This is a genomic window from Rhizobium sp. RHZ02 (assembly GCF_014851575.1).
Classification (GTDB): Bacteria; Pseudomonadota; Alphaproteobacteria; order Rhizobiales; family Rhizobiaceae; genus Rhizobium; species Rhizobium altiplani.
The window spans coordinates 113,080-221,105 of the sequence record NZ_JACUZX010000008.1; the positions used below are offsets into that span (position 1 = coordinate 113,080).

Consider the following 108,026-nt stretch of genomic DNA (forward strand, 5'->3'; position numbering starts at 1 on the left):
GTTTCGATCGGCGAAACGCCGGTTTACACGATCGTCGTGTCGTGCACGGTTATCTTCCTGTTCTTCTCCTTCGCGATCCCGATCACCCTCGGCCTCCTCGCCTGGGGTTCGTCGAAGTGGGACAAGATGGGTCCGTGGAACCTCGGCGAAGGCATGTTCAAGCTGTTCGCGATTCTTTCGATCCTGGCGATGGTGCTGATCTTCGTCCTCGGCATCCAGCCGCCGAATGATTGGGCTCTCTACATCACCGTCGGCTTCCTCGTACTGACTGCGATCATCTGGTTCGGCTTTGAAAACCGCCGCTTCAAGGGCCCGCCGATCGGTGAGGAAGTCGCGCGCCGTCAGGCGGAGATTGCTGCTGCCGAAAAGGCAGTTGGCGAACGCTGAGGCTTCGACTTCCCTCTCAAACCGCGGGGCCGCGATGGCGGCCCCGTTTAACGGCTCAACGAAAACGCATCAGATGCGGCGCGCCCGTTTGACTGCATGCCCTTTCGTTGACCCGATTTTTTCAGTTCCAGGTTCAGGCGGATTCAATATGAGCATCTATACTCTCGACGATCTCAAGCAGGATGTTGCCGACGGGCGCATCGACACGGTTCTGGCATGCCAGGTGGATATGCAGGGCCGCTTGATGGGCAAGCGTTTCCAGGCCGAATACTTCCTCGAGAGCGCATGGAAGGAAACGCACAGCTGCAACTATCTCGTCGCCACCGACATGGAGATGGAAACCGTCTCCGGTTACAAGGCGACGAGTTGGGAAAAGGGTTATGGCGACTACACGATGAAGCCCGACCTTTCGACGCTGCGGCGGATTCCATGGCTTGAAGGTACGGCGCTCGTGCTGTGCGATCTGCTCGACCACCATTCCCACGAAGAGGTGCCGCATTCGCCGCGCGCGATCCTGAAGAAGCAGGTCAAGCGTCTGGAAGACATGGGCATGAAGGCCTTTATGGCCTCGGAGCTCGAATTTTTCCTGTTCGACCAGACCTACGACTCCGCGCACGCAGCCGGTTATCGCAACCTGAAGCTCGCCAGCGCCTATAACGAGGACTACCACATCTTCCAGACGACCAAGGAAGAAGAGGTTATGCGGGCAATCCGCACGGGGCTTCAGGGGGCCGGCATTCCGGTCGAGAACTCGAAGGGTGAAGCATCCGCCGGGCAGGAGGAAATCAATGTCCGGTACGCCGATGCGCTGACGATGGCGGACCGCCATGCCATCATCAAGAACGGCTGCAAGGAGATCGCCTGGTCGAAGGGCAAGGCAATCACTTTCCTCGCCAAGTGGCACTATAATGCCGCCGGTAGCTCGTCACATATCCATCAGTCGCTCTGGAGCGTGGACGGCAAGACGCCGCTTTTCCATGACGAGAAGGGCAAGTACGGCATGTCGCCGCTAATGGAAAACTACATCGCCGGCCTGCTCTCGCACGCGAGCGAGATCACGTATTTCCTGGCACCTTACATCAACTCCTACAAGCGCTTCATGGCCGGCACGTTCGCGCCGACAAAAGCGATCTGGAGCAAGGACAACCGCACGGCCGGTTATCGTCTCTGCGGTGATGACACCAAGGCGATCCGCATCGAGTGCCGTGTTGGTGGGTCTGACCTCAATCCCTATCTCGCTTTTGCGGCACTGCTTGCTGCGGGCATCGATGGCATCGAGAACAAGGTGGAACTCGAGGCTCCATTTGTCGGCGACGCCTATGGCGCTCGCCGCGTCCGCGAGATCCCGCGCACGTTGCGCGCGGCAACCGTTGCCATGACGAAATCGAAGATGCTGCGCAATGCCTTCGGCGATGATGTCATCGACCACTATACTCGCGCAGCCGAGTGGGAGCAGGAAGAGTACGATCGTCGCGTCACCGATTGGGAAGTGGCGCGCGGTTTCGAAAGAGCATAAAGCGTAGCCAAGCCGGACGGCGTCCTGTCACACGATTTCCATATCTCGGGAGATTGTTTGGGAGGTCCGCCGGTTTCGGCACGCTAAAACATAGGATGAAGATCATGGGAATGATCCAATGCATTTCACCGGTCGACGGATCGGTTTACGCCGAGCGCCCGGCGCTTTCGCTGGAGGCGGCGAAAGAGGCCGTTGCGCGTGCGCGCAAGGCGCAGAAGGCCTGGGCAAAACGCCCGCTGGAAGACCGTGTTCAGCTGGTGCTGAAGGGCGTCGCACGGCTCAATGAAATGTCCGACGTCGTCGTGCCCGAGCTTGCCTGGCAGATGGGCCGCCCGATCCGTTATGGCGGCGAATACAAGGGCTTCAACGAGCGCTCCAACTATGTCGCCTCGATCGCTGCCGATGCGTTGGCGCCGCTTGTCGTCGAAGAGAGTGACAAGTTCGAGCGCCGGATCGAGCGCGAGGCGCATGGCGTCGTCTTCGTCGTGGCGCCCTGGAACTACCCCTACATGACGGCGATTAACACGATCGCCCCGGCGCTCATGGCGGGCAATGCGGTTGTTCTGAAACATGCCTCGCAGACGCTCCTGGTCGGCGAGCGGCTGGTGCAGGCCTTCGTCGAGGCCGGCGTTCCCGAGGATGTCTTCCAGAACGTGTTCCTCGATCACGAGACTACCTCGGCCCTGATTGCTGCTGGTAGCTTCAATTTCGTCAACTTCACCGGTTCGGTCGAAGGCGGTCGCTCGATGGAGCGCGCTGCGGCGGGTACGTTTACCGGGCTTGGCCTGGAGCTCGGCGGCAAGGATCCAGGCTACGTCATGGAAGACGCGGATCTCGATGCGGCGGTCGATACGCTGATGGACGGCGCGACCTACAATTCCGGCCAGTGCTGCTGCGGAATCGAGCGCATCTATGTGCACGAGTCGCTCTATGACAGCTTCGTCGAGAAGTCGGTCGCCTGGGTATCGAACTACAAGCTCGGCAATCCGCTGGATCCGGAAACGTCGCTTGGGCCGATGGCGAACAAGCGTTTCGCCAAGGTCGTGCGCGAGCAGATCGCCGATGCCGTCTCCAAGGGTGCCAAGGCGTTGGTCGATCCCAAGCTGTTCCCGCAGGACGATGGCGGCGCTTATCTCGCTCCGCAGATCCTGGTCAACGTCGACCACTCCATGGCCTTCATGCGCGAAGAAACCTTCGGTCCGGCTGTCGGCATCATGAAGGTGAAGAGCGACGACGAGGCAGTGGCCCTGATGAACGATAGCCAGTACGGCCTGACGGCTTCGCTCTGGACGAAGGATCCGGAGCGGGCAGGGCGGCTTGGTCGCGAGATCGAAACCGGCACCGTGTTCATGAACCGCGCAGACTATCTCGATCCGGCGCTCTGCTGGACCGGTGTCAAGGAAACCGGCCGTGGCGGCTCGTTGTCGATCATCGGCTTCCACAATCTGACGCGTCCAAAATCCTACCATCTGAAGAAAGTCACAGCATGAGCAGCAACATCACAGCCAACTGGAGCTATCCGACCGCCTTCAAGTTAGGTCGGGGGCGCATCAAGGAACTGGCGGACGCCTGCAAGAGCCTTGGCATGAAGAAGCCGCTGCTGATTACCGATCGCGGCCTCGCGTCCATGGCGATCACCAAGACGGCGCTCGACATTCTGGAAGACGCCGGTCTCGGTCGCGCAATCTTTGCCGATGTAGATCCGAACCCGAACGACAAGAACCTCGACGCCGGCGTCAAGGTGTTCAAGGATGGCGGCCACGACGGCGTGGTTGCCTTCGGCGGCGGTTCCGGCCTTGATCTCGGCAAGTGCGTGGCCTTCATGGCCGGCCAGACGCGCCCCGTCTGGGACTTCGAGGACATCGGTGACTGGTGGACACGCGCCGGCGTCGAAGGCATCGCGCCGATCGTTGCCGTGCCGACGACGGCGGGCACGGGCTCGGAAGTTGGTCGCGCCAGCGTCATCACCAATTCCGAAACCCATGTGAAGAAGATCATCTTCCACCCGAAGTTCCTGCCGGGCGTCGTCATCGCAGATCCGGAACTGACGGTCGGCATGCCGAAGATCATCACGGCCGGCACCGGCATGGATGCCTTCGCGCATTGCCTGGAAGCCTATTCCTCGCCCTTCTACCACCCGATGTCTGCCGGCATCGCGCTGGAGGGCATGCGCCTCGTCAAGGAATTCCTGCCACGCGCCTACAAGGAAGGCACCGACCTCGAAGCCCGCGCGAACATGATGTCGGCGGCCGCCATGGGCGCTGTTGCTTTCCAGAAGGGTCTCGGCGCCATTCATGCGCTGTCGCACCCGATCGGCGCGGTCTACAACACCCACCACGGCATGACGAATGCCGTCGTCATGCCGGCCGTGCTTCGCTTCAACCGTTCGACGATCGAAGACAAGATTGCGCGTGCTGCAGCCTATCTCGGTATCTCCGGCGGTTTCGACGGATTCTACAACTACGTGCTGCAGCTTCGCGCCGAGCTTGGCGTTCCCGACAGCCTGTCTGCGATGGGAATCAAGCCGGATCGAATCGATGAACTTTCGGCGATGGCGATCGAAGATCCGAGCGCCGGCGGCAATCCGGTCAAGATGACGCTCGAAAACACGAAGGCGCTCTTCAAGGACTGCTTCTGAATTTAGACAAGACGGCGGACCCAACTGGCCCGGAAAGCTTAGGCTTTCCGGGCTTTTTTATTCGTGGCGTCGTGATTTCGAGGGGATGCAAGAAATGTCAGCCGCAATTTCAGGCGCCGTGTTTAGGAGTTGTTAACCATCATTGTAAAGGATGCGTTAACCGCACGATGTTTCGGAAAATGCGCGACAGGGCCATAGAGAGGCTCACTTTTCCCTTCGAGGACCGTCCATGCCAGTCATCACTTTCGCAAACACCAAGGGCGGCGCCGGCAAGACCACAGCCGTGCTTCTTCTCGCCACCGAGCTTGCCCAGAAGGGCTATCGGGTGACAATCCTTGACGCAGATCCGCAGCACTGGATCACGAGATGGCATGAAGTATCCGGGCATGTGGCCAACATCTCGGTCATCGATTTCGTGACGTCGGCGTCGTTGCTGCTGCACATATCGGAAAACAAACACAATACGGACTACTTCATCGTCGATCTGCCCGGTGCGCGTAATCCGCTGCTTGCCACGGCAATCGGCCTCTCCGATCACGTGCTGGTCCCGATCCAGGGATGCGCCATGGACGCTCGGGGCGGCGCGCAGGTTCTCGAATTGCTGCAATATCTGGACGAGAAGGCCGGCATCCGTATTGGGCACTCGGTCGTGTTGACCCGTGTCAACTCGATGGTGACCACACGCGCGCTCTCCATCGTCAAGTCGCTGCTGAGCGAGCGCCAAGTGCCGGTGTTGGATACTGCAATCATCGAGCGGTCTGCCTTCCGAGACATCTTTGACTGTGGGGGCACACTGCATTCCCTCGATCCTGCCCGGGTAAGCAACCTCGACAAGGCGCGCGAGAACGCGCGCTGTTTCGCTGAAGAGATCATGGGCAAGGTCCCGGCAAAGCTCCCGGAGCCGGCGCGCAGCACTGGCCCGTTGATCCGCTCAGCCGCCTAGCGGAAACTGTCTGCTAAACAAAAAAAATGCGCCCTTTGCGGCGCATTTTTTTTGGTGGAATGGCAGGATCGATCAGTCGGTGAATTCGACTGTTACGCCCGGCTTGACCATCTTCGCCAGTTCGGTGGCGTCCCAGTTTGTCAGACGGATACAGCCATGGCTCTGGGTCCGACCGATCTTCGATGGTTCCGGCGTTCCGTGGATACCGTAAGTCGGCTTGGAGAGCGCCATCCAGACCGTGCCGACCGGGCCGTTCGGACCCGGCGGAATGTTCAGGATCTTGTCGTTGGCGCCCTGCTGGAAATTGATCTTCGGATTGTAGGTGTAGCCCGGATTGAAAGCTACGCGCTCGACGGTGACCGTACCCGAAGGCGAGGGCGTATCGGTCGAGCCAATCGAGGCCGGGTAGGCAGCAACCAAATTGCCCGCGTTGTCATAGGCAAAGACCTGCTTGCGGCCCTTGTCGGCAATGATTCGCGCGACCGATCCAGCTTTCACTTCGCCAGGATTGACAACCTTGATGACCGTGCCGGGAACCGTGAAGTCGATGCCCGGATTGATTTCCTTCAGGAAGCCTTCGTCCATATGGAAGCGCTCAGCGAGCATTTCCGTCGTCGAGGTGTAGCCGAGCGACGACATCGCGGCCTTGTGTGCGTAGTCCTCGGGGATCTCCGCGACATAGGGGCCAGCGGCATCCGCAGGCGTGATCGTGTAGCTCACCAGCGGCAGACCGCCGGTCATGCGAAGCTGCTCGAGGATGGCGTCCGTATTGTTCGGGTCGAGAGTCTCACCCGTCATCTGCTGGTAGGCATAGATCGCTTTGGTCACGTTCGCGCCCATGTGGCCATCGATCGCACCTGGGGACACGCCGGCGCGGTCGAGGAACACCTGAAGGGCGACGATCTCGGACTTCGACTTGTTCTTGAGCGTGATCACCGGCTCCTGAGGCGGCTTCGGCTGCGCCATCTCCGGCATTTGCTGGTCCGGCTCGATGGAAGCGTAGTTTTCGCCGCCTTGCGGGTAAGGCTGCTCGTCCAGGGGCTGTCGGTCGATCGCAGCGTCACGCGGGATCGAGCCGGTGACGGCGCCGCGTTCGGAATAGCGCGAATCGCCGTAGGGATCGTCGCCGTAGTAGGCGTCGTTATTGTAGGCATCACGCACGGGCGGGCGCGGGTAGTAACCGCGGGCGCGCATTTCGGTCGCAATCACATTGCCATAGGGATCGACCAGTACGCGGTTACCCCTGCGGTCGCGCGCGTAGGCGGCGCCGGATGGTACGTAGTCGAGGATATCGCCGTTCGGCGCCACGAAGACAATGTCGCCCTGGCGTCCGTTATAAAACTGCTGCGCATCGGCAGAAGGCGCGACAGCGATGGCGAGCACGGCAGCTGCGGCAGACAATCCCGATCTTACAAAGCGATTCACGTCTTCATATCCTTCAGTGACTTGGCCGACACACACCTGCGAATTTTGACGCTAGTGTGGAATTTATGAAATCGTACTGAACAAAAGATAAATATTTGGTGATTTCTCCTTTGCTCATAAACCTTTGGGGTGAACTGCCGGTTCCCTGAAGCGGCATAGCAGCCGCGATTGACGAATGCCGCTGCGAGACATATCGCTGCATCAGTCGCCAGAACCGGGAGGAAGTTGGACAATGATCGAGTTTGCCGCGGCAAGAGGGCCGAAGCTGATGCTGGACGAGACGTCGCAGATGGATATCGGCGGCTGTATCGTCAATGGTGTCGACATCGCTCCCAAGAAGGCGGTCCCCGATGACGGCGACGCGCGCATCTCGCATTCTGTCGAAGGCTTTCTCTTTACCTGCGGACCGGACCATATCCGTCACCGCGAGCCGATTCCGGGTCGCGCAGACGGCAAGGTCTATCCTTTGCATGGATCGGGCCCTGGTCATGCAGCCAGGATCCTCTGGACGAAATTCGAGAATGGGAATGCCGAGTGCCGGGCGGATATCGATATCGTAACGGTCGAAGGCTTGCCGGCTCGAATTGAACGCCATTGGTTCATCAACGGTCAGACAGGCGAGGTCAGTCTTAAAGACAAGGTCGTCAACACCAGCGACAAGGTCGTGCCGACTTTCCTGATGTACCATATGAATATTGGCGGCAAGTGGTTCGATGCCGGCACGCGCCTCGAAGGCAAGATGCTCGAGGGTGGCGGCTTCCCCTGGAATTTTGGTGAAGAGCCGGGTGGCATCTTCTGCGTTAAGGCGCCGGCAACGGACAGCGGTTTTGCCGAGGTGCGTCTTGGCCCGATAGCCGCGATCGGCGGCAAGGTCCTCCGAGTGCGGGTCCTTGCCGAGACGTTGCCGCACCTGCAGGTCTGGCGCAATCAGAAGGCACCTGCCGACGTCCTCGGCATCGAGCCGGTGTCGCATCGCTGGGTATCTCGCTCCGAGCTGGAAGCAGCGGGTGAGTTCATCATGCTGAAGCCCGGCGAGAGCCGAAATTATGCGCTCAGCTTTGCCTTCGTGTGAGTGATCTGCGGTTGACGCTTGGCATGGGGCGGCGTAGTCATTCAGCCCATGATTTCAGGAGGATTAGCGATGGACATTCGCCAAATCGACGACGAATATTCGGTTTCCGGACAGATTTCGGTCGAGGATCTCGATCAGATCAAGGCCATGGGCTTCAAATCGATCGTTTGTAATCGCCCGGACGGCGAAAGCCCGGATCAGACGCCTTATGCCCTGGTCGAAGCGCGCGCAAAGGAACTCGGCCTCGATATCGCACACGTGCCGGTCGGCCCGATGGGCGTCAACGAAGAGGCGATTGCCGGGATGGTCGACGCGCTTGATGAGTTCCCGCGTCCGATGCTCGGCTATTGCCGCTCCGGTGCCCGTTCGACCGCGATCTATCAGAAGACGCAGCACATCCGCGCATAACACAATCACTGACCCGAGTCCGACGCCGCTTCTTTCCAGCGGCGTCTTTCATTTCACCAATAGGAGACAATCATGAGCATTAAGCGCATCGACGTTGGCGCCCGCATGAGCGGCGCGGTCGTCCACGGCAACACGGTCTACCTCGCAGGTCAGGTCGGCGAAGGCGAAAGCGTCACCGAACAGTGCAAGTCGGCACTGGCTGAAGTCGATCGTCTGCTCGCTGCGGCCGGTTCGAACAAGTCGAAGATCCTGCAGACGCTGATCTATCTCTCCGACATGTCCTACTTTGCCGAAATGAACGCTGCCTGGGAAGCCTGGGTCGACCCGGCCAACACGCCGGCTCGCGCTACCAGCGAAGCCAAGCTTGCTGCACCGAAGTACAAGGTCGAGTTCACGGTTACCGCCGCCCTCGACTAAGTCGACGGTGTTGTAATCTCGAAGGCCGGTGGGTTTTACTCACCGGCTTTTTGTTTGGGCAATTTCCGAAAGGGTACGTGTCGGCGTAATTGCTTCCGGATCGAGCCTTACCTCGATGATCGAGGGCTTGCCGCTTGCCCGCGCGCGTTCGAAGGCGGCGGCGAAGCTTTCCGTCGTCTCGACGGTTTCCCCATGGCCGCCATAAGCACGCGCAAGTGAAGCAAAGTCCGGGTTGGTCAGGTCGGTGCCGCTGACGCGGCCGGGATATTCCCGCTCCTGATGCATGCGGATGGTGCCATAGATGCCGTTGTTGATGACGATCGCGATGATCGGCAGGCCATAGCGTACGGCAGTCGCAAACTCCTGGCCGTGCATCAGGAAGCAGCCGTCTCCGGCGAAGCAGATGACCTCGCGTTCGGGAAAGAGCTGCTTGGCCGCGACAGCGGCCGGCAGGCCGTAGCCCATGGAACCTGATGTCGGGGCTGCCTGGGTGTTGAACTGGCGGAAGCGATGGAAACGATGGAGCCAGGTGGAATAGTTTCCCGCGCCGTTGGTGAAGATCGCATCGGGGCGTGTGTTTTCTTCGATCCACTCCATGATCGGTCCCATGTGGACCGGTCCCGGGCCGCTCTGCGGCGGTGTCGACCAGGTGATGTAGGCTTGGTGCATCCGTTCAGTGCGCTCCGCCCATCTGAGTTCGCTTGGCGCCTCGAGATCAGCAAGATCCGCCACGAAGTCACTCGGGCTCGCGCAGATTGCCAGGTCGGGGCGATAGACACGGCCGAGTTCTGAAGGATCGGGATGAATGTGGACGAGCGATTGCTGTGGGTAGGGGATGTCGATCAGCGTATAGCCGGAGGAGGGCATTTCCGACATCCGGCCGCCGAGCAGGATCAGCAGGTCGCTCTCCTTGATTTCCTTCGCCAGCGCAGGGTTGACGCCGATGCCAACATCCCCGGCATAGTTCGGGTGTAGGTGATCAAACAGCATCTGCCGGCGGAAGGAGCATCCGACGGGGAGCGCGAAGCGTTCCGAGAAGGCTTTCAGGTCGGCGACCGCATCCGCATCCCAGCGCGTGCCGCCGACGATGACCATCGGTCGCTCCGCCTTCAGCAGGCGAAGATAGAAGTCGTCAATCTGGCGGCGGCCGGGATGGGCTTCGACGCGCGAATAGCGTTTTGCGCGGGGCGCCTCCACCTCGTCTCGCAGCATGTCCTCAGGCAGTGACAACACAACAGGGCCGGGACGACCGGATGTTGCGATCGCAAAGGCGCGGGTGACGAACTCCGGAATGCGAGCCGCGTCGTCGATCTCGCCGACCCATTTGCTGAATTCGGTGAGGGCGCGGCGATACTCAACCTCCTGGAAAGCCTCCCGCTCGCGGGCATCGCGCTGGACCTGCCCGATGAAGAGGATCATCGGGATGGAATCCTGCCTGGCAATGTGCAAACCCGCCGTTGCATTGGTGGAGCCCGGGCCGCGGGTGACCATGCAGATGCCGGGCTCGCCGGTGAGCCTGCCCCAGGCATCCGCCATCATGGCCGCGCCGCCTTCCTGTCGGCAGACCACCACGTCGATGTCGCTGTCATAAAGCGCATCGAGGACGGCAAGGAAACTCTCGCCGGGTACGCAGGAGAGGCGTTTCACCCCATTTGCTTTCAGGGCCTCGACGATCAGTTCCCCGCCGGTCTTCTTCATGATGCTCTTTTCCCCTCCAGTTCGGCGAGTTCCGCCAGAACTTCCTCCTGATGCTCTCCCAGCCTCGGGCTCGGCCGCTCGTAGCGCAAAGGCGTTTGCGACAGCACGACCGGCGTCCTCACACCGGGAATGACGGTACCCTTTGCGTCGGCGAGATCTACCCGCAACCCACGCGCCTGGATTTGCGGATCCTCAAACATTTCTTCGATTGTATTGATCGCACCGGCCGGAACCGCATCCGCCTCACAGGCTTTCAACAGGTCGGCTTTCTGCCATTTCAGCGTTTCGGTGGAAACCAGCTTGCGTACCTCGTCGCGGTTCGCGACTCGCGCCTTGTTCGTGGAATAGCGTGCATCGTCGGCAATGCCCTGGAGGCCGAGGATCGCGCAGAGGCGGCGGAACTGGCCGTCATTGCCCACTGCGAGGATCAGATAGCCATCGGCGGCGGGGACGACTTCATAGGGCGAGATATTCGGATGCGCGTTCCCAAGCCGGGTCGGGGCTCGGCCAGAAACGAGATAATTCATGTTTTGGTTGGCGAGCACGGCGGATTGTACGTCGAGTAGCGCCATATCGACCAGCTGACCTTCGCCGGTCTTCTGCGCGTGGATGAGGGCGGCCTCGATGGCTGCGACGGCATAAATACCGGTAAAGACGTCGGCGATCGCGACGCCCGCTTTCATCGGCTGTCCGTCCGGCTCGCCGGTGATCGACATGAAGCCGGACATGCCCTGAACGATATAGTCGTAACCTGCCAGGCTGGCATAGGGACCGTTCTGGCCGAAGCCGGTGATCGAGCAATAGACAAGCTTCGGATTGATCTTTTTCAGGCTCTCATAATCGAGACCGTATTTCACAAGGCCGCCGAGCTTGAAGTTCTCGATGACGACGTCGGCCGTGGCGATAAGGCGGCGGACGAGGGCCTGATCCTCTTCGCGCTTCAGGTCGGCGGTGATCGAACGCTTGCCGCGGTTGGCAGCGTGGTAATAGGCCGCAGAGAGGTTTTCGCCGTCGGCACCTTCGACAAAGGGGGGCCCCCAATGCCGCGTGTCGTCGCCTCCATCGGGGTTTTCGACCTTAATCACGTCGGCACCGAGATCGGCCAGCATCTGGCCCGCCCATGGCCCGGCAAGCACTCGCGCAAGCTCGATGACGCGTATGCCTGATAGCGGCGGTTTTTGGAGCTGATTGTCTGTCATGTTCCTCCCACGATCAGATCAGGGCGCCAGGGCCGATTGAGGTGTATCGGATACGGGCTTCGATGCAAAGCGGCGCTCGCGCCAGATGATGTACAAGCCCGATGCGATAATGATCAGGATACCGACCCACTTGAGCGCATCCGGAAAGTCATCGAATACGAGCCAGGCGAAAAAGGTCGCCGACACGATCTCGAAATACTGCAGTGGTGCCAAAATGGAGGCAGGTGCTGCACGATAGGCATAGACGCCGAAGATGCCGGCAATGGCCGCCGTGACACCGACGCCGACCAGATAGAAGTAGCCCCGGCCATCCGGCATCACCGCGTCGAAGATGTCGGAACCTGTGCCGCTGCCAAAGGCAAGCAGGATCGCGCAGAACAGCAGACCCCAGATGCCCATCTGAAGCTGCATCGCCCACGGATCTTCTCGGTGCGAAAGCACGCGGGTCATCAAGGCGAAGATGGCGATGCAGAAAGCGCTGACGACGGGCAGAAGCGCGACGTAGCCGACCTCTTGAAAGCTCGGCTGGATAATCAGCATCGCGCCGAAGAAGCCGACGCCGCAGGCAATGTAGCGGCGCCAGCCGATCGTCTCCTTGAGGAAGATACTGCTCAGGATCGTCAATATGATCGGCTCGACGAAGAAAATCGCGATGGCGTCAGCAACCGGCATGAACTTCAGCGTCGTAACAAAGGAGACCATGGAAATGGTAATGATGGCGCCTCGGATGGCGTGAAAGATATTGGCTCGCCAGGAGAAGGTCTTCCAGCTTCCTCGCCAGACAACGATCGGTAACATGCAGAGAGCCTGCACCACAAAGCGGGCGGCGGTGATTTCCGCTGCAGGAATCGTAGCGATCGCGAGCTTGGAAAAGATGTCGATGATCGGGGACACCAGCACCGACAGGAACATCAGGAGAATGCCGGTCGAAACCTCCGAAGCGGAGGCAGAACGGGACGAAATGCCATTGCTCATCGCGAAACCCTTCAGTTCAGGATCTTGCGATCGCTTCGTCGCACCAGTCGGCGAATGCGGCGATGGCCGCGTCCGCTCCAATTTCATTCAGCGTTTCGTGGCGCATGTCCTGATATATCTGTGTCCTGATACGGGAGAAGCCGTGAGCTTTCAAATGCTTTGACAGCCAGATCACCGCTTTTCCGTTATCTGTTGCCGGATCCTGTCCGCCACCGACAAGGTGGATCGGCGTGTGCTTCGGCAGCCGGTCCAGTTGCGCCTCTTGTGGTGCGCGAAACGTCATCTCGAAAATATCGAGCCAGAGCGACACGGAAGCATCGAAGCCACACAGAGGGTCAGCAATGTATTTGTCGACCTCAACAGGATCGCGGCTTAGCCAGTCGAACTCGGTTTGACGGTTGGCAATGGACTTCCCCCAGGTGCCGAAGGTGAGCTTCGGTAGGATGCCGCTTGGAACATCGGAGCCCTTAAGGGCTCGTTCTGCCAACAGGACCGCCTGGGCGGCCCGTCCCGATAGGCCCGGGTTGAAATTCGAATTCCAGACGGCAATGGCGTCATATTTCTCCGGATAGGTGATCGCCGCGTTGAGCGCGATGAGCCCGCCCATCGAGTGCCCGAAGAGGATGACGGGGAGGCCGGGATATTGCTTTACGGCAAGCTCGCGGACAGAGCCGACATCGTCGATAACCTGTCGCATGCCGTTGCGGCGGGAAAAACGCCCGATTGGCGCATCCGGGCCAGTCGTTTCGCCGTGCCCACGGTGATCGAAGGCGAACACATGGTAGCCGCGGGCTGCCATCGCTGCCGCAAAACGGGAGTAACGTCTGGAATGCTCGGCCAGCCCATGAGACACAAGGAGAATTCCGCGTGCCTCGGATTGCGCCGGCTCATGATGAAAGGCGAGTGAAGCGTCCGCCGTTTCAAGGCGTTGCGTTTCTGCGAACATCATATCCTCCCGTTGCCGGGAGAAGACCAGATCGGCCGTGAAAAGCAACACGCCCAGATATTTATGCCAAGGGATTTTTCGTACCCTACGGATTGAGGGTTGTGAAAACAAACGCGGCGTGATTTCCTGTTCATGAATTGTTCTTTGTGGGGGTGAGAATGAGCAATCCATTTCTGCGCATGGCTGTAGTCTTGATAGGAATTGCGGCCGCTGGCGTTGCGGGAGCCCAGGACGGCGGCGGAAGGACGCGCTTCATTCTGGCGGCCAGCTGGCAACCCGCGTTCTGTGAAACCAACCAGCGCAAGCCGGAATGCCGCAGCCAGACCAGGGAGAGGTTTGACGCGACCAATTTTTCGCTGCACGGGCTCTGGCCGATGCGGAAGGACTATTGCGACGTCTCTGGTACCCTGCGGAGCGCCGACAAGGACGGCGAGTGGGGGAGGCTGCCTGAGGTAGAGCTTTCGGCGGAGACCAAGACAGCCCTCGATAAGGCGATGCCCGGTACGCAATCCGGCCTGGAGCGGCATGAGTGGACCAAGCACGGCACCTGCACGAAGATGAGCGCCGACGACTATTTCAGCGCGTCGGTTCGGTTGATCAACGAGCTGAACGCCTCGGCAGTCCGCGATCTGTTCGCGACCAATATCGGCAAGCCACTGACGGCGGAGGCGATCAAGGCGGCTTTCGACAAGAGCTTCGGCCCCGGTGCCGGCGATCGCGTCAAGATGAGCTGCCGACGGGCCAGCGGAGGCCGCGTTATCAGCGAACTTACTATCGGGCTGTCGGAGGGCGCGACATCGAACGAGCAAGCAAGCCTTCGTGACCTTATCCAGGGGGCAGGGCGGACGTCGTTCGGCTGCAATGAGGGCGTCGTGGACGCTGCAGGGTTCTGAGACTGCCTCTCATCGAAAACGAGCCTTCGTCCGTCCACGCGCCGCGACTAGCTGCGCCTTGATCATGCGACGCTACGGTAGAGGAGCGTGCCGAGTTCGGCTATGAATGCTGCAAAAGCCTCTGGTTTTTGGCCGCCGCGCGTTGCTCCTTGGCCCCAATTCGCCTAAATAGCGGCAAAACTCAAATTCCCGCGCGGAGCGAATTATCTATGGCACGTCAGTTCATCTACCATATGGCCGGCCTCAACAAGGCGTACGGCAACAAGAAGGTGTTGGAAAATATCCACCTTTCTTTCTATCCGGATGCCAAGATCGGTATCCTCGGCCCGAACGGTGCTGGTAAGTCGACCGTTCTGCGCATCATGGCAGGCCTCGACAAGGAATATACCGGCGAGGCGTGGCTCGCCGAAGGCGCTACCCTTGGCTACCTCGCGCAGGAGCCGCAACTCGATGCGTCGAAGACGGTCCTTGAGAACGTCATGGAAGGCGTTGCGCCGAAGAAGGCGATCCTCGATCGCTACAACGAGTTGATGATGAACTATTCCGACGAGACCGCGGAAGAGGGCGCCAAGCTCCAGGACGTCATTGACAGCCAGAATCTCTGGGACCTTGAAAGCCAGGTCGAAATGGCCATGGACGCGCTGCGCTGCCCGCCAGGCGACTCTTCGGTCGAGAAGCTCTCCGGCGGCGAAAAGCGCCGCGTGGCGCTCTGCCGCCTGTTGTTGGCGCAGCCCGACCTGCTGCTGCTCGACGAACCAACCAACCACCTCGACGCCGAGACGATTGCCTGGCTTGAAAAACATTTGCGCCAATACCCCGGCTCGGTCCTGATGATCACCCACGATCGCTACTTCCTCGACAACGTCACGGGCTGGATCCTCGAACTCGACCGTGGTCGCGGTATCCCCTACGAGGGCAACTACTCCGCCTATCTTCAATCGAAGGCCAAGCGCATGCAGCAGGAGGGCCGCGAAGAGGCCTCCCGCCAGAAGGCGATCAGCCGCGAGCAGGAATGGATGGCCGCCAGCCCGAAGGCCCGCCAGGCAAAGTCCAAGGCGCGTATCCGTGCCTATGACGAGTTGGTCGCGGCGGCAGAGGCCCGTCGCCCCGGCGATGCGCAGATCGTCATCCCGGTCGGCGAGCGCCTTGGCCAGGTGGTCATCGAAGCCGAGAACCTCACCAAGGGCTACGGCGATACCGTGCTCATCGAGAACCTCACCTTCAAGCTGCCGCCCGGCGGTATCGTCGGCGTCATCGGTCCGAACGGCGCCGGCAAGACGACGCTGTTCCGTATGATCACGGACCAGGAAAAGCCCGATAGCGGCGAGATCCGTATCGGCGAGACCGTTGATCTCGGCTATGTCGACCAGAGCCGCGACGCACTCGACGGCAACAAGACGGTCTGGGAGGAAATCTCCGGCGGCAACGACATCATCAAGCTCGGCAAGCATGAAGTGAACAGCCGTGCCTATTGCGGCGCCTTCAACTTCAAGGGCGGCGACCAGCAGCAGAAGGTCGGCACGCTTTCCGGCGGTCAGCGCAACCGCGTTCACCTTGCCAAGATGCTGAAGGCCGGCGGCAACGTCATCCTGCTCGACGAACCGACCAACGACCTCGATACGGAAACGTTGGCAGCACTCGAGGATGCGCTCGAAAACTTCGCCGGTTGCGCCGTCATCATCAGCCACGATCGCATGTTCCTCGACCGTCTGGCGACGCACATCCTCGCCTTTGAAGGCGACAGCCATGTCGAGTGGTTCGAAGGCAATTTCGAAGACTACGAAAAGGACAAGATGCGCCGTCTCGGTGTCGATTCGATCAATCCGCATCGGGTGACTTACAAGCGCCTGACGCGCTGATCACCCAATATCGCGTTGGAGACCTGGAAGCCCCGGTTCGCCGGGGCTTTTTTGCGCGCGTCGATGTCGTGATCCGAGCAGCTAATTTCGTGAACGGAGGGAATTGCGGCTTGCCACGCCCAATCGTTTCACATAAAGATATCTTTATATGTTGATTGGATCGAGTATGGGTGAGCCTATCAGACTTGGATTGGATGCATTGGTGGACGTCCTCAGGGCGGCCGGCGAGCCGACGCGTCTTCGCCTGCTGGCGCTCCTTGCAGCAGGGGACCTGACGGTCACCGATCTTACAGAAATCCTTGGCCAATCCCAACCACGCATCTCTCGCCACCTCAAGCTGCTTGGCGAAGCGGACCTCATCGACCGTTACCAGGAGGGCGCTTGGGCCTATTTCCGGCTTCGGCAGGATGGCAAGGCGGCCACGTTCGTGCGTAGCCTGCTGGCTCATGCCTCCGAGAACGATGCTGTGATCCTGCGTGACAGCGAACGGTTGGCGGCGGTCAAGCGCCAGCGGGCCGAGCGGGCACAGGCCTATTTCAGCCGCAATGCCGCCGAGTGGGACGAACTTCGCCGTCTGCATGCCGCTGACGAAGAGGTCGATGCCGCGGTCATTCGGCTGCTCGGCAGCCAGCCCATAGACTCGCTTCTCGACCTCGGCACCGGAACGGGTCGCATCCTCGAGCTTCTATCTGGCCTCTATCGCCGGGCGATCGGCGTCGACGCCAGCCGCGACATGCTGAGCGTGGCGCGCGCCAACCTCGACAAGTCAGGGATTACCAAGGCATCCGTCCGACACGCCGATATCCTGAACCTGCCGTTCGAGGCGCAGGATTTCGACGTGGTGACGATCCACCAGGTACTGCATTTCTTCGACCAGCCCGAGATCGCGATCGGCGAGGCAGCGCGCATGCTGCGGCCAGGCGGGCGGTTGGTCATCATCGATCTTGCCCCGCATGGGCTGGAGTATCTTCGCGACGAGCATGCGCATGTTCGCCTCGGCTTTTCGCATCAGTCGATGTCCGACTGGCTGCGCAAGGCTGGGCTGGATGTCGAGCAGGTCGTCGATCTTCATCCGGGTCATGAAAGCGGGCAGGGGCTCACCGTCACTGTCTGGCTTGCGCGCGACCCCCGGCGCCTTATGGCCTCCGCAGCGAGCGAAGGCGCCGAACCCATACTTGCCGGGAGATAATCATATGGCTTTGAACAGCGACGCGCGCCGCAAAATCGGCATTTCCTTCGAGTTCTTTCCGCCTAAGTCGGAAGAGATGGAAGGTCAGCTGTGGAATACGGTCACCGATCTGCAGGACTGGAATCCCGACTTCGTATCGGTGACCTATGGCGCCGGTGGCACCACCAAGGCGCCTACACTGGCGACTGTCTCACGGTTCCTTTCCGAAACCCCGCTCGCCACGGCGTCGCATCTCACCTGCGTCGGCGCGACGAAGGACGAAACGCATAGCGTCATCGACAGCTTCCGCAAGGTTGGCGTGAAGCATTTCGTGGCGCTGCGTGGCGATGCTCCGGGCGGCGTTGGCGCGCCCTATCAGCCGCATCCCGGCGGCTATGCGAATGCGGCGGCATTGGTTGCCGGTCTGCGTGAGATCGGCGATTTCGAGATTTCGGTGTCGGCCTACCCGGAAAAGCATCCGGAAAGCCGCGATACCACCGCCGACATCGAGATGCTGAAGCAGAAGGCGGATAACGGCGCGACCCGCGCGCTGACGCAGTTCTTCTTCGATAACGACAATTTCGAGCGCTACCTGGAAAAGGTGCGGGTTGCGGGCATCAAGATCCCGGTTGTGCCGGGCATCATGCCGATCCAGAACCTGACGCAGCTGAAGCGCTTCGCCGGTGCCTGCGGCACGGTCATCCCTGCATTTCTCGATGAACGCTTTGCAGGCTACGACGACAAGCCGGAAGAAAGAGCCAAGGTTGCCGCTGAGGTTGCCGCCGAACAGATCGAGGATCTGGCTCGCCGCGGGCTCACCGATTTCCACCTTTACACGATGAACCGGGCGCCGCTCGTTTCGGCCGTGCTGACCAATCTCGGCTTCACACGGGAAGGCGCCAGGAAGGCTGGCGCTGCCGCGTAGGCTGCTCCGTAAGTGACGACAAAAAGAAAAGCGCATCTCCTCGTGGGATGCGCTTTTCTGATTCATTGAACTGTTTCGCTACTCAGGAGTCTCGGTACTGTTCGCTTGCCTCGGCGTTCAGATGAAAAGCATTGTCAATACAAATGCAAACGCCGCGCTGACCAAAAGGACATTCAAGGATTGTGTAAGTCCCATGTCTGTCTCCTCGCGTTAACAGTTGCGATAATATGTCGTGATTGTGTCGCTTGGAAAGCGGATTTTATATTGCGCTGCGGCGAAAATGTCACATTGCGGCCGTGATGCTTTCTTTAATTTGTTGAAATCGCAAGATAAATCTCCGTGGAAAAATATTCACAGATTTTAACCGGCCGTTAAGGTCGGCGATCCAGCCTTCACACTTGCGGCAAGATGAAGGCTTTGCCTGAAGCGCCTGAAACCATGGAACAATCCCCGAAAATGAAAAGGCCGGGTGCGAAACCCGGCCTTAAAGTGCTCGCTTGAGGAAACGTGATCAGAGCGAGTTGAGGAGCGTCGGCGTTGCCCAGCCATCGGCGGGAATACCGAGACGCTGCTGCTCCTTCTGGATGGCGACGCGCGTGCCTGAACCAAGGATGCCGTCGACCTTGCCGACGTCGTGACCGAGCGTTCCGAGCTTGGTCTGCAGTTCCTTCATCTGGTCGTTGGAAAGTCCCTGTTCGGGCGTGCCCTTGAGATAGGTCTCAGCGCCGGCAAGGCGTGTCGCGAAATAGGCGGCCGAGGTCGTGTAGATGAACGACTTGTTCCATTCGAGATAGATCTGGAAATTCGGATAGGCAATGAAGGTCGGGCCAAGGCGACCCTGCGGCAGTATCAGGTCGCCATGCAGGTTGCCGAAGCTCGTGTTGCCATCGCGCGGCTTGACGCCAAGGGCGAACCACTCACCGGCCGTCAGTGGGCCACCGATACCGGATTTCTCCCAGGGGAGGTTCTCGGGAAGCGTGACTTCCTGGATCCACGGCTGGCCCTTCTGGAAGCCGAGATGCTGGATGAACTTGGCCGCAGTCAGAATGGCGTCGGGGCCGCTCTGCTTGAGGCGGACGTGACCATCGCCGTCGCCGTCCATGCCATAGGCGACTATGTCACGAGGCAGCATCTGGACCTGGCCGATCTCGCCGGCCCAGGCACCGGTGTTGGTTGCCGGGTCGAGGTCGCCATGCTGAACCATTTCGATGAGGGCGATCAGCTGCGGACGGAAAAGCTCCGGACGGCGGCAGTCGTGAGCCAGGGTCACGAGGGCGTTGCGGGTGTTGAAGTCGCCCTGTACGGCGCCGAAGTCGGTTTCCATCGCCCAGAAGGCGGTGATAACCCCTGCGGGTACACCAAATTCCTGCTCAGCACGGGCGAAGACATCTGCGTATTGCTTCATCTTCTGGCGGCCAATGTCGAGCCGGCCCTGGCTGACAGTGCGTTGCGAGAATTCCAGGAAAGTCTGCTTGAACACGCCCTGAGCGCGGTCGCGGCTCAAGACCTTCTGGTCGATCTGTGCGCCTTCCAGAGCCTTGTCAGCAGCTTCGGCCGATGCGCCCGCTGCGATGGCGTCGGCCTTTACGCCGGCCAAGAATTCGCTGAGGTCGCCGTCACATGCTACCGCCGGTGTCTGCGAAGCCGGGGCACTCGGTGCCGGCGTCTGCGCGGCTGCGCCGGTCGCCAGACCGGCAGCGAAAAGGAGTGCAAGTGCCGTGCGGCTTGCGGGCGAGACGTACATAGTTTCGATCCTCGTCATAAAATGGAATTTCCGTCGATTTCCCAAATGATTGTGACGGAAGCAAGAAAGACGAGGCGACGTTACTAAGAATTTGTGTCCTTTGATACAGCCGCTACCCAGTTGTGCCAATTCTGGGTCGATCCGGCAAAGACATTGATGTCCGTTGGACCCTTGATACCGGGGATGACGCCCGTCGACGTGTATTGCCAGAAGGCCCAACGGCGGTCGGCATAGGTGACTTCGGGATGCTTGGCGGTGGAGCGGACCCAGAAGTGGTAATTCTGGAAGTAGCCGACGAGATTGTCGCGGTGGAAGTCTACCGAGGTATAGATGATCGGCCGCTTGCCGTAATGGGCCTCGAGGCGATCCATGAAGCGCTGAAGCTGGGCGCGGACCGTCGCCGGATCGGGGCGATAGCGGCATGTCTTCGATTCCGCATTCCATTCGGCGTCGAGGACCGGCGGCAGGCGCATGGATTCCTTGGGCACGTTACGGATAAACCAGTCAGCCTGCTCATCGGGCGTCGAGCAGAAATAGTAGAAATGATAGGGGGCGTGCGGAATGCCGACGGCGCGGGCGCGCTGCCAGTATTCGTTGAAGCGCGGATCGATGCGGTCCTTGCCTTCGGTCGCCTTGATGAAGGCGAAAGCAACGCCGGAACCCTTGACCGTCTGCCAGTCGATATTGCCCTGCCACTTCGACACGTCGATACCGTGGATCGGCTGCTGCTCAGGATGCTTTGATCCGAAGTCCTGGGGATCGGTGTCCTTGAAGCGCGTCTTTGGCTTCACGGACGCTGTTTCGAGAAAATCATAGCCCGATGACGTGCATCCGGCGAGCATGACAGCCAACGGCAAAACGCAAAACAGAAGCCGGCGCATAGATGTTCCGTCGCGAAACGAATGGATTTTTTGCCCCACAGCTCGACCCCGTTAAAGACGCGTCCAGCAGAGGAATGTCCCCTCTATTTTCCATATCAACGTAAAAAAACGGTTAGTTTCAAGCGAAATGTCAAGGTTTGGTCACAATGACGGCCCGCCAGGCATAGCCGCCACTAATGGTCTCGAAGGTCAGTCGCGCTTGATTTTCAGAGGCTTGCGACGCGAGAACCTGCCGCAAATCGGCACGCGGCGACACGTGAAATTTTCGCAGCCACGCCTTGAGAAAGCGTGCAAACCAGCCCGGAAGGCGCTCCTGCTGGCCGAAATCGACGATGTGCAGCTCGCCGCCGGGGGCGAGGGCGGCCACGGCCGAGTCGACGGCGCGTTCCCAATCGGGGATCATCGAAAGGGCGTAGGAAATGAGAATGCGGTCGAAGCCGCTGACGCCGAACTCGCGCGGCGTGAAGGCGGTCGCGTCCGCGACGCGGAAATCCGGAAGCGTTGCTTTGGTCTCGAATGTTTTGCGCGCGGAGATCAGCATCTCGTGCGAGATGTCCAGGCCGAACAGCCGAGCCCGCGGGTAATATTTATGGGCGAGCGCCAGGTTGCGGCCGGTTCCGCAACCGACCTCCAGCAGGGTGCCGTCTTCCGGCACATTCAGATTGCGGATCGTCTCATCACGGCCGAGAAGGTAGTACTTGCGCGTCAGGTCATAGATGTGGCGCTGATAACGGTACATGCCGTCCATCAGGGCGGCGTGGCCGTCGTCCTTGGTGACGGGATTCGTGCCGACCCCGCTCACGCATTCTTCCCGTAGATATGGAAGCCGCCATAGATTGCCGAGCGATCAAGCGCCGTGAGTTCGGCGGAGCGCTTTTCCATGTACGTCCACTGATCGCGGATTGCAGGCGACAGACGGCCTTCGATGATGCTCTTTTCGGCCGCCGTACGGAAGATCGCCCGGGCACCTTCGCGCGCCGTGCGGCTGATCTCTGCCCATAGGTCGTTGAGTTGCTGGTCCGTCATCCAGTCCTGTGCATCCAGGAGGACGTAGCGATCGCGCGATCCGGCCGGCTCGCCGGCGAGCAGTTCCGTGAAGCTTGCATGATGAACGGTGACGCGATCCACATTGCCACGGATCGCCTCGTAGTTCGCGGGCTCGAGATAGGTTGGGAGTGTGCCTTCGCCCTTCGGCGCGTAGCGGCGAGCGAAAGCCTGCCAGGCAAAATAGTTTTCCTGCATGGGGAAGTGACAGGCCAGCTTCTCAAGTCGGTGCCGTAGGACCGGCGCGATTGACTGCTCGGCGGCGAGGCTTGCCAGTTCGTCGTATTGCTGTGGCGGGATACCGAGGCCGAACAACGAGCTCTTGCGGCCGGTGATCCAGCGTACGACCGGCTTGTCGAAGAGTGGTGCGATCTTCTCGTCGAAGAACTGGCGCTGCTCGCGCAGGGAGCGCGTCTTGGTCATTTCCGTCAGGTCGACGCCATGCAGGCGGGCCAGAAGGTGTGCTGCTCCAATGAACCGACCGAGGAGACCTGTTTCGTAGATGTTGCGGTCGAAAACCGTGACCCGCCGACGGCCGAACTTGCGGGCGTTCCAGTAGTTGCGGGTCGCGTCGTCAAGATTTGCAGCGAGGAATTGGTCGAAGGCGTGGCTGTTCGACAACTCGCGCGGTGTGGCGAGGAAGCGAACGAGATCGGCGTGTGCGGGAAGGTGGCTGAACGCGGCAAGCTTCAGGCGATTGAGGGCAATATGATGCGGATTGAGATCGACCACATCAATCGACGCCGGGCTCCTGGAAAGATAGGCAAGCATGTTGCAGCCGCCGGAGCCGATCGTCACGATGCGGTGGTGAGGCTGAAGCTCCATCGCCAGCATGTCGAGGTCGGGATCTTCCCAGATTTGCGGATAGACCAGGCCGGAAAACAGCAACCCAAAGAGCCGTTCCGAAAAGCCTGCCTTGGAGAAGGCATTGTGGCGGAGAAGAGCTGCCTTGAGTTTCCGGTTCTTGCGGAAGCCGGCATCCGGTGCAAATTCCGTCATATGAGTCTTTCACCCTTTTAGCGTTCAGGGCGTTTAGCGCGCCGTCACTACAGTTTGATGACGCAAGCTGTGGGCGCGTGCTTCCGTCGGTGGAAATGGAAAAACATCCGGGCATTGGGGGCTTTCGCGCTGCCGGCTTTCCTGCTTCTCTTGTGGGCAAGGAGGATCGCATATGCGATTTGTGCTGCGTGTCGTGAGGCCACTCGCTCTTTTGCTGGTCGCGATCGTCGCTATGAGCGCGGCTTGGCTTTATGCGCGGCCACCTGAATTGCTGCGAGTCGGTGATGGTTACGCAGCCAAGATCGTTTGCTCGAACGTATTCCTGGCAGGGCGTGACCCCGAACAGGTGCTTTACGAGGACGTTCAGGCGCCGGGAAATCCGTTGCTACGACTGGTACGCGTCACTGTCGACAGGCAGGACAAGCGGGTTACCGCTCGTATCCTCGGGCTCTTCGCGCCGGGCCATGCGATCTATCGCGGCGCACTCGGCTGCAGCAGCGTGCCGGATGGTGACTTCGAGGCCGCGGCGCGCGCCGTGCCCGAGGTTCCGGTGACTCCGGAGCCGCAAAATGAGGCCCCATGGCCGGAGGGAAATGCCGTCGCGAAGGCCAATGACAGCCGTGTCGATGCACTGCTTTCAGATGCCGAGCTGATCGGTCCTGCAATGCGCGCGGTTGTCGTGGTTCGCAACGGCCGCATCATCGCGGAGCGCTATAGTGATGGATTCGGTCCGATGATGCCGCTCACAGGCTGGTCGATGACGAAGACCGTGAATGCAGCCATCGTCGGGCGGCTGATGCTCGACAACAAAATCGCGTTCGATGAGGCTGGCCTTCTGCCGCAGTGGAAGGGGGGCGACCATTCGGCGATCAAGCTGAGTGATCTGCTCGGCATGGAGAGCGGCCTGGTGTTCAACGAGAGCTACGGCACGGTCGCCGATGTCACACGGATGCTCTATCTCGATGCGGATATGACGGCGCTGCCAGCAAGTCTGCCATTGGAGGCAAGCCCGGGCCAGCGTTTCAGCTATTCAAGCGGTTCGTCGGTGCTGATCTCAAAGATATGGATGAACAGGATTGGCAACATGCAGGCGGCGCTTGCCTATCCCAAGACGGCGCTGTTCGACCCGATCGGCATGTCGAGTGCTGTCTTGGAGGTCGACGCACGGGGCACCTTCGCCGGCAGTTCCTATCTTTACGCCACAGCGCGGGATTGGGCGCGTTTCGGCCAGTTCCTTCTTCAGGACGGCGTCTGGAACGGCCAGAGGCTGTTGCCGGAACGGTTCATGGCAGCGATGAGGACGCCGACCGTGGCCTCGGGCGGCAAATATACCCAGGCGCAGGCCTGGCTCGCCGCGCCGGGCGGTGACACCAGCGCCGTTGCCGGTCTTCCCGAAGATACGTTCTGGATGGAGGGGCACGATGGGCAGAGCATTGCGATCGTGCCGTCCGCGAAGCTTGTCGTCGTCAGGCTCGGATTGACGCCAAGCTGGCTTCGCTACAAGCCGCAGATGCTGGTCAAAGAGATCCTAGCCGCGCTGCCCGGCAGTGATCAGTAGTTGCCCTGGGCGACGTCGTCCATGCCCTTGCGCTTGGCTTCGTAGTAATAGCCACGGGCATAGAGGCGGACAGCATCGTCTTCGCTGCTGTCAGAGACGAGCCAAGCGCCGCGAAGATACTTGGCGGCGTATTTGATGTTCGTTTCGGCATCAAAGAGGCCAGCGGGCTCACCTTCGTAGCCCATGGACTTGGCCGTGTTGTACTTGATCTGCATCAGGCCGAAATAGCCGCGCTTGTTATAGGCCTTGGAATTGTAGCGGCTCTCGCGATGCACGACGCGGTGAAGCAGCGAGGCGGGCACCTGGTAGAGCTTCGAATATTTGTCGATGATCTTGGTGATTGCGCTTTTCTCAACCGTCGGCGCGCCATCGTCGTCGCTGTCGCTGAACATCGGCGGTGCGGCCGGTGGATCCGAGGGACCTGAGGTGTCGAAACCGTAATCCATCATCGGGTGCGGCGTCGTATCGATAGCGGAAAGAGCTGCAATCGCGCTGCTTCCAGCCTGAGGTGTTGCGGCAAAGGCGAGTTGAGTCGACGGGGAAGGGGTGCCCGGGCGCGGGATCGGTACAACGGACTGAATCGCTGTCATTTCAGGCGTGAGCGGAATCTGCGCGTAACCCGTTGCCGTCGTCGCCCCGGCCTGACCGCTCAACTGAGAAGGATCGGTTGCCGGCATGGCGGGTGCCGCGAGGGCCGTTGTCGCCTGGTCGGCGGTGGTGATCATCGCCGTCTGGGCCGCTCCGTCGCCGGCCGGCACGGCTGCAAGCGTGGCGTCTTCGCCGGGCTTTGGTGTCGGAACAACGGTCTGGATTGCGGTCAGTTCTTCCACCGACGTGTATTCGACGCTCGTGCATCCGGCAACGACGCCGCAGAGCATCGTCGAAACGATGAGACTGCGTTTCAGGCCGGAAAAACCGATCGCTACCATACTCTCACTTTCGTGAACGCGCCGCCCCGGCAGCGTTAGAAGTTACCAAAAACCTTAAGCCTGGAATCCGCAATTAACGTATTCGTTGCGTTGCTGCAACCCGCTGGAAATATTTACGCGGCTATCCGCCTATAACCGGCTGTTACGGCGCCTGCGGCAATGAGCAGAGTGCCGCCGGTGCGGTTAACCGCACGCTGGATGCTTGCCTTGCGAATAAGCCCGCGAGCCGCGTTTGCTGCCAGTGCATAGGTCGAGGCATTGATGGTTGCGAGGACCAGGAACGTGGCTTCCATGATGAGCATCTGGCCGAAGAACGGCAAAGCGGGATTCAGGAACTGCGGAACGAAGGCGACGAAGAACACGATGCTCTTCGGATTGAGCGCCGTGACGACATAGGCGTGCAGGAAAACCCTGATCGATTTCTTTTCGGGCAGGTTGTCATTGTCCGCCATCGGTTCGGACATCACGGGTGCGCGCCAAAGCTTGATCCCGAGCCAGATCAGGTACGCGCCGCCGATCCATTTCAGCACCGTAAATAGGGTCGCGGAGGCCGCAAGCACGGCCCCCAGTCCGAAAAGGGATGCAGTCATCGCGGTAAAGTCGCCGAGCGCGACGCCGGTTACCGTCGCGAGCGCCGTCTTGCGCCCATGGCCCAGCGCATAGGAAACAACGAGAAGGATCGTCGGCCCCGGTATCGCCAGCATGATTGCAGACGCAGCGGCAAAAGCGAGCCAGGCTTCGAGCGACATGGAATCTCCTCCTATTCCCTAAGGGAAAGCAAAGACACCATATTAACCCTCAGTCAATCATGCCGCGCTGTATTTCTGCCCGATCGTGTCCATGACTTCGCCGAACCACTCGGTGGAGGTGTCGAAGGCCTTGCCACCCTTGATACGCGGGAACTCGATTGTCCGGAGCTTACCATTCTCCGCTTCATCGTGACCTGTGACACCGGAGACCTTGTTCAGGGCGCTTTCGACGGCAAGGTCGGTCATGCTCTGAATCAGACGAAGGTCATCGCCGTTTGCGGGGGCCGAACGTGCGAAGTAACCCGATTTCTGCACGAGCGAGCGCTCGGCATCGATGAGGCCTGCGAACTGTTTCTGGAACCAGCCGCCGACATTGATCGTGTCGATCTTCACGTGGCCGAAGGCGTCGCGCTTGATGGTCTCGCCCGCGGCCTCGCGCTCGGCGACGATGGCGTCAAGGCAGGCGCCTTCCGAAACGAACACGGTCGCATGACCGGTGCGGTCCATGACTTCCTTCAACCGGGCCGCTTCCGCATCGAGATCGAATGCCAGTTCGGGCAGGTAGACGGCGTCGATGCTTTTCATCCTGGCGTTCGTCATCAGCCCATCGACATATTCATAGTTCTTCGTCCGCTGCAGATAGGCCCGAGCAGTTGCCGCCGTCAGCCAGCCGCAGTGGCGCCCCATGACTTCGTGGATGATCAGTGTGCGCGGTGCCGCGGTCTGCTCGTTGCTGACGTTGTCGAAGAAGTGTGCGCCGACTTCGGCGGCTGTCCATGCGCCAAGCGACTGGCGGATCGGGACGACGTCGTTGTCGACCGTCTTCGGCAGTCCGACGACCGTCAGATTGTAGCCGTTGGCCGCCAGATATGCCGCAAGATCGGCAGCGGTAGTGTTCGTGTCGTCGCCGCCGATCGTGTGAAGAATGGTGACGCCATCGTTGGCAAGCCGCTCGGCCGCCACACGCAGCGGGTTTTCGCCTTCCTTGACGAGACCGCGCTTCACGCAATCGGCTGCATTGGTGAGCTTGACGCGGCTGTTGCCGATCGGCGACCCGCCGTAGCGATGCAGAAGCGAAGCCTTCTCCCGCATGTCTGCCGTGATCTTGATGCTGTCGCCGAGGAGTACGCCCTGGTAACCGGAACGATAGGCGACGAGCTCGATGTCGGGCGCAACGTCGCTGTAGCGTTCGATCAATCCGCCGACTGCGGAGGAGAGACAGGGCGCCAGGCCTCCGGCCGTGAGCAATGCGACTTTCTGTTTGGCCATGATCCCTCCATTGTGTCTCGTATCGGTGCAAGCGCGTCTGCTTACCTAACGCATGGATGCGGCAGGGAAAGGGCCATGTAAAGTGTTGTTATTGTGAAAATCGCGCCCCTGACGGCGAAGGTAGATGGAAGCGCGGATATAATCGTTTCAAGCCAAGGATAGCTGTTCAGATGGCTTGTGGAAATTCCCGAGCGCGTGGAGCCGACTGTACAACTGCATGCTTCTCTGATGCGTTAACAGCCTATCCCTTGGTGTCATATGACGCCGTGCGAATACGGCGTATGCTTGGATGCCGGAGCGACAATTACCGAATTGTGAAAGCAGTATTCGCTCCTATGACCAATCGTCGCCTTGCAAACGCAGGCTTTATTTGGTCAAGGTGTCTAATCTTATTTGCACTGCGAGAGACTCTTATGTCCTTCTGGGAAAAACTGCTGAATGCCATTGGCAACACCGCGGGCAACGTCCTTTCGGCGGTGGTCGAGGCTATCCGGACAGTTTTCGAAGGCGATCCGGAGACCCGCCGCAAGGTGGCTTTCTCAGTCGCGATCATTGCTCTGTCGGCAAAAATGGCCAAAGCGGACGGGATCGTCAGTGAGAAGGAGGTTGACGCCTTCCGCGAGATCTTCGAATTCCCGCCCGAGCAGGCGAAGAACGTTGCGCGTCTTTATAATCTGGCGCGCCAGGACGTGGCCGGCTATGAGGCCTATGCGGAGCGCTTGTCGTCCCTGTGCGTGACATGCGCCGCCAATTGCCCGGTACTGGAAGAGGTACTGGACGGTCTCTTTCATATCGCCAAGGCTGACGGGCTCATTCATGAGAAGGAATTGGCGTTCCTGCGGCACGTCGGCCAGATCTTCCATATGAATGACGAGCATTTCGAAAGGATCGCCGCGCGCCATGTCTCCGTGGGACGTGATCCCTATAAGGTGCTCGGTGTTTCTCCCTCCGATGATTTCACCACGATCCGTCGCCGTTACCATGGTCTTGTCAGCGAGCATCATCCGGATCGGCTGATTTCCCGTGGTGTGCCGGCCGAGTTCCATGCCATTGCCAATGAGCGCATGGCGGCGCTGAATGCCGCCTACGAGGCGATCGAGAAGGAACGCCGCGCAGCATGACCTCGTTCGAGGCCGACTACCGGAAGGCAATTGTTCGCCCTTCGCCCAATCACGGCGAGCGTGCGGATGGACGCAAGCCAGATATGATCCTTCTTCACTATACAGGTATGCCAACGCCCGACGGAGCGCTGGAGTGGCTCTGTCGCGACGAAAGCCAGGTCTCCAGCCACTACTTTGTCCAGGAAGACGGCGAGGTTCTGCAGCTCGTGCCCGAGGAGCGCCGTGCCTGGCATGCTGGCAAAAGTTACTGGCAGGGCGAGACCGATATCAACTCGTTGTCAATAGGGATCGAGATCGCCAATGCCGGTCATCCCGGCGGCCTTCCAGAGTATCCCCAAGAACAAATCCAAGCCGTGATCGAATTGTGTCGAGATTGCGGCCAACGTTGGTCAATTGCCCCTGAAAGGGTGCTTGGACATTCCGACGTTGCACCGATTCGGAAGGTCGATCCGGGGGAAAAATTTCCCTGGGCGGAGCTCTCCAGGGCCGGTATCGGCCACTGGGTCGAGCCCGCACCGATCTCCGGTGGAAGATTTTTCCAACGCGGCGACCGCGGCCAGCCGGTCGAAGCCCTGCAGTCGATGCTGTCGCTCTACGGCTATGCGACTGAGATCACTGGCGAATTCTCGGCCAAGATGGCAGGCGAGGTCGAGGCCTTCCAGCGTCATTTTCGGCCCGCCCGAATCGACGGAATTGCGGACTTTTCGACGATAGACACCCTGCACCGTCTGCTGGCGTCGCTTCCACGCTACTCCGCATAAGTAGTACTTTTGAGTCGCGCCAATTTACCGGGATTCTGAGAGTTCGTCGGCTCGCCACATCATTTCCCTATTATCTCCTCATTGCGATGGTCTAACGCCAAACGTCGAACGGCGCCGCTTGTGTTGTTTGGGGTTCTTGGCGGTCGTCAATTGAAACAAAAAGAATTGCTGCAGTATCTCTAATAAATATCTGCCGCATAAAACTGGATCGTTATTTGAAACGCGGTCCAGAAATTCTTTGGGTCGGAGTAATTAGACTGAATGAATAGGATTATTTCTGCTGCGGTGTGCGCAAGCGCACTGTTGATGGGTATGAATTGCGCTTTCGCGGGTGAATGGGGCGCAAGGGCACAGACGGTTCCTTTGAAGACTGTTGATCGGACTAGCGGCTATGCAATGCCGGACTTCACGGCCAACAAATATTCGGCTCTCATTATCAAGTACGCAAAGCAATATAACGTTCCTGCCGAGCTCGCTCAGGCCGTCGTTCGCGTCGAGAGCAATTTCAATCCGAACGCACGCGGTAGTGCCGGTGAAATCGGTCTCATGCAGATCAAGCCGGCGACAGCAAGGATGATGGGTTACTCGGGGACGAGCAAGGGGTTGTTCGATCCCGAGACGAACATCAGGTTCGGCATGAAATACCTGGCCGCTGCACATGAACTCGGCGGTGGTGAGACCTGCGACACGATCCTGAAGTACAATGCCGGCCATGGCGCAACCCGCATGAACCCGGTCTCCAAGGCCTATTGCGGTAAGGTCCTGGCGATGCTCGACTGATCACCTGAAACTGCCTGTCTGATAATTACTTCGACCGGGCACTTAAGAATATGATTCAACATAGTGCCTGTGTTATCTGGCCTCCGAAATGAGGTGATACATGGCAGTTGATTTCAAGGTGATCATCGTCGGGCGCGGAATGATGGGCGCGGCTGCGGCCCGCCATCTCTCCGGGATGATCGAGGGTGTTGCGCTCATCGGCCCCAGTGAGCCAGTCGAGCGCAAGAGCCATCATGGCGTCTTTGCCAGCCACTACGACGAGGCCCGCATCACGCGGACCTTCGACGACAATGCCGTTTGGGCGACGCTGGCGGCACGCTCGCTCGACCGCTACCACGAAATCGAAGCGAAGAGCGGCATTTCCTTTTTCACGGAAGCGGGTTGCCTCTTTGCCGGACCACCTGCCCAACCGGGGGAGCGATATCTCGGACGGGCGCTGCAGGTCAGCGAAACGCTCGGTCTCGACGTCGAAACGCTGACGCCGACGGCGTTGCGGGACCGCTTTCCTCCGTTTGATCTCAACCCGTCGTTCAATGGTTATTTCGAAGCGAAACGCGCGGGCCACATCAACCCGCGCGCTTTGGTTCGAGCGCAAGCCAAGCTTGCCGAGCAGGCGGGCGTGACGGTTATCGATGCGACTGTTGCCTCTGTTCGCGATGAGGGTACGTTCGTGGAGGTTCATGCCGGCGGCAAGCGCTATACCGCCGAGCGGGTGCTGGTCGCTGCCGGCGGTTTCAGCAATTTCAACGGTCTTCTCCCTGCTGCTATCGATGTCAGGATCGCGGCGCGCACCGTGGCATTCTTCGAACTTGGCGCCCGGGAGATGGCAGTTTTTTCCGAAATGCCTTCAGCCATTATCTTCGGCGACCGCGACGAGGACCATGTCTACATCCTTCCGCCGGTGTGCTATCCCGACGGCAAGTTCTATCTCAAACTCGGCGGCGAGTTGGAAACGCGCTCATTCGAGACGCTTGAGGATGTCGGAACATGGTTTCGCTCCGATGGCGATCTGGCGGAGCGCGACCTGCTGGTGTCAACGGCCCTGCAGCACATGCCCGCATTGGCGGGTTGCGCAACAACCTCGGCGCCGTGTGTGGCAACCTTCACGGCAACAGCCTATCCCTATGTGGGCTATACGGATTCTCCACGAATTGCGGTTCTGGCCGGTGGCAATTTCGTTGCCGCGAAATCATCGGATGAGCTCGGCCGACTGGGCGCGGTCGTCATGACGCAAGGCTGGCTCGGCGCCGAGGACTTCGGCAGGGAGCTGACGCCGGTCTTCCGCTAGGCACGCTCCGGTCGGGGAGGGGCGCCCGTTGCGAGTACGCGCAGAGCTCGAAGATATTTCAGTGGCATTCGCTTCGCGTCTCCGCTAAGGGAGCCATGCCAGTTGGCCGGGCAGCCGCGCTTTACCAATGCCGAAAGGCGGTAGGGTGAGGAAAGTCCGGGCTCCACGGAAACACGGTGCCGGATAACGTCCGGCGAGGGCGACCTCAGGGAAAGTGCCACAGAAAGCAAACCGCCTGCCTCGGCAGGTAAGGGTGAAAGGGTGGGGTAAGAGCCCACCGCATCTCCGGTAACGGCGATGGCAAGGTAAACCCCACCGGGAGCAAGACCGAATAGGGATGACGTGGGAGGCGAAAGCCTTCCGGCTGGTTTCCAGGTCAGTCATCCGGGTGGGTTGCGTGAGGCAGCGTGCGAACGCTGTCCCAGAGGAATGGCTGCCACGTTCCGGCTTCGGCCGGGGCCATACAGAACCCGGCTTACAGGCCAACTGGCGAACTACCTTTGCTAAGACGCGTCTTGTTGATGTCGTCGATTGCTAGTGGGCGGTCGGTGCCTTTGCCAGGCATTCATCGCAGGTGGTGCTGCTGCGCGCGAGAATGGACCAGCGCTTGAATATCTTGCCGCAGGAATCGCATTGGATGTCGGTCGTCATGCCTGACTGCGACAGTGGAATACGCTTTTCCGGTTCAAAGCGCCCGTAAAGAAGTCCCTTTAATGTGAAGTTTGTCATACTATTACTCCACGGTTACTTATTTAGCCTTCATTAATATGCGGCAGCGCTGAACCGATTCAATTCTCCGCCTCCTTATTATTTTGCACATGGCAATATCCGAATAGCTTGGTCGCTTACTTCAAAGGGGATAGCGGCTGCATACCTCTTCATGGGGCGCCTTGGATCGACGCCTGCCACTGTTGAAGAGCAAGCCTTAAGCCTTTGTTGGAAATTGCATATTTGGTTGTGCCGATCTGAGCCATCGGTCGCCTTCGGGCGCGTGCTGGCAGGGCTGGTTCGCGGCATCGGTAAGTGCGGAACTAACCCTTTGTTAAACTTAACAGCTTATAAATTTTCGATACGGCGCTCATCGTGAGACGGGCGTTTCCCATTGACGCCCATATGGTCCCATGTTATCCCATTCATGCACTGCGCAAGGGCAAGTAGGTGCCCACCAATCGCAAAGCCAAGGTGTCTTCTGTTCCGGAAGCTCCGGATGGGGTCTTGCCCATTCGGCTCGCGAAGCTGTGCCTGAATTTCAGGGTTCCGGGCTTTTGAGTTCAGTCCGGGCTCTTTCGGGAACGGATGTTTCGTGTCATGAGCCGCTTCCTTTCAAATGCGACCAACAGAATCGATTCCAAGGGCAGGGTTTCCGTGCCGGCGGCGTTTCGATCCGTGTTGGCGCAGCGCAATGTTCAGGAGCTCTATTGCTTCCAGGACTTTGTGTTTCCGGCGATCAGTGTCGGCGGTCCGGATCTCCTGGAGAGGTTCGAGCGTCAAATCTCTGCGGAAGATCCGTTTTCGCCGGACGCGAACGAGATGTCGCTTCTCATCCACGGGGGCGGTATCTTCATGAAGCTCGATGCGGAAGGCCGGCTGATGGTCACGGATTTCATCCGCGACTTCACCGGTATCTCGGACGAAGTGACCTTCGTTGGTCGGGCGGATCATTTTCAGCTGTGGCAGCCGCAGGCATTTCAGGCTGCTCAGGTGCAGGCACGAGGAGGGCGTCGGCTGGCGGGCAGGCGTTCCTAAAAATACGAGGGAACGGAATGGCGGCGAATCCTGGCGGAGATTCAACTGATGCCGGTGGCGGACCGGTTCGCCACATTCCGGTTCTTCTCAATGAGGTGCTTGCCGCGCTCGAGCCGTTGCCCGGCAAGATCATTCTCGATGGCACCTTCGGTGCGGGCGGCTATACTTCTGCCATTCTGGGTGCTGGCGCCAATGTGATCGCCCTGGATCGCGATCCGACCGCCATCGAAGCCGGTCAGGCCCTTGTCGCTGAAAGCCAAGGCCGCTTGAAGCTCGTTCATTCGCGGTTTTCTCAATTGGCCGATGCTGCTCCATCGGGCGGGCTGGATGGAGTCGTGCTCGATATCGGCGTGTCCTCAATGCAGATCGATGAGGCCGAGCGCGGCTTCTCGTTCCAGAAGAATGGTCCGCTGGACATGCGGATGTCGGCGGCTGGCGTTTCGGCGGCCGATGTGGTCAATCGTGCCAAGGTGGCTGATCTGATCCGCATCTTTCATTTTCTCGGAGAGGAAAATCAGTCGCCGCGCATCGCGCATGCGATTGAAAAGCGGCGGGCTGAAAAGCCGTTCGAGACGACGCGCGATCTGGCTGGTCTGATCGAGCTCGTTACCCCACGTAAAATGAAGGACAAGATTCATCCGGCGACCCGGGTCTTCCAGGCGTTGCGGGTTTTCGTCAACGACGAACTTGGCGAGCTGGCGCGGGCGCTGTTTGCCGCCGAGCGCGTGCTGAAGCCCGGCGGGCGTCTCGTTGTGGTTACCTTCCATTCGCTCGAAGATCGGATCGTCAAGACCTTCTTCTCTGATCGCGCCGGCAAGGCTTCGGGCTCGCGTCATCTGCCCGTCGCGCACGAGCGTGCGGCGACCTTCGAGCGGATCGGCAAACCCATGGTTGCTGCGACCGAGGCGGAGGCGCAGGCAAACCCGCGGGCGCGATCTGCCAAGCTGCGGGCAGGGCTGCGCACTGCCGCACCCGCTGAAGCGGCGGATATTTCCATCTTCGGGCTGCCGAATCTGGCGAGTCTCGGAAAGCTCGGAGCCTGATATGCTGAGAACCTTGGACCTCATCCTCGTCGGTGTCATGACAGCAGCTGCTGCTGTCACCTATACGATCAAGCACCATGCCGAGCTCAAGCTCGAGGAAGTTCATCGCCTTGAAGCGGAGATCAAGCTCGAGAAGGATACCATCGATCTGTTGAAGGCCGATTGGGCTCTGTTGTCCCAGCCGAACAGGCTCGAGCGGCTCGTCAACAACTACAATGGTGAGCTTCAGCTGCAGCCGACGGCTTCCACGTCGCTGGTTCATGCCAAGGAACTGCCGATGCTGAAGTCGCAAGTTCCGGTTCCCGACATTACCGAAGCGAAGGCCGGTGCCAAGGCGAAGCCAAAGGCGGTGGCGCCTGAACCCGAAGAAGAAGACATGATGGCAACCGGATCGGTGGAGTAGAGATGTCGTTTCTTTCACGCATCATGGTCTTGAAGAGCCAGGCGCATTTCTCCGCCGGCACGCACAACCGCCTCGGCGGCAATAGGCCGATCGAGGGATCGCGAAAAAAGAGGGCGGGACAGGCCAAGAGCCGCGTCGGGCTCCTGATCGTCGGCTTCGTTGCTGTTTATTGCGTGATCGGCGGGCGTCTCGTCGAATACGCAGTCCGCGACCCCGATGTCGTGTCCAGTATCCTGCCGCCTGATCGTCTGATGGCGTCGCGCCCGGATATCCTGGACCGAAACGGCGAGGTGCTGGCGACCGATATCCGCACCGTCTCGCTGTTTGCCGAGCCGAACAAGGTTGTCGATCCCGACGAGGCGGTCGAGAAACTCGCCACCGTTATGCCCGACCTCGACATGAAGGGGACTTACAAGAAGCTCGCGAACCGCACGTCCCACTTCGCCTGGCTGCGTCGCCAGCTGACGCCGAAGCAACAGAGCCAGATCCTTGCGCTCGGCATTCCGGGCATCGGCTTCCGCCCTGAGAAGCGCCGCTTTTATCCGGGTGGCGCCACCGCAGCGCACATTCTCGGTTACGTCAACATCGACAACCGCGGCGTTGCCGGCATGGAAAAATACATTGACGATCAGGGCCTTGCCGACCTCGCCTCCGTCGGCATGACAAGCGACCAGCCGCTGGAGCCCGTTCGCCTGTCGATTGACGTCCGCGTCCAGAACATCGTGCGCGATGTCGTCGTCAACGCGGTCAAGAACTACGAGGCCAAGGGCGCCGGCGCTGTCATCCTCGATATTCATACCGGCGAAGTGCTCGGAATGGCATCGGCCCCGGATTTCGATCCGAACAACCCGCTGGAGGGCGCCAAGGAGGGCTGGCTGAACCGCATGTCGAACGGCACGTTCGAAATGGGCTCGACCTTCAAGACGTTCTCGCTTGCCATGGCGCTCGACACGGGCAAGGTCAGCCTGAACGACAGCTTCGATGCGACGCAGCCGATCCGCATCGGCGGCTTCACCATTCACGACTTCCACGGCCAGCGCCGTTGGCTGACGCTGCCTGAGGTGTTCCAGTATTCGTCGAACGTCGGCACAGCTCGCATCATCGACATTGTCGGGATGGATGCTCAGAAGGATTATCTTACGAAGCTCGGCCTTTTGACCAAGATGCAGACCGAACTGCCGGAAGTGAAGATGCCGAGCCAACCGAAGGTTTGGAAGAAGATCAACTCGATCACGATTTCCTTCGGCCACGGCGTTTCCACGACGCCACTGCAGACGGCGGTTGCCGGCGCGGCGCTCGTTAACGGCGGCAAGCTCATCGAGCCAACCTTCCTGCCGCGCAATCGGGAACAGGCGGACGAGGTTGCTGAAGTGGTTGTCAAGAAGTCGACCAGCGACGACGTGCGTTATCTCTTCAAGCTGAACGGCATCAAGGGCTCCGGCCGCAATGCTGACGTCCCCGGCTTCAACGTCGGCGGCAAGACTGGCACGGCTGACAAGGTGGTCAATGGCCGCTATGCGACGAACCTCAACTTCAATGCGTTCCTCGCCGCATTTCCGATCGAGGATCCGAAGTATGTCGTGCTGACGTTCTGCGATGAACCGCACAATGGCGAGAAGGGTCAGAACATCGCCGCGTATACTGCTGCACCGATGGTGAAGAACATCATTGCCCGCGCAGCGCCAATTCTCGGTGTGGAACCCAAGTTCGGTGACGACGGATCGGCCATGTTGGTGTCTTATTGAGTCTGAATGAATGTCGGAGCCGATTCGCCACGGGGGCGCGGCGGCTTGAAAGAGAAAAGTACATTCGATGAACTTGCGAGACATCGCCGGAGATGCATTTCCGGAACTTGAAAATCAATTAGCCGGGTCTGTCGGGGCGCTGGCGGTTTTGGGCATCTCGTCCGACAGCCGCAAGATCGAACGCGGAATGGTGTTTGTAGCTGTCGCCGGGACGAAGGCAGATGGAGCAGGTTTTATCGCCGATGCGGCGACGCGCGGTGCTGTCGTGGCCATTGCCTCCCATGGCATTGATGCTTCCATACCTGTTCTCGTCGTGAACGATCCGCGCCGCTTCCTCTCGATCGCGGCCTCTCACTTCTATGGCAAGCAGCCGGAAACGATGGTTGCCGTGACCGGTACTGCAGGCAAGACGTCGGTTGCCTCCTTTACGCGGCAGATCTGGGCTTATGCCGGCCATCCGGCGGCGATGATCGGTACGACTGGTGTCGTCTCTCCGACACGCAATGAATATGGCTCGCTGACGACGCCCGATCCAGTTTCGCTTCACAAATTACTGGCTGAGCTCTCCGGGGAGGGCGTTACACATGCCTCGATGGAAGCCTCCAGCCATGGCCTCGATCAGGGCCGTCTGGATGGCGTCAGGCTCACTGCCGCTGCCTTTACCAATCTAGGCCGCGATCACATGGACTATCATCCGACGATCGAAAGCTACATGGCCGCGAAGATGCGGCTTTTCGATACGCTACTGCCAAAGGGCGCACCGGCGGTGATCTTCGCTGACGATGCGTGGTCGGAGCAAGCCGTCAAAGCGGCGCGCGACTCGGGTCATGACGTCCGCACCGTTGGTCGCAAGGGTGACTACCTGACGCTGAAGCGCGTCGAGCATTTCCGCCACAAGCAGGTGGCTGAAATCCATGCCGAGGACGAAATCTTCGAGGTCGACATTCCGCTTGCGGGCGACTTCCAGGTGGCCAATGCGCTCGTCGCGGCAGGTCTCGCCATGTCGACGGGTGTGCCGGCGAAGGTTGCCATGGCGGCCCTCGAAAAGCTGCAGGGCGCATCGGGTCGACTGGAGCTGGTGGGCCACACCAGGGACGGCGCGCTTGCTTATGTTGACTACGCACACAAGCCAGACGCGCTTGCCAACGTCCTGGAATCCGTTCGTCCGTTTACTACGGGCCGCGTCATCGTCGTGTTTGGCTGCGGTGGCGACCGCGATCGCGGCAAGCGCCCGATCATGGGCGAAATCGCCTGCCGTCTGGCCGATGTGGTGATTGTCACGGACGACAATCCGCGCTCCGAAGAGCCGTCGAGCATCCGTGCCGAGATCATGGCGGCCGCTGGCTGCGCAACCGAAATCGGCGACCGCGCCGAGGCGATCCGAACGGCGGTCGGGATGCTGACATCCGGCGACACGCTGATCGTCGCCGGCAAGGGGCACGAGGAAGGGCAGACGATAGGGGGCGTCACCCTGCCGTTTTCGGATCACGCCGAATTGCGTAAGGCTTTGGAGGAGCTGAAACCGTGAACTGGCTTTGGACGACGGAAGACATGATTGCCGCCATGGCAGGGCGGCCGTTCGGCACTTTGCCTGAGGGCATTACCGGGATTTCCATCGACAGCCGCTCCATTGCGCCCGGCGAAGTCTTCTTCGCCATCAAGGGCGACCGCGTCGATGGCCACGACTTCGCGTCGATGGCGATGGCAAACGGAGCCGCTCTTCTCGTCGTCAGCGAAGCGCGCCTGCCAGCCATGGGGCGGCTCACCGTCCCAGTGATCGTTGTCGAAGATGTGTTGGCGGCACTCGGAAAGCTCGGACAGGCTGCTCGCGCCCGTTCGCGCGCCCAGATCATTGCCGTCACCGGTTCGGTCGGCAAGACGACCACCAAGGAGATGCTGCGCCGGGTCTTGTCTCCATCGGGCAAGGTGCACGCTTCCGTTGCCTCATTCAACAATCACTGGGGCGTACCCCTGACGCTCGCCCGGATGCCGCTCGACACGTATTTTGGTGTCTTCGAAGTGGGCATGAACCATCCGGACGAGATCCGCCCGCTGGTCAAGATGATCAAGCCGCATGTCGCCGTGATCACGACAATCGCGCCGGCACACCTTGGCAACTTCAAGAGCATTCGTGAGATCGCGACGGCCAAGGCCGAGATTTTCGAAGGCGTCGTGTCCGGTGGGCAGGTCGTGCTCAATCGAGACAACGACCAGTTCAACTTTCTGGAGCGGACGGCACAAGCTTGCGGTATCCACCACATCCATTCCTTCGGTCAGCACGCGAAAGCGGATTTCCGCCTGGCAGAGTTTAACGGCTCGGACCAGAGTTCGACGCTCTGGATCACCATCGACGGCGACACGAAGGAAGTGGCAATCGGTGCGCCGGGCCGGCACATCGCGGAGAATGCGCTGGCTGCCCTCGGGGTCGTGAAGATAGTCGGTGCGGACATGCAGCAGGCGATCGGCGCCCTCGCGACGCTCCAGCCCGAGAAGGGCAGGGGCCGCCGTCATCGGCTGATGATCGACCACGGCGCCTTCACGGTCATCGACGAGAGCTACAACGCCAATCCCGCCTCTATGAGGGCGGCAATCGCCGTGCTTGCGAGCGCGGTGCCGACGGGGGCGGGGCGGCGCATCGCCGTACTCGGCGACATGCTGGAGATGGGCGACTACGCGGAAAGGGTCCATTCGGATCTGGCGGGGCCGTTGCTTGCTGCCGGCATTGAGCATGTCTGGCTGGCCGGTCGTGAAATGGCTGCGCTGAAGGAATCGCTCCCGGAGAGCGTCCAGGTCGTTCACTACGAGACGACAGAAGAACTAAGCGAATACGTACTGAACTCCGTCGTGGCTGGCGACGTGCTGATGGTAAAATCGTCACTGGGCATAGGTTTCGGAAAGATCGTCGCCGCGCTTCTTGACAAGTTCCCGCCATTTGCCGACACGCAACGCGATTTTTGAGCGGGTAAACAAGGGGCCCTGAATGCTGATTTGGCTTGTCGAACTGTCGGAACACCTGAAATTCTTGAATCTGTTCAGGTACATTACCTTCCGCACGGGCGCCTCCCTGTTTACGTCCGCCTTCATTGTCTTCCTCTTTGGTCCGACGATCATCAACTCGCTGCGCATCCGCCAAGGCAAGGGGCAGCCGATCCGCGCCGACGGTCCGCAGACACACTTCAAGAAGGCAGGTACGCCGACCATGGGCGGCCTGATGATCCTCGCGGGTATCGTCGGGTCGTCGCTGCTATGGGCTGATCTTTCCAACGTCTACGTGGTTGCCACGCTGCTCGTCACCCTCGGTTTCGGCGCGATCGGCTTCTATGACGACTACCTGAAGGTCACCAAGCAAAGCCACAAGGGCTTCTCCGGCAAGGCGCGACTCGGCATCGAGTTCGTGATCGCAGGCATTGCCGTTTACTTCATGATGCGAACGGCGCTTGCATCCGGAACCGCGGGTTCGACCTTCGGCTCATCGATCGCGTTCCCGTTCTTCAAGGACTTCATGATCAACCTCGGCATCATGTTCGTCCTCTTCGGCGGCTTCGTGATCGTCGGTGCCGGCAATGCCGTGAACCTGACCGATGGTCTCGATGGGCTCGCCATCGTGCCGGTGATGATTGCCGCAGCATCCTTCGGGGTGATTGCGTATCTCGCGGGTAACGCCGTCTTTGCAAACTATCTGCAGATCAACTTCGTACCGGGCACCGGCGAGCTCTCGGTGGTGCTTGGGGCCGTCATCGGCGCCGGCCTCGGATTCCTCTGGTTCAACGCGCCGCCCGCCGCAATCTTCATGGGCGACACCGGCTCGCTGGCGCTTGGCGGCACGATCGGCACGGTTGCCGTCGCTACCAAGCATGAGATCGTCATGGCGATCATCGGTGGCCTGTTCGTGATGGAAACGCTCTCGGTCATCATCCAGGTTGGCTACTTCAAGATGACCGGCCGGCGCGTCTTCCTGATGGCGCCGATCCATCACCATTTCGAGAAGAAGGGCTGGACGGAAAGCCAGGTGGTGATCCGGTTCTGGATCATCGCGGTCGGTCTTGCCCTGCTTGGTCTCTCCACCCTGAAGCTGCGGTGAGGCGGCGATGATTCCCGTTACGACGCTATCAGGAAAGAAGGTCGCGCTATTCGGGCTCGGCGGTTCCGGCTTTGCCACGGCGCGCGCGCTGAAACTGGGCGGCGCCGAGGTGACCGCGTGGGATGATAATCCGGATAGCGTTACCAAAGCCGCCGCCGAGGGCATCCATACCGCCGATCTGCGCACCATCGACTGGAGCGCGCAGTCGCTTTTCGTGCTCTCACCGGGTGTGCCGCTGACGCATCCCAAGCCGCACTGGACCGTTGATCTTGCGCGTGCCGCCGGCGTCGATGTCGTCGGCGACGTCCAGCTCTTCGTGCGCGAGCGCCGGGCTCATGCGCCCGATTGCCCGTTCATTGCCATTACCGGTACCAACGGCAAGTCGACGACGACAGCGCTGATCGCGCATATCCTGAAGTCGAGCGGCCGCGATACGCAACTCGGCGGCAATATCGGGACGGCGGTGCTGACGCTCGACCCGCCGAAGGATGGACGTTTTTACGTCGTCGAATGCTCGTCCTACCAGATCGACCTCGCGCCGACGGTCAATCCGTCCGCCGGCATCCTGCTCAACCTGACGCCGGATCATCTCGATCGTCATGGCACGATGCAGCACTATGCCGACATCAAGGAGCGGCTGGTTGCCGGCAGTGACGTCGCCGTCATCGGCGTGGACGACAGCCACTGCCAGATGATCGCGGATCGTATCGAGCGGGCCGGCGGCAAGGTCATGCGCATTTCCCGCCGTCATGCACTTCCCTACGGCATCTACGCGGATGGAACGAAGCTCATCCAGGCCTCGGGAGGCGCAACAAAGTCGATTGCCGATCTCGACGGGATCCAGACGCTGCGCGGCAGCCACAACGCACAGAATGCCGCAGCGGCGCTTGCCGCATGCCTGGCCGTCGGCGTCTCCGAAGAAGAGATACGCGCCGGGCTCGCATCCTTTCCCGGCCTCAAGCACCGGATGCAGCCGGTCGGGCGTCGCGGCAACGTCGTCTTCGTCAACGACTCGAAGGCCACCAACGCCGATGCCGCGGCTCCGGCGTTGTCGAGCTACGACCGCATTTACTGGATCGCCGGCGGCTTGCCGAAAGCCGGAGGCATTACCTCACTGACGGGGTTCTTCCCGCGGATCGCCAAGGCCTATCTGATCGGCGAAGCCGCGGCCGAGTTTGCCGCGACACTCGGCGAGGCCGTGCCCTATGAGATTTCGGGGACGTTGGAGCGCGCCGTCGCTCATGCAGCTGCCGATGCCGAAAAGGACGAAAGCGGTCCTCTGGCCGTGCTGTTATCCCCGGCTTGCGCAAGCTTCGACCAATATAAGAACTTCGAAGTCAGGGGCGATGCATTTGTCAGCCATGTGGCAGCGCTCGACGGAATCACCATGCTGATCGATTCGGCAACAGGAGATAAATAACATGGTAAGCCGCGCGGAACGTGGGCCTCTGGCCGATTGGTTTTGGACCATCGACCGCTTCTTCCTGGCGATGTTCATCTTCCTGATGGGCATCGGCTTCATGCTGTCTTTCGCCGCGTCGCCCGCCGTCGCCGAGCGCATCGGGCTGGAGCCGTTCCACTTCGTCAAGCGCCATGCCGCTTTCATGATCCCGTCGCTCGCGGTGATGGTTGGCCTCTCCTTTCTGACGCCCCGCCAGGTGCGGCGAACGGCGATCATCCTGTTGATCGTCGCCCTTGGCATGATGTTGCTGGCGTTGTTTTTCGGTGTCGAGGTCAAAGGCTCCCGCCGCTGGGTCACGCTTGCCGGCATCTCTATCCAGCCCTCCGAATTCATGAAGCCGGCCTTTGTCGTCGTCTGTGCCTGGCTCTTTGCCGAGCATGCAAGGCAGCCGGAGATTCCGGGTAACCTGTTTGCCATCATACTTTTCGGCATTGTCGCTGCACTTCTGGTCGCGCAGCCCGACCTTGGGCAAACGATCCTGACGACGGCGGTGTGGGGCGGCATGTTCTTCATGGCCGGCATGCCGTGGATCTGGATCATCCTGCTCGGCGCAGGCGGTGTCGGCGGCCTTGTCAGCGCCTATTACATCTTCCCGCACGTGGCGCTGCGCATCGACAAGTTCCTGACCGGCGAAGGTGATACTTTTCAGATCGACACGGCACGCGAAGCCATCATTCGTGGCGATTGGTTCGGCCAGGGACCTGGCGAGGGCATCGTCAAGCGGATCATCCCCGACGCGCATACCGACTTCATCTTCTCGGTCGCGGCCGAAGAGTTCGGCATCGTCTTCTGCATGGCGCTCGTTGCGCTGTTTTCCGTCCTCGTGCTGCGCGGTCTCTCGCATGCCTACAAGGAGCGGAACGACTTCAACCGCTTTGCCGTCGCTGGCCTCGTGCTGCAGATCGGCATACAGTCGATCATCAACGTAGGCGTCAATCTCGAACTGCTACCGGCGAAAGGCATGACCCTGCCGCTGATTTCCTACGGCGGTTCGTCCATGGTCGCCATCTGCGTTACCGCGGGGTTCATTCTCGCGCTGACGCGTCACAGGCCGGAAAAACGTGCGCAGGATCGGAGCCTCTTCCGCGTCGCGCACGGAATGCCGGCGGAGTAATTGCTTATGAGTAAAGGCATTGTCCTGCTTGCCGCCGGGGGAACCGGCGGTCATGTGTTTCCTGCGGAGGCTCTGGCCTACAAGCTGAAGGAGCGCGGCTATTCCGTGCACCTGGTCACCGATAGCCGTGCCGAGCGTTATGCCGGCAAATTCCCGGCCGATGAGATTCATGTCGTGCCGTCGTCGACGATAGGCTCCAAGAATCCGGTCGCTGTCGCGCGCTCGCTGTGGACGCTGTGGACCGGAATGCGGGCTGCCAAGAAGCTTATCGCGCGTCTCAAGCCTGTGGTGGTCGTTGGCTTCGGCGGGTATCCCACCGTACCGCCGCTGCTCGCTGCAACGCGCCTCGGCGTGCCTGCGATGATCCACGAGCAGAACGCCGTGATGGGCCGCGCCAACAAGGCGCTGGCTAGCCGTATGCAGGCGATTGCAGGCGGGTTCCTGCCCGAAGGCGACGGCCAGTTTCCGAGCAAGACGGTGACAACGGGCAATCCGGTGCGACCGGCCATCATCGAGGCGGCGAAAGTGCCGTATTCTCCGTCCAATCCCGGTGAGCCTTTCAATCTCGTCGTCTTTGGCGGCAGCCAGGGCGCGCAGTATTTCTCCAAGGCGATGCCGACAGCCATCAGCTTGCTCGAGGACGGGCTTCGCGATCGCCTGCGCATCACCCAGCAAGTGCGTCCGGAAGATATGGGCATGTTGAGCGCTTGCGTCGCTCAATTGAAGATGGCTGCTGATACGGCGCCGTTCTTCAGCGACATGGCCGAACGACTTGCCGCGGCACATCTCGTCATCTGCCGTTCCGGTGCATCCACGGTTTCGGAGATTTCCGTGATCGGGCGGCCGGCAGTGCTTGTGCCTTACCCACATGCTTTGGACCACGATCAGGCGGCGAACGCGGCAGCGCTTGCGGCGACCGGCGGAGCCAAGGTCATTCCGCAGGCCGAGCTTTCGCCGGAGAAGATCGCTTCGATACTCACCCATGCGATGAACGATCCGGAAAAGCTCGCCCGGATGGCCGCTGCAGCCAGGCAAGCGGGTAAACCCGACGCTGCGAACTTGCTTGCCGACATGGTAGAGGCTATTGCGGCACGACGTACAATTGCAGAGTTCAAGGGGAAACGCGCATGAAAATGCCGAAGGCCATCGGCCTCGTTCATTTCATCGGCATCGGCGGCATCGGCATGAGCGGCATTGCCGAGGTGCTCCACAATCTCGGTCACCGCGTGCAGGGATCGGATCAGGCCGACAGCGCCAACGTGCAACGCTTGCGTGACAAGGGCATCGAAGTCTTCGTCGGCCACAAGGCAGAAAACCTCGGTGACGCCGAAGTGGTGGTCGTCTCGACTGCGATCAAGAAGAACAACCCCGAGCTTGTCGCGGCGCGTGAAAAGCTGCTGCCGGTCGTTCGCCGGGCGGAGATGCTTGCCGAATTGATGCGGTTCCGCAATGCGATCGCGATCGGCGGTACGCATGGCAAGACCACAACCACGTCGCTGGTGGCAACGCTGTTGGAGGCAGGCGGTCTCGACCCTACCGTCATCAACGGCGGTATCATCAATGCCTATGGCACCAACGCTCGCATGGGTGAGGGTGAGTGGATGGTGGTGGAGGCCGACGAGTCCGACGGCACGTTCCTGAAGCTTCCCGCCGACGTTGCCGTCATCACTAACATCGACCCCGAGCATCTGGACCACTACGGCAATTTCGATGCGGTTCGCGGCGCATTCCGCCAGTTCGTCGAGAACGTGCCGTTCTACGGCTTCGGCGTGCTGTGCCTCGACCATCCGGAAGTCCAGGCGCTCGTCGGCCGGATCGAGGACCGCAAGATCGTTACCTATGGCGAGAATCCGCAGGCCGACGTTCGTTTCATGAATGTCCGTGTCGAGGGTCCGCGCTCGATCTTCGACGTAGAGATCCGCCGCCGGAGAACCGGGCAGGTGATCAGGCTCGACAATCTCGTGATGCCGATGCCCGGACGGCACAACATATCCAATGCCACCGCCGCGATCGCGGTTGCCAATCGCCTCGGTATGTCCAGCGAGGACATTGCCAAGGGACTGGCCTCCTTCGGCGGCGTCAAGCGCCGCTTCACGCTGACCGGCGAATGGAATGGCGTCCAGATCTTCGACGACTACGGCCACCATCCTGTCGAGATCAAAGCCGTGCTGCGCGCTGCGCGCGAAGCCTGCAAGGGTCGCGTGATCGCAGTTCATCAGCCGCATCGCTATTCGCGGCTATCCAGCCTCTTCGAGGAGTTCGCGTCTTGCTTCAACGATGCGGACAGCATTTTCCTCGCGCCTGTCTATGCGGCGGGTGAGGATCCGATCGAAGGGGTGAATTCCGAGGCACTCGTATCCCGGATCAAATCGGGCGGTCACCGCGATGCCCGCTTCCTGCCTTCCCAAGAGCTTTTGCCTGAAATGGTCGCAGAGATTGCAAAGCCGGGGGATTTTGTGGTTCTGTTGGGGGCTGGGAGTATCACATACTGGGCGGCAGCGTTGCCCAAGCAATTGGAAAGCCTTTCGGGAATATCTGCATGAAACAGGTGAATGGGGAAAAGCTTCTTGCGTCGCTCGGCGACGGTGTAAAGAACATCCGCGGTAGGATCACGCCGGATGCGCCGATGGACCGCGTCACGTGGTTCCACGCTGGCGGTCTGGCCGAGTTGATGTTCCAGCCGCATGATGAGGACGACCTGATTGCTTTCCTCAAGCTTTTGCCGGAGGAAGTCCCGGTCACCGTCGTTGGCGTCGGATCGAACATCCTGGTTCGTGACGGCGGCATTCCCGGCGTGGTGTTGCGGCTTTCGGCAAAGGGCTTCGGCGCCGTCGAGCTTGCGGGCGAGAACCGCATACGCGCTGGTGCGATCTGCCCCGATAAGCATGTCGCAGCCATGGCTATGGACAACGGCATCGGCGGCTTCCATTTCTACTACGGTATTCCCGGCAGCATTGGTGGCGCAGCGCGCATGAACGCCGGCGCCAACGGCGGGGAGACGCGCGAGCGGCTCGTCGAGGTGAATGCGGTTGATCGCAAGGGCAACAAGCTTGTCCTGTCGAACGCGGATATGGGCTATTCCTACCGTCATTCATCGGTGCCGAGCGATCTGATTTTCACCTCGGTGCTCTTCGAAGGGTACAGCGAGGACCGCGCCAAGATCCGGGCCGAGATGGATGCCGTGCGCAGTCATCGTGAAACGGTCCAGCCGATCCGCGAGAAGACCGGCGGCTCGACCTTCAAGAATCCGGACGGCCATTCCGCCTGGAAGCTCATCGACGAAGCGGGATGCCGCGGGCTGGTGATCGGTGGCGCCCAGATGTCGTCGCTTCATTGCAATTTCATGATCAACATGGGGCAGGCGACGGGATATGATCTCGAATATCTCGGCGAACAGGTCCGTCGCGAAGTCTTCGAAAAATCCGGTATCAAGCTCGAGTGGGAAATCAAGCGTCTCGGCGTCTTCATGCCAGGACGTGAGGTTCGTCCTTTCCAAGGCGTAACCAACGAGTAACGTTAGGTGAGGCGTTTGCTGAAGGCGGTGGAGAAAGTTACGCCGCCCCTGTCGTCACTGGCTTCGCCGATCGCTACATCCATCGTGTTGCTTGTCACCCGGACAAGGCAGAAGCCGCCCATGAAGGCGGCTTTTGCTTTGAAAACGTCCAGCTTGCCGACCCGATAGGCCATCGGCGTGTTGTGCTCGTGGCCGTGGAAAATACCGATTACGTTGTAGCCTTCGAGGGTTGCGAGGAGTTCCTGACGTTCCGATTCACCCCACCAGTGGGGCGCACCGCTTCCTCTTAACGTGAATGTCTTCATTTCAGGATTCCAGCGCTCGAGGGAAAACCGGTCCCATCCATAGTGCTGGAAGATGACCACCGGGCGGCCATCGGACGCATAGGTCTCGAGATCGCGTTTCATCCAATCGAGGCTGCTCGCTGAACCTCTTGTGTTGTCCCAGCGTAACGCTGCGCCTGAATCAGATGCAGGCCACCCCAATTCCAGGAGTAGTTGTCCGATGCTTCGTCGTAGTTGTCGACAGGCACCAGCGGCTTGAAGAAGACGCTCGGCTTGTGGTTCATCTGCACGTAATCACGCAGTTCGTCGCGGTACCAATCGATTTGCGGCGGGCGCCCGTCCTGATCGAGATCGTGGTTGCCGAGCCCAACATAGACGGGAAAGTGCACGTGGTCGGCACCGCGTCCTTGCTGGTAGCGTTGAGAAGACTCCAGTAGCTGCGACCCTTCTGCGAACTCCGCAGTCTGGCCGCCGCCATCATCGGTCACATCGCCACACACGGTAATGCCCTGCGGCCTCGCAATCGGCTGACCGGCGAGCAGAAGGCCGCTCGGCTCCCCTGCGATCTCAGTGGGCCATGCCTGGTGGTGAATGCCGTTGAGCGCAAGAATGTGACGGAGCAGGTTTGCGTCGGTCTTGCCTTCACACTGGCAGTTGGGACTTAGCCCGTCTCCGAAGCGGCACGCATGGACGTCGTTGATGACAAGGAAGGTGACATTGATCGGCGGGACGCTGGCCGGCTCGCAATGGACGGCAGTGTCAGCGAGATTCCGGCGCCTACACTTTGTGCCAGCAGTGATCGTCGTGTCAGCATCCCGGCTCTCCCCGTTTTCGAGAATCTAGGGGCAAGGCGTTAGCCGGCAACAATGAAAAGGGCCGCGGCAGTTTCCCGTCGCGGCCCTTCGAACTGGACTGTTTTCGTGATCAGACTTCGTTGCGGCCGGAGGCCAGAATGCAGATCAAGGTGATGACGGCAGAAAGACCGAGATAGTAGCCGACATATTGCATGCCGTAGTTTGCCTGCAGCCAAGTGGCAATGTAGGGCGCCAGCGAAGCGCCGAAGATGCCGGCAAGGTTGAAGGTGATCGACGAGCCGGTATAGCGCACGGCAGTCGGGAAGGGCGCAGCAAGCGCCGTGCCGATCAGACCGTAAGTCATGCCCATCAGCGCCATGGAGACGATCGCGAACACAACAATGCTGCCTTCGCCGCCGGTCATCAGACCGGGCAGGAAGAACGAGAAGATACCGATCAGCAAGGTGGTGAGGATCAGCATCTCGCGGCGGCCGAAGCGCTCGGCGAGTTTGCCTGATATCGGGATGAAGATACCGAAGGCGACGGAACCGACGATCTGGATCTTAAGCGCGTCCGGGAACGGGATCTTCAGGACCTTGACATTGTAAGACAGAAGGTAAGCCGAGCCGATGTAGAACAGCACGAAAGTGGCGAGCGCCACGAAGGTGCCGAGGAACAGGCTGCGCTTGTGCTTGCGGAAGAGTTCGGCAACCGGGACTGCAACGCGCTCCTGCTTGTCAATCGCCTTCTGGAACGCCGGCGTTTCGGTGATCGAGAGACGAACCCAGAGACCGATGGCGATCAGCAGAATCGAAGAGATGAACGGCACGCGCCAGCCCCAACTCAGCAGATCATCTTGCGACATGACCTGCAGCAGCAGCCAGAAGATGCCCGAGGAGAGGAACAGGCCGACCGGCGCGCCGAGCTGCGGGAACATGCCGTACCAGCTGCGCTTGCCTTCCGGTGCATTCTCGGTGGCGAGCAGCACGGCGCCGCCCCATTCACCGCCTAGGCCAAAGCCCTGGCCGAAGCGGCAGAGCGCGAGCAGCAGCGGCGCGAGAACGCCAATCGACTCGTAGGAGGGCAGAAGACCGATCACGACCGTCGAAATGCCCATGGTGAGCAGGGCGGCGACGAGCGTCGTCTTGCGGCCGATTCTGTCGCCGAAATGGCCGAAGACTACGGCGCCCAGTGGACGGGCGAAGAAGGCGATCGAGAAGGTTGCAAAGGAAGCAAGCAGGGCCGTGGTCGGATCACTGTTCGGGAAGAACAGCGTCGGGAAGATCAGCACGGCGGCTGTGGCGTAAACGTAAAAATCGAAGAATTCGATCGTGGTGCCGACAAGGCTCGCGATCAGAACACGCGCCGGCGAGTTGACTTGCGCATTGTTCGATAAAGCGGGCGTCGGCGATACTCTGGATATCGCGTCTGACATTTTCATTCCAATTGGGATTACACCGGTGCCCTTGGGAGGCAGACGGCTCTTAACGCAATTTTAATTCGGCGCAAATGCCCACCGAGTAACAAACGCAAAAAAAAATTAGTACGCTTTGCATTTTTCCGACGATTCGGCGCTTCTGGGTGGCCGAACCTCAAAGTTGACGGGCGGAAAAGCCATCGAACTGGTGCGAATTCCTGATGGGATGCTGCACGAAAGCCGCCGTTGTCGTGGGGTTTTCTGAACGTTGCACGGCCTTCCTCCGGAGGGGCGTTCGAGGCAAAAATTAACGAAAGTAAACACTTCATTAACCATAATCAGGCTCTAATACACCTGCGTCACCGAGCGAGATTCGGACGGGAAACAAGCTTGGTGCAAGCGTCGAAATTCACAGTGCAGGTTATTTTTGGGGGTGTTGATGAGTCGCAAGCATGTCGCTGTCCTGATGGGCGGGTTTTCCTCGGAGAGGCCGGTAAGCCTTTCCTCCGGGACGGCGTGCGCGGACGCTCTCGAGGCTGAGGGCTTCCAGGTGACGCGGATTGACGTCGATCGCGATGTGTCTGCCAAGCTTGCTGCCTTGCGGCCCGATGTCGTCTTCAATGCGCTGCACGGCCCCTATGGCGAGGATGGCACGATCCAGGGCGTCCTCGAATATCTTGAGATTCCCTATACGCACTCCGGCGTGCTTGCGTCAGCGCTCGCCATGGACAAGGAGAAGGCCAAGGGCGTTGCAGCTGCTGTCGGCATTCCGGTTGCTCAATCCGAGGTGATCAATCGATTCGCCTTTCCGGCGGAGCACCCGATGAAACCTCCCTACGTCGTGAAGCCTGTGCGCGAGGGTTCCAGCTTCGGCGTAGTGATCGTTCAGGAAGATCAATCCCATCCTCCGCAAATCATCAGCTCTCCGGAATGGCGCTATGGCGAGCAGGTTCTTGTCGAGCGCTACATCTACGGTCGAGAGCTGACCTGCGGTGTGATGGGCGATCAAGTGCTCGGCGTCACCGAAATCGTGCCGGTCGGGCATGGCTTCTACGACTACGATGCCAAGTACGTGGCAGGTGGATCGAAACACGTCATTCCGGCGGAAATTTCACCGAATATTTACCAAAAAATACAATCATTGGCGTTAAGGGCGCATCAAGCAATTGGTTGCCGTGGCGTGAGTCGCTCCGACTTTCGTTACGACGATCGCTTCTCCGAAGATGGTGAAATCATCTGGCTGGAAATCAATACTCAGCCAGGCATGACTCCAACCTCCCTGGTGCCCGAAATGGCCGGTCATGCCGGCTACACGTTTGGTGAATTTCTCCGTTGGATGGTGGAGGACGCTTCTTGTTCTCGGTGACGGTCAAAAGAATAGGGCGCCCAAGTCATCAGGCGGAGCTCTCGTTTCCCGAGGGTGATGGTCGGTTGGTTCTGCCGCGCCCGCTGCGTCGCGTTGTGCGCTTTCTTGTCAGCCTCGGGAGTGGCCGCATCCATATTCCGGCTCACGTTGGGACGGTATCCGCCTTGGCATTCTTTGCGGCGACGGGTCTCTACGGCATGTCGCTCGGTGGTCACACCGAAGCGGTTGCGCAGGCGACGACGACGGCTGCAGGCTTTGCGATTGATGACGTGAAGGTGTCCGGCAATTCCGAGACCTCCGAAATCGAGATCCTGCAGTTGTTGGGGCTGGACGGTACGACCTCGCTCGTGGCGCTCGATGTCGATGCCGCGCGTCAGAAGATCGCGAAACTTCCCTGGGTCGAGAATGTCGAAGTTCGCAAGGTCTATCCGAAGACGATCGAGGTAAAGCTCACGGAGCGACAGGCTTACGCCATCTGGCAGCATGGTCAGGAACTCTCTCTCGTGGAGAAGGGTGGCTCGGTCATCGCTCCGCTTCGTGACAATAAGTTTTCGCAGTTGCCGCTGGTGGTTGGTCGCGGTGCTGAAGTTGCCGCAACCTCGCTCGAAACCGAATTTGCGAAGTGGCCGGAGATCAGGGCGCGGGTAAAGGCCTACGTCTGGGTGTCGGGTCGCCGCTGGGATCTGCACATGGACAACGGCGTTGCGGTGAAGTTGCCGGAAGACGATGTCGATCTGGCTCTGGCGCGGCTGTCGAAGTTCATGAAGGAGCAGGACCTTCTGGAGCGCGACATCGCTGCGGTCGATCTCAGGCTCACCGACCGCACGGCAATTCAGTTGACGCCGGAAGCCATGGCGCGCCGGCAACTTGTGCTTGATCAGCGGACCAAGGATTTGAAGAAGGCGGGGCAAAATATATGAGCTTGTTCGGTTCGTCCCATTTCGGATTGCCGCGCCTGAAGCCGCTTTCGTCGAAGCGGTCCCACGTCGTTTCGGTGCTCGACATCGGATCGACGAAGGTCGTCTGCATGATCGGCCGCCTGACGCCTCGCGAGGAAAGCCAGGTGCTGCCCGGCCGCACGCACAACATTGAAATCATTGGGATTGGCCACCAGCGTTCGCGCGGCATCAAGACCGGCGCGATTTCCGACCTCGATGCGCTGGAAAGCGTGATTCGCCTTGCTGTCGATGCCGCCGAGCGCATGGCCGGCCTGACGGTCGAAAGCCTGATCGTTAACGTCACGGCCGGTCGTCTGACGAGCGATATCTACACCGCAACCATCGATCTCGGTGGCCAGGAAGTCGAACTGAACGACCTCAAGAAGGTTCTGTCGGCAGCCTGCCAGCAGTCGCTGCGCCAGGATCGTGCCGTGCTGCATTCGCTGGCAACCGGCTTCTCGCTCGACGGCGAACGCGGTATCCGAGATCCCTTGTCGATGTACGGTGACGTTCTCGGCGTCGACATGCACGTCGTCACCGCTGAGCGTACCGCGCTTAAAAATCTCGAGCTCAGCGTCAATCGCGCTCACCTCTCGGTTGAGGGAATCGTTGCGACGCCGTATGCTTCCGGTCTGGCAGCTCTCGTCGACGATGAAGTCGAGCTGGGCTGCGCGGCGATCGATATGGGGGGCGGAACGACGACGATTTCGGTCTTTGCAGAAGGTAAGCTGGTGCACACGGATGCCGTCAGCCTCGGCGGCCATCACGTCACTACGGACCTCGCCCGCGGCCTTTCGACCCGTATCGAAGATGCCGAGCGCCTCAAGGTCGTTCATGCTTCCGCAATGCCGAACTCCTCGGACGAGCGCGAGTTGATCTCGATCCCGCCGATCGGCGAAGACGAACGCGACCTGCCGACGCAAGTGCCGCGCGCTTTGGTATCGCGCATTGTCAGCGCCCGTATCGAGGAAACCATGGAATTGATCCGCGACCGCATCCAGCGCTCGGGCTTCAGCCCGATCGTCGGCAAGCGCGTCGTGCTGACGGGTGGTGCGAGCCAGCTGACCGGCCTTGCCGAAGTTGCGCGTCGCATTCTTGCCCGCAACGTCAGAATCGGTCGTCCGATGGGCGTCTCGGGCCTGCCGACTGCAGCGAAGGGCCCAGCCTTTTCGACGGCCGTCGGTCTGATGATCTATCCGCAGGTCGCGGACCAGGAAACACATGCGTCACAGAGCGGTCTGCTCATGTCGCTTGGGGGAAATACCAGCCGCTTTGCCCGCATGGGGCAGTGGTTGAAAGAGAGCTTCTGACAATTGAGTGAATTGGCCGGCGTGGCGATGCGGCCATAAAGAGAAGGAACGGTAACATGACTATCAAGCTGCAAAAGCCGGATATCACTGAGCTTAAGCCGCGTATCACCGTGTTCGGTGTTGGCGGCGGCGGCGGCAACGCTGTCAACAACATGATCTCCGCTGGCCTCCAGGGCGTCGACTTCGTCGTTGCCAACACGGATGCCCAGGCCCTGACGATGACCAAGGCGGAGCGCATCATCCAGCTCGGCGCCAACGTCACTGAAGGTCTCGGTGCTGGTTCGCAGCCGGAAGTCGGCCGTGCCGCAGCCGAAGAGTGCATCGATGAAATCATCGATCACCTGAACGGTACGCACATGTGCTTCGTCACCGCCGGCATGGGCGGCGGCACCGGCACCGGCGCTGCTCCTGTTGTCGCTCAGGCGGCTCGAAACAAGGGCATCCTCACGGTCGGCGTCGTTACCAAGCCTTTCCACTTCGAGGGCGGTCGCCGCATGCGTCTGGCCGAAGCCGGAATCGAAGAGCTGCAGAAGTCGGTCGACACGCTGATCGTCATTCCGAACCAGAACCTCTTCCGCATTGCCAACGACAAGACGACCTTTGCCGACGCTTTCGCGATGGCTGACCAGGTACTCTACTCCGGCGTTGCCTGCATCACCGACCTGATGGTGAAGGAAGGTCTCATCAACCTCGACTTCGCCGACGTCCGTTCGGTCATGCGCGAAATGGGCCGCGCGATGATGGGCACCGGCGAAGCATCCGGCCAGGGCCGCGCGATGCAGGCTGCCGAAGCTGCAATCGCCAACCCACTGCTCGACGAAACGTCGATGAAGGGCGCACAGGGCCTGCTGATCTCGATCACCGGCGGTCGCGACCTGACCCTCTTCGAAGTCGACGAAGCTGCGACCCGCATCCGCGAGGAAGTCGATCCGGACGCGAACATCATCCTCGGCGCGACGTTCGACGAGTCGCTCGAAGGCATCATCCGCGTTTCCGTTGTTGCTACCGGTATCGATCGTGCGATCAATGCCGCGGCAGGAAAGACCTTCCAGCCGGCAGCGAAGCCGATCGTGCGTCCTTCCGCGGCCGTTGCTCCGGCTCCGGCCGCTGTTCAGCCTGCACCTGTCATGCAGCAGGCACCCAAGCCCGTCGACTCGGTTGCACAGGCAATCCGCACGGCCGAGGCCGAGATGGAACGCGAGCTCGAGATCCACGCTCCGCGTGCTGCAGCTCCGGTGCAGCAGCCGGCAATGTTGCAGGAGACCTTCCGCCCACAGAGCAAGATCTTCGCTGCTCCGGAAGCCGCTCCCGTCATTCGCCCCGCCCCGGTTCAGCAGGCTCCCGTTCACGCGCCTGTTATCAGCCAGCCGGCTCCGCAGCCGGTCATGAGCCAGCCGGCTCCGGTCATGCAGCAGCCGATGGCCGCCCAGCAGGCCGTTCGCATGCCGAAGGTGGAAGACTTTCCGCCGGTCGTGCAGGCCGAGATCGACCGTCGCTCGCAGCCGGCCGCTCCGTCTCACGCCCACGAAGAGCGTGGCCCGATGGGGCTCCTGAAGCGGATCACCAACTCACTTGGTCGCCGCGAAGAGGAAGTTGCGCCAGAGATGACCTCGGCTCCGGCTGCGGCATCGCAGCAGCGCCGACCGCTTTCTCCAGAAGCCAGCCTCTATGCGCCGCGTCGCGGAAATCTCGACGATCAGGGCCGAAGCGTTCCGCAAGCTCGCATGATGCAGGAAGACGATCAGCTTGAAATTCCTGCGTTCCTGCGCCGCCAGTCGAACTGAGGCAAGGGTCAGAATCGCCACAAGGATGCCCGGGAGTACGCTCCCGGGCATTGCCGTTTCAAAGCTCTGAATTCGACACGAATTGCGGTGTTATTTCAAAGGCATGCTTTCGTAACAATGCGAAAGAAACAGTGATTTGGATTGGAACCCGGGCGCACGTATGTATGTGCTCAAGGAACCGTCTTCTTGCGCTTTGTCGCGGGGCTCTGACGGAGTGAAATGACCCCTGGCGGATGGTTCGGCATGTTAGCCGATGCGGATTACCAGGGATAATAAAGGCAAAAATTTATGGTTATTGGCATGTTGGGTTTTCAGACGACAGTATCGCGCCCGATTACGCTCTCGGGCATCGGCGTTCATTCCGGTGCTGACGTTTCGATTACCTTCAACCCGGCAGAAGCTGACACAGGCGTTGTCTTCAATCGCATGCACGACAACGGCGAGGTTTCCGAATATCGTGCCGTGTCTTCTCAGGTCGGCAATACAGATCTCTGCACCGTTCTTGGTTTCTCGCCGGCGCGCTCGGTCGCGACGATCGAGCATGTCATGGCCGCTGTCTACGCGCTTGGTCTCGACAACGTCCTGATCGAAGTTCACGGTTCCGAAATGCCCATCATGGATGGCAGCTCGATGCCCTTTATCGAGGCGATCGAACAGGTTGGCCTGGTATCGCTTGGCGTCAAGCGCCGCTACATCCGCGTCACCAAGCCGGTTCGCATCGAGCATGGTGGTTCGTGGAGCGAGTTCCGTCCCTATGACGGCATGCGCTTTGAGGTTGAGATCGATTTCGACTGCCCGCTGATCGGCCGACAGAAGTGGGAAGGCGACATGACGGCTGCGACGTTCAAGTCCGAGCTGTCGCGTGCCCGTACCTTCGGCTTCATGCGCGATGTCGAGCGTCTTTGGGCCTCCGGCCACGCGCTTGGTTCGTCGCTTGAGAATTCGGTCGTCATATCGGACGACAACACCGTTATCAACGTCGAAGGCCTGCGCTACGCCAAGGACGAGTTCGTGCGCCACAAGGCGCTCGATGCGGTTGGCGACCTGGCGCTCGCCGGTGCTCCTTTCATCGGCTGCTATCGGTCCTACCGCGGCGGTCACAAGATGAATGCTAATGCTCTCAAGGCGTTGCTCAGCGACCCGACCGCCTATGAGGTTGTCGAGACCTCTGCGCCGCGCCAGCGTGTTGCGGCTCGGGATTTCATCCGGGTCAACGCGCCGGAATTTGCTCCCTGGTCGGCATGACCTCCATCGCATTTATTAGGCCAGGGCCGCCTCCTTCGAGAGGCGGTTTCTTTATGGGGAGCAGGCCGGCGATGATTCCCCGATAGATGTGCTGCCGCAGATGCTTAGTAGCACCAGATGCAGCATTCGCAGTGTAAAACCGGCGTTTATCGCCTGCATCGCCACAAAAATGCGTTAATGCATCATCATTGCGTTGCTCTGGCTCCACATTTGTGGCTAGAAACGCCAGCAAGGCGTGGCTGCCGTTGAGGGATGGCGGCGTTGGGATATTCCGATGGGTTATGCAGGGTCTGATAGTATGATGAAGACAGCGCGCGCTTTGTTCGCATCGCTCTTGGTGCTGAGCGCAGGTGCCTTAGTTTCCGGATGCCAGTCGGACCCCGATATCGATATCACCAAGCTCGGCCTGGAGAACGATCCGCCGGATGTCCTCTATACGCAGGGCCTCGCCAACATGAAGGCCGGTAACATGGCCGAGGCGGCGCGCAAGTTCGACGCAATCGACCGCGAAAACCCGTTCTCAGAATGGGCGCGAAAGGCGCTCGTGATGAGCACCTTCGTCAAGTATCGCCAGGGCCGTCTGGACGACGCTCTCGCTTCGGGCAACCGCTATATGGCGCAGTATCCGAAGTCGAAGGACGCTCCCTACGTGCAGTATCTGATCGGTCTGACCTATTCGAAGCAGATCGTGGACGTCACGCAGGACCAGCGCGCGGCCGCCAAGACCGTCGAGGCCATGCAGGCTGTCATCGACAACTATCCGGATTCGGAATACGTCGACGACGCGCAGGCGAAAATCCGCTTCGCACGCGATCAGATGGCAGGCAAGGAAATGCAGGTCGGCCGTTACTACATGGAGCGCAAGGAATACCTGGCGGCGATCTCACGCTTCCGCACGGTTGTCGAGAAATATCCGAATACCAACCAGATCGAAGAAGCGCTTGCGCGCCTTGTCGAAGCCTATTACGCAATGGGCATCGTCGAGGAAGCACAGACGGCAGCCGCGGTTCTCGGCCACAACTATCCTGACAGTCAGTGGTATGCGGACTCCTTCAAGCTGCTGAAGAGTGGTGGCACCGAGCCGCGTGAAAACCCCGGTTCGTGGATTGCTGCCGCAGGCAAGAAACTCCTGCTCGGTACCTGAGGCCAATGCTGATCCAGCTTTCGATCCGCGATATCGTCCTGATCGAGCGGCTGGATCTCGCCTTCGAGACCGGCCTCTCGGTGCTGACCGGGGAGACCGGCGCTGGCAAATCCATCCTGCTCGATAGCCTGTCGCTCGCGCTTGGCGGGCGCGGAGATGGCGGTCTTGTTCGCCACGGCGAGGACAAGGGGCAGGTTACGGCTGTGTTCGACGTCGGCGCGGACCACAGCGCCCGCAAGCTGCTGCGCGAAAACGGCATCGATGATGACGGCGATCTTATCTTCCGCCGTGTCCAGAACGCTGATGGCCGTACCAAGGCTTACGTCAACGACCAGCCGCTCAGCGTTCAGCTCATGCGCCAGGTCGGGCAGATGCTGGTCGAGATTCATGGCCAGCACGACGATCGCGCCTTGGTCGATGCGCATGCGCACCGGATCCTGCTCGACGCTTTCGCAGGCGTGAACGAAGATGCTGCCGGAGTCTCCAATCTGTACCGCATCTGGCGCGATACCGAGCGGACGCTCAAGAAGCAGCGCGAAAAGGTGGCGAACGCTGCTCGTGAGGCCGACTACCTCCGCGCTTCCGTAGAGGAGCTCGAGAAGCTTTCACCGCAAGACGGAGAAGAGGACGAGCTCGCCGATCGTCGCCAGAAGATGATGAAGGCCGAGCGGATCGCCGGCGATATCGCCGAGGCTTCCGAATTCCTCAACGGCAATGCTTCCCCCGTGCCACATATCGCCTCGCTGGTGCGCAGGCTGGAGCGCAAGAGCCACGAGGCGCCGGGCTTGCTGGAAGATACGGTGGCGCTTCTGGATGCCGCTCTGGACCAGCTCTCCAATGCGCAGATGGAAGTCGAGGCTGCGCTGAGGAAGACGGAATACGATCCGAAGGAGCTGGAGCGTGTGGAGGAACGCCTGTTTGCCTTGCGCGCTGCCTCCCGCAAATACTCCGTTCCGGTGATCGAACTGCCAGCGCTGGCGGTTCGCATGATCAGCGATCTTGCCGACGTCGATGCCGGCGAGGAAAAGCTTGCCAAGCTTGAGGCCGAGGTCGGTGTTGGCAAGGCAAACTACAACGCAGCGGCGCGCACGCTTTCCGACAAGCGTCATCATGCCGGAGACGCCTTGGCTGCTGCTGTGATGGCGGAGCTGCCGGCGCTGAAGCTTGAGCGCGCGCGCTTCATGGTGGAGATCACCACCAATCCTGATGACGCGACCTCGGAGGGTATCGACGTGGTGGAGTTCCACGTCCAGACCAACCCGGGCACACGTCCTGGTTCGATTATGAAGGTAGCTTCCGGCGGCGAGCTTTCGCGCTTCCTGCTCGCCCTGAAGGTTGCGCTTGCCGATCGCGGTTCTGCGCCGACGCTCGTCTTCGACGAAATCGATACCGGCGTCGGTGGTGCGGTTGCGGATGCGATCGGTCAGCGGCTGAAGCGGCTCTCCGACCGGGTGCAGGTGCTGTCGGTCACACATGCGCCGCAGGTCGCCGCGCGTGCGGCGACGCACCTGCTGATTTCGAAAGGACCGGCCGCCGAAGGCTCGGAGAAGATCGCGACTCGCGTCGCGACGATGGCGCCTGGCGACCGGACGGAAGAAATCGCACGCATGCTGGCGGGTGCGTCGGTGACGGAAGAGGCGAGGGCGGCGGCGGCCCGGCTGCTGGCCGGGAACGGCTGATTTCCTAATCGCCGAATTGGGGAGAGGGCGAACGATGACCTCTCGCTCTCTTTCAATCCATTCATTTTGCTCTAAAACCGACTCCAGATTCCGTGGAGCGAGAGCCGTATGTCGACCGAAGCCATAGCCGTTGATGCCCTGACGATCGAAGATGCCGCCGCCGAGCTTGAGTGGCTCGCCAAGGAGATCGCCCGCAACGACGAGCTTTATCACGGCGAGGATCGCCCGGCGATTTCCGATGCCGAGTATGATGCACTGAAGCGTCGCAACGACGCGATCGAGGCGCGCTTTCCGGAACTCATTCGCGAGGACAGTCCGTCGCGGCGTGTCGGTATCGCGCCTTCGGTAACGTTCGCGCCCGTTGTGCATGCACGGCCGATGCTATCGCTCGACAACACGTTCTCGCAGGAGGACGTGCAGGACTTCGTGGCGAGCGTCTATCGCTTCCTCGGCCGTCTGCCGGACCAGTCGATTGCCTTTACCGCGGAGCCGAAGATCGACGGCCTCTCTATGTCGATTCGCTATGAGAACGGCAGGATGGTGAGCGCTGCAACGCGCGGCGACGGCACGACCGGCGAAAACGTCACGGCCAACATCCGCACGATCAAGGAAATTCCCCAGACGCTGCCGGCGGGGGCACCAGCAGTCGTCGAGGTGCGCGGCGAGGTCTACATGGCCAAGAGCGACTTCCTGGCGCTCAATAAGCAGATGGAAGCCGAGGGGAAGCAGCCCTACGTCAATCCGCGCAATACGGCAGCCGGATCGCTGCGGCAGCTCGACGCCAAGGTGACTGCGAGCCGCAAGTTGAAGTTCTTCGCCTATGCCTGGGGTGAGATATCCGACATGCCCTCCGACACACAGTTTGGTATGGTCGAGGTATTCAAGAGCTGGGGCTTTCCGGTCAATCCCCTGATGAAGCGGTTGAATTCCGTCGCCGATATTTTAGCCCACTACGACGAGATCGGCCTGAAGCGACCGGACCTGGACTATGATATCGACGGTGTCGTCTACAAGGTCGACAGCCTGGATCTGCAGCAACGGCTCGGATTCCGCTCCCGCAGTCCGCGCTGGGCGACGGCACATAAGTTCCCGGCCGAGCAGGCTTTCACGACTGTCGAGAACATCGATATCCAGGTGGGCCGCACCGGCGCCCTGACGCCGGTTGCACGGCTGACGCCAATTACCGTCGGCGGCGTCGTCGTAACCAATGCGACCCTGCATAACGCCGATTACATCGAAGGCATCGGGAACTCGGGCGAACGCATCCGCGACGTCGGGCACGACATTCGGATCGGTGACACGGTCATCGTGCAGCGGGCCGGAGACGTTATCCCGCAGGTGCTCGATGTTGTCATGGAGAAGCGCCCCGCTGATGCCGCCCGCTATGAATTCCCGCAAAAATGCCCGGTCTGCGGCAGCCATGCGGTGCGGGAGAAGAACGAAAAGACAGGCAAGCTCGACTCCGTAACGCGCTGCACCGGCGGCTTCATTTGCCGTGCGCAGGCCACCGAGCATCTGAAGCACTTTGTTTCGCGCAATGCCTTCGATATCGAGGGCCTGGGATCGAAGCAGGTCGACTTCTTCTTCGAGAGCGACGATCCGGCGCTGCAGATCCGTAACGCGCCAGATATTTTCACGCTTGAGAAGCGGCAGGCCGGTTCGCTGACAAAGCTTGAAAATATCGAAGGTTTCGGCAAGGTCAGCGTCGGAAAGCTCTATACGGCGATCAACGAGCGGCGGAGCATCGCGCTGCACCGGTTCATTTACGCGCTCGGCATCCGGCACGTCGGCGAGACGACAGCCAAGCTCCTGGCACGCTCCTACGGCACCTATGCCGACTTCGAAGCAGCGATGAAAGCTGCCGCGCCGCTCTCGGGCGATGCCTGGAACGACCTCAACGCCATCGAAGGCATCGGTGAGATCGTCGCGCGCGGGATCGTTGAATTCTACAAGGAACCGCGCAATGTCGAGGTGATCTCGCGACTGCTCGCCGAACTGAATGACGGGACGCCCTTGCCCGCAGAGAAGGTTGCTGCTGCAGACAGCCCAGTCGCCGGCAAGACTGTGGTCTTCACCGGTTCGCTGGAGAAGTTCACGCGCGATGAAGCCAAGGCGCGGGCTGAAAGCCTCGGCGCTAAGGTCGCAGGCTCGGTGTCAAAGAAAACCGACATCGTGGTTGCAGGACCAGGCGCAGGCTCGAAACTCGACAAGGCACGCGAACTCGGTGTCCAGACGATGGACGAGGACGAGTGGCTGGCCCTGATCAGCGGATGAGGGATCGGCTGTCACCGACCTCGGAGCGTTCCTCTACCGCTTGATGCGCGCCATCGCGTAAGCATCGACGTAGCTGCCGGCGCGGAAGGCGAAAGCACGGAGTATACCTTCCTCTTCGAAACCAAATTTCCTGTAAAGGGCGAGGGCGGCTTCGTTGTCGGTGTAAACAGTCAATTCCAGGCGCATGATGTTCAGCCAGTTGTCGGCGGCATCGATGACGGCCGCGAGCATCGCGCTGCCGATGCCGCGACCGGTAAAGTCGTCATGCACGCCCATGCCGATGCTGGCGACGTGATTGCGGCGGCCGTGGTAACGGGTCATGCCGATGTCGCCGACGATCTGCTCGTCGATAATTGCAACCAGACGCATTGCATCCGGATTGCTGTTTTCGACATGGCGGCGGGTCTCTTCAATGCTCTGGTAGGGTGGACGCAAGGTACCGGCGCGGAAGCCCGGCAGATTGACCAGCGCCGTCAATGCCTCGGTGTCGGACGGACGGATGGCTCGGATCGACAGTCCGGCGGGTATTTCTCTGGGGTTTGGATTCTTCTGCATGCAACTCTCCTTCTCAGTTTGAGGAGAGCCGGTTCCCGAACCCTGCTCGCCTCGGCAGGGTTTAGGGATGACGGACTGCTTCTAACGCACCATCGCTCCCGCCAACCCTGCAAGGGTGGTCGTCCGCGTCAGCACAATGGTCATCAATCCGATCATGCGCCATGATTTCGCAATCCGCTTGCGGATGTCAACAGCCGGATTTGCGCGGAGAGGGTGGGGAGGTTATGCCAGATCCATGCTATCGAATCGGAAATCTCGTTGAAAACCATCGCCATTGATTTCGAAACCGCCAACGAACAACGCGGCAGCGCCTGTTCGGTGGGACTGGCATGGATTGAGGACGGCAAGGTTACCCGCGTCGAGGAGCGTCTGATCCGGCCGAAGGAGATGCGGTTCTCCGGTATGAACATCGCCATTCACGGCATCCGGCCTGAGCATGTCGAGGACGCGCCGGCGTTTCCGGAAGTGATGGACGAATTCCACGACGATTTCCGAGGTGCGACCATGATTGCGCACAATGCAGCGTTCGATTTCAGCGTCTGGCGCGCGAGCCTCGATCTCTATCGGCAGTCCTATCCGGAGCTGACGTATCTCTGTAGCCTGAAGATGGCCCAGCGGATCTGGCCGCATTTCCTCTCGCACCGGCTCAACATGATCGCCGAGCATCTCGGCCTGCGTTTTGCGCATCACAATGCCGCCGAGGACGCCGCCGTCTGCGCGCATGCCGCGATCGCGATGGCAAAGGCTGTCGGGGCGGCTGCAGTGAACGCCATTCCCGCTCTGATAGGCATGAAGCCTGGCAGGCTGACGTCGACCGGGTATGAGGCCTGCACCTGCAGGAAGGCGTGAACACTTCCTTGTAAAGGCATCAGGCGCGCTTACCTAAGATGCGGATGCAATCAGGGAACCGTCATGTCCAGAAAGAGTTACATCGCGCTTGCCGCTGCTTCACTCATCGGCCTTAGCGCCGGCGCTGCCTCAGCCGACGTCGTCGGCAAGGTCGGGGTCGACTGGATTGGCAACGACATCATCATCGATGCGGTGGCCGACCCGCAGGTGAAGGGCGTGACTTGCCACGTCACTTATTTCGACCGCAGCGTTATCGATCGCGTGAAGAACGGCAACTGGTTCGAAGACCCCTCGAACAACTCCATCTCCTGCCGGCAGACGGGGCCGATCGAGATTGGCGACATCAATCTGTCGGAGGGCGGCGACGAGGTGTTCAAGACGGGCATGTCGCTTATCTGGAAGAAGCTGGTCGTCAACCGGATCTACGACAAGAAGAACGACACGCTGGTCTATCTCGCCCACTCCCGCGAACTGACTGATGGCTCGGCGAAGATGGCGATTTCAACCATCCCGCTATACGGCCAGTATGTCACGTGGAAGAACGGCAAGCCGCAATAGCAACACGCCTCGTCGCGCTAGGCGCGGCTCTTGGGATGTGCCGGCAGCTCGTCGCAGATGACATCCCAGGACACCTTTTCAGACGTCCAGACGTGAAAGGTCGGATGATACTCATCCGGGTCGTCGAGGCTGACTGTCATGATGTCGATCAGGTCTGGGTCGGCATCGTTCTGATAGCCGATCGGAGAACCGCATGAGCCGCAAAATGTCCTGACAACGCCTCTCGAGGAGGCAAATGCCCGAGGGGCTCCCTGTTCGTATACCAGCGTTCGCACGGGAAAGGTGACGAACGGAAGCGTAGGAGCCGAAGCGACCTTTCGGCATGTCTGACAGTGGCAGATGCCGCTCGCCAGCGGCGCCTCGTCAATTCTGTATCGGACCGCACCGCAGCCGCATCCTCCGGTGTGACGGGTTTTCGCCTCGCGCATTCTGCGTACCCCGTTGTTCTTCTGACAACCATTCGAACGCCCGTTCGCGCACTTCGTTCACTCGAAGCGACGTCGGACGATGCGATGAGGAGATAGCCTGCAATGCGGCCCTAACAATGACCGTACAGAAAAAACCGCTCGCAACGGTTCGATGCGAGCGGTTCGAAAATCTCTTGGCGGTTATGCTGGCTGGTCGCGTCAAGCAGCCTGTGCCAATTCGTCGGCGATTACGGTGTCGAGGTTTAAAAAGCAGACCATGGTCTTTTCCAGGGCGACGATGCCGCGGCAGAAGGCGCGCTGGGCTTCCGGGATGATCTCCGGTGCCGGCTGCAGGTCTTCGCTCTTGATGGTCATCATGTCGGAGACCTGCTCGACCAGCAGGCCGACGAGCTTGCCGGCAATGTCGGTGACGATAATGGCGGAGCGCTCCGACGGCTCGGTCATCTTCATGCCGAGGCGGCAGGCCATGTCGATGACCGGAATTACCGCACCACGAAGATTGATGAGGCCGAGGACGTAGGGCGGTGTGTGCGGCATTGGCGTTACGGGCGCCCAGCCGCGGATTTCGCGGATCGCCATGATGTCGATGCAGAACTCCTGCTCGCCGAGATGGAAGGAGACGATCTCGAGATGCGATCCGGTCTGGTTGATGACGGTATTGTTCATGATCAGAATTCTTCCCAGTTGTCTCCGGCCGGTACGGCCATGGCTCTGGCGGTTGCGCCGCCGCTGAATGCGCCCGCGACCTTGCCGATAAGGCTTCGTGCGGGAGATGGTTTCGGATGCGAGACTGCGGTGGCCTCCCGCGGCGTGGAACGGGCATTCATGCCTTCGCCGATCTTGAACGTCTGGATCAGGTGGATCAGGCTGTCGGCATCGGTGGCGAGCGCGTGACTAGCTGCGTTCGTTTCTTCCACCATGGCCGCATTTTTCTGCGTGACCTGGTCCATCTGGCTGATGGCCGTATTGATTTCGTTCAGTCCGGTAGATTGTTCGCGTGCAGAGGTTACGATTGATTTAACATGCTCGTCGATGCGCAAAACATCTTCGCCGATCTGGCGCAGGGCTTCGCCGGCCGCCGTTACGAGTTCGCCGCCGGCCTTTACCTCGGCGCCGGATTTTCCGATCAAGGCCTTGATATCCTTGGCGGCACCGGCCGCGCGGCCGGCGAGTTCGCGTACTTCCTGTGCTACGACAGCAAAGCCCTTGCCGGCTTCGCCGGCGCGAGCAGCTTCGACGCCCGCGTTGAGGGCGAGGAGGTTGGTTTGGAAGGCGATCTCATCGATGACGTTGATGATTGTTCCGATCTCGCGCGAGGCGGTCGCGATTCGCTCCATCGCAGCCATGGCATCGGTCACGACCACATCTGATTTCGCGGTATTCTGCCGGGTGTGGGCAACCATGTGGCCGACTTCCTCGGCACGGTTGGTGGCGTTGCGAACCGTTGCGGTGATCTGGTCGAGCGCCGCGGAGGTTTCCTCCAGCGAGGCCGCCTGTTGTTCCGTACGCTTGGCGAGGTCGTCTGCTGCCGAGCGCATCTGCTGGCTGTTTGCCTGGATGGAAGTCCCGTTTCGGGCGATCCCGGCCATTGTCTGGCGGAGCGTCGCCGTGGTGTGATTGAAGTCGGTGCGCAAGCGCTCAAGCTCTGCCGTGAACGGCTGATTGATGGTGACTGTCACGTCTCCGCCCGCGAGGCGCGTAAGGCCGTCGCCCAACGCATGGACTGCATCGTTGAGCGCTTCGGCGTCCGCAAGCTTCGCTGCTTCACGGCTGCGGCGCTCGGCGTCGCTCTGCTGGCGTTCGCTGTCGCTACGCGCCTGCAATTCCTGCTTCTCGATTGCGGCAAGCCGGAAGCTCTCCGCTGCGCGTGCCATGTCGCCGATCTCATCGCCCCGGTCAGTGGCGGGGACAAGGCTATTGAGATCGCCGCGCATGATGCCCTGCATGCTTTTTCGCACACCCTCGATACCGCGACGGATGGAACCGCCATGAATGTATTGCAGGGTGCCCATTGTCAGGATGGCGACGATGCCAAGTCCCAGCTGGATCAGTATCGCCCGCTCCGAGATTGCGTTTGCCTCGTCGATCCGCGCTTTGGCCAATTCGCCGCCTTCGTGGGCGAGCTTGTCCAGTGTCGCGCCCACCTTGTCGCCGCCACCGTCGATGGCGTCGTCCAGCTTGTCAAATTCACTGTCCGGCGCCCCGGCTTCGACAGCAGATTTCAAGTCTCCGACGACATTTTTCCCCAGAGACGCCACGTCTGCATCATAGGTGGACAACAGGTTTCCGGCGTTCAGCTCTTCGCCCAGGCGGTGCATCTCCTTGGAGCTGTTCTGCAGCTCGCCGATCGCCTCGTTCATCAGCTTCAGGCGTTCGGGCATCACGGCGCGATCGCCACGGTCGACGATGGTGTCCATGGCGGCAAGAATGAGGGTGAGGTTTGCGGCGCGCATCTCGTTAATCTGGTCGACGCTGGCCTGGATTTCGTTGGCATGTCTCAAAGCCGCGTCGGCGCTCGAATTTTGATACCAGCCAACTGCAAGCATCGAGCCGAAGCCAATGAACGCCGCGCCGGCAAGTGTCCCCAGCCGTTGGCCTACAGAGAGGCTCTTGCGCACTTTCATATCAGTCATTGATGATCATCCCCCTCCGCGATGAGACGCGGTGTGCATCTTGCGCTCACGCGGATAGCCGGGGATTGAAATGCCGGGTGGACCTCATGTCACGAGAACGTAGAACGTTCTATCCATTCCTAAATATAGATATGTATTTTTAAGTATTTGCTAACCCTCAAAGATTGCAACCGTCTTTGTTTCATCTGCTAAGTGGTTGAAGATTTTGGTTTTTGTGAAACCGATTTCGCCTTTTCCGTGTGCTGGTGGGGCAATCGGTCGCCACTGGGAAACGTGTTGTTGAATTGCGCCCCGAAGCAGGAGGCGATATCACCCGATAAACGGGAATAATCCCGATCTTTGAGGTTCGATCGATGAAGACTGTCCGCATTGCGGTCTGGGTTGCGGTGCTGCTGATGGCCGGAATTCTCGGCTGGCTGACGCTTAATGTCACCAAGACGAAGGAGGCCGTTTCCGAGGGGCCGTTCGGCGTGCCGTTCACGCTCGTTGCCCAGGACGGCAAGCCGATCACCGAGCAGGCCTTCCGGGGCAAGCCGACGGCGCTCTTCTTTGGCTTCACCCATTGCCCGGAGGTCTGCCCGACAACGCTCTTTGAGATGAACGGTTGGCTGGAGAAGGTCGATCCGGATGGCAAGAAGCTGCAGGCCTATTTCGTGACCGTCGATCCGGAGCGCGACACGCCTGAGGTGATGAACGAATACGTTTCCAACGTGTCCAAGCGCATCGTCGGCATATCAGGCGCGCCCGACAAGATTGCCGATGTCATCAAGGGCTACCGCGTCTACGCCAAGAAGGTTCCGGTGGACGAAAGCAATCCGAACGGCGACTACACGATGGATCACACGGCTTCTGTCTTCCTGCTCGATTCGGAAGGGCGGTTCTCCGGTACCATCGCCTATGGCGAAAATCCCGATACGGCTGTAAAGAAACTGGAGAACCTCGTCAGCAAGGGATGACGGCATGGCGTCAGGGCATCGCAGCATCTTGATCGCCGGAGCCGGTGCGACTGGTCTGACTGCTGCTCTTGAACTCGCCCGCCGCGGCCACCTCCCGCGCATCGTCGATAGCGACGCCGGACCGGTGCCCCTAACGGAAAGCCGTGCTCTCGGCATCAATGCCAGAACGCTGACGCTGCTTTCACCTTCGCGTGTGACGGACACGATCCTGCAGGAAGCGCAGCAGATACAGCACTTCCGGATCGCCGCCAAAGGCAAGGTCCTTGCCGACATCGACACCACGGAGGTTCCCGGTCCCTACAGTGCCATCCATGCGCTGGCGCAAGGGCATACCGAGCGGCTGCTGCTCGGCAAGCTTTCCGACTACGAGATTGCTCCGGAGTGGCAAACCGTCGTGGAGGCGGTTTCCGGCGATCTTTCGAAACCGAAGGTGACGCTAAGGAAGCTGGATGGTTCGGTCGAAACCGCGGATTTCGATATCGTGATCGCGGCCGACGGGTCCCATTCAACGGTGCGAGAAGCCCTCGGCATCGGTTTCCCCGGGCAGGTGCTGGAGAGCAGCTTTTACCTGGCGGATTTTCGCTACGCCGGACCGGTCGATCCCAGCTTTGCCGAGATCAGCCTGTTCGATCCTGGCATGATCGGGCGCTTGCCTGTGACGCGTGACGTGCTGCGCTACATTTCGACGCTCCCCGATTTCGAGAGCCGCATCGAGCATCCCGCGCCCATTGCTGAGCGGGTCTGGGCGTCCGATTTTCGCATTCACTTTCGTCGTGCCGAGGTAATGGCGAGGGGCAACGTTTTCCTTGCCGGGGATGCTGCGCACATTCATTCGCCTGCCGGGGCGCGGGGGATGAACCTTGGCATCGAAGACGCATGCTGGTTGGCCTGGCTGATCTCGGAGAGGCGGGAGCAGGAGTATGCGGTGCTCAGGATGCCTGCTGTGACGACGGTGCTGAAGCAGACCCATCAATTGACATCGCTAATCACAATGACACATCCGATGGCAATCGCGATCCGCAATCTTGCCGTACCGGTTCTTTTGCGGATACCTGCATTCCGACAAAAATTGCTTCACGGTGTTTCCGGATATGATACGCAGTCGCCGCCCTGGATCGATGGCGCCCCATAAAAGAAAGAGTGATTGTGAGTGAAATACGCCTTTATGTGACGACGACCGAAGTGCAGGCCGGTGAGATTCTGGACCTGCTGTCCGAGGTCTTCGGCGAAGAAGACTTCGCGATCGCGACGACTGAAATCGACGAGAAGAAGGACATTTGGGAAGCCTCCGTCTACATGATGCGTGAAGACGAGGCGCAGGTTCGCGCGCGTGTCGAAGGCGCGCTGAAGACGAGCTTTCCCGACGCCAAGGTCGAACGCGAGGTGATCCCTGACGTCGATTGGGTCGCCAAGTCACTCGAGGGCCTGAAGCCGGTTCGGGCAGGGCGGTTCCTCGTCCATGGCTCGCACGACCGCGACAAGGTACGGCCCGGGGACATTGCGATCGAGATCGATGCGGGCCAGGCGTTCGGTACGGGTCACCACGGTACGACGGCTGGCTGCCTGGAGACGATCGATCGCGTTCTTCGTTCCCGCTCCGTGCGGAATGCGCTCGACCTCGGAACCGGTAGCGGCGTTCTGGCGATTGCCGTGAGGAAGCTGCGTAACATTCCCGTTCTCGCCACCGATATCGACCCGGTCGCAACTCGGGTCGCGGCCGAGAACATCAGAAGCAACGGGATTGCGTCCGGTATCTCGACGGCGACAGCGCCGGGTTTTCACTCGACGGCCTTTTCCACACATGGTCCCTTCGATCTCATCATCGCCAACATCCTCGCGCGACCGCTGATCAAGATGGCGCCGCAGCTCGTCAACCACCTGGCGCCGGGAGGGTCGGTCATCCTCTCCGGCATTCTGGCCGCGCAACGCTGGAAGGTGCTTGCCGCCTATAATGGTGCGCACCTGCGGCATGTCCGCACGATCTGGCGAAACGGTTGGGTGACGATCCATCTCGACCGCCCTTGAGATGAAGGCAAAAGAAAAGGCGGTGCCAATGGCACCGCCTTGAGACCAGTTTCCCGGTCAGTGCCCGCGAGCTCGAAGGAGGAGGAGCGCTCGAGCGGGCTTCTACTGTTCTGATCGCCGATCCCGTGAGGGAGGAGGAGAAGGGAGCGGCGAGTTGCTCAGAACGTGTAGCTGGTTGCGACCTGATGGCGCGTAACCCTGTGGCCGGCGCCGAGCAGCTTGAGGGTGTCCTCGTGCGGCGGACGGCGCGAGCCGATGATGTGACGCACAGTCTGGCGCTCGCCAGCCTGCACCGGGCTGCTGTAAGCGAAGCGCGACAGAGGGGCAGTCATATCCAAATTCCTTTTGTTTCGTTTCAGGTTCGTCTCGAACCCGTCTGATGGCGCCTGTATAGCGATTTAGAAAAGCTGAGGGAGAGGGTTTCCTTCATGGGAGCCATGCAGAGAATGCATAAAGCGTGCCAGTTTGTGAATCGGCGCCTCATTTCCGCCGAATTATTGCGCGGCTCTCACTCAGGTATCGCGTCGCAATTTCTCGTATTCTCCTGAAATTCCGATACCATAGCCGAATCTCTTCGCTGAGGGGATCGTCCAAAAAAACGGGTTATTGAGCATGTTCCAGTCTTTCGAAGTCACCTCGACGCCACAATTCGGCCGCGATCGCGTTTCGGCCCTGCGCGCAAGCTTTGATGCGCTTGGCATCGACGCCTTTCTGGTGCCGCGCGCCGACGAGTTCAACGGCGAATACGTGCCAGCTTGCTCGGAACGCTTGTCGTGGCTGACGGGTTTCACGGGCTCGGCGGGGGTCGCGCTGGTGACGCGTTCGGAGGCGATTGTCTACGTGGACGGGCGCTACGTGACGCAACTTGCCGAGCAAGTCGACAACGCGCTCTTCACCGGTGGGGACCTTGTGAACGAGCCGCCTCATGCCTGGCTTGCAAAGAATGGCTCCAAGGGCTTGCGTCTTGGCATTGATCCCTGGCTGCACTCCGGGGCGGAGGTGCGGCGACTTGAAAAGGCGCTTGCCGAAATTGGCGGTTCGCTCGTTGTCCTGCCTCACAATCCTCTGGACAAACTCTGGAGCGACCGGCCGCAGGAGCCGTTGGGGCAGGTGACAATCCAGAACATCGTCCAGGCGGGCGTGCTCGCAACCGACAAGATCGCAACGGTCGCGGCCGATCTTGCAAAGAAGAACCTCAAGGCGGCGCTGATCGCGGATCCGTCTTCGGTCGCCTGGATCTTCAATATCCGCGGTGCCGATGTCCCGCACACGCCGCACCCGCTGGCGCGGGCGATCATCTATGCCGATGGCAAGGCGGACCTCTTCCTCGACAAGCGCAAGACCGGTATCGAACCCGAAGCCTATCTCGCTCAGATGTGCATGCAGCTTCCGCCGTCGGAGCTCGAAAAGAAACTGTCAGCTGTTGCAAAGGATGGTGGTCGCGTCTTCGTGGATCCTGACCTCACCTCGTATGCCCTGGCGGAGATCATTCGCAAGGGAGGTGGCGAAGTCGTGGAAGGGAATGATCCCGCAAAGCTTCCGCGAGCGGTGAAGAACAACGTTGAGATTAACGGTTCCGCGGCCGCGCATCTGCAGGATGGCGCAGCGATGGTCGAGTTTCTCTACTGGCTGTCGCAAGTCAAGCCCGGGACCGTGACGGAAATCGACGTGGCGGAGAAGCTCGAAGCAGCGCGCGCCCGTGTCGGGCAGAGCATGCAGAACCCGCTGAAGGACATTTCGTTCGATACGATTTCCGGTGCCGGCGAGCACGCGGCGATCATGCACTATCGCGTCACGACGGAAACGAACCGCAAGCTGGAAGCCGGGGAGCTTTTCCTGATCGACTCCGGCGCCCAGTACATCAACGGCACGACGGACATTACCCGCACCGTCGGGATCGGTTCGGTCACCGAGGAGCACAAGCGCTTCTTCACGCTGGTGCTGAAGGGCATGATCCAGATCAGCACCGCGCGTTTTCCGAAAGGCACCCGCGGCTGCGATCTCGATCCGCTGGCCCGCATCGCGCTCTGGCGGGCGGGGGCCGATTTCGCCCATGGCACCGGCCACGGTGTCGGGTCCTACCTTTCGGTGCATGAAGGTCCGCAGCGCATCGCCAGGTTATCAACGCAGGAACTACTGCCGGGGATGATCCTCTCGAACGAGCCCGGCTACTACCGTCCCGGCGCTTTCGGCATCCGCATCGAGAACCTGATCTACGTCCGCGAGGCAGAGGCAATCGATGGCGGCGACACGCCAATGCTCGGGTTCGAGACGCTGACCTTCTGCCCGATCGATCGCAGCCTCGTCATTCCAGAACTTCTGAACCATGACGAGTTGCATTGGCTCAACAATTATCATGAGCGCACGCGGGAGGCGCTGATGCCGCTGATCCACGACCACGACGTCAAGGCGTGGCTGGAGAACTCGACCTTGCCGCTGGAATACTGAGCCAGGCGGCCTTGCTCGCCGCCGATGGCGTCACATGCCGATCGTGTGACGCCAGCCCAGAACGAAGAGCCACGCGACGATCAGCATCCAGGTGTGCGAGGCCCGCAGGCCAACGACGAGTGCGACGAGCAGGGCCAGCTTCGAATCCCAGCCCCCGATGAAGAAGGCCGGCGCGACAAGCGTCGTCAAGACTGCGGCTGGGACCGCAGCAAGTGCGGCCTCCATGCGTGGCGGAATGCGCTTCATCGTGGTGATGAGGATATAGCCGCCGATGCGGGTTGCGTAGGTTGCAACCGCCGCAGCGACGATCACGAGTGCCATATGAAGATCGAAGGCCATCGTCATACCTCGTGCAGATCGGATTCGAGTTCCTGTTCGTGGGGCGGCGGTGGGAACAGGGCGGCAAGGATGATTCCCGCTGCGGCACCCAGGCTGACGTGCCAAGGTGAGCCGACATAGTGATAGGCGACAACAGAGGCGACCGCACTGACGGCGGCGACCGGCAGAAAGTTGTCGCGATGGCGGAAATCCAGGACGATGCCGAGGAAGTAGGCCGGCAGCAGGATGTCGAGACCGATCAACTTCGGGTCGCCGATGTAGTTGCCGAGCAGCCCGCCGAGCAGGCTCACCAGGACCCAGGGGATGTAGATGATGATGCCGAAGCCGAGGTACCAGACAAAGGTGACCGGCTTGCCGGCTTCGCCGCGCTTCAGCGTTTCGGCAAACTGCGGATCGACCAGCAGGAAAAAGGTGAAGAATTTCTGGAGCGGCGAAAAATGCTTGATGTAAGGGGCGATGGCCGCCGAATAGAGGACATGGCGAAAGTTGACGGCCAGGATGGAGGCGACGATCAGCCACGCCTGGACGTTATGGCCGAACAGTTCGAGGCCGACCATCTGGCTCGCGCCGGCATAGACCGTGGCGCTCATGAAGGTCACTTCCGCGAGCGACATGCCGTTATCGACTGCGAGCGCTCCAAACAATGCCCCAAACGGGGCCGAGGCCATCGCAATGGCTGAGCCACCGCGCAAGCCGTCGAAAAAATCAGCGCGACTCATCGGCGATAATCCTTCTGGAATTTTGTCCCCCGTCTAGGGACGGGCGGTATCCGCCGCAAGCAAATTTCCTTGATTGACCGATCGATTTCGCTGAACGATGCACACGCGACTGATTGCCGTTCGAGGAACAAAGATGACCCGGATCGAACTTTCGAAAGAGGAAAAGGCCGAACTCATTGCGCGGATCCAGCACTATTTCGATAGTGAGTTGGACCAACCGATCGGCCTCCTGAAAGCGGAGTTTGTTCTCGAGTTTTTCGCGAAGGAAGTTGGCGCCGCTTACTACAAGAAGGGGCTCGAGGATGCGCAAGTCGCGCTTGCCAGACGCATGGATGACTTTTCCGAGGACGTCTATGAGTTGCAGCGGACTGCGACGGAGTGATCAGCCTTCCAAAATTTGTCGGCTGGTGACGATGTCGATGCCGTGCTCGCGCATTTCCTTGACCGCGGTCGCAACACCTTCGGGCGTGATCCCACGGCTGGCATCTTCGACAAAGCGAACCCGCACTCCGGGCATCATTTCGGTCGCATCGAGGACGGAGAACTTCACACAATAGTCGGTTGCGAGACCGCAAACGTCGAGTTCCGTGACATCCTGCCCCTCGAGAAAGTCGGCGAGCCCGGTGAGGGCGTCCTGATCGTTGTCGCGGAATGCCGAGTAGCTGTCGACACCGCGATTCTCGCCTTTCTGGAGGATGAGATCGATCTCGCCCGTCTTGAGATCGGGATGCAGTTCAGCGTCCACCGTTCCTTGAACGCAATGGTCCGGCCACATCATCTGCGGCTTGCCGGAGAGCGTCCCTAGTTCGAACGGCTGCTTGCCGGGATGAGATGAGGCAAAGCTTCCATGGCCGGCAGGATGCCAGTCCTGGGAGGCGACGATCAGGTCATACTTGCCGCTCTCGATCAGGCGGTTTGCGATGGGAACCACTTGGTCGCCATCCGGCACCGGCAGGTTGCCGCCCGGGCAAAAGCCATTCTGAATATCGACTAGAAGCAAGGCTTTCATCGGTGCGACTCCCTCGATTTGCACTGCAACATGCCAAGGGCCGAGGGACGGCGCAAGCGCCGAAACGCTTCGCCGCATGGGCGGCGAAGCGGGCCTTGAAATGGTCAGGTCGGCCGGTGCCCCTTCAGCCCATAAAAGGCAATGTAAGCATAGCACAGAACCGGCATCAGGAAGGCGAGATGTATGCCGATCGTGTCAGCAAGGGCGCCTTGCAAAAGCGGCAGCAAGGCGCCGCCGACGATTGCCAGGCAAAGGATTCCAGAGCCTTGGCTCGTGTATTTTCCAAGGCCGTACAGTGCGAGACTGAAGATCGTTGGGAACATGATCGAGTTGAAGAGGCCGATTGCGAGGACCGACCACATGGCGACGTGACCGCCCGAGAAGACGGTGAGTAACAGCAACAGGATGACCGCGGCTGCATTGAAGGCCAAGGCCTTGCCGTCATCGACGTAGCGCATCACGACAGCACCAATGAACCGGCCGATCATCGCGCCGCCCCAGAAGTAGGATACATGATGGGCGGCCTCGGCTTCCGAAAAGCCTGCGATATCCGGCTGGCTCATGAAGTTGACCAGGAAGCTGCCGATGCTGACCTCCGCGCCGACATAGAGGAAGATGCCGATTGCGCCGAGCACGAGATGGCGATACTGCCAGGCCGAGCCGCCGCCGGTGATCGGCTCAATATCTTCCGCACCTTCAACCTGGGGGAGCTTGAGGGCTGCAAAGAGCGCGGCGAGTGACAGGAAGGCGACAGCCAGCAGCATATAGGGGAACTTCACAGCGCTCGCTTCGGCAAGCCTGACGGCGTCGAGTTGTTCCGGAGTGGTGCCCGCAACGGCGGCCGCTGTCGCAGACAGGATCAGGACTGCGCCGAACATCGGGGCTAGTGTCGTGCCGAGGGAGTTGAAGGCCTGTGTCAAGGTCAGGCGGCTTGCGGCGGTGTCGGGTGGACCGAGGACCGTGACATACGGGTTTGCCGCGACCTGTAGCACGGTGATCCCAGTTGCCAGCACGAAGAGGGCGCCGAGGAAGAGTGCATAGACACGGTAGCTTGCGGCCGGAATGAAGAGCGCGCAACCGATGGCGGAAATGATCAGGCCCGTCACGATCCCCCACTTGTAGGTGATGCGCTTGACGAGCGCGCCGGCGGGCAGGGAGACGATGAAGTATGCGCCGAAGAAGCAGAGCTGGATCAGCATCGATTGCGTGTAATTCAGCTGGAAGACGTTCTTCAGGTGCGGAATGAGAATGTCGTTCAGGCAGGTGATGAAACCCCACATGAAAAACAACGATGTCAGGGCCACGAGGGCAAATTGATAGCTCGCTGCCGGGGAAGCCGATGCCGGGCGCGTCGTCGCGGCACTGTTGGTGATGATACCAGCCACAGTCTTGTACCTCTTGTTCTTGTTGCGCCGGAAATTTTCTCTTGAAGCCGTCGAAACGGCGGGCCGGCGGTGGCTCGGCAAGGCGCTTGGGAGGAGGCATGCAGCAAGCCACAAGGCTCATATATCCATTTGAAACCAAATTGGTAGTATTCAAACGATTTTTATTGTGCGTTGCGGCGGGTGGTTCGCCCCTGCGAACATGTGCTGACGCGGCCGGTTCTTGCGCCGGCGTTCCAAGACCGTGGAGAGATTTCCTGCGCCGGGGAAATGGTCAGGCCGCCGAAGCGGACTTTTCATTCGCCGCGACGCTGCCTTGTCCTTCTGTCCTGCGGCTGGCGTGATAGGCGCGTTTCTGCGCGTACATCGCAATGTCGGCACGCCGCACCATGGCTTCCATCGTTTCCCCCGGCTCGCTTGTCGCGACACCGAGCGATATGCTGAGCGGAGCATTGGAGTAGAACTGATTGTTGATCTTCAGCAGCTCGCCGATGGTCTCGACCATTGCGGCGACAGCCTGCTTGTCGGCGCCGGGCATCAGCACCGCAAACTCGTCGCCGCCGATGCGGGCAGCATGGTTTGGCTGTGTGGCGGCGCCATTCAGAACTTCGCCGAGACGGCGCAGCAGCGCATCGCCGGCATCGTGTCCCAGCTGGTCATTGGCCTCCTTCAGGCCGTTGAGATCGATGACGACAGCCGAGACCGGCCGCAGCGACTTGCGTTCGAGCCTGTTCAACTCGTCCACGTAGAAGGCGCGATTGTGAAGCTTGGTCAGGACGTCGTGCTTGCCGAGATATTCGAGGTAAGCTTCGGCCTTCTTGCGCGCTGTGATGTCGGTGAGGGCTACCTGCACAAGTGCCCAGTCGCCTTCGTGGCCGGGAAGGACGGAGAATTGCAGAAGGACGTAGCGCTCGGAGCCGTCGAGGGCGTAGTTGATCACTTCGCGCTGATGAAAGAGCCGGCCGTTCCAAAGCTCGATCAGCTGTTCGCGGAAGTGTTTTTCCATGTCGTCGCGGAAGACATCGCCAATGCGCTGCAGAAGCGTATGCCGGTCGGGTGCGCAGAACAGGTCGAGGGTTGCCTGGTTGACGTCGATCACCTGGATCTCGCTCATGCACTGACGCACGAACTCGGGATGGACATCGGTGAAAACCCTGAAATCGTCGATGCCGCGATCGCGGACATTCTCAATCAGCAGTTTGATCTGGCTGAAATCCTCGACCCAGAGCGAGACCGGGGAATGCTCGAAGATGCCTTCGGCGTAGCGGCGATTTTCGCGCTCCTTGCGGCGCGCTTCCTCACGTGCGGTGACATCTTCCGTTGTCAGCATTATCTGCGCAAGCGACTGCTCATGGCCCGGCAGCACCGAACCACGGAGCTGGATATCGAGCCTGCGGCCGGACAGCGTATAGTTGACCGCGCTGCTGGTGAATTCGGTCTTGCCATCCCAGAGTTCTGCCAATTCGTTGACGTGGCTTTCGAGCATCTCGTCGCGAAACACCAGGCCGAGATTGGCGACCAGGTGGTCGAGATCGTTAGCCCCGAAGAGTTCGAGTGTCTTTCGGTTGACGCGCAGCACGCGGATAAGCTGTGAGCAGGCGGCGACGCGCGTTGTGTCTTCTCTAAGGTAAGCTCGGATGTCTTCGACGCCCTCAGCGCGCCAGCGATCGAATTGCGCCTTGACCCCGCTGAAATCCTCGATCCACATCGCGATCGGTGACAGGTCGAAGATATCGGAGTCGCTCATGATGAGACTTTCGGTTTGTTGTCGCATGTGTGGAGGCGCAGCGTTGTTCGTCGGCTTTTAAGCATGATTCGTAAACCTTCACTTGATGCGGCGAAGATCGGTTTCCCGATCCTCGTGCGATTCATGCCATTGACGCGCGCTCAGTCAGGCCAATCTAGAGATAGGAGACCTTGTGCCCGCGACAGTGCGAGTGAGTGATGATGGTGAGTAGCGTTCAGAGTCTCGGGCGACAGGCGACAGTCGCGACGGCCAAATTCTGTCTCGTCATGTTGGTCATGATTTTCCTAGCGGCAGGATCCCTGGCTTACTGGCAAGGCTGGGTGTTTCTCGTGCATTTCTGCGGGTGGTGCGCAGTCCTCACGGCCTATTTCGTCAAGCGCGACCTGGAACTGGTCCGGAAACGCATGAGTGTCGGACCGGCGGCGGAACGCGAGCCATCGCAGAAGCGCATACAGTCCTTTAACAGCATCGCGATCCTTGCGCTTTTCGTCGTTTCGGCGCTCGACCACAGGTTCGGCTGGTCGGTCGTTCCGGCCTCGATCGTGCTTCTCGGCAATGCATTGATCGCGGTCGGCTTTATCGGCTGCTTCTTCGTGCTCCGGCAGAATTCGTTTGCCGCGGCGACAGTCGGCGTGACGGCGGGGCAGCGGGTGATTTCGACCGGCCTCTACGGCGTGGTGCGCCATCCGATGTATGCCGCGGCGTTGGCGATGTTTTTTGGCGTGCCCTTGGCGCTGGCTTCCTATTGGGGTCTGCTTGTGTTGGCTCCCGTCATTGGTGGTCTGGTCGCCCGCCTCCTAGATGAGGAGAGGTATTTGGTGGGCAATCTGGTCGGCTATGCCGAGTACCGCAGCCAGGTCCAATGGCGCCTGGTGCCTGGGATCTGGTGACGGATCATTCCTCTGGAGGCTGGTGAGGCGGCGGCCCTTGCGGTAAATATCGCGGCAGGTCGATGGAGGGCGTCGTGGCAATCAGGGTCGTGCAATTGGGTTCGCCGCGGGCAGAAGGCGAGGGGGTGCGGATCGGTACCGTCCGCCGACCGCCACGGGGCGTGCCGAAGGAAGAATTTTCCAGCCGCAACTACTATGACGTCTGGCTGCCGGTGCTTTCGCCGAGCCAGCCCCTTGTGACGGAAGCGAAGGCCGCGACGACTGACGCCGAGTGGGCGGCCTTCGTCCGCAGCTTCACGAAGGAAATGAAAGTGCCGGAGGCGAGCCATGTGCTAGACCTGCTCGCCACGCTTTCGCATGCCAGTCATTTTTCAATCGGATGCTACTGCGAGACCGAGAGCCGCTGCCATCGAAGCGTGTTGCGGCGCCTCCTTGAAGAGCGCGGTGCGACATTTGCCGCGGAAGGCTGTGCCTGATGGCTGCAGAGGATGACCTGAAGCGAAAGCCAACGACCGAGCCCGGTCCTGATGAGAAGATCGATGCGACCTTTCGCAACGGGTCACTGACGGCAGCCGGCATCATTCTCGGTTTTTCCCTGAGTTTCATGAGCCGTTGGGCTTCGAATCCGAACGACTGGAGCCGGATCGATATCCTGCCGATGTTGCTGCTGACGGTAGGGATTGCCTTGCAGGTCAAGGTCTTTGCCGATCTGCTGGCCAGGGACTCGCTGATTGCGGCCAAGTACGATCGGGCGAGGCGCCTGTTCCTGATCGGAATCGCGGTCGTCGCCGCCGGGATCGGGCTCGCATTGCTCAACGACATACTGGGGTTGGGATCGATGCCGATCCTGGGGTGAGCGGGCGCCACGCCCGCTCCATGAATTCGGACTTCCTCGCTTGTCGGTAGTCGTTCGTGTACCTGCGGGATCAGGTCCCTAGGATGATCTTGCTGCAGGCAAATGCGACGGTCGGACTGCTCAACACCGCAATCATGAGCGAGGCTACGATCAGAGGCAGCGAATAACGTTTCATCTGCGTCCTCCTTCTCTCCCGCGATCGATGCGCGCGGGAGTTCAGTATGCGGGACGCGGGGCAGTAAACGAAGTCACGAAAGGGTGAGGCAAGCCGCGCTGTCGTTTGCTGCAGTTGTTGGTACATTATCTGAGGTCAGTGAGTTGGCGGTTCCGCTTTAGGAAACCCTCTCCACAAACCCATCCAAGACGCGCTTCTGGCCTGCCCGGTCGAACTCGATCGTCAGCTTGTTGCCCTCGATCTCCACGATGTTGCCGTTGCCGAATTTGAGGTGGAAGACGCGATCGCCGGTCTTGAATTTCGAGGGCTCGGCGGCGGTTGATTTCGCCACGAGTTCGCCATCGATGGTGCGGCTGCGCGGGCCGCTTTCGCCGTAGCCGATGCGTTCGACGGCGTGGCCAGAACGTGTGCCCCAGTTGTCGCGGGTGGCGTCCGTCTTGTTCTGCTGGGCACGCTTCCAGCCGGGCGTCGAATAGGAGTTGGCGAAGGGGTCAGCCTTGTCGAAACGGGACTGGCCGTAGCCACCGCGACCATAGCCGCCGTAGCTCTGCTCGGCTTCCGCCACCTCGACATGCATTTCCGGCAGTTCGTCGAGGAACCGCGAAGGGATGGTCGACTGCCAGAGACCGTGGATGCGCCGGTTGGAGACGAACCAGATGTGGCAGCGGCGCTTGGCGCGGGTGATGCCGACATAGGCAAGGCGGCGTTCTTCCTCGAGGCCGGCGCGGCCGCTTTCGTCCAGTGAACGTTGGTGCGGGAACAGGCCTTCCTCCCAGCCCGGCAGGAAGACGGTATCGAACTCCAGGCCCTTGGCGGAATGCAACGTCATGATCGAGACGGCGTCGAGGTTTTCGTTCTGCTCGGCGTCCATGACAAGCGCGACGTGCTCGAGGAAACCACGCATCGACTCGAAGCTCTCCATCGAGCGAATGAGTTCCTTCAGGTTTTCGAGGCGGGTCGGCGCGTCCGCCGACTTATCGTTCTTCCACATGTCGGTGTAACCCGACTCTTCAAGGATCTGCTCGGCAAGCTCAGTGTGCTGGGTGTTTTCCAGCATTTCCTGCCAGCGGCGGAATGATTGGACGACGTCGAAGAGAGCTTTGCGCGCCTTCGGCTTCAGCTCGTCGGTTTCGATCATGTCGGCGGCTGCGGCCAGCATCGGAATGTCGCGGGCGCGGGCATAATCGTGGAGGGCGCGCACCGTCGTATCGCCAAGACCGCGCTTCGGGGTGTTGATGATGCGCTCGAAGGCGAGGTCGTCGGCAGGCTGGGCGACGAGGCGGAAGTAGGCCATGGCATCGCGGATTTCGAGGCGCTCGTAGAAGCGCGGGCCGCCGATGACTCGGTAGTTGAGGCCGAGCGTCACGAAGCGGTCTTCGAACTCGCGCATCTGGAATGAGGCGCGCACGAGGATCGCCATGTCGTTGAGCAAATGCCGCTTTCCATTGGCGCCGCCGCGTTGAAGTTGCTCGATCTCCTCGCCGATTTCCCTGGCTTCCACCTCTGAATCCCAGGATGCGTGCACCTGGACCTTGATGTCATCGGGGTCGCTGCGGTCGGTGAAAAGCGTCTTGCCGAGGCGGCCTTCATTGTGAGCGATCAGGTGGCCGGCGGCGCCAAGGATATGCGCCGTCGAACGATAGTTGCGCTCCAGCTTGATGACCTTGGCGCCCGGGAAGTCCTTCTCGAAGCGGAGGATGTTGTCCACCTCGGCACCGCGCCAGCCATAGATCGACTGGTCGTCGTCGCCGACGCAGCAGACGTTCTGCGGCTCGCCCTTCGGGCGCTGGGCAAGCAGCCGCAACCACATGTACTGGGCTGTGTTGGTGTCCTGATACTCGTCGACAAGGATGTAGCGGAAGCGGCCGTGATACTCCTTGAGAAGATCCGGGTTTTTCCGGAAGATCGCGATCGGGTGCATCAGGAGATCGCCGAAATCGCAGGCGTTCAGCGTCGAGAGCCGTTGCTGATAGGCAAAGTAGAGTTCGCGGCCCTTGCCGTTGGCAAAGGCGCGGGCGTCGCCCTCGGGAATGTCGCCAGGGCCGAGGCCCTTGTTCTTCCAGCCATCGATCATTCCGGCGAACTGCTTGGCAGGCCAGCGCTTGTCATCGAGGCCTTCCGCCTGGATCAGCTGCTTGATCAGCCGGACGACATCATCGGTGTCGAGGATCGTGAAGTCGGAGCGCAGGTTTACGAGTTCGGCATGGCGGCGCAGAAGCTTGACGCCGATCGAGTGAAAGGTGCCGAGCCAGGGCATGCCCTCGACGGCGCCGCCGACGAGCACGGCAATACGTTCCTTCATCTCGCGGGCGGCCTTGTTGGTGAAGGTCACGGCAAGGATCTGCGAGGGGAAAGCGCGTCCAGTGTTCAGGATATGGGCGATGCGCGTCGTCAACACGCGCGTCTTGCCGGTGCCCGCACCGGCGAGCACGAGTACGGGGCCTTCCAGTGTCTCGACGGCTTCGGTCTGTTCAGGGTTCAGGCCGGAAAGATAATCGGGGCGCCTGCCGCCATCGCGAGCTGCCATGGCACGGGCGGCGAGCCCTCCGGCGGCTGGAGCGGCAGGGGTCGGCTGCTTGCGCGGCGGCTCGCCCGGCTCTTCATCGAAGAAGGGGATATCGTCGAAACTATTGCTCATGGCGCGTAATGTAGTGATTCGGGATCGAAAGACCAGAAAAGATGTTCTGCTTTCATTCCGCCCCGCACCCGCTGTCCTCAGCTTATGCAGTGCATTCGAGCAGGCCTGCCCGGGAATTGCCCAGTGCGCTGTAAGGGCGGGCTCGGTCGCGCGCAAACATCGTCAATAAAACTCAGAAAACAAAACCGTCATTTGACGTTGACGATGAAATTCTACAACACGGCAGGCGGCGGTCGAGAGTTGCCTGACAGTAACTCAGTCTTGAATTACAATTCAGTAATGCCGGACCAATTCGCTTGCTGGTGATCGGCAAAGAGACAATATTGTCGCAGACGCGCGGCAATTTGTCCTGCGAACGCCTCTTTCGATAGACCCTGGACTAGCCTCGAGTCCCTCTGGAGACGTGAATGCCATTTTGGAAGCAGTTTATAGTTTGCCTTGTCGTGATTGCGGCCGGCTTTGCTGGATGGGTTTTCTTCGTGCCAGGGGCTGGCGAGACGCTACGGAAGGCCGGCTTTTCAGAGGTTTCAAAGCTGGCGCCCGGTGAGGCTGTACCGAAGCCGGTGGGGAGCGAGGAAGGGCAATCGAGACGTCGCAGCGGCGGAGCAAACGCGCCCGTTCTGGTCGCCACGCAGGCCGTCGTTCGTGGTGTCGTCAATGATCGGCTGAGTGCCATCGGCACGGGCGACGCCATCCGCTCCGTGGTGGTGATGCCGCAGGCAAGCGGGACAATTCGCGAGATCCTGATCAAGTCGGGCGACAGGATCACCAAGGGGCAGGTGCTTGCAAAGCTAGACAGCGAAGAGCAGGTCATCGCTCGCGGTCAGGCCGATGTGGCGCTGAAAAGCGCCGTCGAGAAATCCAGCCTCTACCACAACATCAAATCCAGCGTGTCGCGCATGGATGTCTTCGATGCCGAAATCGCCGAGCAAGGCGCACGCCTTCAACTGCAGGCCGCCGAACTCAATCTCGAGCGTCGCAGCATTGTCGCGCCGATCGATGGCATTGTCGGCATCATCCCGGTCAACGTCGGCGACAACGTTTCGACGACGACACCGGTCGCGACCCTCGACGACCGGACCGAAATCCTGGTCGACTACTGGGTGCCGGAACGCTTCGCCAACACGATCACGGTCGGCCAGCCCGTGGAGGCAACGTCGGTGGCACGGCCAGGTCGGGTATTCTCGGGCGCGGTCGAGGCAATCGACAACCGCATTGACGCCGCCAGCCGGACAATGCGCGTGCGGGCCCGGATCGACAACGCATCGGACGAACTGCGCGCCGGCATGTCGTTCAATGTCGGGATGCGGTTTGGCGGCGACCAGTATCCCGCGGTCGATCCGCTCTCAGTCCAGTGGGATTCGCAAGGCGCGTTCGTCTGGCAGGTCGTCGACCGCAAGTCCGGCAAGGTGCGTGTCAGCATCGTGCAGCGCAATCCCGACTATATTCTCGTCAAGGCCGATCTGGACGATGGCGATGCAATCGTCACCGAAGGGCTGCAGCGTGTCCGTGAAGGTGGCGCGGTACGGGTGGCCGGCGAAGTGGCGTCGAATTCGGAGCCAGTCACGCAATGACCGTGACCGAGATGCAGGAGAAGCCGGCTTCCGGCAAACAGACCTTCACCGCGCTGTTTGTCAGGCGCCCGATCCTTGCGCTTGTCTTCAACGCCCTGATGATCGTTGCCGGCCTTGCAGCCTATGCCGGGATCGAAGTGCGCGAACTGCCCGATGTCGACCGACCCGTGGTGACGGTGCGCACGACTTTCGACGGTGCCTCGCCACAGACTATCGACCAGGAACTGACGAAGGTGATCGAGGGCGCTGCCGCACGCGTCAGCGGCCTCAAATCCATTTCCTCCAGTTCTCAGTTCGGCCAGAGCCGGGTGACGCTCGAATTCTCTGACTCCGTCGATCTCGCGGTAGCGGCAAACGACGTGCGAGATGCCATCGGCCGTATTGCCGACCGTCTTCCCGAAGAGGCGGATGCGCCGCAGATCGTCAAGGCGGATTCCGACTCTCAGCCGATCATGCGTCTTGCCGTTACGTCGTCGAAACTGAACATGGACGATCTGACGCTTCTCGTCGAGAACCAGGTCATCGACCGGCTTGCCTCGGTCGATGGCGTTGCCGATGTCGAAACCTACGGCGACCAGGAGAAGGTCTTCCGCGTCGACGTGAACCAGAGCGAACTGGCCAGTCGCGGGCTGACCGTTGGCGATCTGACGAAGGTGCTTTCAAGCGCTGCTCTCGACGTGCCGGCCGGATCGCTAAAGAGCCCGACGCAGACGATCGTTGTCCGCGCGATGGCAAGTTTGCAGACGCCGGAGGATTTCTCCAACGTCATCCTGCAGAACCACGTGCGTCTCGGCGATGTGGCAAATGTTACCCTCGGACCGCGCGACGGGCAGACGGCGCTGCGCTCGAACGGCGTTCCCGGCATCGGCCTCGGCGTCATCCGCCAGGCACAATCGAATACGCTGAACATCTCCAACGGCATCAAGGACGCCGTCGCCGAGCTTTCAAGAACGCTTCCCGAAGGCACGCGGATCGCCATCACCAGCGATGACGCCGTCTTCATCCAGGGCGCGATCCATGAAGTGGTGCTGGCGCTCATCCTGGCCGCGGTCATCGTCACCGGCGTCATCTATCTCTTTCTGCGGGACTGGCGTGCGACGATTATCCCTGCCGTCAGCATGCCGGTTGCGCTGATCGGAACCCTGGCAGCGGTCTATCTCGTCGGCTTCTCGATCAACATCCTGACGCTGCTAGCGATCGTGTTGGCGACCGGCCTTGTCGTTGACGACGCGATCGTCGTTCTCGAAAACATCGTTCGCCGCCGTTCGGAAGGCATGGGACCTCGAGCGGCTGCCGTGCTCGGCACGCGCGAAGTGTTCTTTGCTGTTATCGCCACGACCGCGACGCTTGCAGCGGTCTTTATTCCGCTTTCCTTCCTGCCGGGGCAGGTGGGTGGTCTGTTCCGCGAATTCGGCTTCGTGCTGGCTTTCTCGGTTGGCCTCTCATCCATCGTTGCCCTGACGCTATGTCCGATGTTGGCTTCACGGATACTGACGAAGGAGATGCTTGAGGACCATGGCCTTCTTGGCCGTTTCGGAAGGTGGTTCGCCGACGCCTACCGATGGTCGCTGCACGCCTGCCTGAATGCACCGCTTGTGGTCATCGTCGCTTCGTTGCTTTTTGCCGGTGCCGCTGTTCTTGCTTTCCAGACGGTTCGAAGCGAGCTGACGCCGAACGAAGACCGCGCGATGGTGATGATGCGCCTGACCACGCCGCAGGGGTCAAGTCTCGAATACACGCGCGACAAGATGCAACGGGTGGAGGAATATCTCCAGCCGCTTGTCAATAGCGGCGATATCAGCAATGTCTTTTCGATCTCGGGACAGGGCGGACAGGTCAACAGCGGCTTCATGGTGCTGACGCTGGCGCCGTGGGGTGAACGCCATCGCACACAGGCGGAGATCGTGGCCGATATCAACCGGGCCGCAGCAAGGGTTCCGGCGCTGCGCGGCAATGCGATCCAATCGAACAGCCTGCGCATCCGCGGCGCCGGCAACGGACTGCAGATGGCCTTGGTCGGCAACGATCACGAGGCTCTGACGACTGCGGCTGCTCAACTGGTGCAGGCCCTCGACGCCACGGGCCATTACGATACGCCGCGACTGACCAACGAACCGACCCAGGCCCAGGTGTCGGTGACGATCGACCGCGAGCGTGCCTCCGATCTCGGGATCGACATCACCGGCCTTTCAACGGCTATGCAGTCGCTCCTGGAAGGGCGATCGGTCGTTGACGTTTTCGTCAAGGGCGAAGCCTATCCGGTGCTGCTCACGTCGAACACCCGACCACTCGACGATCCGACGGATCTAGAGAACGTCTTCCTGAAGACGGGCGATGGCAAGATCGTGCCGATGTCTGTAATCGCGTCACTGACGGAGAGCTCGGTCGCGCCGCAATTGAACCGCGAACAGCAGCTTGCGTCGGTAGCGATCACGGCCGGCCTGAAGAATGGTCTTTCGCTCGGAGATGCCGTCAAGGAAGTAACCGCGATCTCCAAATCGATCCTGCCTGCCGGTGCGCGTCTCGTGCCACTTGCCGAGGCGGCGACGCTGGAGGAGAACTCAAGCGGCATGGCACTGACCTTTGGCTTTGCAATCGTCATCATCTTCCTGGTTCTGGCCGCGCAGTTCGAGAGTGTGCTGTCGTCGGTTATCATCATGTCGACGGTTCCGCTCGGGCTGGCATGCGCCGTCTTCGCGCTGATCATTACCGGGTCGAGCCTCAATATCTACAGCCAGATCGGCCTTGTTCTGCTTGTGGGCGTGATGGCGAAGAACGGTATTCTGATCGTTGAATTTGCCAACCAACTCCGCGATCGCGGCGAGGAGGTGCGCACGGCGATTGAGAAGGCGTGCGCGCTACGCCTGCGCCCCGTGATGATGACCATGATAGCGACGATCCTCGGCGGCGTTCCGCTGGTCTTCGCCCATGGCGCTGGCGCGGAAGCGCGCGTTGCGCTTGGCTGGGTTATCGTTGGAGGGCTTGGCTTTGCGACACTGGTGACGCTCTACATTACGCCGGTCGCTTACCTGCTGATTGCCCGCTTCGCGAAGCCGCATGCTCACGAAGAGGAGCGGCTCCACGAAGAAATGGCGCACGCATCGCGTCCGCGCCCTGCCGCCAAGGCAGGTCGGCTGGAGGCGGCAGAATGAACCGCGCCTTCAGCGGGTAAGGTCCTGCGAGTTATGGCTTATAAAAAGTTGTAGGATTGGATGAATTTCTTCTAAATTTTAGACGTTTTTTAAGTGTGAGCGGTAATCATTCCGACAGAAGCCGAAAGGTCCTCCAGCGTTTTCTGAGGGCCGCCCTGGTGCCTCGTTCAGGCGCTCCCGGACAATGATCGTTCGCGGTACGGTTTTTTTGTATCAGTGTATTGTTGTGTTCGGAGTACAGTACCTTGAGCATTTATCGGCGCACCTCGGTGGATGCCGCGCTGTATGTATTGCGCGACATCGGTCGCGACATGACCAAAACCCAGAGGCAGGTGTCTACCGGCCTCAGAGTCGAAAGAGCGTCCGACAACGGCGCCTATTGGGCGATTAGTTCGACCCTGAAAACTGATCAGAAAGCTCAATCGGCCATTCGCGACGCTCTCGGCCTGGCGGCTGCGACGATGGGCACGGCCTATAACGCCGTCGACAGCGCAATTGATCTCGTCAGCGAGATCAAGGCAAAGCTGGTCGCAGCGACCGAGTCTGGTGTCGACAAGGACAAGATCAACACCGATATCGCCCACCTGAAAGATCAGCTCCGGTCGGTCGCGCAGTCGGCGGAGTTCAACGGCGACAACTGGGTTACGATCGACGATTCGGCCGATCCCTCCAAGCCGAGGGAGATCCCGTCGTCGTTCATCCGCTATTCCGACGGAACGGTGAAGGTCGATATGCTGAGCTATGAGGTCGATCTCGCGCCCGTTGGGGCAACCACCTCGAAGGATGCTCGCTACCTGATTGACGACCGTACCACCGGTTCCGGTGAATATGGCGCTCTTACATCCCAGTATTTCGCGACCGAGGCCGGTGCCTCGCAGAACTATGTGATGCTCAAAGGCGCTGGTAACACGGCTGGGCAGGTTGAAATCGGTGTTTCGAGCAGCACGACGCAGGCGCAGGTGAAGGAGATGATCACCGTCGTCGATATGATGCTGAACCAGATGACGACGGTTGGCTCGGCCTTCGGTGCGCTTGAAAAGCGCATCAGCATCCAGAGCGACTTCGCGCAGTCGCTGGACGACTCCTATTCCCGCGGCATCAGCCGTCTGATCGACGCGGATATGGAAGAGCAGTCGAGCCTGCTGCGTGCCTTACAAACCCAAGAGCAGCTTGGCTTGCAGTCGCTGAACATCGCCAACGCCAGCTACGACACGGTTCGCCAACTCTTCCAGAACTTCTAACCGGTCGTCTTGAAGTAGAACTGTCGCTTAGATTCCGACGGGCGACTTAGCGGCCTGGCCGTTGTTGTTGCTTGCCGTCCGCAGTAGTTGTGCTTTTTGCCCAATTTCGAGCATCTGCAGCGTCTGCTTCATCTTGTTGCCGCAATCCTTAATACTGGTCGCATCAACACCGAATTGGAGATTCGCCCGTCCATGATCAAGAAATTCATACTTCTGACTGTTGCCGCAACTTACCTTAGTGCTTGCACCACGACCGACCCCTATACGGGCGAGCAGAAGATGTCGAATACATCGGGCGGCGCGCTGCTGGGTGCCGGCGTTGGCGCGCTTGCCGGTTTGGCGGTCGGCGGCTCGCCGGTCGGACGTCGCAATGCCGCGCTGATCGGCGCCGGCGTCGGTGCGCTCGCAGGCGGTGCGATCGGCAACTACATGGACCAGCAGGAATCGGAACTGCGCGCCCAGCTCCAGGGAACGGGCATTTCGGTGACCCGCCGCGGCGACAACATCATCCTCAACATGCCGTCCAACATCACGTTCGATGTTGACCAGGACGCTGTGAAGTCTGGCTTCTATCCAACGCTGAATTCTGTCGCGATCGTCCTGCGCAAGTTTAACCGCACGCTGATCGACGTCAACGGCCACACCGACTCGACCGGCAGCTTGCAGCACAACCAGGATCTGTCACAGCGCCGCGCCATGTCGGTTGCCGATTATCTCGGCACGCAGGGCATCGACCCGCGCCGCGTTTCCGCTGTCGGCTTCGGTCCGTCGCAGCCGATCGCTTCCAACGCTACGGAAGCCGGACGTGCTCAGAACCGCCGCGTCGAAATCCAGATTGCGCCTGTCACGCAGAGCTGATCCAAACTTCAGTCAAGAGAAACGGCCGGGCCAGCGCCCGGCCGTTTTCGTTATTGATGCATCGTCGCGCCCTTGGTGATCTTGTCGACGATCTTCTTTTCGGCCCGGATGGCTATGCCGACGACCTTGGCATCGTCGGGTGCGTATTCGGCAAAGACGGCCCTGTTGGCGGCGTCGTGGCCGGTTGCAAACATCTCCTCGATGAACAGCGACGAGGTTATGCCGCGCTCGAGCGAGCGGCGGTGGATTGTCGACATCGTTTCGTCCTCTGCCGACAGTACAATGATCGGCTGGATGGAAAGCGGATTGTAGAGATTGCCGGCGCGGTCTTTGTAGGCCTTGCCGATCATCTCGGGGTGCTGGCCGGCAATGCCACTCATCAGGAAAGCCGTGACGTTCAGCTTCTGCCAGGATGCAAGATTGTTTCGCAGGACGATCGCAATTTTGGTATCAAACATTCCAGTCTCTTTCATGCAGGTTCGAAAGTCGCGTTGGACCAGGATGTAACCAGTCACGCCTTCGAGGGTCTTGAACGTTTGTGCACGGAGCCCGGCGCAGACGGGATCGTGATTGCGCCGGCTTTTCCGGGAATCGAGCGGATGGAAGCGCAGTTTTCCGGCAAGGCCTTCGAGCCGCATCGCCACGATACCTATGCTCTCGGCGTCACGATGAAAGGCGTGCAGACCTTTTCTTATCGCGGCCAGCGGCGCTTCAGCATGCCCGGGCAGGTGCTCGTGCTCCATCCGGACGAGGAGCATGATGGTGGAGCAGGCACCGATGATGGGCTGCAATATCGCATGCTTTATCTTGAGCCGGCGCTACTGCTCCAATGCCTTGGAGCGGAAAAGATCGGGCTGCCCTTCGTTGACGACCCTGTCATCGGGGATCCGGTTTTGGCGGGTACGCTGCTAGCTGCACTCAGTGAGCTGGATCGCGAGCTCGACGAGTTGTTCGTCGACGACTTTGTTTCGCGTGTTGCCGGCGGACTTGCAAAGCATGCAAAGACCCCGCGGCGGCCGCTCGGCAACGTTGCGTGGCAGCGTGCTAGATTGGCGCGCGATTATCTCGAAGCACATGCGACGGAAGCGGTGCGATCCGGTGAGTTGGAGACGGTCACCGGTCTCGACCGCTTCTCCCTTTCGCGGCACTTCCGGGCCGCCTTCGCCACAAGCCCGCATCGCTATCTGCTCATGCGGCGGCTGCAGCAGGCGCGCGCCATGATCGGGGTGGGTGACGGGCTTTCGGATGTGGCCGCGGCGACGGGCTTTGCAGACCAAAGCCATCTGACACGTCATTTCAAAAAGGCCTATGGCATGACGCCCGGCCAATGGGCGAGCCTTAGACGGGCTTCTCCGCAAGGCCGGAGCGGCGCGCGATAAAGCGTGCCAGCATTGGGCCAGTAAACAGGATCACTAGGAAGCGGCCGGTTTGCATCGCCATCACGAAGGGCACGTCGACGTCGGTTGACGCCGCAATGATCGCCACAGAATCAGCCCCGCCGGGACTGGTCGCCAGATAGGCCGTCAGCGGATCGACGCCGGCGAATTTGTGCAAGGCAAGGGCCATACAGCCGCAGATCGACATTAGCAGCAGGATAGAGGCCGCGACGCGGGGCAGGGCACGCGCGGCGTGCATGACAATGCGGCGTGTGAAACGCAGTCCGATGTTCCAGCCGATCAGGGCATAACTGATCGCCAGCAGCCAGAGCGGAAGTTCGATCTTGAACAACCCGAACCCTTGAAGCAGCGCGCCGAGAACCAACGGCACGGTGATCGTGCCGCCCTGAATGCGAAAGCGCACCGCAATGTAGGCGGACAGGCAGGTGAGGGCGACAGTGGCGGCCAGCGCCTGCCAGTCGACCGACGGGAAGAGGATGAAGGGCGGCGCTTCGCCACCATCGGCGGCAACCCAGAGGCGCGAGACAACCGAGGCCGCCACCGCGACGAAGACCACCCGCAGATATTGCATGAAGGCGACGAGACGGGCATCGGCGCCATAAGCTTCGGACATGATGACCATCGCGGACGCCGCGCCTGGCGAGGAACCCCAAACCGCGGTCGTTCCCGGCAAGACCTGCCAGCGCGTCAGCAGCCAGCCAAGGCCGGCCGCGGCAACGATGACGGAGAAGATCATCGCGAGAAAAAGTGGCGCGTCGGTCGCCATGGTCTTGAGGATATCGACAGTGATGGCGCGCGCCATCAGAAAACCGACGAGCGCCTGCCCGAAGAGGAGTGGCCAGCGCGGCACCTGAAGCGATCCCTGCCCGATGGAAAGGGCAAGGATGATTGCAGCCACCATCGGGCCGATAAGGAGCGAGGCTGGCAGCCCGAGCATTTCAAGCCCGACCACAAGCAGGGTCGAGATACTGAGCAGGAGAATCCATCGCGGCAGGCTGGCGTATCGAAAGAAACGGCTGGCGTCGTACAACGGCATGATTCCCATGCATGTCTTGCCAATGCTGGAGCCGCGATCAGGCGAAGCAGGAGAGCAGCACTGGCTGGCAAAAGAAGCCGGCCGGAGGGCCGGAGGATATGCGCCGATATAGGCGCCTGCCGGGGAAGCGGTCAATTGCGAAATCCTGTCGGTTTCGCGAGGTCAGAGGCTGACACGCTCCGCCAGGAAGTCGAGCAGGGCCCGCACGCGAGCCGGCAACGGACCGCCCTGGCCAATGTAGACGGCGTAGAACTCCTCGATGTCGCCGGGGTTGAGATCCTCGAGAACCGGAATCAGTCGCCCGGTCTCGATATCGGCGCGAACGGTGAAGGTGGCGAGGCGGACCAGGCCTGCACCTGACAGCGCCATATATCGCATCGCTTCGCCGTCGCCCACCTGGACGCCTGGCGTAATCGGCAGGCCAATGGTCTCGCCGCCATCGAGTAACGGCCAGCCCTGAACGCTGCGTGCGTAGGAGAAGCCGACACGGCGATGGCGCTTCAAATCGGTGATCGACTTCGGTTCGCCTTCGCGTTTCAAATAATCCGGCGATGCCACGATGACGTTGCGGGTGAAGCCAAGCTTGCGCGCAATGAGGCTAGAGCTCTTCAACGGTCCGGCGCGGATCGCCACATCGGCGCGATCCTCGACAAGATCGACAATGGCATCGGTATGAGAGATGTCGAGGGTGACGGCGGGATTGAGCGCCAGAAAATCCGAAACGAGCGGTGCAAGGATATGATGGCCGAAGGAAGCGCTCGTGTTGATGCGGATGGGACCCGCGGCCTGCTCGCCGGCGGAGGCGTAGCGTTCGGCCTCCGCGATGTCCGCAAGGATCGAAACGCTACGCTCATAAAAGGCGGATCCCTCCGGCGTCAGATGCAGCTTGCGGGTCGAACGGTTGACGAGGCGAGCGCCGAGGCGTGCCTCAAGGCGCGCCACAAGCTTGCTGACGGCAGATGGTGTCATGCGGCAGGCACGCGCTGCGGCCGTGAAACCGCCGAGTTCGACGGCACGCACGAAGACTTCCATTTCGCCGGAGCGATTGATGTCTTGTCGACTCATGATGAATTCAATTCATGGATAGTTTTCCTCCCGGCAATCTATATCACGATAGATTCAGTGTCTATCTCTTCTGAAGTCCACAACAGGAGACCGACCATGGAATACAGAAATCTCGGCGCATCGGGCCTCAGGGTGCCGGTTTTGAGCTTCGGTGCGGGAACATTCGGAGGCTCGGGTCCGCTCTTCGGTGCCTGGGGCAACACGGACGCCGCCGAAGCTCGACGCTTGATCGACATTTCGCTGGAAGCGGGCGTCAATCTCTTCGACACCGCAGATGTCTATTCGGGCGGCGCCTCCGAGGAAGTCCTTGGCCAGGCTATCGCCGGCCGGCGCGACGCCGTGCTGATCTCAACCAAGATCGCGCTACCGATGGGCGACGGACCGGGTGATTGGGGAACGTCGCGCTCGCGCCTGATACGTTCCACTGACGAGGCGTTGAAACGCCTAGGGACCGACTATATCGACCTGTTGCAGCTCCATGCGTTCGATGCTTCGACGTCGATCGAAGAGGTACTCGCAACACTGGACGGGCTGATCGCGGCAGGGAAAATCCGCTATGTCGGCGTCTCCAATTTCGCGGGATGGCAGCTGATGAAGTCGCTCGGCATTGCTGGGCGGCATGGCTACCCGCGCTATGTTGCGCATCAGGTCTACTACTCCCTTGCCGGCCGCGATTACGAATGGGAACTGATGCCGCTTGCTGCCGACCAGGGCGTCGGTGCGTTGGTCTGGAGTCCGCTTGCCTGGGGCCGTCTCACCGGCAAGGTCCGCCGTGGCCAACCATTGCCAGAAGGCAGTCGGCTGCACCAGACGGCTGAATTCGGGCCGCCGGTCGATGATGAGAAGCTCTATGATATCGTAGATGCGCTGCTGGAGATTTCCGAGGAAACGGGCAAGACCGTCCCGCAGATCGCGCTCAATTGGCTGATCGGTCGCCCCACTGTTTCCAGCGTCATTATCGGCGCGCGCAACGAGGAGCAACTGCGGCAGAATCTCGGTGCCGTCGGCTGGTCATTGGCGAAGGAGCAGGTGGAAAAGCTCGACAAAGCGAGCAGTGTAACCGCGCCCTATCCCTACTTCCCATACCGCAGGCAGGAAGCGTTTGCGCGGCTAAACCCGCCGGTGGTCTAAGGGTGCTCGATCGGGGACAGTTCTCCGTAATCATGCACTAGACAGGCGCCGTCTCTTGTCTCATACCAACCTGCCTCCGGGTGTGAAGGTGAAGGAGATCAAAGAGATGGCGCTCAAAGATGCAAAATCCGGAACACGGAACGAAACAGGCATCACCGCCGCTCTTGCTGTTCTGAAACAGAGCTTTGGTGAGCGCTTCCAGACCGGCGAGGCGTTCCGTGCACAGCACGCGCATACTACTACCTACATCCCGGCTCAGCTGCCAGACGGCGTGCTCTTTGCAGAGAGTGCCGACGATGTGAAGGCTGCAGTCAAGATTTGCGCCGAGCACAAGGTGCCGGTCATTGGCTTCGGCACCGGCTCGTCGCTGGAAGGGCAGGTCAATGCGCCGAATGGCGGTATATCGATCGATTTCAGTCGAATGAACCGGGTTCTTGAAGTCAATGCTGAGGATCTCGATTGTACCGTCGAGCCCGGGGTGACGCGGGAGGAGCTCAATACCTATCTCCGTGACACTGGTCTATTCTTCCCCATCGATCCCGGAGCAAACGCTTCGATCGGTGGCATGACTTCGACGCGGGCCTCCGGAACGAATGCCGTGCGTTACGGCACGATGAAGGACAATGTGCTTGCCGTGACCGCGGTTACTGCGAACGGAGAAGAAATCCGTACCGCACGACGCGCCCGCAAGTCGTCAGCCGGCTACGATATGACCCGGTTGTTTGTCGGCGCGGAAGGCACGCTTGGCATACTAACGTCGGTGACGCTGAGGCTGCAGGGCATCCCGCAGAAGATCGGCGGTGGCGTCTGCGCCTTTCCGACTGTTCGGGCCGCCTGCGATGCCGTCATCATGACCATCCAGATGGGCATTCCGGTCGCCCGCATCGAACTTCTCGATGCGCTGCAAATTCGTGCCTGCAATGCCTATTCCAAGCTGAACTACGAGGAAACGCCGACGCTCTTCCTCGAATTTCATGGCACGGATGAAACCGTTGCCCTGCAATCGGAACAGTTTGCCGAGATTGCCTCCGAATGTGGAGGCGGCGCGTTCTCATGGACAGTCAACGCCGAGGAGCGCAGCAGGCTCTGGAAGGCAAGGCACGATGCCTACTGGGCATCGCGCGCGCTGGCGCCGGAATTGGCCGCGCTCTCGACGGATGTCTGCGTGCCTATTTCCCGTCTTGCCGATTGTATCGGCGAGACGCAGATCGATATAGAGGAACATGGCCTGCTGGCGATGATCGTCGGGCATGCAGGCGATGGAAACTTCCATGTGCTCCTGTTGTTCGACGACAAGACCGAGGAGGGCATTGCCGCTGCCGAGGCCTTTGTCGGCAGGCTCAACGCTCGCGCTCTGGCGATGGACGGCACCTGCACTGGCGAGCACGGCATCGGCCAGGGCAAGATGGCATTCCTGGAAGAGGAGCTCGGCGGCACGGTTGAACTGATGCGGCAGGTCAAGAAGGCGCTCGATCCGGATGATATCTTCAATCCTGGCAAGATATTCCACCGCACCTGAAGTGGGATTCCGTCGAGCCTGTAGGCCGGCAGGGTTGACGCTACGGAAGATTGACTGGCGATGAGGCGAATTCATCTCCAAATCAATTAAATAGGGCATGATGTTGCCCGAAAGCTGCTTCACAGCTTTCGGGATCATGCTCTAGTGTCCGCAATGGATTCCCGAATGGAGAATAGTTGAGTTGGTAGGCCGGTTCCTCGTCTTTTTGGGCGGAGTGATTGTGGTGGCGCTGTTCGTAGCGCTGCTGGCACCGCTGTTTATCGATTGGACCGATTTCCGAAAGAATTTCGAGGATCAGGCGAGCCGGATTATCGGCAAAAAGGTCGTCGTGCACGGAGCGGTGGACGCGCGCCTTCTGCCGTTCCCTTCGGTGACGCTGCATGATGTGCGCGTTGGACAGGAGGTCGACGGGTCGCCGATCGTGCAGATCGAGCAGTTCTCCATGGATGCTGAACTCGCGCCTTTCCTTTCCGGCGAGGCGTTGATCTTCGACATGCGCGTGGTCAATCCGCGGGTGAAGCTGCGCCTCTTGAAGGATGGCACGCTCGATTGGACCCGTGGCAGCCAACCCGAAATTCCGGCCAAGACGGTTGTTCTCGAAAACGTCCACGTTACTGGCGGCGATATTCAGTTCATTGACGATCAGTCAGGGCGGTCGCGCCGCATCACAGGACTGAACGCCGAAATGTCGGCTAAGTCGCTTGCCGGTCCGTGGAGGATCGAAGGCGATGCGGCGCTGGATGGCGCACATGGGAGTTTCATGATCGCCAGCAATCAGCCTGATGAGAACGGGATCCTGCGGATGCGCACGCGACTGCAGCCCGACAAGCAACCGGTGATCGTCGATCTCGATGGCGAGTTGAAACTTGTCGACCGCAGGCCGAACTATCAGGGAGCGATATCTGCATCGATCGAGAGCCGGAACGCCAAGGCGGCCGACAAGACCGATGTTCCTCCGCGACTGAAAGGCAAGTTCGAGCTTACGAACGAGAGCATTCGTATACCGGAATACCGTCTCGAGATCGGAGCCACCGATGATCCCTATGTGGTCACGGGCGAGGCGACCCTGGACACCGGAAGCCAGCCGCAATTCCTGCTGATTGCGAACGGCCAGCAGATCGACGTCAATCGCATCGGCAATCAGGGTGCGAATGGCAAGACGACGCGCGATCCCGGCCTATCGGCGCGGCAGCGCCTGAACGCGCTGATTCAGATCGTTTCGCAAGTGCCTGTACCGCAGGTGCCGGGTAAGGCAACCGTTCGGTTGCCGGCGATCGTCGCCGGCGACACGACAATCCGCGATATCCAGCTCGATGTGCAACCCGCTGGCAAGGGCTGGATCATCGACAACGTGGTCGGCACGCTTCCGGGACGCACACAGGTGGAAGGCCAGGGCAAGCTCAATTTGCAGGGGCAAGCATCGTTCGTTGGGCAGATCACGGTGGCCTCCAATCAGCCCACGGGCCTTGCGGCATGGCTTTCCGGCTCAGTCGATCCGGCGATCCGGCAACTGCGGCAGGCGGGCTTTTCCGCTGATGTCAGCCTCACGCATGACCGGCAGACGTTCAACAACCTGGAAATCGCCGTTGGACAGGCCACGTTGAAGGGTCGGATGGACCGACAGGCGTTGGCCAACCAGGTACCGACGCTTGATGTCGCGCTTGCCGGCGACGCACTCGATCTGGATGCACTGCGTGCGCTGACAGGGCTGTTCACCGGCCAGGATGGCGGCGACAACGTACTCGATCACAAGATCACTGCACGGCTCAAGGCCGACAAGTTTACAGCCTTCGGCGTCGAAGCGGGCGATGTCGAGGCGAGCTTTGCAATTGCCGATGGGGCTCTCGCGGTCGACAAGCTTTCTATCAAGAACCTGGCGGGTGCCGAAGTGACTGCGACCGGTCGCGCCGAGGGATCGCTGCTCGATTACAAGGGCTCTGGGGAAATCACCTTCAAATCGGCGGATCCGGGCTCATTCTTCACAATGCTCAAGCAGCATCTGCCGCAGCATCCGGTCATGGATAGGCTTGTGCGCAATGCCGCATGGTACACGAATACCGCACTGCGCGGAGCTTTGACTCTCGGAGGCGACGAGGGCGACGGCCTGACACTGACATTGGCGGGGGTGACCAACGGCAGTCGTGTCAACCTCGACTACCGCATGTCGGATCTTCTGGCGCTGACGGGCAAGGGCACAACGAGCCTTGAGGCGACGCTTGAGAACAGCGTCACCTCGATCCTGTTTGGGCAGGCGGGTCTTGATCCGTTGCCGGTCGAGGCCGATGCCAATGGCCGCCTGACCCTGAAGGTGCAGGCAGAAGGAACGGATCCTGCCGACGCCCAGCTGACATTTGCCACCGACCGCACATCGTTTACGGCTGGCGGCAAAGTGGACGTTCGCCCGCAGGCCTTCATGAACGGACAGCTTGCAGTATCCCTGGAGAGTGCCGATCTTGATCCGTATCTTGTCATGAACGGCATCGCTGTGCCGCAAATGGGTACGGGCCTGCCGTTCAAGCTGACAACGAACGCGACCATCGATGGCGACAAGATTTCCTTTGCGGATATCGCAGGACATGCCGCCGACAACGAGTTCAGCGGCGCCCTGACCGTCGACCGTAAAGCGGAAAAGACCACGGCGACGGGCGAATTGGCGCTATCCAAGGCCGATGCCACCTGGCTAGGGGAAGCTGTTTACGGACCTATGACGGATGCGGCGACCGGCGACCTGTCGGCCGGCGCGCTGGGCTTGCCGATCTTCAAGGATTTGGACGTCAACCTCAAGCTCTCCGCCAAGCAATTCTGGCCTGGCTGGTCCGGCGCGATTTCGGATTTCACGTCAAACGTGGCCTACAGGGGCGACGAATTGCAGCTGAACGACATCAAGGGCGGTTGGGATGGCGGCAGCGTCAACGGCAGCCTGCTGTTTACCAATGCTGACGGTACGGGCTTCTTCCAGACGCAACTGGTGCTGGCAGATGCGGATTTGGCCGGTGTCGTGTGGCCCCGCGATGGCGCGCCGGTCGCCAACGGCAAGTTCGGGCTTGGGCTCTCCATGGAGGCTTCCGGCAAGTCCATGAAGGATATCGCTGGTTCTTTGAACGGCTCCGGCGAGCTTCGGCTTGGCGATATCAGCGTACGTGGTCTCAATCTCGGCATGCTGGCGCCATTACTGGCCGCCACCGATCCGATGCAGGATCAGCTGAATGCCGGCAAGGTTCATCCGATCGTCGAGACCTTGCTCAACAACGGCGAAGCGAAGCTGCCGCCGACTGCGATTCCGTTCAACGTGACGGATGGGGTTCTGCGCTTTCAGAACGTCAGCGTGACGACCGACCAGGCAAAGCTCGTCGGCAACGGCCAGATCGACCTGCCACAGGAGCGCATCAATGCGTCGCTCAACATTGCACTGAATCCGGGTGGCGAGGTGCTTCCCGGTGCGGAGCCTGCGGTACGACTCGACTTTTCAGGACTGCTCGCGTCGCCTGGGCGAACCATTGATGTCACGGACATCACCGGCTTCTTGTCGTTGCGCGCCTACGAGCGCGAACGCCGGCGCGTCGAGCGCCTGCAGTCCAACGTACTGGAGAAGCAGCGACTGCGCCGTGAAGTTGCTCTCTACAAGTTCAACGATATCGAGCGCCAGAAGGCCGCAGCCTTCGAGGCGCAACGGCAGGCGGAAGAGCAGCGCCTGAGAGCTTTGGCCGCGCAGGCCGAGCGCGATAGGCAGGCAGCGGAAGCGAAAGCAAAGGCTGACGCTGAAGCCGAAGCGCGCGCCAAGGCAAAGGCGGCGGAGGACGCAAAAGCGGCCGCAGAGGCGGCGCGACGGGCACAGGAGCAGCTTACCGTGCCCCCGGAGAACTCACTCAATTTCGAAACGGTGCCGGGGTTGCCGGGCGTGCAGGTGCCGCAGTAGTGTGTTTGCGATCGCGGTATGTGGGTATCCTCACGCGCGGTAGCCTTCGAGGCGAACTAGCCCGCGCTCTCGGATTTCAGCCAATGAAGGACATAGACGCGCAGCGCTGACGAGAGGTTGCTCTCCGGCTGTCGCTGATCGTCTATGTCGGAAATCAAGGCTGCGAGTGGGATGGCGCGCGCTTTGGCGATTATGTTCAACTCGGTCCAGAACTCGTCTTCCAACGAGAAGCTGGTGCGGTGTCCGTGTAGAGTAGCCGAGTGCTTGCGGATCATCGCAAGGCTTCAGAATTCGGTTCGAGCCGCTGACACGTTGATTCCAGAAAGCCTGCCAACTGATTGATCCCGGAATCTTTTGCGTTTCTCGGGGCGCTCATTTGTCGTCTTCAGATTTCTCTATCCGGCCTTGCTGATGAGAGCGTTCGGCCTTCTCATTGAGCGCCTTCGTCAGCTGCTTCTCGGCCTTGGTGCGGCCAAAGGAGATACGGTTTTGCTCCGCCTGCCTCGCCTTGTCGGCGCGGGCCTGTTTCTTTTTGAACTGGCGGAGATTGACGACTTCGGCGGTCACGGTTGGCCTCGATCGGAATTGAAAAAGGGAAGCAGTTGCTTCCCTTGGTTTTACTGCTTCTTTCGGAAGGCGTCGAGCGAGACGACCGAGCCGGGTTTCTTTTCCTCGCCATCGGCTTTGGCGGCGGGCGTTTCCTCGGACTTCTCGGACGCAACCGGATAGGCGGTGATTTCAGCGGCGGGAAGCTCTTCGCTGTCAGCGAGAGGCACGTCGAATTCCAGCTCGAAGTTCACGGACGGGTCATAGAAGCCGCGGATGGCGTTGAACGGAATGAAGAGCTTTTCCGGAACATCCGAGAAGGAAAGGCCGATCTCGAAAGTGGTCTCCGTGATCTTCAGTTCCCAGAACTGGTGCTGGATGACGATAGTCATCTGTTCCGGATACTTCGCCTTCAGGTGCTGCGAGATGCGAACACCAGGGGCGCCGGTCAGAAAGGTAATGAAGAAATGATGCTCGCCCGGCAGGCGGCCCGTCGCGGCAACTTCAGACAAAACCTTGCGGATGACGCCACGCAGCGCGTCCTGTGCCAGAATGTCGTAACGGATGTGATCCTGCCCCATGCTTTCCTGTCTTTCTTTTGGTTCGGACTCGTTTCCCAAGGCTGTATGGCATGCCAAGACGCCCTGGAAAAGGCCTGAGCCGAGTCATGCTTGACCAAACCATACATGATTTGCGCGCAAGGGAGAAGGTGAAGGCTTCTGTTGCCAGGTGCCTTCGGACCCCGCCTAGAGGTGCGAACCACTAGGGCTTTATTTGAAGTGTCACACCGCGATTAAGCAGCGAGACGAGCTTCCGCATAGTTGTCGTTTGCAACTACAATTTTAGCCCGATAACGGCGGTACAATGCCGAGCAAAAAGACGATCTTTACACCCTTGTCGATCCTGTTTCGCCCCCATCAAAAGCCGGCCATCTTGTTGCAAGCCGCCGGTTTTTGGTGGAGGCGCCGGGTACCGCCCCCGGGTCCAATAGGTTTATTACACCGCTCATTTATCGCCATAGCCGGCCCGAGGACCGGCATGGCTGATATAGTGTTTTCCGCCTCGGTTGGGAAGAGGTGTTGTCACAAAACCGTTTCGTAGTGAGCGGGACTGCAGGAATTTCGCCCGTGCTCTAGCAGACGGCCGTTGCCTCATTGAAAACACCGCGCTTCTTGAGCAGACTCACCATACCGGTCGCAGCGCCCACGACGGCCATGAAGAAGACAAGAAGAGATAGATAGGGGAGAGACAGCGCATTGGCTGCGCTGGCGACCCGGTAGATCTCGATCAGGAGAACGGCCAGAAGCGCGGCGGAAACAGTCGAATAGTCCTTCGCGATGACGCGTTTCGCATTGAACACCATCCCTTGCGTTGCCGGCGCAAAATTGCCAAGGCGAAGCATCCAGCGCGGAACGTCGGCGTCGCCAAACTTGTTTTCGAGAAATGCTTCCTCGGCGTAGACGATGCATTGGTAGATGAGCATGAAGAGCGCTATGCCGACAACTACGACCATTGGATTTCCATGCAGCAAGAAGACCGCTGCATAGATCAGCATGTTTCCGACATAGAGCGGGTTGCGGCAGACCCGAACATCCCCTCGGTCACCAGATCGCTGGCGTAGACGCGCTTCTTCAGGCCGCCTCGCTGAATATAGGCATAGCCGATCACGGTTGCGCGCAAAGCCAAGCCGGCAAGCAGGATCAGAAGTGCAACTACGTCTTTAACACGCTCCGCCGTAACGCTTCCCCCGATTTCCGAGGGGGGTAGCGTCATCAGAAACAAGGTGACAATTATGAGCGGGAACACCTGATTGCGATATTTGAAGAAGAAGTTCCCGATATGGATCATGGCTGTTTTCATTTCTGCGCCCAGACTCACTTGACGGCCACGATGCCGCAGAAATTGTACCAGCGGAAAAAGACCTCGACACTGCGGAAGCCGACCTCTTTCAGAAGCTGCATGTTCTCTTCCAGACGATAGGGGATGAGCACATTTTCAAGCGCTTCGCGCTTCTAGGCGATCTCGATTTCGGAGTAGCCGTTTCGTCGCTTGAAGTCGTAATAGTGCTGGATGAACAGCCGGTTGAAGGCCGTATCCTCGCTGGTCAATTTCTCAACGAGGAGCAGGCAGCCCTGATCGTTCAGGCCGGAGAAGATCATCTTCATTACGCGCTCGCGAAACAGCGGGCGAATGAATTGCAGCGTCAGCAGCATGGTGACGACGCTGGCGTTCTCCATGTGAAGACCCTGGTGGAGATCGACGACTTTCAAGTCGATCGGGCGCCGCGCGTCTGCATGCTCGATTTTCTTTGCCGCCTTTTCCAGCATGTCAGGGGCATTGTCGATGCCGATGAAAGTGACGTTCGGATCGATCATTCGGTCGAGCGTAAGCAATGTCGTCGCCGTCGAGCAGCCGATATCGTAGAGATTGGTGTTCGGTACGGCGAAGTCCAGCGCCAACTCACAGACCATCCGCTGCATTTCTTCGTAATACGGCACGGATCGGCTGACCATGTCGTCAAAGACATCTGGTGAAGTCGCCAATCGGCTGATCCTCTTTGGCGAATTCTTCGTCCCGCCGCTCTGTTCGCAGCTGCAATCGTATCGGGCTCTCTGCCATCATTTCCCCCCCCAAAAAAAAGCGGTTGGTCCCAAAGGAGAGCGGCGTGAATTGCCGCTAATATACTGACAGTGCTGAAACCCGTGGAGCGCCCCCGCGCTGAGCATAGGGCGACACGCAAACCTGACGGTAGCCTGAAAGCGCCTCCGATCGTCTGGTAGGTATCGCGGAGAATTGCCGGGATAATAGCCGCACTATGATTGGTTTCGACGGGCAAAACGCCTAAATAGGTACGGAACGGAATCGGCGGCGGACGATGAAGCAGTATCTCGATCTCTTGAAGCATGTCATGGAACACGGAACCGATCGTGGCGATCGAACGGGCACCGGCACACGCTCGGTGTTCGGCTATCAAATGCGGTTCGATCTTCAGGAGGGCTTTCCGGTCCTGACGACCAAGAAGCTGCATCTGCGTTCGATCATCCACGAGCTTCTCTGGTTTCTTCGCGGCGACACCAATATCGGCTACCTCAAGGACAATGGCGTCTCGATCTGGGACGAATGGGCTGATGAAAACGGCGACCTTGGGCCGGTCTACGGCGCACAGTGGCGTTCCTGGCCTGCTCCCGATGGCGGCCATATCGACCAGATCTCCAATCTCGTTTCGGGCATCGTCAAGAACCCGAATTCACGCCGGCATATCGTTTCGGCATGGAACCCCGCCGAGGTGGATGACATGGCGTTGCCACCTTGCCATTGCCTGTTCCAGTTCTATGTCGCCGACGGGAAGCTGTCCTGTCAGCTCTATCAGCGTTCGGCCGACATCTTCCTTGGCGTACCCTTCAACATTGCCTCGTATGCCCTGCTGACGATGATGGTGGCGCAGGTAACGGGCCTGAAGCTCGGCGATTTCGTGCACACGCTCGGCGATGCGCATCTGTATCACAACCACTTCGAGCAGGCGAAGCTGCAGCTGACGCGCACGCCAAAGCCATTGCCGTTCATGCGGATCAACCCCGACGTGAAGGACATCTTCGGCTTCAAGTTCGATGATTTCGAGCTGGTCGGCTACGAAGCCGACGCCAGCATCAAGGCGCCGATCGCGGTTTGATCGGGGAGTTCTGACGCGGCGAGTTCCGGTTGGCGCAGCGCTGTCTATCACGGCTTCCACGAGCTCAGGCCTACCAGCGGCCGATCTCACCATGGATTTTTGACGCATGCCATAGGTGGCTTCACCGCTGGCGACTGACTGCTGGCCATTCGGCGCTTGGGAGCGGCGGGCTAAGTGGTCGCGCAGCGTAAAGGGACTCAGCGCGGAGATCCAAAAGACCGTCTGGGCCGGTTTCCTGCCCAGCCTACCGACACTACATGTCCGTGACTTTTGCTCAGCAGCGGGGAGCGTTGATGCGCGACCTCCGGTTGGTTTAACTTAGATCGTTCCAAAATATTCTAGATCGACACCGACCCAATTTCTTGCGAACAAGCAAGCGCCGTAGATGATATTGATGTATTTTCCGTGGCTTAGATATTCCGAAGCGCAGAGGCGTAATTCCTGTATGGCGATTGCTTTTCCCGCAAGAAATGCGGAATTGCCACTTGACAAAATTGGAACGTTCCAATTATTTGGGCGCCGTGGCTAAGGCCATTGGAGGATCTCATGACAAAAGGGCGGGTCACCGTCATCGATATTGCGAAGGCGGCGGGCGTCTCCAAGTCGACCGTTTCGCTTGTCTTGCAAGGATCGTCCCTGGTGAACGACGGCACGAGAGCGAAGGTCAATGCGGTGATGCGCGAGCTTGGCTACGTGTACAATCGCGGAGCCGCCAATCTGCGCCAATCCGGTTCGAAGTCGAAAATTATCGGCGTGGTGGTCAACGATCTGACCAACGGGTTCTTCGCGGAACTCGCCGTTGGTGTGGACATGGTCGTCCAGTCCGCGGGATTCGTCCAGTTCCTGTCCAATACCAGCGAGAACCTGGACCGACAGCGGGAAGTTATCGCCTCCATGCGCGAGCATGGGATTTCAGGGCTGATCATGTCGCCCGCCCGTGCGACCGAAGCCGCTGACCTGAAGCCGCTGGTCGCCGCTGGCATTCCCGTCGTCGTGGCTGTCCGCAACGTTCCGGGAGCTAAGGTCTCGTCCGTCGTTTCGGACAATCGCGAGGGAATATCTGCTGGCGTGCAGCATCTCGCTTCGCTTGGCCACCGCCGGATCGCATTCATCGGCGGCTTTAGTGATACGGCGGTCTTCGACGAGCGCATCGACGGCTATCGCGGCGCAATAGCGGCTTGCGGCCTTGAGCTTGACGAAGATCTTATCCTGCCTTCCGCCCCCTCGAGAGCTGGTGGTGTCGATGCGATCGGCCGAGCGCTGGCAATCGCTGCCGCTCCCACTGCCGCTGTGTGTTTCAACGACGCAGTCGCGTTCGGTGTGTGCGACGGGCTTCGCGCCCAGCGCCTCGAGCCTGGACGTGACTTTGCAGTGGTCGGCTTCGATGACGTCATCGAGGCAAAGGCCGCCGTTCCGGCGCTGACGACGATCTCGGTGGATCCGCAGGGAATGGGCAGGCGCGCCGCGCAACTGCTTCTGAAGCAGATCAGCGCGGGTAGGGCGGAAGCGGAGTCGATCGTCTCCTCTGTCCGGCTCGTGGTCCGGGAGACCTGTGGAGCAAACCTGGCAGGCGGTTCCAACAGGAGGCAGGCATGAGTTGGTCGCTGGCGACGGGTCCCGCCGTTGTCGAGGCGGCGAAAAGCGGCTCGGCCGTGAAAATCGAAACAGGGCTTTGAGTAATCAGATGAGCAAGCACATTACCCCGACGGAAGCCGCAGCACTGATCCCCGACGGAGCGGTTGTCTCCGTATCGTCGTCGAGCGGCCTCGGTTGCCCCGACCTGATGCTGAAGGCGATCGGCGAGCGCTTCGATAGCACCGGTCATCCGCGCGATATCACGACGCTGCATCCCATCGCGGCGGGCGACATGAGCGGTATCAGGGGTGTGGACTATATCGCCAAGAAGGGCCTGCTCAAATGTATCATCGGCGGCTCCTATCCGTCGGGACCATCCAGTGCGGAGCCGCCGCTGATCTGGCAAATGATCACGAACAACGAAATTCCGGCCTACAACATTCCCTCGGGCATCATGTTCGATATTCACCGGGAGGCTGCCGCCAAACGCCCGGGTGTCCTGACAAAGGTGGGCATCGACACGTTCGTGGATTCAAAGAGGCAGGGTTGCGCGATGAACGACCTCGCTGCCCAGGACCCGGTGGTCAAGCGCGTCTCGTTCGAAGGCGACGACTACCTGTTCTTCCCGTCGATCGTGCCGCAGGTCGTCATCATCCGCGCGACGACCGCGGACGAGCGCGGCAACCTGACTTATGAACACGAGGGTGCCTATCTCGGCGGTCTCGACCAGGCGCTTGCTGCCCGCAACAATGGCGGCATCGTCATCGCTCAGGTCAAGCGGATCACCAAGGAAGGTTCGCTGAAGCCGCATGACGTGCGCGTCCCCGGTATGCTCGTCGATTACGTGATCGTCGATCCGGACCAGAAGCAGACCACTCAGACGCTCTACGATCCGGCTATCTCAGGCGAGATCTTTCGCCCGTTGGAGAGCTTCCGCGTTCCGGAATTCAACATCCAGAAGGTCATCGCGCGCCGCGTTGCCCAAGAGTTGCAGGCAGGCAGCTGCGTCAATCTGGGCTTCGGCATTTCCGCCAACGTGCCGCGCATCCTCCTTGAGGAAGGGCTGCACGGCTCCGTCACCTGGGTCATCGAACAGGGTGCCGTCGGCGGTGTCCCGTTGCTGGACTTCGCGTTCGGCTGTGCATCCAACGCCGACGCCTATATGCCCTCGCCATACCAGTTCACCTATTTCCAGGGCGCCGGCTTCGACGCCTCGTTGCTCTCCTTCCTCGAGATCGGCCGTGATGGCTCGGTGAACGTTTCGAAGTTGTCGTTCCGTCCCCACGTCACCGCGGGTGCCGGCGGCTTCGTCGATATCACGGCGCGTGCGAAGAAGATCGTCTTCTCGGGGATGTTCAATGCCGGCGCAATGCTCGCGATCGTCGACGGCAAGCTCGTGATCGAGAAGGAAGGCAAGTTGAAGAAGCTCGTCAACGAGGTCGAGCATGTCACCTTCTCCGGCAAGCGGGCGATCGAGCAGGGCCAGGACATCACTTATGTCACCGAACGATGCGTGATGAGGCTGACGCCTAAAGGCATTGTTCTCACGGAGATTGCGCCGGGTGTCGACCTGCAGGCCCATATCCTCGATCAGTCCGAGTTCTCGCTCATCATAGCAGAGGACCTCAAGGTCATGGATGCGAAACTCTTTGGTGAAGCAAACATCGGCCTGACTCTACCGAAGAAGAGCGCCCGCGTCCTGGAGGGCACGTTCAATGGCTAGCGGCACGGTCAAGATCCACGTCGAAGATCACATCGCGATCATGACGGTATCTCGTCCGGAAAAGCTGAATGCGCTTGATCTCGACATGCTCAAGGCGCTCGCAGATGCCGCCGATGACGTCGAGGCTAACGGCGACGTTCGTGTGGCGATCCTGACAGGCGAAGGCAAGGGCTTCTCAGCGGGCGGCGACATCAAGGCCTGGGGCGGCATGCGGCCACAGGAGTTTGGTCATGCCTGGGTACGCCACGGACATCGCATCTTCGAAAGACTTGCGACCCTCAGAATGCCTCTGATCGCGGCCTTGAACGGCCATGCGCTCGGCGGTGGGCTGGAGCTTGCCGGCGTCGCCGACATTCGCATTGCCGAAGAGCACATCAAGATCGGACTTCCGGAAACAGGCCTCGGCATGGTTCCCGGCTGGTCGGGCACGCAGCGTCTTGTGAAGCGCTTCGGCGCGCAGGTGGTCAGGCGCATGGCGCTGGGCGGTGAGATCTTCACCGCCGAGGAAGCCCGCGCGCTTAGCATCGTCGATGTGGTGACATCGACCGGTAATGCCGTGGAAGCGGCCAAGGAATATGCGGCCCGCATCGCGATGAGGGGGCCGGCTGCTCTTGAAGTGGTCAAGCTGATGATTGCCTCCGCGAACGGCGAGGACAATGGCACGGCCGTCGAGGCGCTGGGCTCGATCCTCGTTGCGAAGACCGGCGACCTCAATGAGGGGGTGGCTTCGTTCACCGAAAAACGCCCTGCACACTTTAAAGGAGAATGGTAATGACGGTTCTGGTTACTCCCAAGGCGCTTAGCGATCACAAGGCCCGCGACTTCAAGATGCTGGTCGATGGCAAGTGGGAGGCCGGCTCCGGCCAGCCGATCGAGCGCGTGGCGCCAAGCCATGGCGTCGTCGTGAGCCGCTTTCCGGCGGGAAGCAAAGCCGATGCCGAGCGCGCCATCAAAGCCGCCCGCAAGGCGTTTGACACGGGTCCCTGGCCCAGAATGACGGCATCCGAACGTTCCGCCATCTTGCTCAAGGCTGCCGACCTGATCTCAGCCCGTGCGGACGAACTCGCCTACCTGGACGCGATCGAGGCCGGCAAGCCGATCTCCCAGGTGCGCGGCGAAATCGCCGGTTCGGTCGACATTTGGCGATACGCAGCGGCGCTCGCCCGCGATCTTCATGGCGAAAGTTACAACACGCTTGGAGACGGCACGCTGGGCGTTGTCCTGCGTGAGGCGATCGGCGTCGTATCGATCATCACTCCCTGGAACTTCCCCTTCCTGATCGTCGGCCAGAAGCTTCCCTTTGCGTTGGCGGCGGGCTGCACCACGGTCGTCAAGCCATCCGAACTGACCTCGGGCTCGACGCTGGTTCTTGGCGAAATCCTTCAGGAAGCAGGCGTGCCCGATAGCGTCGTCAACATTGTCACCGGCACGGGACCAGAGGTCGGCGCGATCATGACGTCCCATCCTGAGGTCGACATGGTGTCGTTCACCGGCTCAACCGGCGTCGGCAAGCTCACCATGACGAATGCCGCGCAGACGCTGAAGAAGGTCTCGCTGGAACTGGGCGGCAAGAACCCGCAGATTGTATTCCCGGATGCGGATCTCGATGCGTTCATCGACGCGGCCGTCTTCGGCGCCTATTTCAATGCCGGCGAGTGCTGCAATGCGGGCTCGCGCCTTATCCTGCACAAGAGCATCGCTTCCGATGTGGTCAAGCGCGTCGCCGAACTCGCCAAGGACGTCAAGGTTGGCGATCCGCTCGATCCGACAACGCAAGTGGGCGCGATCATCACGCCGCAGCATCTGGAAAAGATTGCCGGTTACGTGGCCAGTGCGACGAGCAGCGGTGCGCAGGTGGCGCATGGCGGCGAAAAGCTCGACTTGGGCATGGGGCAATACATGGCGCCGACGATCCTCGAAGCTGTCACGCCAGGCATGGCGGTTGCGCGCGAGGAAGTCTTCGGACCGGTGCTGTCCGTCCTCACGTTCGAAACCACCAGTGAGGCGATCGCGATCGCCAACTCCATAGACTACGGCCTTTCCGCTGGCGTCTGGAGCCGTGACTTCGACACCTGCCTGACGATCGGTCGGAAGGTCAGGGCAGGGACGGTCTGGATGAACACCTTCATGGACGGCGCCTCCGAGCTGCCGTTCGGAGGATACAAGCAATCCGGCCTCGGCCGCGAACTCGGCCGCCATGCGGTGGAGGATTACACCGAGACCAAGACGCTCAACATGCATATCGGCGCCCGGACAAACTGGTGGATGCCGAAGAGGGAAACGCTGGGATAACCGGCAACGAGACTACGCCCGAGGAGGGCGGGTAATCGGTGCGGGAATGGTCCCGCACCTTCGAACTTGCAAACCGGGAGGAAACGATGCGCAAGTTTTTGCTGACGACAGCGTTGGTGACGATGAGTGTTGCGGGCTTGGGTGCTGCCAAGGCTGCGGATGTGAAGGAAGTGCAGATGCTGCACTGGT

94 protein-coding genes, 2 other RNA genes and 1 pseudogene (1 of these 97 running past the window's edge) are annotated in these 108,026 nt (G+C 60.2%); 61 read left to right on the forward strand and 36 right to left on the reverse strand.

All coding sequences use genetic code 11. The features are described 5' to 3' along the window. The 5 genes from IB244_RS14940 to IB244_RS14960 all read left to right on the forward strand — a co-directional run. Positions 1–387: the end of an amino acid permease gene (locus IB244_RS14940; RefSeq protein ID WP_018857117.1), read on the forward strand. Its footprint begins 1,161 nt before the window's first position; 387 of the gene's 1,548 nt are visible here — the last part of the coding sequence; the start codon falls outside the window, past its left edge; the stop codon is at positions 385–387. A 148-nt stretch (positions 388–535) separates the two neighbouring features. Next, positions 536–1,903 (forward strand): glutamine synthetase family protein, encoded by a 1,368-nt coding sequence (locus IB244_RS14945; protein WP_018857116.1) that lies wholly within the window; start codon positions 536–538, stop codon positions 1,901–1,903. 104 nt (positions 1,904–2,007) lie between these two features. After that, entirely contained in the window at positions 2,008–3,393 is a 1,386-nt protein-coding gene (locus tag IB244_RS14950; protein ID WP_025659346.1) for an aldehyde dehydrogenase family protein, read from the forward strand. Further along, entirely contained in the window at positions 3,390–4,541 is a 1,152-nt protein-coding gene (locus IB244_RS14955; RefSeq protein ID WP_192304693.1) for an iron-containing alcohol dehydrogenase, read from the forward strand. Before IB244_RS14950 ends, IB244_RS14955 begins: the two co-directional genes overlap by 4 nt. Before the next feature lie 229 nt (positions 4,542–4,770). Beyond that, complete coding sequence (locus IB244_RS14960; RefSeq protein ID WP_192304695.1) at positions 4,771–5,484, forward strand: ParA family protein; 714 nt, start codon at positions 4,771–4,773, stop codon at positions 5,482–5,484. 72 nt (positions 5,485–5,556) lie between these two features. Here the strand turns inward: IB244_RS14960 and IB244_RS14965 are convergent, their stop codons facing one another. Beyond that, a complete protein-coding gene (locus IB244_RS14965) occupies positions 5,557–6,909 on the reverse strand; it encodes a L,D-transpeptidase (RefSeq protein ID WP_026371936.1) in 1,353 nt (450 codons plus the stop codon). Positions 6,910–7,141: 232 nt separating this feature from the next. Between IB244_RS14965 and IB244_RS14970 the strand changes: the two genes are divergently transcribed. The 3 genes from IB244_RS14970 (at position 7,142) to IB244_RS14980 (ending at position 8,806) form a co-directional block, all read left to right on the forward strand. Next, positions 7,142–7,981 carry a DUF4432 family protein gene (locus IB244_RS14970; protein ID WP_018858291.1) on the forward strand — a complete coding sequence of 280 codons (840 nt, stop codon included), beginning with the start codon at positions 7,142–7,144 and terminating at the stop codon, positions 7,979–7,981. A 69-nt stretch (positions 7,982–8,050) separates the two neighbouring features. Then, on the forward strand, positions 8,051–8,389 hold the full coding sequence (locus IB244_RS14975; RefSeq protein WP_018858292.1) for a TIGR01244 family sulfur transferase: 339 nt from the start codon (positions 8,051–8,053) through the stop codon (positions 8,387–8,389). Positions 8,390–8,461: 72 nt separating this feature from the next. Further along, positions 8,462–8,806: a RidA family protein gene (locus IB244_RS14980; protein WP_018858293.1), complete on the forward strand. Its 345-nt coding sequence runs from the start codon at positions 8,462–8,464 to the stop codon at positions 8,804–8,806. A 39-nt stretch (positions 8,807–8,845) separates the two neighbouring features. Here the strand turns inward: IB244_RS14980 and IB244_RS14985 are convergent, their stop codons facing one another. The 4 genes from IB244_RS14985 to IB244_RS15000 are packed head-to-tail and all read right to left on the reverse strand — an operon-like array spanning position 8,846 to position 13,624. Continuing rightward, the gene (locus IB244_RS14985) at positions 8,846–10,504 is read right to left on the reverse strand and encodes a thiamine pyrophosphate-binding protein (RefSeq protein ID WP_018858294.1); all 1,659 of its coding nucleotides are present in this window, start codon (positions 10,502–10,504) and stop codon (positions 8,846–8,848) included. Then, positions 10,501–11,703, reverse strand: coding sequence for a CaiB/BaiF CoA transferase family protein (locus IB244_RS14990; protein WP_018858295.1), 1,203 nt, complete (start codon positions 11,701–11,703; stop codon positions 10,501–10,503). Before IB244_RS14990 ends, IB244_RS14985 begins: the two co-directional genes overlap by 4 nt. Before the next feature lie 18 nt (positions 11,704–11,721). Beyond that, on the reverse strand, positions 11,722–12,678 hold the full coding sequence (locus tag IB244_RS14995; RefSeq protein WP_026371937.1) for a DMT family transporter: 957 nt from the start codon (positions 12,676–12,678) through the stop codon (positions 11,722–11,724). 16 nt (positions 12,679–12,694) lie between these two features. Next, on the reverse strand, positions 12,695–13,624 hold the full coding sequence (locus IB244_RS15000) for an alpha/beta hydrolase (RefSeq protein WP_192304697.1): 930 nt from the start codon (positions 13,622–13,624) through the stop codon (positions 12,695–12,697). 158 nt (positions 13,625–13,782) lie between these two features. Between IB244_RS15000 and IB244_RS15005 the strand changes: the two genes are divergently transcribed. The 4 genes from IB244_RS15005 to metF all read left to right on the forward strand — a co-directional run bounded on the left by IB244_RS15005 (position 13,783) and on the right by metF (position 18,469). After that, positions 13,783–14,517 (forward strand): ribonuclease T2 family protein, encoded by a 735-nt coding sequence (locus tag IB244_RS15005; RefSeq protein WP_018858298.1) that lies wholly within the window; start codon positions 13,783–13,785, stop codon positions 14,515–14,517. 209 nt (positions 14,518–14,726) lie between these two features. Then, a complete protein-coding gene (ettA, locus tag IB244_RS15010) occupies positions 14,727–16,376 on the forward strand; it encodes an energy-dependent translational throttle protein EttA (RefSeq protein WP_018858299.1) in 1,650 nt (549 codons plus the stop codon). A gap of 166 nt (positions 16,377–16,542) precedes the next feature. Further along, entirely contained in the window at positions 16,543–17,565 is a 1,023-nt protein-coding gene (locus IB244_RS15015) for an ArsR/SmtB family transcription factor (RefSeq protein WP_026371939.1), read from the forward strand. A 4-nt stretch (positions 17,566–17,569) separates the two neighbouring features. Beyond that, on the forward strand, positions 17,570–18,469 hold the full coding sequence (gene metF, locus IB244_RS15020; RefSeq protein ID WP_113471575.1) for a methylenetetrahydrofolate reductase [NAD(P)H]: 900 nt from the start codon (positions 17,570–17,572) through the stop codon (positions 18,467–18,469). 511 nt (positions 18,470–18,980) lie between these two features. Here the strand turns inward: metF and IB244_RS15025 are convergent. The 4 genes from IB244_RS15025 to IB244_RS15040 all read right to left on the reverse strand — a co-directional run bounded on the left by IB244_RS15025 (position 18,981) and on the right by IB244_RS15040 (position 23,137). After that, the gene (locus IB244_RS15025; protein ID WP_018858302.1) at positions 18,981–20,213 is read right to left on the reverse strand and encodes a lytic murein transglycosylase; all 1,233 of its coding nucleotides are present in this window, start codon (positions 20,211–20,213) and stop codon (positions 18,981–18,983) included. Positions 20,214–20,296: 83 nt separating this feature from the next. Next, positions 20,297–21,094 carry a GH25 family lysozyme gene (locus tag IB244_RS15030; protein WP_018858303.1) on the reverse strand — a complete coding sequence of 266 codons (798 nt, stop codon included), beginning with the start codon at positions 21,092–21,094 and terminating at the stop codon, positions 20,297–20,299. A gap of 130 nt (positions 21,095–21,224) precedes the next feature. Beyond that, on the reverse strand, positions 21,225–21,896 hold the full coding sequence (locus IB244_RS15035; RefSeq protein WP_018858304.1) for a methyltransferase domain-containing protein: 672 nt from the start codon (positions 21,894–21,896) through the stop codon (positions 21,225–21,227). After that, the gene (locus tag IB244_RS15040) at positions 21,893–23,137 is read right to left on the reverse strand and encodes a DUF3419 family protein (RefSeq protein ID WP_018858305.1); all 1,245 of its coding nucleotides are present in this window, start codon (positions 23,135–23,137) and stop codon (positions 21,893–21,895) included. The genes IB244_RS15035 and IB244_RS15040 overlap by 4 nt, the downstream gene beginning before the upstream one ends. 172 nt (positions 23,138–23,309) lie before the next feature. On the opposite strand from IB244_RS15040, the gene IB244_RS15045 reads away from it, so the two are divergent. Then, on the forward strand, positions 23,310–24,695 hold the full coding sequence (locus IB244_RS15045) for a serine hydrolase domain-containing protein (RefSeq protein WP_018858306.1): 1,386 nt from the start codon (positions 23,310–23,312) through the stop codon (positions 24,693–24,695). Here the strand turns inward: IB244_RS15045 and IB244_RS15050 are convergent. The 3 genes from IB244_RS15050 to IB244_RS15060 all read right to left on the reverse strand — a co-directional run bounded on the left by IB244_RS15050 (position 24,689) and on the right by IB244_RS15060 (position 27,642). Beyond that, entirely contained in the window at positions 24,689–25,624 is a 936-nt protein-coding gene (locus IB244_RS15050; protein WP_018858307.1) for a lytic transglycosylase domain-containing protein, read from the reverse strand. The two genes, IB244_RS15045 and IB244_RS15050, sit on opposite strands and share 7 nt — an antisense overlap. A 113-nt stretch (positions 25,625–25,737) precedes the next feature. Then, positions 25,738–26,373, reverse strand: a complete 636-nt coding sequence (locus IB244_RS15055; RefSeq protein ID WP_018858308.1) for a LysE family translocator — start codon at positions 26,371–26,373, stop codon at positions 25,738–25,740. A gap of 57 nt (positions 26,374–26,430) precedes the next feature. Beyond that, the gene (locus IB244_RS15060) at positions 26,431–27,642 is read right to left on the reverse strand and encodes a pyrophosphate--fructose-6-phosphate 1-phosphotransferase (RefSeq protein WP_018858309.1); all 1,212 of its coding nucleotides are present in this window, start codon (positions 27,640–27,642) and stop codon (positions 26,431–26,433) included. A 413-nt stretch (positions 27,643–28,055) separates the two neighbouring features. Here IB244_RS15060 and IB244_RS15065 point away from each other — a divergent pair, with 413 nt between their 5' ends. The 5 genes from IB244_RS15065 to rnpB all read left to right on the forward strand — a co-directional run bounded on the left by IB244_RS15065 (position 28,056) and on the right by rnpB (position 32,086). Then, complete coding sequence (locus tag IB244_RS15065; RefSeq protein WP_018858310.1) at positions 28,056–28,763, forward strand: J domain-containing protein; 708 nt, start codon at positions 28,056–28,058, stop codon at positions 28,761–28,763. Beyond that, complete coding sequence (locus IB244_RS15070; RefSeq protein ID WP_113471577.1) at positions 28,760–29,524, forward strand: N-acetylmuramoyl-L-alanine amidase; 765 nt, start codon at positions 28,760–28,762, stop codon at positions 29,522–29,524. Before IB244_RS15065 ends, IB244_RS15070 begins: the two co-directional genes overlap by 4 nt. A 261-nt stretch (positions 29,525–29,785) precedes the next feature. Then, on the forward strand, positions 29,786–30,304 hold the full coding sequence (locus IB244_RS15075) for a lytic transglycosylase domain-containing protein (RefSeq protein WP_026371940.1): 519 nt from the start codon (positions 29,786–29,788) through the stop codon (positions 30,302–30,304). A 100-nt stretch (positions 30,305–30,404) separates the two neighbouring features. Beyond that, positions 30,405–31,592 (forward strand): FAD-dependent oxidoreductase, encoded by a 1,188-nt coding sequence (locus tag IB244_RS15080; protein WP_113471578.1) that lies wholly within the window; start codon positions 30,405–30,407, stop codon positions 31,590–31,592. A gap of 98 nt (positions 31,593–31,690) precedes the next feature. Then, an RNA gene (rnpB, locus tag IB244_RS15085) (RNase P RNA component class A) lies at positions 31,691–32,086 on the forward strand. 40 nt (positions 32,087–32,126) lie between these two features. Here the strand turns inward: rnpB and IB244_RS15090 are convergent. Beyond that, the gene (locus IB244_RS15090) at positions 32,127–32,321 is read right to left on the reverse strand and encodes a hypothetical protein (protein WP_018858314.1); all 195 of its coding nucleotides are present in this window, start codon (positions 32,319–32,321) and stop codon (positions 32,127–32,129) included. A gap of 579 nt (positions 32,322–32,900) precedes the next feature. On the opposite strand from IB244_RS15090, the gene mraZ reads away from it, so the two are divergent. The 12 genes from mraZ to murB all read left to right on the forward strand — a co-directional run bounded on the left by mraZ (position 32,901) and on the right by murB (position 46,700). Continuing rightward, positions 32,901–33,338, forward strand: a complete 438-nt coding sequence (mraZ, locus tag IB244_RS15095; RefSeq protein ID WP_025659370.1) for a division/cell wall cluster transcriptional repressor MraZ — start codon at positions 32,901–32,903, stop codon at positions 33,336–33,338. A 17-nt stretch (positions 33,339–33,355) separates the two neighbouring features. Continuing rightward, positions 33,356–34,381, forward strand: coding sequence for a 16S rRNA (cytosine(1402)-N(4))-methyltransferase RsmH (gene rsmH / locus IB244_RS15100; RefSeq protein WP_018858316.1), 1,026 nt, complete (start codon positions 33,356–33,358; stop codon positions 34,379–34,381). A gap of 1 nt (position 34,382) precedes the next feature. Beyond that, positions 34,383–34,784 (forward strand): hypothetical protein, encoded by a 402-nt coding sequence (locus tag IB244_RS15105; RefSeq protein ID WP_018858317.1) that lies wholly within the window; start codon positions 34,383–34,385, stop codon positions 34,782–34,784. A gap of 2 nt (positions 34,785–34,786) precedes the next feature. Further along, positions 34,787–36,529, forward strand: coding sequence for a peptidoglycan D,D-transpeptidase FtsI family protein (locus IB244_RS15110; RefSeq protein ID WP_018858318.1), 1,743 nt, complete (start codon positions 34,787–34,789; stop codon positions 36,527–36,529). A gap of 67 nt (positions 36,530–36,596) precedes the next feature. Then, the gene (locus tag IB244_RS15115) at positions 36,597–38,057 is read left to right on the forward strand and encodes a UDP-N-acetylmuramoyl-L-alanyl-D-glutamate--2,6-diaminopimelate ligase (RefSeq protein WP_018858319.1); all 1,461 of its coding nucleotides are present in this window, start codon (positions 36,597–36,599) and stop codon (positions 38,055–38,057) included. After that, positions 38,054–39,487 carry a UDP-N-acetylmuramoylalanyl-D-glutamyl-2,6-diaminopimelate--D-alanyl-D-alanine ligase gene (locus IB244_RS15120; RefSeq protein WP_192304699.1) on the forward strand — a complete coding sequence of 478 codons (1,434 nt, stop codon included), beginning with the start codon at positions 38,054–38,056 and terminating at the stop codon, positions 39,485–39,487. The genes IB244_RS15115 and IB244_RS15120 overlap by 4 nt, the downstream gene beginning before the upstream one ends. A 22-nt stretch (positions 39,488–39,509) precedes the next feature. Further along, on the forward strand, positions 39,510–40,610 hold the full coding sequence (gene mraY, locus IB244_RS15125; protein WP_018858321.1) for a phospho-N-acetylmuramoyl-pentapeptide-transferase: 1,101 nt from the start codon (positions 39,510–39,512) through the stop codon (positions 40,608–40,610). A 7-nt stretch (positions 40,611–40,617) separates the two neighbouring features. Next, positions 40,618–42,030: a UDP-N-acetylmuramoyl-L-alanine--D-glutamate ligase gene (murD, locus tag IB244_RS15130; protein ID WP_018858322.1), complete on the forward strand. Its 1,413-nt coding sequence runs from the start codon at positions 40,618–40,620 to the stop codon at positions 42,028–42,030. Between the two features lies 1 nt (position 42,031). Continuing rightward, entirely contained in the window at positions 42,032–43,186 is a 1,155-nt protein-coding gene (gene ftsW / locus IB244_RS15135) for a putative lipid II flippase FtsW (RefSeq protein ID WP_018858323.1), read from the forward strand. A 6-nt stretch (positions 43,187–43,192) separates the two neighbouring features. Then, positions 43,193–44,317, forward strand: a complete 1,125-nt coding sequence (murG, locus tag IB244_RS15140) for an undecaprenyldiphospho-muramoylpentapeptide beta-N-acetylglucosaminyltransferase (protein ID WP_113471580.1) — start codon at positions 43,193–43,195, stop codon at positions 44,315–44,317. Then, complete coding sequence (murC, locus tag IB244_RS15145) at positions 44,314–45,729, forward strand: UDP-N-acetylmuramate--L-alanine ligase (protein WP_113471581.1); 1,416 nt, start codon at positions 44,314–44,316, stop codon at positions 45,727–45,729. Before murG ends, murC begins: the two co-directional genes overlap by 4 nt. Beyond that, positions 45,726–46,700, forward strand: a complete 975-nt coding sequence (gene murB / locus IB244_RS15150; RefSeq protein WP_018858326.1) for a UDP-N-acetylmuramate dehydrogenase — start codon at positions 45,726–45,728, stop codon at positions 46,698–46,700. Before murC ends, murB begins: the two co-directional genes overlap by 4 nt. Before the next feature lie 2 nt (positions 46,701–46,702). Here the strand turns inward: murB and IB244_RS15155 are convergent. Continuing rightward, positions 46,703–47,798: pseudogene (locus tag IB244_RS15155) on the reverse strand (metallophosphoesterase). A gap of 110 nt (positions 47,799–47,908) precedes the next feature. Beyond that, entirely contained in the window at positions 47,909–49,213 is a 1,305-nt protein-coding gene (locus IB244_RS15160) for an MFS transporter (RefSeq protein WP_018858327.1), read from the reverse strand. A 421-nt stretch (positions 49,214–49,634) separates the two neighbouring features. Here IB244_RS15160 and IB244_RS15165 point away from each other — a divergent pair, with 421 nt between their 5' ends. The 8 genes from IB244_RS15165 to ligA all read left to right on the forward strand — a co-directional run bounded on the left by IB244_RS15165 (position 49,635) and on the right by ligA (position 60,935). After that, positions 49,635–50,561 (forward strand): D-alanine--D-alanine ligase, encoded by a 927-nt coding sequence (locus tag IB244_RS15165; RefSeq protein WP_018858328.1) that lies wholly within the window; start codon positions 49,635–49,637, stop codon positions 50,559–50,561. Next, complete coding sequence (locus tag IB244_RS15170; RefSeq protein WP_026371941.1) at positions 50,549–51,481, forward strand: cell division protein FtsQ/DivIB; 933 nt, start codon at positions 50,549–50,551, stop codon at positions 51,479–51,481. The genes IB244_RS15165 and IB244_RS15170 overlap by 13 nt, the downstream gene beginning before the upstream one ends. Beyond that, positions 51,478–52,809, forward strand: coding sequence for a cell division protein FtsA (gene ftsA / locus IB244_RS15175; protein WP_018858330.1), 1,332 nt, complete (start codon positions 51,478–51,480; stop codon positions 52,807–52,809). Before IB244_RS15170 ends, ftsA begins: the two co-directional genes overlap by 4 nt. 56 nt (positions 52,810–52,865) lie before the next feature. Then, complete coding sequence (gene ftsZ / locus IB244_RS15180) at positions 52,866–54,593, forward strand: cell division protein FtsZ (RefSeq protein WP_192304701.1); 1,728 nt, start codon at positions 52,866–52,868, stop codon at positions 54,591–54,593. A gap of 288 nt (positions 54,594–54,881) precedes the next feature. Next, a complete protein-coding gene (gene lpxC, locus IB244_RS15185) occupies positions 54,882–55,838 on the forward strand; it encodes a UDP-3-O-acyl-N-acetylglucosamine deacetylase (RefSeq protein ID WP_018858332.1) in 957 nt (318 codons plus the stop codon). A gap of 274 nt (positions 55,839–56,112) precedes the next feature. Next, entirely contained in the window at positions 56,113–56,982 is an 870-nt protein-coding gene (locus tag IB244_RS15190) for an outer membrane protein assembly factor BamD (RefSeq protein WP_026371942.1), read from the forward strand. A 5-nt stretch (positions 56,983–56,987) separates the two neighbouring features. Further along, positions 56,988–58,661, forward strand: coding sequence for a DNA repair protein RecN (gene recN / locus IB244_RS15195; RefSeq protein ID WP_018858334.1), 1,674 nt, complete (start codon positions 56,988–56,990; stop codon positions 58,659–58,661). A gap of 108 nt (positions 58,662–58,769) precedes the next feature. Next, positions 58,770–60,935: an NAD-dependent DNA ligase LigA gene (gene ligA / locus IB244_RS15200; protein ID WP_192304703.1), complete on the forward strand. Its 2,166-nt coding sequence runs from the start codon at positions 58,770–58,772 to the stop codon at positions 60,933–60,935. Positions 60,936–60,968: 33 nt separating this feature from the next. Here ligA and IB244_RS15205 read toward each other — a convergent pair whose 3' ends face one another. Next, positions 60,969–61,490: a GNAT family N-acetyltransferase gene (locus tag IB244_RS15205; protein WP_018858336.1), complete on the reverse strand. Its 522-nt coding sequence runs from the start codon at positions 61,488–61,490 to the stop codon at positions 60,969–60,971. A 258-nt stretch (positions 61,491–61,748) separates the two neighbouring features. On the opposite strand from IB244_RS15205, the gene IB244_RS15210 reads away from it, so the two are divergent. Together IB244_RS15210 and IB244_RS15215 are read left to right on the forward strand one after the other, a co-directional pair. Beyond that, entirely contained in the window at positions 61,749–62,339 is a 591-nt protein-coding gene (locus IB244_RS15210; protein ID WP_018858337.1) for a 3'-5' exonuclease, read from the forward strand. Positions 62,340–62,402: 63 nt separating this feature from the next. Then, positions 62,403–62,897 carry a CreA family protein gene (locus IB244_RS15215; protein WP_192304705.1) on the forward strand — a complete coding sequence of 165 codons (495 nt, stop codon included), beginning with the start codon at positions 62,403–62,405 and terminating at the stop codon, positions 62,895–62,897. Between the two features lie 17 nt (positions 62,898–62,914). On the opposite strand, the gene IB244_RS15220 is transcribed toward IB244_RS15215, so the two are convergent. From IB244_RS15220 to IB244_RS15230, 3 genes are all read right to left on the reverse strand, one after another. After that, on the reverse strand, positions 62,915–63,325 hold the full coding sequence (locus IB244_RS15220; protein WP_018858339.1) for a GFA family protein: 411 nt from the start codon (positions 63,323–63,325) through the stop codon (positions 62,915–62,917). 198 nt (positions 63,326–63,523) lie between these two features. Then, on the reverse strand, positions 63,524–63,991 hold the full coding sequence (locus IB244_RS15225; protein ID WP_018858340.1) for a chemotaxis protein CheW: 468 nt from the start codon (positions 63,989–63,991) through the stop codon (positions 63,524–63,526). A 2-nt stretch (positions 63,992–63,993) separates the two neighbouring features. Beyond that, positions 63,994–65,958, reverse strand: coding sequence for a methyl-accepting chemotaxis protein (locus IB244_RS15230; protein ID WP_026371943.1), 1,965 nt, complete (start codon positions 65,956–65,958; stop codon positions 63,994–63,996). Positions 65,959–66,311: 353 nt separating this feature from the next. On the opposite strand from IB244_RS15230, the gene IB244_RS15235 reads away from it, so the two are divergent. From IB244_RS15235 to IB244_RS15245, 3 genes are read left to right on the forward strand one after another with little or no spacing between them, the layout of a single operon-like run. Next, positions 66,312–66,914, forward strand: coding sequence for an SCO family protein (locus IB244_RS15235; RefSeq protein ID WP_018858342.1), 603 nt, complete (start codon positions 66,312–66,314; stop codon positions 66,912–66,914). A gap of 4 nt (positions 66,915–66,918) precedes the next feature. Further along, positions 66,919–68,046 carry an FAD-dependent oxidoreductase gene (locus IB244_RS15240; RefSeq protein WP_018858343.1) on the forward strand — a complete coding sequence of 376 codons (1,128 nt, stop codon included), beginning with the start codon at positions 66,919–66,921 and terminating at the stop codon, positions 68,044–68,046. Between the two features lie 14 nt (positions 68,047–68,060). Continuing rightward, positions 68,061–68,939, forward strand: a complete 879-nt coding sequence (locus tag IB244_RS15245; RefSeq protein ID WP_192304707.1) for a 50S ribosomal protein L11 methyltransferase — start codon at positions 68,061–68,063, stop codon at positions 68,937–68,939. A 158-nt stretch (positions 68,940–69,097) separates the two neighbouring features. Here the strand turns inward: IB244_RS15245 and IB244_RS15250 are convergent, their stop codons facing one another. After that, complete coding sequence (locus IB244_RS15250) at positions 69,098–69,271, reverse strand: hypothetical protein (RefSeq protein WP_018858345.1); 174 nt, start codon at positions 69,269–69,271, stop codon at positions 69,098–69,100. Positions 69,272–69,551: 280 nt separating this feature from the next. Here IB244_RS15250 and IB244_RS15255 point away from each other — a divergent pair, with 280 nt between their 5' ends. After that, positions 69,552–71,387 carry an aminopeptidase P family protein gene (locus IB244_RS15255; RefSeq protein WP_018858346.1) on the forward strand — a complete coding sequence of 612 codons (1,836 nt, stop codon included), beginning with the start codon at positions 69,552–69,554 and terminating at the stop codon, positions 71,385–71,387. 30 nt (positions 71,388–71,417) lie between these two features. Here IB244_RS15255 and IB244_RS15260 read toward each other — a convergent pair whose 3' ends face one another. Both IB244_RS15260 and IB244_RS15265 read right to left on the reverse strand, forming a co-directional pair. Then, a complete protein-coding gene (locus IB244_RS15260; protein WP_025659392.1) occupies positions 71,418–71,726 on the reverse strand; it encodes an AzlD domain-containing protein in 309 nt (102 codons plus the stop codon). 2 nt (positions 71,727–71,728) lie between these two features. Beyond that, complete coding sequence (locus tag IB244_RS15265) at positions 71,729–72,445, reverse strand: AzlC family ABC transporter permease (protein ID WP_018858348.1); 717 nt, start codon at positions 72,443–72,445, stop codon at positions 71,729–71,731. Positions 72,446–72,578: 133 nt separating this feature from the next. Here IB244_RS15265 and IB244_RS15270 point away from each other — a divergent pair, with 133 nt between their 5' ends. Then, complete coding sequence (locus IB244_RS15270; protein ID WP_113471819.1) at positions 72,579–72,827, forward strand: DUF2164 domain-containing protein; 249 nt, start codon at positions 72,579–72,581, stop codon at positions 72,825–72,827. Here IB244_RS15270 and pncA read toward each other — a convergent pair whose 3' ends face one another. From pncA to IB244_RS15285, 3 genes are all read right to left on the reverse strand, one after another. After that, positions 72,828–73,454: a bifunctional nicotinamidase/pyrazinamidase gene (gene pncA, locus IB244_RS15275; protein ID WP_018858350.1), complete on the reverse strand. Its 627-nt coding sequence runs from the start codon at positions 73,452–73,454 to the stop codon at positions 72,828–72,830. It abuts the gene before it with no gap. A gap of 104 nt (positions 73,455–73,558) precedes the next feature. Continuing rightward, the gene (locus IB244_RS15280) at positions 73,559–74,830 is read right to left on the reverse strand and encodes a sugar MFS transporter (protein WP_312867233.1); all 1,272 of its coding nucleotides are present in this window, start codon (positions 74,828–74,830) and stop codon (positions 73,559–73,561) included. A 280-nt stretch (positions 74,831–75,110) separates the two neighbouring features. Further along, positions 75,111–76,583, reverse strand: coding sequence for a sensor domain-containing diguanylate cyclase (locus tag IB244_RS15285; RefSeq protein WP_192304709.1), 1,473 nt, complete (start codon positions 76,581–76,583; stop codon positions 75,111–75,113). Positions 76,584–76,780: 197 nt separating this feature from the next. Here IB244_RS15285 and IB244_RS15290 point away from each other — a divergent pair, with 197 nt between their 5' ends. From IB244_RS15290 to IB244_RS15300, 3 genes are all read left to right on the forward strand, one after another. Beyond that, the gene (locus IB244_RS15290) at positions 76,781–77,473 is read left to right on the forward strand and encodes a methyltransferase family protein (protein WP_192304711.1); all 693 of its coding nucleotides are present in this window, start codon (positions 76,781–76,783) and stop codon (positions 77,471–77,473) included. A 74-nt stretch (positions 77,474–77,547) separates the two neighbouring features. Continuing rightward, on the forward strand, positions 77,548–77,949 hold the full coding sequence (locus IB244_RS15295) for a DUF488 domain-containing protein (protein WP_026371947.1): 402 nt from the start codon (positions 77,548–77,550) through the stop codon (positions 77,947–77,949). Next, complete coding sequence (locus tag IB244_RS15300) at positions 77,949–78,329, forward strand: hypothetical protein (RefSeq protein ID WP_018858355.1); 381 nt, start codon at positions 77,949–77,951, stop codon at positions 78,327–78,329. The genes IB244_RS15295 and IB244_RS15300 overlap by 1 nt, the downstream gene beginning before the upstream one ends. Before the next feature lie 332 nt (positions 78,330–78,661). Here the strand turns inward: IB244_RS15300 and IB244_RS15305 are convergent, their stop codons facing one another. Further along, positions 78,662–81,142, reverse strand: a complete 2,481-nt coding sequence (locus IB244_RS15305) for an ATP-dependent helicase (RefSeq protein WP_018858357.1) — start codon at positions 81,140–81,142, stop codon at positions 78,662–78,664. A gap of 407 nt (positions 81,143–81,549) precedes the next feature. Between IB244_RS15305 and IB244_RS15310 the strand changes: the two genes are divergently transcribed. From IB244_RS15310 to IB244_RS15325, 4 genes are all read left to right on the forward strand, one after another. Beyond that, on the forward strand, positions 81,550–82,716 hold the full coding sequence (locus tag IB244_RS15310; RefSeq protein WP_018858358.1) for an efflux RND transporter periplasmic adaptor subunit: 1,167 nt from the start codon (positions 81,550–81,552) through the stop codon (positions 82,714–82,716). Next, on the forward strand, positions 82,713–85,868 hold the full coding sequence (locus IB244_RS15315; RefSeq protein WP_113471815.1) for an efflux RND transporter permease subunit: 3,156 nt from the start codon (positions 82,713–82,715) through the stop codon (positions 85,866–85,868). The genes IB244_RS15310 and IB244_RS15315 overlap by 4 nt, the downstream gene beginning before the upstream one ends. A gap of 245 nt (positions 85,869–86,113) precedes the next feature. Continuing rightward, a complete protein-coding gene (locus IB244_RS15320) occupies positions 86,114–87,109 on the forward strand; it encodes a flagellin (protein ID WP_018858360.1) in 996 nt (331 codons plus the stop codon). 192 nt (positions 87,110–87,301) lie between these two features. Next, the gene (locus IB244_RS15325; protein WP_018858362.1) at positions 87,302–87,967 is read left to right on the forward strand and encodes an OmpA family protein; all 666 of its coding nucleotides are present in this window, start codon (positions 87,302–87,304) and stop codon (positions 87,965–87,967) included. Between the two features lie 50 nt (positions 87,968–88,017). On the opposite strand, the gene IB244_RS15330 is transcribed toward IB244_RS15325, so the two are convergent. Then, entirely contained in the window at positions 88,018–88,425 is a 408-nt protein-coding gene (locus IB244_RS15330) for a DUF2000 family protein (RefSeq protein ID WP_018858363.1), read from the reverse strand. 33 nt (positions 88,426–88,458) lie between these two features. On the opposite strand from IB244_RS15330, the gene IB244_RS15335 reads away from it, so the two are divergent. Further along, positions 88,459–89,346: an AraC family transcriptional regulator gene (locus tag IB244_RS15335; RefSeq protein WP_018858364.1), complete on the forward strand. Its 888-nt coding sequence runs from the start codon at positions 88,459–88,461 to the stop codon at positions 89,344–89,346. Here IB244_RS15335 and IB244_RS15340 read toward each other — a convergent pair. Both IB244_RS15340 and IB244_RS15345 read right to left on the reverse strand, forming a co-directional pair. Next, positions 89,306–90,400: an AbrB family transcriptional regulator gene (locus IB244_RS15340; RefSeq protein WP_018858365.1), complete on the reverse strand. Its 1,095-nt coding sequence runs from the start codon at positions 90,398–90,400 to the stop codon at positions 89,306–89,308. The genes IB244_RS15335 and IB244_RS15340 overlap by 41 nt on opposite strands. Positions 90,401–90,562: 162 nt before the next feature. Further along, complete coding sequence (locus IB244_RS15345) at positions 90,563–91,465, reverse strand: LysR family transcriptional regulator (RefSeq protein ID WP_113471812.1); 903 nt, start codon at positions 91,463–91,465, stop codon at positions 90,563–90,565. A 96-nt stretch (positions 91,466–91,561) separates the two neighbouring features. On the opposite strand from IB244_RS15345, the gene IB244_RS15350 reads away from it, so the two are divergent. The 3 genes from IB244_RS15350 (at position 91,562) to IB244_RS15360 (ending at position 98,031) form a co-directional block, all read left to right on the forward strand. Further along, positions 91,562–92,596, forward strand: coding sequence for an aldo/keto reductase (locus tag IB244_RS15350; RefSeq protein WP_192304713.1), 1,035 nt, complete (start codon positions 91,562–91,564; stop codon positions 92,594–92,596). Between the two features lie 106 nt (positions 92,597–92,702). Further along, positions 92,703–94,115, forward strand: coding sequence for an FAD-binding oxidoreductase (locus tag IB244_RS15355; RefSeq protein ID WP_113471810.1), 1,413 nt, complete (start codon positions 92,703–92,705; stop codon positions 94,113–94,115). Positions 94,116–94,296: 181 nt separating this feature from the next. Next, a complete protein-coding gene (locus IB244_RS15360; protein ID WP_018858369.1) occupies positions 94,297–98,031 on the forward strand; it encodes an AsmA-like C-terminal region-containing protein in 3,735 nt (1,244 codons plus the stop codon). Between the two features lie 56 nt (positions 98,032–98,087). Here the strand turns inward: IB244_RS15360 and IB244_RS15365 are convergent, their stop codons facing one another. From IB244_RS15365 to IB244_RS15390, 7 genes are all read right to left on the reverse strand, one after another. Next, a complete protein-coding gene (locus IB244_RS15365; RefSeq protein WP_018858370.1) occupies positions 98,088–98,306 on the reverse strand; it encodes a ribbon-helix-helix domain-containing protein in 219 nt (72 codons plus the stop codon). A 97-nt stretch (positions 98,307–98,403) separates the two neighbouring features. Continuing rightward, positions 98,404–98,598: a DUF4169 family protein gene (locus IB244_RS15370; RefSeq protein ID WP_018858371.1), complete on the reverse strand. Its 195-nt coding sequence runs from the start codon at positions 98,596–98,598 to the stop codon at positions 98,404–98,406. Positions 98,599–98,648: 50 nt separating this feature from the next. Beyond that, positions 98,649–99,158, reverse strand: coding sequence for an SspB family protein (locus IB244_RS15375; RefSeq protein WP_018858372.1), 510 nt, complete (start codon positions 99,156–99,158; stop codon positions 98,649–98,651). A 127-nt stretch (positions 99,159–99,285) separates the two neighbouring features. Next, positions 99,286–99,654, reverse strand: a transfer-messenger RNA (tmRNA) gene (gene ssrA, locus IB244_RS15380). Positions 99,655–99,709: 55 nt separating this feature from the next. After that, the gene (locus IB244_RS32205) at positions 99,710–100,132 is read right to left on the reverse strand and encodes a hypothetical protein (RefSeq protein ID WP_245267977.1); all 423 of its coding nucleotides are present in this window, start codon (positions 100,130–100,132) and stop codon (positions 99,710–99,712) included. Continuing rightward, positions 100,126–100,437, reverse strand: coding sequence for a hypothetical protein (locus IB244_RS32210; protein ID WP_246733638.1), 312 nt, complete (start codon positions 100,435–100,437; stop codon positions 100,126–100,128). Before IB244_RS32210 ends, IB244_RS32205 begins: the two co-directional genes overlap by 7 nt. 152 nt (positions 100,438–100,589) lie before the next feature. Further along, positions 100,590–101,120 carry a methyltransferase domain-containing protein gene (locus tag IB244_RS15390; RefSeq protein WP_245267979.1) on the reverse strand — a complete coding sequence of 177 codons (531 nt, stop codon included), beginning with the start codon at positions 101,118–101,120 and terminating at the stop codon, positions 100,590–100,592. Positions 101,121–101,452: 332 nt separating this feature from the next. Here IB244_RS15390 and IB244_RS15395 point away from each other — a divergent pair, with 332 nt between their 5' ends. The 5 genes from IB244_RS15395 (at position 101,453) to IB244_RS15415 (ending at position 107,837) form a co-directional block, all read left to right on the forward strand. Further along, entirely contained in the window at positions 101,453–102,247 is a 795-nt protein-coding gene (locus tag IB244_RS15395; protein WP_018858374.1) for a thymidylate synthase, read from the forward strand. A 546-nt stretch (positions 102,248–102,793) separates the two neighbouring features. Then, positions 102,794–103,843 carry a LacI family DNA-binding transcriptional regulator gene (locus tag IB244_RS15400; RefSeq protein ID WP_018858375.1) on the forward strand — a complete coding sequence of 350 codons (1,050 nt, stop codon included), beginning with the start codon at positions 102,794–102,796 and terminating at the stop codon, positions 103,841–103,843. Positions 103,844–103,931: 88 nt separating this feature from the next. Then, positions 103,932–105,545, forward strand: coding sequence for an acyl CoA:acetate/3-ketoacid CoA transferase (locus tag IB244_RS15405; protein WP_192304715.1), 1,614 nt, complete (start codon positions 103,932–103,934; stop codon positions 105,543–105,545). Further along, on the forward strand, positions 105,538–106,317 hold the full coding sequence (locus tag IB244_RS15410) for an enoyl-CoA hydratase/isomerase family protein (protein ID WP_113471808.1): 780 nt from the start codon (positions 105,538–105,540) through the stop codon (positions 106,315–106,317). The genes IB244_RS15405 and IB244_RS15410 overlap by 8 nt, the downstream gene beginning before the upstream one ends. Then, on the forward strand, positions 106,311–107,837 hold the full coding sequence (locus tag IB244_RS15415) for an aldehyde dehydrogenase family protein (RefSeq protein WP_192304717.1): 1,527 nt from the start codon (positions 106,311–106,313) through the stop codon (positions 107,835–107,837). Before IB244_RS15410 ends, IB244_RS15415 begins: the two co-directional genes overlap by 7 nt. The last annotated feature ends 189 nt before the right edge of the window (positions 107,838–108,026 follow it).

Coding starts and splice junctions, on each gene's coding strand:
- IB244_RS14945 (WP_018857116.1), top strand. CDS start 536: ATGAGCATCTATACTCTCGACGATCTCAAGCAGGATGTTGCCGACGGG.
- IB244_RS14950 (WP_025659346.1), top strand. CDS start 2,008: ATGGGAATGATCCAATGCATTTCACCGGTCGACGGATCGGTTTACGCC.
- IB244_RS14955 (WP_192304693.1), top strand. CDS start 3,390: ATGAGCAGCAACATCACAGCCAACTGGAGCTATCCGACCGCCTTCAAG.
- IB244_RS14960 (WP_192304695.1), top strand. CDS start 4,771: ATGCCAGTCATCACTTTCGCAAACACCAAGGGCGGCGCCGGCAAGACC.
- IB244_RS14970 (WP_018858291.1), top strand. CDS start 7,142: ATGATCGAGTTTGCCGCGGCAAGAGGGCCGAAGCTGATGCTGGACGAG.
- IB244_RS14975 (WP_018858292.1), top strand. CDS start 8,051: ATGGACATTCGCCAAATCGACGACGAATATTCGGTTTCCGGACAGATT.
- IB244_RS14980 (WP_018858293.1), top strand. CDS start 8,462: ATGAGCATTAAGCGCATCGACGTTGGCGCCCGCATGAGCGGCGCGGTC.
- IB244_RS14985 (WP_018858294.1), bottom strand. CDS start 10,504: ATGAAGAAGACCGGCGGGGAACTGATCGTCGAGGCCCTGAAAGCAAAT.
- IB244_RS14990 (WP_018858295.1), bottom strand. CDS start 11,703: ATGACAGACAATCAGCTCCAAAAACCGCCGCTATCAGGCATACGCGTC.
- IB244_RS14995 (WP_026371937.1), bottom strand. CDS start 12,678: ATGAGCAATGGCATTTCGTCCCGTTCTGCCTCCGCTTCGGAGGTTTCG.
- IB244_RS15000 (WP_192304697.1), bottom strand. CDS start 13,624: ATGTTCGCAGAAACGCAACGCCTTGAAACGGCGGACGCTTCACTCGCC.
- IB244_RS15005 (WP_018858298.1), top strand. CDS start 13,783: ATGAGCAATCCATTTCTGCGCATGGCTGTAGTCTTGATAGGAATTGCG.
- ettA (WP_018858299.1), top strand. CDS start 14,727: ATGGCACGTCAGTTCATCTACCATATGGCCGGCCTCAACAAGGCGTAC.
- IB244_RS15015 (WP_026371939.1), top strand. CDS start 16,543: ATGGGTGAGCCTATCAGACTTGGATTGGATGCATTGGTGGACGTCCTC.
- metF (WP_113471575.1), top strand. CDS start 17,570: ATGGCTTTGAACAGCGACGCGCGCCGCAAAATCGGCATTTCCTTCGAG.
- IB244_RS15025 (WP_018858302.1), bottom strand. CDS start 20,213: ATGTACGTCTCGCCCGCAAGCCGCACGGCACTTGCACTCCTTTTCGCT.
- IB244_RS15030 (WP_018858303.1), bottom strand. CDS start 21,094: ATGCGCCGGCTTCTGTTTTGCGTTTTGCCGTTGGCTGTCATGCTCGCC.
- IB244_RS15040 (WP_018858305.1), bottom strand. CDS start 23,137: ATGACGGAATTTGCACCGGATGCCGGCTTCCGCAAGAACCGGAAACTC.
- IB244_RS15045 (WP_018858306.1), top strand. CDS start 23,310: ATGCGATTTGTGCTGCGTGTCGTGAGGCCACTCGCTCTTTTGCTGGTC.
- IB244_RS15050 (WP_018858307.1), bottom strand. CDS start 25,624: ATGGTAGCGATCGGTTTTTCCGGCCTGAAACGCAGTCTCATCGTTTCG.
- IB244_RS15055 (WP_018858308.1), bottom strand. CDS start 26,373: ATGTCGCTCGAAGCCTGGCTCGCTTTTGCCGCTGCGTCTGCAATCATG.
- IB244_RS15060 (WP_018858309.1), bottom strand. CDS start 27,642: ATGGCCAAACAGAAAGTCGCATTGCTCACGGCCGGAGGCCTGGCGCCC.
- IB244_RS15065 (WP_018858310.1), top strand. CDS start 28,056: ATGTCCTTCTGGGAAAAACTGCTGAATGCCATTGGCAACACCGCGGGC.
- IB244_RS15070 (WP_113471577.1), top strand. CDS start 28,760: ATGACCTCGTTCGAGGCCGACTACCGGAAGGCAATTGTTCGCCCTTCG.
- IB244_RS15075 (WP_026371940.1), top strand. CDS start 29,786: ATGAATAGGATTATTTCTGCTGCGGTGTGCGCAAGCGCACTGTTGATG.
- IB244_RS15080 (WP_113471578.1), top strand. CDS start 30,405: ATGGCAGTTGATTTCAAGGTGATCATCGTCGGGCGCGGAATGATGGGC.
- IB244_RS15090 (WP_018858314.1), bottom strand. CDS start 32,321: ATGACAAACTTCACATTAAAGGGACTTCTTTACGGGCGCTTTGAACCG.
- mraZ (WP_025659370.1), top strand. CDS start 32,901: ATGAGCCGCTTCCTTTCAAATGCGACCAACAGAATCGATTCCAAGGGC.
- rsmH (WP_018858316.1), top strand. CDS start 33,356: ATGGCGGCGAATCCTGGCGGAGATTCAACTGATGCCGGTGGCGGACCG.
- IB244_RS15105 (WP_018858317.1), top strand. CDS start 34,383: ATGCTGAGAACCTTGGACCTCATCCTCGTCGGTGTCATGACAGCAGCT.
- IB244_RS15110 (WP_018858318.1), top strand. CDS start 34,787: ATGTCGTTTCTTTCACGCATCATGGTCTTGAAGAGCCAGGCGCATTTC.
- IB244_RS15115 (WP_018858319.1), top strand. CDS start 36,597: ATGAACTTGCGAGACATCGCCGGAGATGCATTTCCGGAACTTGAAAAT.
- mraY (WP_018858321.1), top strand. CDS start 39,510: ATGCTGATTTGGCTTGTCGAACTGTCGGAACACCTGAAATTCTTGAAT.
- murD (WP_018858322.1), top strand. CDS start 40,618: ATGATTCCCGTTACGACGCTATCAGGAAAGAAGGTCGCGCTATTCGGG.
- ftsW (WP_018858323.1), top strand. CDS start 42,032: ATGGTAAGCCGCGCGGAACGTGGGCCTCTGGCCGATTGGTTTTGGACC.
- murG (WP_113471580.1), top strand. CDS start 43,193: ATGAGTAAAGGCATTGTCCTGCTTGCCGCCGGGGGAACCGGCGGTCAT.
- murC (WP_113471581.1), top strand. CDS start 44,314: ATGAAAATGCCGAAGGCCATCGGCCTCGTTCATTTCATCGGCATCGGC.
- murB (WP_018858326.1), top strand. CDS start 45,726: ATGAAACAGGTGAATGGGGAAAAGCTTCTTGCGTCGCTCGGCGACGGT.
- IB244_RS15160 (WP_018858327.1), bottom strand. CDS start 49,213: ATGTCAGACGCGATATCCAGAGTATCGCCGACGCCCGCTTTATCGAAC.
- IB244_RS15165 (WP_018858328.1), top strand. CDS start 49,635: ATGAGTCGCAAGCATGTCGCTGTCCTGATGGGCGGGTTTTCCTCGGAG.
- ftsA (WP_018858330.1), top strand. CDS start 51,478: ATGAGCTTGTTCGGTTCGTCCCATTTCGGATTGCCGCGCCTGAAGCCG.
- ftsZ (WP_192304701.1), top strand. CDS start 52,866: ATGACTATCAAGCTGCAAAAGCCGGATATCACTGAGCTTAAGCCGCGT.
- lpxC (WP_018858332.1), top strand. CDS start 54,882: ATGGTTATTGGCATGTTGGGTTTTCAGACGACAGTATCGCGCCCGATT.
- IB244_RS15190 (WP_026371942.1), top strand. CDS start 56,113: ATGGGTTATGCAGGGTCTGATAGTATGATGAAGACAGCGCGCGCTTTG.
- recN (WP_018858334.1), top strand. CDS start 56,988: ATGCTGATCCAGCTTTCGATCCGCGATATCGTCCTGATCGAGCGGCTG.
- ligA (WP_192304703.1), top strand. CDS start 58,770: ATGTCGACCGAAGCCATAGCCGTTGATGCCCTGACGATCGAAGATGCC.
- IB244_RS15205 (WP_018858336.1), bottom strand. CDS start 61,490: ATGCAGAAGAATCCAAACCCCAGAGAAATACCCGCCGGACTGTCGATC.
- IB244_RS15215 (WP_192304705.1), top strand. CDS start 62,403: ATGTCCAGAAAGAGTTACATCGCGCTTGCCGCTGCTTCACTCATCGGC.
- IB244_RS15220 (WP_018858339.1), bottom strand. CDS start 63,325: ATGCGCGAGGCGAAAACCCGTCACACCGGAGGATGCGGCTGCGGTGCG.
- IB244_RS15225 (WP_018858340.1), bottom strand. CDS start 63,991: ATGAACAATACCGTCATCAACCAGACCGGATCGCATCTCGAGATCGTC.
- IB244_RS15230 (WP_026371943.1), bottom strand. CDS start 65,958: ATGACTGATATGAAAGTGCGCAAGAGCCTCTCTGTAGGCCAACGGCTG.
- IB244_RS15235 (WP_018858342.1), top strand. CDS start 66,312: ATGAAGACTGTCCGCATTGCGGTCTGGGTTGCGGTGCTGCTGATGGCC.
- IB244_RS15240 (WP_018858343.1), top strand. CDS start 66,919: ATGGCGTCAGGGCATCGCAGCATCTTGATCGCCGGAGCCGGTGCGACT.
- IB244_RS15250 (WP_018858345.1), bottom strand. CDS start 69,271: ATGACTGCCCCTCTGTCGCGCTTCGCTTACAGCAGCCCGGTGCAGGCT.
- IB244_RS15255 (WP_018858346.1), top strand. CDS start 69,552: ATGTTCCAGTCTTTCGAAGTCACCTCGACGCCACAATTCGGCCGCGAT.
- IB244_RS15260 (WP_025659392.1), bottom strand. CDS start 71,726: ATGGCCTTCGATCTTCATATGGCACTCGTGATCGTCGCTGCGGCGGTT.
- IB244_RS15265 (WP_018858348.1), bottom strand. CDS start 72,445: ATGAGTCGCGCTGATTTTTTCGACGGCTTGCGCGGTGGCTCAGCCATT.
- IB244_RS15270 (WP_113471819.1), top strand. CDS start 72,579: ATGACCCGGATCGAACTTTCGAAAGAGGAAAAGGCCGAACTCATTGCG.
- pncA (WP_018858350.1), bottom strand. CDS start 73,454: ATGAAAGCCTTGCTTCTAGTCGATATTCAGAATGGCTTTTGCCCGGGC.
- IB244_RS15285 (WP_192304709.1), bottom strand. CDS start 76,583: ATGAGCGACTCCGATATCTTCGACCTGTCACCGATCGCGATGTGGATC.
- IB244_RS15290 (WP_192304711.1), top strand. CDS start 76,781: ATGATGGTGAGTAGCGTTCAGAGTCTCGGGCGACAGGCGACAGTCGCG.
- IB244_RS15300 (WP_018858355.1), top strand. CDS start 77,949: ATGGCTGCAGAGGATGACCTGAAGCGAAAGCCAACGACCGAGCCCGGT.
- IB244_RS15305 (WP_018858357.1), bottom strand. CDS start 81,142: ATGAGCAATAGTTTCGACGATATCCCCTTCTTCGATGAAGAGCCGGGC.
- IB244_RS15310 (WP_018858358.1), top strand. CDS start 81,550: ATGCCATTTTGGAAGCAGTTTATAGTTTGCCTTGTCGTGATTGCGGCC.
- IB244_RS15315 (WP_113471815.1), top strand. CDS start 82,713: ATGACCGTGACCGAGATGCAGGAGAAGCCGGCTTCCGGCAAACAGACC.
- IB244_RS15325 (WP_018858362.1), top strand. CDS start 87,302: ATGATCAAGAAATTCATACTTCTGACTGTTGCCGCAACTTACCTTAGT.
- IB244_RS15330 (WP_018858363.1), bottom strand. CDS start 88,425: ATGTTTGATACCAAAATTGCGATCGTCCTGCGAAACAATCTTGCATCC.
- IB244_RS15340 (WP_018858365.1), bottom strand. CDS start 90,400: ATGCCGTTGTACGACGCCAGCCGTTTCTTTCGATACGCCAGCCTGCCG.
- IB244_RS15345 (WP_113471812.1), bottom strand. CDS start 91,465: ATGAGTCGACAAGACATCAATCGCTCCGGCGAAATGGAAGTCTTCGTG.
- IB244_RS15350 (WP_192304713.1), top strand. CDS start 91,562: ATGGAATACAGAAATCTCGGCGCATCGGGCCTCAGGGTGCCGGTTTTG.
- IB244_RS15355 (WP_113471810.1), top strand. CDS start 92,703: ATGGCGCTCAAAGATGCAAAATCCGGAACACGGAACGAAACAGGCATC.
- IB244_RS15365 (WP_018858370.1), bottom strand. CDS start 98,306: ATGATCCGCAAGCACTCGGCTACTCTACACGGACACCGCACCAGCTTC.
- IB244_RS15375 (WP_018858372.1), bottom strand. CDS start 99,158: ATGGGGCAGGATCACATCCGTTACGACATTCTGGCACAGGACGCGCTG.
- IB244_RS32205 (WP_245267977.1), bottom strand. CDS start 100,132: ATGCTGATCTATGCAGCGGTCTTCTTGCTGCATGGAAATCCAATGGTC.
- IB244_RS32210 (WP_246733638.1), bottom strand. CDS start 100,437: ATGAAAACAGCCATGATCCATATCGGGAACTTCTTCTTCAAATATCGC.
- IB244_RS15395 (WP_018858374.1), top strand. CDS start 101,453: ATGAAGCAGTATCTCGATCTCTTGAAGCATGTCATGGAACACGGAACC.
- IB244_RS15400 (WP_018858375.1), top strand. CDS start 102,794: ATGACAAAAGGGCGGGTCACCGTCATCGATATTGCGAAGGCGGCGGGC.
- IB244_RS15405 (WP_192304715.1), top strand. CDS start 103,932: ATGAGCAAGCACATTACCCCGACGGAAGCCGCAGCACTGATCCCCGAC.
- IB244_RS15410 (WP_113471808.1), top strand. CDS start 105,538: ATGGCTAGCGGCACGGTCAAGATCCACGTCGAAGATCACATCGCGATC.
- IB244_RS15415 (WP_192304717.1), top strand. CDS start 106,311: ATGGTAATGACGGTTCTGGTTACTCCCAAGGCGCTTAGCGATCACAAG.